The sequence below is a fragment of the Paenibacillus sp. JT22N1 genome, from assembly GCF_059692155.1.
This window is the reverse complement of sequence record NZ_JCAUAW010000001.1, coordinates 115,343-230,685: the sequence shown is the minus strand read 5'-3', so window position 1 is coordinate 230,685 and position 115,343 is coordinate 115,343. Positions and strand designations below refer to the sequence as shown.

Annotated in this window: 101 protein-coding genes and 1 other annotated feature (1 of these 102 cut by a window edge); of the genes, 34 read left to right on the top strand and 67 right to left on the bottom strand. The window is 44.9% G+C overall.

Going from position 1 to position 115,343, the window contains the following annotated elements; all coding sequences use genetic code 11:
• Nucleotides 1-132: 132 nt before the first annotated feature.
• Complete coding sequence (locus AC58UU_RS01005) at nucleotides 133-1,167, bottom strand: dienelactone hydrolase family protein (RefSeq protein WP_497312179.1); 1,035 nt, start codon at nucleotides 1,165-1,167, stop codon at nucleotides 133-135.
• 23 nt (nucleotides 1,168-1,190) lie between these two features.
• Nucleotides 1,191-2,477 carry a Gfo/Idh/MocA family protein gene (locus tag AC58UU_RS01000; protein WP_497312177.1) on the bottom strand — a complete coding sequence of 429 codons (1,287 nt, stop codon included), beginning with the start codon at nucleotides 2,475-2,477 and terminating at the stop codon, nucleotides 1,191-1,193.
• 169 nt (nucleotides 2,478-2,646) lie between these two features.
• Between AC58UU_RS01000 and AC58UU_RS00995 the strand changes: the two genes are divergently transcribed.
• Nucleotides 2,647-3,468 (top strand): helix-turn-helix transcriptional regulator, encoded by an 822-nt coding sequence (locus AC58UU_RS00995; RefSeq protein ID WP_497312175.1) that lies wholly within the window; start codon nucleotides 2,647-2,649, stop codon nucleotides 3,466-3,468.
• Between the two features lie 523 nt (nucleotides 3,469-3,991).
• On the opposite strand, the gene uxaC is transcribed toward AC58UU_RS00995, so the two are convergent.
• The 3 genes from uxaC to AC58UU_RS00980 all read right to left on the bottom strand — a co-directional run bounded on the left by uxaC (nucleotide 3,992) and on the right by AC58UU_RS00980 (nucleotide 7,536).
• Nucleotides 3,992-5,392 carry a glucuronate isomerase gene (gene uxaC, locus AC58UU_RS00990; protein WP_497312173.1) on the bottom strand — a complete coding sequence of 467 codons (1,401 nt, stop codon included), beginning with the start codon at nucleotides 5,390-5,392 and terminating at the stop codon, nucleotides 3,992-3,994.
• Between the two features lie 193 nt (nucleotides 5,393-5,585).
• Entirely contained in the window at nucleotides 5,586-6,518 is a 933-nt protein-coding gene (locus AC58UU_RS00985; protein WP_497312171.1) for a VanW family protein, read from the bottom strand.
• 208 nt (nucleotides 6,519-6,726) lie between these two features.
• Nucleotides 6,727-7,536: a phytanoyl-CoA dioxygenase family protein gene (locus AC58UU_RS00980; protein ID WP_497312169.1), complete on the bottom strand. Its 810-nt coding sequence runs from the start codon at nucleotides 7,534-7,536 to the stop codon at nucleotides 6,727-6,729.
• A gap of 168 nt (nucleotides 7,537-7,704) precedes the next feature.
• On the opposite strand from AC58UU_RS00980, the gene AC58UU_RS00975 reads away from it, so the two are divergent.
• Nucleotides 7,705-8,478 carry a helix-turn-helix domain-containing protein gene (locus AC58UU_RS00975; RefSeq protein ID WP_497312167.1) on the top strand — a complete coding sequence of 258 codons (774 nt, stop codon included), beginning with the start codon at nucleotides 7,705-7,707 and terminating at the stop codon, nucleotides 8,476-8,478.
• A gap of 70 nt (nucleotides 8,479-8,548) precedes the next feature.
• The gene (locus AC58UU_RS00970; protein WP_497312165.1) at nucleotides 8,549-9,781 is read left to right on the top strand and encodes an aminopeptidase; all 1,233 of its coding nucleotides are present in this window, start codon (nucleotides 8,549-8,551) and stop codon (nucleotides 9,779-9,781) included.
• Nucleotides 9,782-9,845: 64 nt separating this feature from the next.
• On the opposite strand, the gene ileS is transcribed toward AC58UU_RS00970, so the two are convergent.
• Complete coding sequence (gene ileS, locus AC58UU_RS00965; protein ID WP_497312163.1) at nucleotides 9,846-12,926, bottom strand: isoleucine--tRNA ligase; 3,081 nt, start codon at nucleotides 12,924-12,926, stop codon at nucleotides 9,846-9,848.
• An 80-nt stretch (nucleotides 12,927-13,006) separates the two neighbouring features.
• Nucleotides 13,007-13,265, bottom strand: a binding site (T-box leader).
• A gap of 347 nt (nucleotides 13,266-13,612) precedes the next feature.
• Between ileS and rocF the strand changes: the two genes are divergently transcribed.
• The 3 genes from rocF to AC58UU_RS00950 all read left to right on the top strand — a co-directional run bounded on the left by rocF (nucleotide 13,613) and on the right by AC58UU_RS00950 (nucleotide 15,839).
• On the top strand, nucleotides 13,613-14,530 hold the full coding sequence (rocF, locus tag AC58UU_RS00960) for an arginase (RefSeq protein ID WP_497312161.1): 918 nt from the start codon (nucleotides 13,613-13,615) through the stop codon (nucleotides 14,528-14,530).
• A gap of 185 nt (nucleotides 14,531-14,715) precedes the next feature.
• A complete protein-coding gene (locus AC58UU_RS00955) occupies nucleotides 14,716-15,423 on the top strand; it encodes a DUF1361 domain-containing protein (protein ID WP_497312159.1) in 708 nt (235 codons plus the stop codon).
• The gene (locus AC58UU_RS00950) at nucleotides 15,420-15,839 is read left to right on the top strand and encodes a glyoxalase superfamily protein (protein ID WP_497312157.1); all 420 of its coding nucleotides are present in this window, start codon (nucleotides 15,420-15,422) and stop codon (nucleotides 15,837-15,839) included. Before AC58UU_RS00955 ends, AC58UU_RS00950 begins: the two co-directional genes overlap by 4 nt.
• 105 nt (nucleotides 15,840-15,944) lie before the next feature.
• Here the strand turns inward: AC58UU_RS00950 and AC58UU_RS00945 are convergent, their stop codons facing one another.
• Nucleotides 15,945-17,363, bottom strand: coding sequence for an aspartate ammonia-lyase (locus AC58UU_RS00945; RefSeq protein WP_497312155.1), 1,419 nt, complete (start codon nucleotides 17,361-17,363; stop codon nucleotides 15,945-15,947).
• A gap of 521 nt (nucleotides 17,364-17,884) precedes the next feature.
• Between AC58UU_RS00945 and AC58UU_RS00940 the strand changes: the two genes are divergently transcribed.
• A complete protein-coding gene (locus AC58UU_RS00940; RefSeq protein WP_497312153.1) occupies nucleotides 17,885-19,084 on the top strand; it encodes an ornithine--oxo-acid transaminase in 1,200 nt (399 codons plus the stop codon).
• A 613-nt stretch (nucleotides 19,085-19,697) separates the two neighbouring features.
• Here the strand turns inward: AC58UU_RS00940 and AC58UU_RS00935 are convergent.
• The 3 genes from AC58UU_RS00935 to AC58UU_RS00925 all read right to left on the bottom strand — a co-directional run bounded on the left by AC58UU_RS00935 (nucleotide 19,698) and on the right by AC58UU_RS00925 (nucleotide 21,176).
• On the bottom strand, nucleotides 19,698-20,357 hold the full coding sequence (locus AC58UU_RS00935) for a carbohydrate-binding family 9-like protein (RefSeq protein ID WP_497312152.1): 660 nt from the start codon (nucleotides 20,355-20,357) through the stop codon (nucleotides 19,698-19,700).
• A 21-nt stretch (nucleotides 20,358-20,378) separates the two neighbouring features.
• Nucleotides 20,379-20,825, bottom strand: coding sequence for a DUF2663 family protein (locus tag AC58UU_RS00930; RefSeq protein WP_497312150.1), 447 nt, complete (start codon nucleotides 20,823-20,825; stop codon nucleotides 20,379-20,381).
• Nucleotides 20,826-20,942: 117 nt separating this feature from the next.
• Nucleotides 20,943-21,176 carry a cold-inducible protein YdjO-related protein gene (locus tag AC58UU_RS00925; RefSeq protein ID WP_052229221.1) on the bottom strand — a complete coding sequence of 78 codons (234 nt, stop codon included), beginning with the start codon at nucleotides 21,174-21,176 and terminating at the stop codon, nucleotides 20,943-20,945.
• Between the two features lie 155 nt (nucleotides 21,177-21,331).
• Between AC58UU_RS00925 and AC58UU_RS00920 the strand changes: the two genes are divergently transcribed.
• From AC58UU_RS00920 to AC58UU_RS00900, 5 genes are all read left to right on the top strand, one after another.
• Entirely contained in the window at nucleotides 21,332-22,597 is a 1,266-nt protein-coding gene (locus AC58UU_RS00920) for an MFS transporter (protein ID WP_497312147.1), read from the top strand.
• 237 nt (nucleotides 22,598-22,834) lie between these two features.
• Nucleotides 22,835-25,204, top strand: coding sequence for a helix-turn-helix domain-containing protein (locus AC58UU_RS00915; RefSeq protein ID WP_497312146.1), 2,370 nt, complete (start codon nucleotides 22,835-22,837; stop codon nucleotides 25,202-25,204).
• Between the two features lie 433 nt (nucleotides 25,205-25,637).
• Nucleotides 25,638-27,290, top strand: coding sequence for a type 2 periplasmic-binding domain-containing protein (locus AC58UU_RS00910; protein WP_497312144.1), 1,653 nt, complete (start codon nucleotides 25,638-25,640; stop codon nucleotides 27,288-27,290).
• 70 nt (nucleotides 27,291-27,360) lie between these two features.
• Nucleotides 27,361-28,290 carry an ABC transporter permease gene (locus AC58UU_RS00905; protein ID WP_497312142.1) on the top strand — a complete coding sequence of 310 codons (930 nt, stop codon included), beginning with the start codon at nucleotides 27,361-27,363 and terminating at the stop codon, nucleotides 28,288-28,290.
• Nucleotides 28,291-28,306: 16 nt separating this feature from the next.
• Nucleotides 28,307-29,182: a carbohydrate ABC transporter permease gene (locus tag AC58UU_RS00900; protein WP_497312140.1), complete on the top strand. Its 876-nt coding sequence runs from the start codon at nucleotides 28,307-28,309 to the stop codon at nucleotides 29,180-29,182.
• Nucleotides 29,183-29,231: 49 nt separating this feature from the next.
• On the opposite strand, the gene AC58UU_RS00895 is transcribed toward AC58UU_RS00900, so the two are convergent.
• The 4 genes from AC58UU_RS00895 to AC58UU_RS00880 form a co-directional block, all read right to left on the bottom strand.
• Nucleotides 29,232-30,083: a CPBP family glutamic-type intramembrane protease gene (locus AC58UU_RS00895; protein ID WP_497313116.1), complete on the bottom strand. Its 852-nt coding sequence runs from the start codon at nucleotides 30,081-30,083 to the stop codon at nucleotides 29,232-29,234.
• A gap of 2 nt (nucleotides 30,084-30,085) precedes the next feature.
• Nucleotides 30,086-30,640: a PadR family transcriptional regulator gene (locus AC58UU_RS00890; RefSeq protein WP_497312138.1), complete on the bottom strand. Its 555-nt coding sequence runs from the start codon at nucleotides 30,638-30,640 to the stop codon at nucleotides 30,086-30,088.
• Nucleotides 30,641-30,788: 148 nt separating this feature from the next.
• Nucleotides 30,789-32,546 (bottom strand): glycoside hydrolase family 2 protein, encoded by a 1,758-nt coding sequence (locus AC58UU_RS00885; protein WP_497312136.1) that lies wholly within the window; start codon nucleotides 32,544-32,546, stop codon nucleotides 30,789-30,791.
• A gap of 178 nt (nucleotides 32,547-32,724) precedes the next feature.
• A complete protein-coding gene (locus tag AC58UU_RS00880; protein ID WP_171641599.1) occupies nucleotides 32,725-33,003 on the bottom strand; it encodes a hypothetical protein in 279 nt (92 codons plus the stop codon).
• A 155-nt stretch (nucleotides 33,004-33,158) separates the two neighbouring features.
• Here AC58UU_RS00880 and AC58UU_RS00875 point away from each other — a divergent pair, with 155 nt between their 5' ends.
• A complete protein-coding gene (locus tag AC58UU_RS00875) occupies nucleotides 33,159-34,841 on the top strand; it encodes a DUF2339 domain-containing protein (RefSeq protein WP_497312134.1) in 1,683 nt (560 codons plus the stop codon).
• Nucleotides 34,842-35,411: 570 nt separating this feature from the next.
• Here the strand turns inward: AC58UU_RS00875 and AC58UU_RS00870 are convergent.
• The 14 genes from AC58UU_RS00870 to pbfA all read right to left on the bottom strand — a co-directional run bounded on the left by AC58UU_RS00870 (nucleotide 35,412) and on the right by pbfA (nucleotide 50,413).
• Nucleotides 35,412-36,332 carry an MBL fold metallo-hydrolase gene (locus tag AC58UU_RS00870; protein ID WP_497312132.1) on the bottom strand — a complete coding sequence of 307 codons (921 nt, stop codon included), beginning with the start codon at nucleotides 36,330-36,332 and terminating at the stop codon, nucleotides 35,412-35,414.
• A gap of 24 nt (nucleotides 36,333-36,356) precedes the next feature.
• Nucleotides 36,357-37,385, bottom strand: a complete 1,029-nt coding sequence (locus AC58UU_RS00865; RefSeq protein ID WP_497312130.1) for an ABC transporter substrate-binding protein — start codon at nucleotides 37,383-37,385, stop codon at nucleotides 36,357-36,359.
• Nucleotides 37,386-37,420: 35 nt separating this feature from the next.
• The gene (locus AC58UU_RS00860) at nucleotides 37,421-38,176 is read right to left on the bottom strand and encodes an ABC transporter permease (RefSeq protein WP_063870883.1); all 756 of its coding nucleotides are present in this window, start codon (nucleotides 38,174-38,176) and stop codon (nucleotides 37,421-37,423) included.
• Nucleotides 38,109-38,948, bottom strand: a complete 840-nt coding sequence (locus tag AC58UU_RS00855; protein WP_497312128.1) for an ABC transporter ATP-binding protein — start codon at nucleotides 38,946-38,948, stop codon at nucleotides 38,109-38,111. The genes AC58UU_RS00860 and AC58UU_RS00855 overlap by 68 nt, the downstream gene beginning before the upstream one ends.
• 26 nt (nucleotides 38,949-38,974) lie before the next feature.
• Entirely contained in the window at nucleotides 38,975-39,640 is a 666-nt protein-coding gene (locus AC58UU_RS00850) for a Crp/Fnr family transcriptional regulator (protein WP_497312126.1), read from the bottom strand.
• A 265-nt stretch (nucleotides 39,641-39,905) separates the two neighbouring features.
• Nucleotides 39,906-40,691 (bottom strand): DUF8832 domain-containing protein, encoded by a 786-nt coding sequence (locus tag AC58UU_RS00845; RefSeq protein ID WP_497312124.1) that lies wholly within the window; start codon nucleotides 40,689-40,691, stop codon nucleotides 39,906-39,908.
• Between the two features lie 29 nt (nucleotides 40,692-40,720).
• Nucleotides 40,721-41,737, bottom strand: coding sequence for a hypothetical protein (locus AC58UU_RS00840; protein WP_497312122.1), 1,017 nt, complete (start codon nucleotides 41,735-41,737; stop codon nucleotides 40,721-40,723).
• Between the two features lie 326 nt (nucleotides 41,738-42,063).
• Nucleotides 42,064-42,849 (bottom strand): DeoR/GlpR family DNA-binding transcription regulator, encoded by a 786-nt coding sequence (locus AC58UU_RS00835; RefSeq protein WP_497312120.1) that lies wholly within the window; start codon nucleotides 42,847-42,849, stop codon nucleotides 42,064-42,066.
• Nucleotides 42,850-42,900: 51 nt separating this feature from the next.
• Complete coding sequence (locus tag AC58UU_RS00830) at nucleotides 42,901-44,601, bottom strand: putative 2-aminoethylphosphonate ABC transporter permease subunit (RefSeq protein ID WP_497312119.1); 1,701 nt, start codon at nucleotides 44,599-44,601, stop codon at nucleotides 42,901-42,903.
• 20 nt (nucleotides 44,602-44,621) lie between these two features.
• Nucleotides 44,622-45,665 (bottom strand): putative 2-aminoethylphosphonate ABC transporter ATP-binding protein, encoded by a 1,044-nt coding sequence (locus AC58UU_RS00825; RefSeq protein WP_497312117.1) that lies wholly within the window; start codon nucleotides 45,663-45,665, stop codon nucleotides 44,622-44,624.
• A gap of 184 nt (nucleotides 45,666-45,849) precedes the next feature.
• Nucleotides 45,850-46,962, bottom strand: a complete 1,113-nt coding sequence (locus AC58UU_RS00820; protein ID WP_497312115.1) for a putative 2-aminoethylphosphonate ABC transporter substrate-binding protein — start codon at nucleotides 46,960-46,962, stop codon at nucleotides 45,850-45,852.
• Between the two features lie 133 nt (nucleotides 46,963-47,095).
• A complete protein-coding gene (gene phnW / locus AC58UU_RS00815; protein WP_497313114.1) occupies nucleotides 47,096-48,217 on the bottom strand; it encodes a 2-aminoethylphosphonate--pyruvate transaminase in 1,122 nt (373 codons plus the stop codon).
• A 2-nt stretch (nucleotides 48,218-48,219) separates the two neighbouring features.
• Nucleotides 48,220-49,017, bottom strand: a complete 798-nt coding sequence (gene phnX / locus AC58UU_RS00810) for a phosphonoacetaldehyde hydrolase (RefSeq protein WP_497312113.1) — start codon at nucleotides 49,015-49,017, stop codon at nucleotides 48,220-48,222.
• Nucleotides 49,018-49,042: 25 nt separating this feature from the next.
• A complete protein-coding gene (gene pbfA / locus AC58UU_RS00805) occupies nucleotides 49,043-50,413 on the bottom strand; it encodes a (R)-1-hydroxy-2-aminoethylphosphonate ammonia-lyase (protein ID WP_497312111.1) in 1,371 nt (456 codons plus the stop codon).
• Between the two features lie 221 nt (nucleotides 50,414-50,634).
• Between pbfA and AC58UU_RS00800 the strand changes: the two genes are divergently transcribed.
• Nucleotides 50,635-51,429 carry an HAD family hydrolase gene (locus AC58UU_RS00800; protein ID WP_497312109.1) on the top strand — a complete coding sequence of 265 codons (795 nt, stop codon included), beginning with the start codon at nucleotides 50,635-50,637 and terminating at the stop codon, nucleotides 51,427-51,429.
• Between the two features lie 291 nt (nucleotides 51,430-51,720).
• Here the strand turns inward: AC58UU_RS00800 and AC58UU_RS00795 are convergent, their stop codons facing one another.
• The 3 genes from AC58UU_RS00795 to AC58UU_RS00785 form a co-directional block, all read right to left on the bottom strand.
• A complete protein-coding gene (locus AC58UU_RS00795) occupies nucleotides 51,721-52,476 on the bottom strand; it encodes a DUF975 family protein (protein ID WP_497312107.1) in 756 nt (251 codons plus the stop codon).
• 92 nt (nucleotides 52,477-52,568) lie between these two features.
• On the bottom strand, nucleotides 52,569-54,143 hold the full coding sequence (locus tag AC58UU_RS00790; RefSeq protein WP_497312105.1) for a phytoene desaturase family protein: 1,575 nt from the start codon (nucleotides 54,141-54,143) through the stop codon (nucleotides 52,569-52,571).
• 385 nt (nucleotides 54,144-54,528) lie between these two features.
• Nucleotides 54,529-55,302, bottom strand: a complete 774-nt coding sequence (locus tag AC58UU_RS00785; protein ID WP_497312103.1) for a phytanoyl-CoA dioxygenase family protein — start codon at nucleotides 55,300-55,302, stop codon at nucleotides 54,529-54,531.
• A 167-nt stretch (nucleotides 55,303-55,469) separates the two neighbouring features.
• On the opposite strand from AC58UU_RS00785, the gene AC58UU_RS00780 reads away from it, so the two are divergent.
• Nucleotides 55,470-56,312, top strand: a complete 843-nt coding sequence (locus AC58UU_RS00780; protein WP_497312102.1) for a helix-turn-helix domain-containing protein — start codon at nucleotides 55,470-55,472, stop codon at nucleotides 56,310-56,312.
• 32 nt (nucleotides 56,313-56,344) lie between these two features.
• Entirely contained in the window at nucleotides 56,345-56,641 is a 297-nt protein-coding gene (locus AC58UU_RS00775; protein ID WP_497312100.1) for a YjcN family protein, read from the top strand.
• 440 nt (nucleotides 56,642-57,081) lie between these two features.
• Here AC58UU_RS00775 and AC58UU_RS00770 read toward each other — a convergent pair whose 3' ends face one another.
• Nucleotides 57,082-57,930 carry a phytanoyl-CoA dioxygenase family protein gene (locus AC58UU_RS00770; protein WP_497312098.1) on the bottom strand — a complete coding sequence of 283 codons (849 nt, stop codon included), beginning with the start codon at nucleotides 57,928-57,930 and terminating at the stop codon, nucleotides 57,082-57,084.
• Between the two features lie 167 nt (nucleotides 57,931-58,097).
• On the opposite strand from AC58UU_RS00770, the gene AC58UU_RS00765 reads away from it, so the two are divergent.
• Nucleotides 58,098-58,970, top strand: a complete 873-nt coding sequence (locus AC58UU_RS00765; RefSeq protein ID WP_497312096.1) for a helix-turn-helix domain-containing protein — start codon at nucleotides 58,098-58,100, stop codon at nucleotides 58,968-58,970.
• A gap of 185 nt (nucleotides 58,971-59,155) precedes the next feature.
• Here the strand turns inward: AC58UU_RS00765 and AC58UU_RS00760 are convergent, their stop codons facing one another.
• Nucleotides 59,156-60,238: a Gfo/Idh/MocA family protein gene (locus tag AC58UU_RS00760; RefSeq protein WP_171642895.1), complete on the bottom strand. Its 1,083-nt coding sequence runs from the start codon at nucleotides 60,236-60,238 to the stop codon at nucleotides 59,156-59,158.
• Nucleotides 60,239-60,428: 190 nt separating this feature from the next.
• Between AC58UU_RS00760 and AC58UU_RS00755 the strand changes: the two genes are divergently transcribed.
• Entirely contained in the window at nucleotides 60,429-61,529 is a 1,101-nt protein-coding gene (locus tag AC58UU_RS00755) for a MerR family transcriptional regulator (protein WP_497312094.1), read from the top strand.
• A gap of 34 nt (nucleotides 61,530-61,563) precedes the next feature.
• Here AC58UU_RS00755 and AC58UU_RS00750 read toward each other — a convergent pair whose 3' ends face one another.
• The 3 genes from AC58UU_RS00750 to AC58UU_RS00740 form a co-directional block, all read right to left on the bottom strand.
• Complete coding sequence (locus AC58UU_RS00750) at nucleotides 61,564-62,280, bottom strand: response regulator transcription factor (protein ID WP_497312092.1); 717 nt, start codon at nucleotides 62,278-62,280, stop codon at nucleotides 61,564-61,566.
• Between the two features lie 96 nt (nucleotides 62,281-62,376).
• On the bottom strand, nucleotides 62,377-64,173 hold the full coding sequence (gene pnpS / locus AC58UU_RS00745; protein ID WP_497312090.1) for a two-component system histidine kinase PnpS: 1,797 nt from the start codon (nucleotides 64,171-64,173) through the stop codon (nucleotides 62,377-62,379).
• A 146-nt stretch (nucleotides 64,174-64,319) separates the two neighbouring features.
• Nucleotides 64,320-65,870 carry a fumarate hydratase gene (locus AC58UU_RS00740; protein WP_497312088.1) on the bottom strand — a complete coding sequence of 517 codons (1,551 nt, stop codon included), beginning with the start codon at nucleotides 65,868-65,870 and terminating at the stop codon, nucleotides 64,320-64,322.
• Between the two features lie 116 nt (nucleotides 65,871-65,986).
• Here AC58UU_RS00740 and AC58UU_RS00735 point away from each other — a divergent pair, with 116 nt between their 5' ends.
• Nucleotides 65,987-67,123 carry a polysaccharide deacetylase family protein gene (locus AC58UU_RS00735; protein ID WP_497312086.1) on the top strand — a complete coding sequence of 379 codons (1,137 nt, stop codon included), beginning with the start codon at nucleotides 65,987-65,989 and terminating at the stop codon, nucleotides 67,121-67,123.
• Nucleotides 67,124-67,172: 49 nt separating this feature from the next.
• A complete protein-coding gene (yfbR, locus tag AC58UU_RS00730) occupies nucleotides 67,173-67,763 on the top strand; it encodes a 5'-deoxynucleotidase (protein WP_497312084.1) in 591 nt (196 codons plus the stop codon).
• Between the two features lie 52 nt (nucleotides 67,764-67,815).
• Here yfbR and AC58UU_RS00725 read toward each other — a convergent pair whose 3' ends face one another.
• The 5 genes from AC58UU_RS00725 to citZ form a co-directional block, all read right to left on the bottom strand.
• Nucleotides 67,816-68,250 carry a hypothetical protein gene (locus AC58UU_RS00725; protein WP_497312082.1) on the bottom strand — a complete coding sequence of 145 codons (435 nt, stop codon included), beginning with the start codon at nucleotides 68,248-68,250 and terminating at the stop codon, nucleotides 67,816-67,818.
• A gap of 241 nt (nucleotides 68,251-68,491) precedes the next feature.
• Nucleotides 68,492-70,084: a DNA-binding protein gene (locus AC58UU_RS00720; protein ID WP_497312080.1), complete on the bottom strand. Its 1,593-nt coding sequence runs from the start codon at nucleotides 70,082-70,084 to the stop codon at nucleotides 68,492-68,494.
• A 180-nt stretch (nucleotides 70,085-70,264) separates the two neighbouring features.
• On the bottom strand, nucleotides 70,265-71,206 hold the full coding sequence (gene mdh / locus AC58UU_RS00715; protein WP_171642903.1) for a malate dehydrogenase: 942 nt from the start codon (nucleotides 71,204-71,206) through the stop codon (nucleotides 70,265-70,267).
• Nucleotides 71,207-71,257: 51 nt separating this feature from the next.
• Nucleotides 71,258-72,556: an NADP-dependent isocitrate dehydrogenase gene (gene icd, locus AC58UU_RS00710; protein WP_171642904.1), complete on the bottom strand. Its 1,299-nt coding sequence runs from the start codon at nucleotides 72,554-72,556 to the stop codon at nucleotides 71,258-71,260.
• 344 nt (nucleotides 72,557-72,900) lie between these two features.
• Nucleotides 72,901-74,013 (bottom strand): citrate synthase, encoded by a 1,113-nt coding sequence (gene citZ, locus AC58UU_RS00705; protein WP_497312078.1) that lies wholly within the window; start codon nucleotides 74,011-74,013, stop codon nucleotides 72,901-72,903.
• A 302-nt stretch (nucleotides 74,014-74,315) separates the two neighbouring features.
• Here citZ and AC58UU_RS00700 point away from each other — a divergent pair, with 302 nt between their 5' ends.
• Nucleotides 74,316-75,851, top strand: a complete 1,536-nt coding sequence (locus tag AC58UU_RS00700; RefSeq protein WP_497312076.1) for a Ppx/GppA phosphatase family protein — start codon at nucleotides 74,316-74,318, stop codon at nucleotides 75,849-75,851.
• Here the strand turns inward: AC58UU_RS00700 and AC58UU_RS00695 are convergent.
• On the bottom strand, nucleotides 75,817-77,958 hold the full coding sequence (locus AC58UU_RS00695; RefSeq protein WP_497312074.1) for an RNA degradosome polyphosphate kinase: 2,142 nt from the start codon (nucleotides 77,956-77,958) through the stop codon (nucleotides 75,817-75,819). The genes AC58UU_RS00700 and AC58UU_RS00695 overlap by 35 nt on opposite strands.
• Nucleotides 77,959-78,150: 192 nt before the next feature.
• Between AC58UU_RS00695 and ytvI (AC58UU_RS00690) the strand changes: the two genes are divergently transcribed.
• Nucleotides 78,151-79,287, top strand: a complete 1,137-nt coding sequence (ytvI, locus tag AC58UU_RS00690) for a sporulation integral membrane protein YtvI (RefSeq protein ID WP_497312072.1) — start codon at nucleotides 78,151-78,153, stop codon at nucleotides 79,285-79,287.
• 24 nt (nucleotides 79,288-79,311) lie between these two features.
• Here the strand turns inward: ytvI (AC58UU_RS00690) and AC58UU_RS00685 are convergent, their stop codons facing one another.
• From AC58UU_RS00685 to AC58UU_RS00650, 8 genes are all read right to left on the bottom strand, one after another.
• On the bottom strand, nucleotides 79,312-79,707 hold the full coding sequence (locus AC58UU_RS00685) for an FxsA family protein (protein ID WP_497312070.1): 396 nt from the start codon (nucleotides 79,705-79,707) through the stop codon (nucleotides 79,312-79,314).
• Nucleotides 79,708-79,721: 14 nt separating this feature from the next.
• Complete coding sequence (locus AC58UU_RS00680) at nucleotides 79,722-80,186, bottom strand: acyl-CoA thioesterase (protein ID WP_497312068.1); 465 nt, start codon at nucleotides 80,184-80,186, stop codon at nucleotides 79,722-79,724.
• A gap of 560 nt (nucleotides 80,187-80,746) precedes the next feature.
• Nucleotides 80,747-82,501 carry a pyruvate kinase gene (gene pyk, locus AC58UU_RS00675; RefSeq protein WP_497312066.1) on the bottom strand — a complete coding sequence of 585 codons (1,755 nt, stop codon included), beginning with the start codon at nucleotides 82,499-82,501 and terminating at the stop codon, nucleotides 80,747-80,749.
• Complete coding sequence (locus tag AC58UU_RS00670; protein ID WP_497312064.1) at nucleotides 82,494-83,468, bottom strand: acetyl-CoA carboxylase carboxyltransferase subunit alpha; 975 nt, start codon at nucleotides 83,466-83,468, stop codon at nucleotides 82,494-82,496. Before AC58UU_RS00670 ends, pyk begins: the two co-directional genes overlap by 8 nt.
• On the bottom strand, nucleotides 83,458-84,324 hold the full coding sequence (accD, locus tag AC58UU_RS00665) for an acetyl-CoA carboxylase, carboxyltransferase subunit beta (protein ID WP_497312062.1): 867 nt from the start codon (nucleotides 84,322-84,324) through the stop codon (nucleotides 83,458-83,460). The genes AC58UU_RS00670 and accD overlap by 11 nt, the downstream gene beginning before the upstream one ends.
• Before the next feature lie 67 nt (nucleotides 84,325-84,391).
• Nucleotides 84,392-84,580: a hypothetical protein gene (locus AC58UU_RS00660; RefSeq protein ID WP_028554922.1), complete on the bottom strand. Its 189-nt coding sequence runs from the start codon at nucleotides 84,578-84,580 to the stop codon at nucleotides 84,392-84,394.
• A 174-nt stretch (nucleotides 84,581-84,754) separates the two neighbouring features.
• On the bottom strand, nucleotides 84,755-85,255 hold the full coding sequence (locus AC58UU_RS00655) for a phosphatidylglycerophosphatase A family protein (RefSeq protein ID WP_171642927.1): 501 nt from the start codon (nucleotides 85,253-85,255) through the stop codon (nucleotides 84,755-84,757).
• Nucleotides 85,256-85,326: 71 nt separating this feature from the next.
• Entirely contained in the window at nucleotides 85,327-88,956 is a 3,630-nt protein-coding gene (locus AC58UU_RS00650; RefSeq protein ID WP_497312060.1) for a DNA polymerase III subunit alpha, read from the bottom strand.
• A gap of 124 nt (nucleotides 88,957-89,080) precedes the next feature.
• Here AC58UU_RS00650 and AC58UU_RS00645 point away from each other — a divergent pair, with 124 nt between their 5' ends.
• From AC58UU_RS00645 to AC58UU_RS00635, 3 genes are all read left to right on the top strand, one after another.
• The gene (locus AC58UU_RS00645) at nucleotides 89,081-89,413 is read left to right on the top strand and encodes a YtrH family sporulation protein (RefSeq protein WP_307439973.1); all 333 of its coding nucleotides are present in this window, start codon (nucleotides 89,081-89,083) and stop codon (nucleotides 89,411-89,413) included.
• Entirely contained in the window at nucleotides 89,410-89,901 is a 492-nt protein-coding gene (locus AC58UU_RS00640) for a sporulation membrane protein YtrI (RefSeq protein ID WP_497312057.1), read from the top strand. The genes AC58UU_RS00645 and AC58UU_RS00640 overlap by 4 nt, the downstream gene beginning before the upstream one ends.
• A 93-nt stretch (nucleotides 89,902-89,994) precedes the next feature.
• Complete coding sequence (locus AC58UU_RS00635) at nucleotides 89,995-90,288, top strand: YtpI family protein (RefSeq protein WP_261302100.1); 294 nt, start codon at nucleotides 89,995-89,997, stop codon at nucleotides 90,286-90,288.
• Here the strand turns inward: AC58UU_RS00635 and AC58UU_RS00630 are convergent.
• The 5 genes from AC58UU_RS00630 to AC58UU_RS00610 all read right to left on the bottom strand — a co-directional run bounded on the left by AC58UU_RS00630 (nucleotide 90,285) and on the right by AC58UU_RS00610 (nucleotide 95,138).
• Nucleotides 90,285-91,613 carry a DRTGG domain-containing protein gene (locus AC58UU_RS00630; protein ID WP_056834429.1) on the bottom strand — a complete coding sequence of 443 codons (1,329 nt, stop codon included), beginning with the start codon at nucleotides 91,611-91,613 and terminating at the stop codon, nucleotides 90,285-90,287. The two genes, AC58UU_RS00635 and AC58UU_RS00630, sit on opposite strands and share 4 nt — an antisense overlap.
• A gap of 178 nt (nucleotides 91,614-91,791) precedes the next feature.
• Nucleotides 91,792-92,079 (bottom strand): hypothetical protein, encoded by a 288-nt coding sequence (locus AC58UU_RS00625; protein WP_497312055.1) that lies wholly within the window; start codon nucleotides 92,077-92,079, stop codon nucleotides 91,792-91,794.
• 495 nt (nucleotides 92,080-92,574) lie between these two features.
• Nucleotides 92,575-93,303: an oxygen-insensitive NADPH nitroreductase gene (gene nfsA / locus AC58UU_RS00620; protein ID WP_497312053.1), complete on the bottom strand. Its 729-nt coding sequence runs from the start codon at nucleotides 93,301-93,303 to the stop codon at nucleotides 92,575-92,577.
• Between the two features lie 248 nt (nucleotides 93,304-93,551).
• Entirely contained in the window at nucleotides 93,552-94,607 is a 1,056-nt protein-coding gene (locus tag AC58UU_RS00615; RefSeq protein ID WP_497312051.1) for an acyltransferase, read from the bottom strand.
• 198 nt (nucleotides 94,608-94,805) lie between these two features.
• Nucleotides 94,806-95,138: a YlbF family regulator gene (locus AC58UU_RS00610; protein WP_497312050.1), complete on the bottom strand. Its 333-nt coding sequence runs from the start codon at nucleotides 95,136-95,138 to the stop codon at nucleotides 94,806-94,808.
• A gap of 172 nt (nucleotides 95,139-95,310) precedes the next feature.
• Between AC58UU_RS00610 and AC58UU_RS00605 the strand changes: the two genes are divergently transcribed.
• The 5 genes from AC58UU_RS00605 (at nucleotide 95,311) to AC58UU_RS00585 (ending at nucleotide 101,571) form a co-directional block, all read left to right on the top strand.
• Nucleotides 95,311-96,687: a YheC/YheD family endospore coat-associated protein gene (locus AC58UU_RS00605; protein ID WP_497312048.1), complete on the top strand. Its 1,377-nt coding sequence runs from the start codon at nucleotides 95,311-95,313 to the stop codon at nucleotides 96,685-96,687.
• A 9-nt stretch (nucleotides 96,688-96,696) separates the two neighbouring features.
• A complete protein-coding gene (locus AC58UU_RS00600; RefSeq protein ID WP_497312046.1) occupies nucleotides 96,697-97,824 on the top strand; it encodes a YheC/YheD family endospore coat-associated protein in 1,128 nt (375 codons plus the stop codon).
• Between the two features lie 100 nt (nucleotides 97,825-97,924).
• A complete protein-coding gene (locus AC58UU_RS00595) occupies nucleotides 97,925-99,289 on the top strand; it encodes a YheC/YheD family endospore coat-associated protein (RefSeq protein ID WP_497312044.1) in 1,365 nt (454 codons plus the stop codon).
• Complete coding sequence (locus tag AC58UU_RS00590; protein ID WP_497312042.1) at nucleotides 99,289-100,416, top strand: YheC/YheD family endospore coat-associated protein; 1,128 nt, start codon at nucleotides 99,289-99,291, stop codon at nucleotides 100,414-100,416. The genes AC58UU_RS00595 and AC58UU_RS00590 overlap by 1 nt, the downstream gene beginning before the upstream one ends.
• 6 nt (nucleotides 100,417-100,422) lie before the next feature.
• Nucleotides 100,423-101,571, top strand: a complete 1,149-nt coding sequence (locus AC58UU_RS00585) for a YheC/YheD family endospore coat-associated protein (protein ID WP_497312040.1) — start codon at nucleotides 100,423-100,425, stop codon at nucleotides 101,569-101,571.
• Nucleotides 101,572-101,617: 46 nt separating this feature from the next.
• Here AC58UU_RS00585 and AC58UU_RS00580 read toward each other — a convergent pair whose 3' ends face one another.
• The 4 genes from AC58UU_RS00580 to AC58UU_RS00565 form a co-directional block, all read right to left on the bottom strand.
• A complete protein-coding gene (locus tag AC58UU_RS00580; RefSeq protein WP_497312038.1) occupies nucleotides 101,618-101,992 on the bottom strand; it encodes an ArsR/SmtB family transcription factor in 375 nt (124 codons plus the stop codon).
• A gap of 28 nt (nucleotides 101,993-102,020) precedes the next feature.
• Nucleotides 102,021-103,019 (bottom strand): cation diffusion facilitator family transporter, encoded by a 999-nt coding sequence (locus AC58UU_RS00575; RefSeq protein WP_497312036.1) that lies wholly within the window; start codon nucleotides 103,017-103,019, stop codon nucleotides 102,021-102,023.
• A gap of 207 nt (nucleotides 103,020-103,226) precedes the next feature.
• Nucleotides 103,227-103,451 carry a spore germination protein gene (locus AC58UU_RS00570; protein ID WP_497312034.1) on the bottom strand — a complete coding sequence of 75 codons (225 nt, stop codon included), beginning with the start codon at nucleotides 103,449-103,451 and terminating at the stop codon, nucleotides 103,227-103,229.
• A gap of 74 nt (nucleotides 103,452-103,525) precedes the next feature.
• On the bottom strand, nucleotides 103,526-104,194 hold the full coding sequence (locus AC58UU_RS00565; protein WP_497312032.1) for an HAD family hydrolase: 669 nt from the start codon (nucleotides 104,192-104,194) through the stop codon (nucleotides 103,526-103,528).
• A 258-nt stretch (nucleotides 104,195-104,452) separates the two neighbouring features.
• Between AC58UU_RS00565 and nagB the strand changes: the two genes are divergently transcribed.
• The 3 genes from nagB to AC58UU_RS00550 all read left to right on the top strand — a co-directional run bounded on the left by nagB (nucleotide 104,453) and on the right by AC58UU_RS00550 (nucleotide 107,283).
• On the top strand, nucleotides 104,453-105,181 hold the full coding sequence (gene nagB, locus AC58UU_RS00560) for a glucosamine-6-phosphate deaminase (protein ID WP_497312030.1): 729 nt from the start codon (nucleotides 104,453-104,455) through the stop codon (nucleotides 105,179-105,181).
• Nucleotides 105,178-106,350, top strand: coding sequence for an N-acetylglucosamine-6-phosphate deacetylase (gene nagA, locus AC58UU_RS00555; RefSeq protein WP_497312028.1), 1,173 nt, complete (start codon nucleotides 105,178-105,180; stop codon nucleotides 106,348-106,350). The genes nagB and nagA overlap by 4 nt, the downstream gene beginning before the upstream one ends.
• Nucleotides 106,351-106,524: 174 nt before the next feature.
• Nucleotides 106,525-107,283: a YdcF family protein gene (locus AC58UU_RS00550; RefSeq protein WP_497312026.1), complete on the top strand. Its 759-nt coding sequence runs from the start codon at nucleotides 106,525-106,527 to the stop codon at nucleotides 107,281-107,283.
• A gap of 196 nt (nucleotides 107,284-107,479) precedes the next feature.
• Here the strand turns inward: AC58UU_RS00550 and AC58UU_RS00545 are convergent, their stop codons facing one another.
• Genes AC58UU_RS00545 through AC58UU_RS00535 form a run of 3 tightly spaced genes read right to left on the bottom strand, consistent with a single transcriptional unit; the run spans nucleotide 107,480 to nucleotide 108,564 of the window.
• Nucleotides 107,480-108,049, bottom strand: a complete 570-nt coding sequence (locus tag AC58UU_RS00545) for a manganese catalase family protein (protein ID WP_497312024.1) — start codon at nucleotides 108,047-108,049, stop codon at nucleotides 107,480-107,482.
• 15 nt (nucleotides 108,050-108,064) lie between these two features.
• Complete coding sequence (locus tag AC58UU_RS00540) at nucleotides 108,065-108,331, bottom strand: spore coat protein CotJB (RefSeq protein WP_497312022.1); 267 nt, start codon at nucleotides 108,329-108,331, stop codon at nucleotides 108,065-108,067.
• A complete protein-coding gene (locus tag AC58UU_RS00535) occupies nucleotides 108,328-108,564 on the bottom strand; it encodes a spore coat associated protein CotJA (protein ID WP_376769392.1) in 237 nt (78 codons plus the stop codon). Before AC58UU_RS00535 ends, AC58UU_RS00540 begins: the two co-directional genes overlap by 4 nt.
• Nucleotides 108,565-108,584: 20 nt before the next feature.
• On the opposite strand from AC58UU_RS00535, the gene AC58UU_RS00530 reads away from it, so the two are divergent.
• On the top strand, nucleotides 108,585-108,929 hold the full coding sequence (locus tag AC58UU_RS00530) for a C40 family peptidase (RefSeq protein ID WP_497312020.1): 345 nt from the start codon (nucleotides 108,585-108,587) through the stop codon (nucleotides 108,927-108,929).
• A 75-nt stretch (nucleotides 108,930-109,004) separates the two neighbouring features.
• On the opposite strand, the gene AC58UU_RS00525 is transcribed toward AC58UU_RS00530, so the two are convergent.
• The 5 genes from AC58UU_RS00525 to AC58UU_RS00505 form a co-directional block, all read right to left on the bottom strand.
• The gene (locus AC58UU_RS00525; RefSeq protein WP_497312018.1) at nucleotides 109,005-109,706 is read right to left on the bottom strand and encodes an HAD family hydrolase; all 702 of its coding nucleotides are present in this window, start codon (nucleotides 109,704-109,706) and stop codon (nucleotides 109,005-109,007) included.
• Between the two features lie 28 nt (nucleotides 109,707-109,734).
• Nucleotides 109,735-110,781, bottom strand: a complete 1,047-nt coding sequence (ytvI, locus tag AC58UU_RS00520) for a sporulation integral membrane protein YtvI (protein WP_497312016.1) — start codon at nucleotides 110,779-110,781, stop codon at nucleotides 109,735-109,737.
• A 14-nt stretch (nucleotides 110,782-110,795) separates the two neighbouring features.
• A complete protein-coding gene (locus AC58UU_RS00515; protein ID WP_497312014.1) occupies nucleotides 110,796-112,133 on the bottom strand; it encodes a hemolysin family protein in 1,338 nt (445 codons plus the stop codon).
• Between the two features lie 25 nt (nucleotides 112,134-112,158).
• A complete protein-coding gene (gene yfkAB / locus AC58UU_RS00510; RefSeq protein ID WP_497313112.1) occupies nucleotides 112,159-113,280 on the bottom strand; it encodes a radical SAM/CxCxxxxC motif protein YfkAB in 1,122 nt (373 codons plus the stop codon).
• 135 nt (nucleotides 113,281-113,415) lie between these two features.
• Nucleotides 113,416-115,343: the 3' portion of an MMPL family transporter gene (locus AC58UU_RS00505; RefSeq protein WP_497312012.1), read on the bottom strand. It continues 301 nt past the right edge of the window; only the last 1,928 of its 2,229 coding nucleotides appear in the window; the start codon falls outside the window, past its right edge; the stop codon is at nucleotides 113,416-113,418.

The window sequence follows — 115,343 nt, the reverse complement described above, 5'->3', positions numbered from 1 at the left end:
ACCTTGTTAACTCTATCTATCAGGTTAGCACAGATATGCCTCGATATAAAGAAAGCGGAACGGAATAAATGATCGCGCATGTTAGACAAATACAGCAAAAAGAAGAGCCGCAGCTCTTCTTTTTCAATACTATTAAGATTCTAAAGCCTCAATCAGCCAAGGGTAGGCCTGACTCCCATTCACTTCATGAACACCTTCAAAGAGATGAACCCCCAACTTTTCAGCTGCACCCGCTTCAGCGTACACCTGCCGCAAATACTGAATCGCCACTTCCACTGTTTCTATCGGAAAAATAGGATCCTGCTGGCCAGATTCAATGAACAGCGGACGAGGAGCAAGTAACCCGAGTAATTCGGGGAGCTCCGAATATTCCAAAACACCTGGCAAGTAATTGTCGATGCAGTGGCGGATCTGCATAATGCTTCCTTTGAATGTATTCACAAAGGCGCAGAGTACAGTGGCTTTGATTCGTTCATCTATCGCTGCGGTATATGCGGCGATAAGCCCGCCACCGGAGAAACCGAAGCACCCCACTCTTGCTGGATCCACATCCTCGCGTGACAACACATAATCGAGCGCCCGCCGCGCTTCATGCACACGCAATCCTGCCAACGATATGCCATATAAAAGCAGATGTGAAGCAAGTGTTTGACAGGATGAATTTCCGACTTGCCCATCCTTCTGATCCGCAGCCAGTCTTCGATCTCCAAATCCGATGATCTCAGGTACGACCACTATGAAGCCGCGTCTCACTAATTCCAAAGCATAATTGCCGTGAAGATCCAGCTTTCCTGTGTTTTCAGTTCCGTTCGGATGGAGTCCAACAATCTGCCGACTACCGTAACCATGTCCGTGTAGAGCCAGCACTGATGCCGTCCGTTTGGTCACTCCTTTAGGCAAAAGCACAAAGGCCGGAACTCGAAATCCCCAAACCGTACCGAATTCAATACGCTCTCGAAAATGATCTTCGAGCTCAGTGCGCTCCAGTAGAACAGGACGAAGCTCATCTTGTTCTTCTTGTTCTTCCAAAGCTATCTCTAGAGACTTGACCAGGCGCCGCTTCAACCTAATCTTGGTCTGTTCGACGTTCTCGGCCCGTTTCTGCTGCAGACGTTTATTCTCGTAGGAGTGATAGAGATTTTCCATGATTGAATCTGGATTCCACAAGCAGCCCCACCTCCATCTATCTTTTAAAAAGTAACAAGCTTATCCACCGCAACCGGTTGCCCCGTACGCATGGAAATATTCCCGGCAATACCGGTCAAAATCGACATCGCCCCATCAACATGAGAAGCAGCTCGCTCAAAGCGATCATCGGATGGCTTATCAAAAATGTCTTTCAGGAGAACAGGATCGCCGCCGCCGTGACCACCAACACCTTCTTCAATTTCTACTTTATAAGGAGCCGCGAACATCGGAAATACCCTGATCGTCTTTTCCTTCAATGCACCTTCATCCTCTTTAAGACCGCCGGAATTTACGTATGATTTCTCAACAACTTTCATTTCAATACGACCCTTGCTGCCATTGATTTGTACACTAAAGCCTTCCCAAGGCATATAAGCATTAAGCGAGTAGGTGAGAATGGCTTTGTTCTTATAGCGGACCATAACTCCCATTGTATCTTCAATACTAATTCCATCGCCGAAAACGCTCTGATCTCGTTGGTAGCCATCTTCGTGTTCCGCATCTAAATATAGACCCTTGAGGTTTTTATTTTTATCTAAATGAAGTGCAAATGGATCATCCTTCGCGTTTTCATTCCCTGTCGCACGTTGATAAAAGTTGGTCACGCCGCGCTTCTCGGCATTTTCCCTGCCATAGAACATCAAGCCGCCCATCGCAAAAACCGTCTCAGGACGCGTCCCCAACCAGAAGTTCACTAGATCAAAATGATGCGTAGATTTGTGTACAAGTAGACCTCCGCCATTGCGCTTATCCCGGTGCCATCTACGGAAATAATCTGCACCATGCTCTGTATTCAGCAGCCACTCAAAATGCACGGAATGGACATCGCCAATCGTTCCATCCATAATTAACTCACGAATTTTCGTATTATGCGGAGCGTAACGGTAATTAAAGGTCACTCGAAGCTGACGCCCCGTGCGTTTAATGGCATCCAGAATCTCCTGACATTTCTCTTCATCCACAGTCATTGGCTTCTCCGAAATGACATCACAGCCAAGCTCCATCGCTTTAATGATATACGTATGGTGCGTGCGATCAACCGAAGTGACAATGACATAATCAGGATTTTCTCTACGAATCATTTCCTCGAACTGATCTGCTTTATACGTGGGAACAGTATGATATTCATATTTTTTGGCAAGTAAGCCATTCGTAAAATCCATTCTCGTTTGATTGATATCGCAAATCGCTACTAGTTCTGACGTTTCTTGAAAATCCTTCACTATAGCGCCATAGAAAAATTCAGCTCTTCCTCCGGTACCGACCAATGCATAACGTTTTTTTTTCATACAGATTGAGCCCCTCTCGAGTATGGATATTTCCTAATATTCTAATGTCTTATCTTAAGAATAATACAATATTTGTTGTGTTTCTAATCAAATCTTACTTAATGATTTTATTCCTTGCATATATTGCTATATAATTGAGCATAAAAGACCGAACGAAGAGGTGTCCACTTTGGTACTCTACGAAATTGAAAGACTGCGCAGAGAGCGCCCCTACTCGATGACGGTGAATCATTTCCATGATCACTATGAAATTTATTATTTACTCAGCGGGAAACGCTACTATTTTATACAGGACCGTTCCTATCTGATTCAAGAGGGCGACCTCGTCTTTATCGATAAAAACGAGCTTCATAAAACTCGAAATGCGGATGTCCAGCATCATGAGCGCATTCTACTTAGCTTTGATGATAGTTGGATACGCTCTATTGGTGAAGACGCCTCAACACATTTACTCGTTCCTTTCCAGCAAAAGCAGCATATCTTTTCCCTAACAGGTACGAATCGCACCCTTATTGAGAACCTTTTATTCAGCTTATTGCGCGAGCAGCAGCAAGCTCTTGGCGGCTGGCAGCTAAATAGCAGAGCCCTGCTCACGCAATTACTCATCTTCTGCTCGCGTCTCACAGATAAGATAAGCTCTGCTCAGGAACACCAGCAAGCACACAATCCCAAAATATTCGAAATCGTCGCTTATATCAACGAACAGTATAGAAACCGTTTGACGCTAGCTTCGATCTCCGAAAGCTTTTATATCAGTCCGAGCTACTTTTGCCGTTCTTTCAAAGAAACGACCGGCTTTTCGTTCATCGAATACTTGAACAATGTTCGAATCCGAGAGGCTCAGCGGCTGCTGCGTGAAACGAAGTTGAAAGTCATCCACATCGCTGAGCAATCCGGCTTCGATAGCGTGGCTCACTTCGGCCGCGTATTCAAACAAGTGACCTCACAAACGCCGCTGGAATGCCGCAAATTGATGCGCCATAGTCTGTAAAAGAGCTGAGGTACCTAAGCCCATTCTCACCGCTGCGGTAAGCTCGTTTTCCGAGCTTAAAAACCTACTCACCGGTTTCCGAGTCTCACGCCCAGCTATATACCTCTCTGCAGCCAACATGGTCTCCCCCACAACAAATAAGCGCGGAAAAAGCGCTTATTCAGGTGCGACCAAATTATTAAGCGCGTTTTTCGCGCTTTCAGTGAGAGCTCGCCGAGCTGACTGCGTCTGAGAAGCCGAAAATCGACTTCTCAGCTGACCATCCTCCGCGTCTACGCTGAATAAGCGCGGAAAATGCGCTTAATTGGTTGCGCCCGAACTATTAAGCGCGAAAAACGCGCTTTCAGTGAGAGCTCGCCGAGCCGACTGCGTCTGAGAAGCCGAAAATCGACTTCTCAGCTGACCATCCTGCGCGTCCGCGCTGAATAAGCGCGGAAAAAGCGCTTATTCGGGTGCGCCCAAACCCAAAACATGTCGAAAAAAACCTTCGAGCAGGTAACAACCCGCACGAAGGTTCTCTATTTTAAAAACCGAAATATTGCTTAGCATTATTATAGGAAATCCCTTGAACCAGCTGTTTCAGCAGCTGTTCGTCGTTCGGGAATTCTCCCGCTTCGACCCATTCGCCTAACATATTACAAAGAATTCTGCGGAAGTAGTCATGCCTTGTGTAGGACAAGAAGCTTCTGGAATCTGTCAACATCCCTACGAATCGGCCAAGCAGTCCAAAATTCGCTAGCGATTTCATCTGCGAAACCATACCATCTTTGGTATCATTGAACCACCAAGCGGATCCCAATTGAATTTTCCCAGGAATACCATCGCCTTGGAAGCTGCCCATGAGGGAAGCGAGAATTTCATTGTCACGTGCATTTAAGGAGTACAGAATCGTTCTAGGCAGTGAATCAGCAACAGCCAGAGAGGATAACAGACCTGTTAAGGCGCTAGCTACTGGGCTATCATTAACAGAGTCGAATCCGGTGTCCGGTCCAAGTTTCGCGAAAGCTCGTCCATTATTATTGCGGGAAGCATTAATATGGTACTGCATCGCCCAATCCAGCTTCTTGTACACGCCCCCTAAGAACAGCAAGGTGTACGCTTTATATTTCTTCTCGTCTTCCAAACTGACTGCATTACCAGCCAAAGCCGTTTTAAAAATCTGATCTACTTCTTCTTTGGTTGCTGCAGCGTAAGGGACATAATCCAAGGCATGGTCAGACACCTTACAACCAACTGAATCAAAAAACTGCGCTCTGCTCTCTAATCCTGCCAGCAGGTCATCGTAGGAGCTGATCGTGATGCCAGCGGATTGCTCCAATTGGCCGATCCATGGAAGGAATGTGGCGCGATTGATTTCAAGCGCTTTGTCAGGACGGTACGAAGGTAGGACTTGCGTATTAAAATCTTTGATCTCTTTAATTTTGATGTGATATTCTAGTGAATCCACTGGATCGTCCGTTGTGCAAATGACGGTTACTTTGGAATTCGTAATGAGATCTCTAGCGCGGGAACCGCCCTCTGCCAGCTTGGCGTTCACTTTTTCCCAGATGACAGGCGCGTTCTGCTCGTTAATAATCTCATGAACACCGAAATATGTTCGAAGCTCCATATGAGACCAATGGTACAACGGGTTGCCAATAGCCATAGGAACCGTTCCAGCCCATGCCAAGAAACGATCGTAATCGCTAGCTTCACCCGTAACTTTCGCTTCCTCCACACCGTTGGCACGCATCATTCTCCACTTATAATGGTCGCCGTACAACCAAGCTTCCGTTATGTTATTGAATTGTTTATTTTCATAAATTTCCTTAGGACTTAGATGGCAGTGATAATCAATAATCGGCAGATCTTTGGCAAATTCGTGGAATAGATGAACCGCGGTATCATTGGTAAGCATAAAATTCTCATCTAAAAATGTTTTCATAAAGCTAAATTCCACCCTTCTCAAGCTGAATGATCTGCCCTCTATTCTAGCGAAAGGTGACCTGAAAATCTTGTGATTTTTTGCTTTCATTTTGTAAAATATGCATATATTGACCTCAGCTCCGGCATAATTCAGCCTCCGACAAACAAAAAGCCCCATATACCAACAATTACGTTGGAACGGAGCTTACTATTTACGGAGCAGGCTGACCTACATTTGTTCCCTCTTGTATTTCCTCAGGCAGATCATCGGATGCACTCGGAACATGCCGCGGCTTATAGTTAATGACATCAGAGGAAGTAATACTAACGTAGACCCGGCCAGGTAAAGCCTGAGCCCTTATCAAGATAGGTTGATTGTAGTTGTTTTTAAAAGTGAAGTCAGGACCTCCCCAATTCACAGTAGCATCCCTACCTGGCGGAACATAGGGGACAGATCTGCTGTGCGAATATCTTTCAACGATTTTGAGACCAGCACGATCCACCGCGTTAAACAAAGTAGAAGAAATTTGGCAAATGCCTCCGCCGATCCCTTCAGAGAATTCTCCCCTTACAATGATCTTTGCCGGCATATACCCCTTTCCTCGCGTCCGAACGCCAACAACACGGTTGAAGGAGAACGTTTCATTGGGTTGAACGACATAATTATTAATCGCTTGGGCTGCAAGCTTGATGTTCGTATAACGATGTTTATTATTCGAATTAAAATAGGTCACGTAATAACCAATGGGATGCACACGAATACTCGCTAGCAGCTCACTGTCTACTTTGGGATAAACAGATATCTGAGGCACTTCAAATTTCATCGGACCCTCTTGATAGTAATGCTCATAAAATTGCTCAACAAAAGCTTGACGATTCAGCCTTACGCCTGCAATCTCCTTCACGATTCTTCCCTCATCATTAATGGTTGCATTAATCGGTTTGCGATACATATTCTTATCGATCATGTCCGTAAGCCGATCTAATCGTTCTTTATCAACGATCGGTATATCAAGAAGATTGACCGTGTACGATTCCCGCTGCACATTTGCTATGCTATGACCCATATTGTCATTCGTTATTCGAAATGGCACTTCACTTTGCTGCGCAAGAAGCAGCAAACCCAGTATCCAACTATAACTCATGAACGCCATCACCCCCTCCTCTAGTGTAAACAATTGAAATGATTCCATACTATGTAAGGATAAACGACTCCGTCGTCCTCCTGGGACGAGCGCGTTTGTCAAGGTAGATGCGAAGCAAAAGTATAAAACTTATACTTTCTTATCTACTAAAAAAGGACCAGCCAACATCCATGGATGTCAGACCGATCCCTTATGGCTAGATGAAAGATTAGTGAGGATAAACCGCTTGGAATTCTTCACCGCACGGTCCCCCATTAGGGTTGACCTCTAAATCAACGGTCGTTCCATTCTGCCGATGCAATGGTCGATAGTGATTGCTAATATGGGTTGCTGATTCGTTTACATAATGACAAATGAACGCTCGACGGAATCTGTCCTTTGTTTTATTTCGATAAGAGCCATGGATGAGATTCCCATTAAAAAAGAGAACGTCGCCTCGCTGCATGATGACAGGCATCGCTTTTTCATCTTTTGGCGGCTTCACGTAGTGAGTCGTAAATGATTCTTTGTCATCCGCGATATCCGGACATGCAATTTCGAATGTATTCGTTTTGGGCACAACGAGTAAGCCGCCATTCTCATCATCTGCTGCATCAATGGCCGTCCATGCCGCTATGCAATTACCAGGATCGACCTGCAAATAGAAATTATCCTGATGAAGTGCTTGGCCGCGTGAGCCCGGCGGCTTGTAATAAAACATACTTTGCGCGGCCAGCGCCTCTTCATCATACAAATCTGCTAATACATCCATAACTGGCTGGTGCAGCATATATTTCTTTGCCGTCTCATTAAAGCGGTGCGGATGCATGACTCGCGGATATCTTTTTAACGGATCAGATCCATCCGACTGTAAATCCGGTTCAAATAAGCCTGGTACTGTATGATGACTTATTTCCTCAAAAGTATCATCGATTTCGCTCAAATTTTGTTCAGAAAACAATCCTTTTACAATTAAATAACCTTCCGATTCGAATTGCAGTTTTTGTTCATTTGAAAGCTTAAGCATTGTCCGTGACATGTTAGTCCCCTCCATGAGTAAGTTAGGATTGTGTTCCCTTATGACATCATCATATCGAAAGCTCCACAAACATTGAAGTAAGGATGGTGCTAATTACTCATACAATCCTGCTATTTCCTGATATACTTGTAGTAAATTGCTGCAGATGACGAAAGGGGCCACAGGACCATGATATTCGATGACTTTACCTTTTTAGCCGGACATTTTATAGAGCAAGATACGTATGTAACCAAGCGGCCCCGAGGACGAAGCGATTGGCTTCTTACTTTCACGCTCGAAGGTGAAGGTTACTTTAACAATTCAGGGAATGAACGATTCTGCAGGCCGGGTGACCTCACCCTGCTGAAGCCAGGAACACCGCAGCACTACGGTACGAAAAAAGACCATACCTGGCAGTTTGTCTGGGTACATTTCCCTTCACTTTTCACAGAGACCAATTTACTGCCGGATGAAGAGCAGCTCATCCTTACCATCGAAAGTGAGTCGATACGCAAACGCATCTATCAAGCTTTCACTCGCATAATGGAGGATTCCAGAGAGCGCGGTGAATATTGGTTTGAACTGTGCAGCAGCTCTTTACGGGAAATCCTCCTTATCATGGCTCAGAAAACAAACACAAAAGTTGATGCACGAATCGAGGAGGTTCTCCACCTGTTGTCCCAACAGATGCGTCAACCTATTCGGATTGAGGATTTGGCTCAGACTGTCGGGCTCTCCCCTTCGAGACTGTCCCATCTTTTCAAAGCCAGCACAGGATATTCCATAATCGATATGCTTAATAGAATGCGCATACAACAAGCCGTGCTGATGCTAGAACATACCGGACGAAGCGCTTCGGAGGTTTGTTATGATGTGGGTTTTCAAAACTATAATCACTTCACCAATCAATTCCGCAAATGGTATGGCATGAACCCAAGTACATTCATGAAAGAACGACGGTAAAATTTATTTGACAGTTGACTCTTGGCAGGATAAACTGCTAGCAAGATTAAGAAAAAAGAGGAGGATTCCTATGTCTTTTGAAAGTAATCTTGATAAATATGCGGAGCTAACCGTCCGCGTCGCATTGAATATTCAATCCGGCCAAACGCTTTGGATTAACGCACCTATTCATCACCCCGAATTCGTTCGACTCATTGCTCGTAAAGCTTATCAAGCTGGAGCCAAACACGTACATATTGAATGGTCGGATGAAATCTGCACACAAATCAAATATACTTACGCGCCTGATGAAGCGTTTCATGAATATCCATCATGGAGAGCGCAAGCGCTAGATGAATTAGCCGATAATAACGGAGCCTATTTATGGATCGATGCCGATGATCCTGAATTGCTGAAGGATATCGACCCAGGTCGCATTTCTGCAAATTCCAAAGCCGCAGGCGCGAAATTAGTTAAATGGAGAGAAAGCATGTCCTCTTATCATATGACATGGTCGATCATCGCCGCGCCATCCACTGCTTGGGCGAAGAAAGTGTTTCCTGATTTGGAAGAGGAAGCCGCGATCAGCGCTCTATGGGATGCCATTTTCCAAGCAACACGCGTAGATCAAGAAAATCCAATCCAGACTTGGGTCGATCACAATGCGACGCTTCGGAGCAAAAGAGAACAGCTTAACGAGAAGCAATTTCGTAAGATATATTACCGCGCCCCAGGCACAGAACTAACGGTTGAGCTGCCCGCTAATCATATATGGCGAGGCGGTTCCGCCACCAACGGAACGGGAGGCTTCGATTTCAACCCGAATATCCCGACGGAAGAAGTCTTTATTTCTCCTCATCGAATGGGTACTCAGGGAACAGTGCGCAGCACGAAACCACTGCGCTATCAAGGTAACTTGATCAACAATTTCGCAATCACCTTCGATAACGGACGTGTTGTTGACTACACGGCTGAACAAGGCTTCGAGTCGCTTCAGGCGATGATCGAAATGGATGAAGGAGCACATTACCTTGGTGAAATCGCACTCGTGCCGCACATATCACCAATTTCGAACTCCAATTTGATCTTCTTTAATACTCTGTATGATGAGAATGCCTCTAATCACTTGGCCCTTGGCAGAGCCTTCCCTACATGCATCGAGGGCGGAACTTCGATGTCCAAGGAAGAGCAAGAGAAAGCTGGCCTTAACAACAGTCTGATTCACGTTGACTTTATGATCGGCTCTGCCGAAATGGATATTGACGGCGAACATGCAGACGGCACGATTGAACCCATTTTCCGCAAGGGGAATTGGGCATTCTAGGAATTAAAAAGGGTAGTACCGAGAGCCATGATAACCATGTCTCTAGGTGCTACCCTTTTATTAGTTATTCTATCAGCAGGCGAAGATTGTTGTCCCCTATCAAGATGGATTCCATTTTTTCTTCCTTAGCGAATCTTACACTGGAGAGCAGTACATTCTCTTGCAGAACATGATTAAAACGTTCCAACGCTTCTTTCAACGTCGAATTGACATCAAGAACAAGATCGACTCGTTTATCAATAGGCAACTCCAGCTTTTTACGATAATCCTGGATTGCACGTATGATTTCCCGTACAAGACCTTCCTGCTCCAGTTCTTCCGTTATTGATGTGTTTAAGGCTACCGTGATCTGGTTACTTGAAGCCGAAGCAAACCCTTCTTTGGCTTGTTTTTCCACAAGCATCTCATCAAGTGTGATATGGAGTTCCTCTCCGTCGATCGTTACTTCAAGAAAACCGTTATCGACCGCTTGCTTGGTTTCAGAAGTAGACAATTGCTTTAAGTGGTTTTGCAGGGGGCCAACGAATTTGCCATACTTTTTCCCAGCCACCTTAAGATTCAGCTTCATTTTGAAGTCAACAAAACCGCTATCACTTTGTTCTACGCGGATTTCTTTTATGTTTATTTCATCTTTAATGATTTCCTCAAAACGACTTAGGTCGAAATTGTTATCGAGCGAAACGATCAACTCAGAGAGAGGCTGGCGTGTCTTGATACCTGTATCATTCCGAATATTTCGAGCCAACTCAACGATCTGCCGTGCGGTTTCCATGTCATTCTCGAGCGTTATGTCGATGGCTGAGTGGATTACTCTTGGATAATCAGCCAGATGAACGCTGCCTTCTCCTCCGAGGTTACCGTAAATGTCCTCGGCAATGAGCGGCGCATATGGTGCTATCATCCGCGAGAGTGTCAGCAGCACTTCACGTAGTGTTTGATACGCTGACACTTTATCAACAGTCATTTCACTGCCCCAGAAACGGTCGCGAGAGCGGCGGATGTACCAGTTACTCAGCTCGTCGACAAACATTTCGATTTGCTTCGCCGGGTTTAGGAAGTCGTTAATTTCCAAGCCCTTACCTACATTTTGTAGTGTGCTGTTTAGTCGTGATAATATCCAGCGATCTAATTCGTTCACGTGCTTTTGAACTGGATGATCTTCGTGTTTATACTGGTCAATCGTTGCATATAACGCATAAAAAGCGTGTGTGTTATTGATCGTATCGACCACTTTGGATTTCGCTTCGGCAACAATTTGCTTAGAGAAACGTTTGCTGTTCCAAGGTGCGCTGTCTGACAGCAGGGCCCATCGAAACGCATCCGTACCAAATTCATCTATGATTTCCCATGGATCGATGCCGTTTCCTTTGCTTTTAGACATTTTTTGTCCGTTCTCATCCAATACATGTCCGGTAGAAAGAACGGCTTTGTAAGGCGATTTGCCGTTATACAACGTTGAAACAGCAAGTAGACTGAAGAACCAGCCCCTTGTTTGGTCAATCCCTTCGCAGATCATATCCGCGGGATACTGCTCACCAAACAACGTCTCATCCCCGAATGGATGATGATACTGCGCAAAAGGCATAGAACCGCTATCGAACCAGACGTCGATTACCTCAGGGGTTCTTTCCATGGTGCCTCCACAAGAGCAGCGTAGTTTCACTTCATCAATGTAGGGCTTATGCAACTCCAAGCTTTCGTTAATTGGCGTTACTGATTTTTCCCGCAAATCTTTGTGACTTCCCGGTGCATATTCCACTCCGCAATCCCCACATAACCAAACGTTAAGCGGGGTACCCCAATAACGATTACGGCTGATGTTCCAATCGACAAGCTCTTCAAGGAACTTGCCGAAGCGCCCTTCGCGGATGTGAGAAGGATACCAGTCAATTTTACTGTTGTTTTCGATCAATTGCTCTTTAATTGCGGTCGTTTTGATAAACCAGCTCTCCATCGCATAATAGAGCAGCGGGGATTTACAACGCCAGCAGAACGGGTAACTATGCTCATAGCGCTCTTTGGAAAATAGCAGGCTGCGTTCTGACAAGTGTTTCACGATATCGACGTCACAATCCTTGACGAAGCGTCCTGCGAAGTCAGTGATCTGATCATTGTAACGTCCAGCCAAGTTCACTACATTCACAAAATCTAGCTCGTGTCGGCGGGCTGTTCGGTAATCATCTTCACCATGCGCAGGAGCTATATGGACGATACCCGTACCACTCGTATCCATAACATAGTCAGCGTCTACGACGATATGTCCTTTGGTTGGGCTAATATAGCCGAAAGGAGGCTCGTAGGCGTTGCCGACGAATTCCAATCCTTTATGCACAGATAAAACTTCGTAGTCTTGTTTGAATACTTTTTCCGCGAGATTTTTCGCAACGATATAAACTTCGCCTTTTTGTTTCACTTTGACATAATCTATGTCTTTATTTACTGCCAATGCTACGTTTGCAGGCAGAGTCCATGGGGTCGTCGTCCAAGCCAGAAAGATTTCGCTCGCGTTTTTACTCTTGAATTTCACAGTGGCACTTAAATCTTTTACGTCTTCATAGCCTTGCGCCACTTCGTGAGAACTGAGCGTTGTTTGGCAATCAGGACAATAAGGGCTTACACGGTGCCCCTTGTATAAGAGTCCTTTGTTATGGATTTCGGATAAAATATGCCAAACGCTCTCGATATAGCCATTATCCAACGTAACATAGGGGTTATCCATATCCGTCCAGTAAGCGATTGCTTCAGTCAGTTCACGCCACTGCTTTTCATATTCAAATACACTGCTTTTGCATTTCTCAACAAATTCGGCTACACCGTATTTTTCAATCTCTTGTTTTCCCGAGATACCAAGCTGCTTCTGCACGCCAAGCTCGACGGGCAATCCATGCGTATCCCAACCAGCTTTGCGGATGACTTGGTACCCAGACATGGTTTTATAACGGCAGATGAAATCTTTCACAACACGACCAAGCACGTGTCCGATATGGGGTGATCCGTTTGCCGTCGGCGGTCCTTCGTAAAAGACGAAGTTCGCTTTGCCTTTGCGGTTTTCGATCGACTTGCGGAATGTATCATTCAATCTCCATTGCTCAAGAACACGCAGTTCGCGGATTCTCGCTTTTTCTTTCACATCAATTTTTCTCATGTGTAATTCACACTCCTCTAATAAAATGATTGGGGCTTATCGTGAAAAATTGTGGTAAAAAAACAAAAAAATCCCGTCCCGTAAGGGACGAGATTACATCTCGCGATACCACCCTAGTTCCATAACGATCATAAGGATATGATCATTATAGCTCTCGTTCTACGTACTATCATACGCGGCCCTTGTAACGGCGGGATCCCGGGTCAGCTTACTAAAATTCCTTCAGCTTTCCTTCTCAGAGGGGATTTTCGGCTAAGTCTTGAATGTTGGCTTTCAGCTCTAGGCCAACTCTCTGGAAATCAAGGGGATTAGCGTACTCGTTCTCGTCAATGAATTTACATTAATTAAAAACAATCAGTTAATTCATTTTTACATCAACTTCATTGAATGTCAAGTTCACTTTCATTTTGCAACATCCATTATAACCAGTTTCAGATCCTTCACCGAGCGTAGTACCATTGTCATATACTGGAGTATGATGATCACGAAATGATGCGTCCCAACAGGCGGCAGCAATTGCCACAAGAACCAAATTAAAATCTCCAATTATGAGCTAGGTTATGATAACCTAATTACAAACGAGCTTTATTCGAAGCGTTCACTCAAATGAAAGCGATTTAAGGATGCCTCTTAAAGATTAGCAACGAGTTTCTTGTAACAAAGTCCAGACCAGAGGAGCTGATCGTATGAGTACCAAACCGACTATTGCTGCGATTACCGTGCCATTTGATCTTGGAGCAGGTCGACGCGGAGCAAGTAAAGGACCTAAAGCCATTTTACAAGCAGGTTTAATTCGAGGTCTACAGCAAATGGATATCACAATCGATCATATTGCTGATATCCGTCTGCCGGACGATAAAGCGACTCCCTTGGCAGCTGAAGTTGATCAAACCAACCTCAAGTATTTGGCTGAGGTTACCCTAGTAAATACACTTCTGGCTAAGCAAGTCTCTCAGGTCGTGGAACAAGGACGCTTTCCTCTCGTCATTGGCGGCGATCATAGCATAGCTATCGGGACATTAGCTGGATTATCCGGCCATTATCAAAACTTGGGTGTCATTTGGATCGATGCTCATTCCGACCTAAATTCAGCCGATACAAGTCCATCCGGTAATATTCATGGGATGTCATTGGCCGTCAGTCTAGGGATGGGGCATCCCTTATTGACCAGCATTATGGGCAATCATGATAAAGTGAAAGCGGAGAATATCGTCCTGATTGCAGCAAGATCTCTCGACGAGGGCGAGAAGAAACTCATTCGCTCTTTGGGAATCAAATGCTATACCATGTATGATATAGATCGCAAAGGAATGGCTTACATTATGCAAGAAGCCATTGACTATATAAGCAGTAAAACAGACGGAGTGCATCTTAGTTTTGACGTCGATTCTCTGGATCCGATTGAAGCACCTGGAACAGGCACAATTGTAAAAGGTGGACTTCATTACCGCGAAGCTCATCTGGCCGTAGAAATGCTGCATGAAGCAGGCATTGTAACCTCAGCCGAATTCGTTGAGGTGAATCCTCTTCTCGACGACAATAACAAAACATCCCAATTAGCTGTTGGCTTAATTAGCTCCTTGTTGGGCAAGCAGATTCTGTAGATTGAAGCAATTTAGCTAGGTCACCACACGTCGAATGAACAACAAACCCGTTACTCTCCGCTAACTGCGAGGATAACGGGTTATTTGCTTGTTACAGCTAGTAAATAAATGTAAAATATAGACATAATCTTGGGTGGGGTGGCATCACTCACTGCCAAATACATAGACCAAGTGCGGAGCCTATAATGAAAACCTTAAATCACTGGTACCTCCATCTCTTTCTGATCTTGCTCTCGCTTTCCACAATTGGGGTCTACTTTTTGTTCAAAAACCAAACCTATTTTGAATTTCTACTTTGGAACTTATTCCTCGCTTGGATTCCGTACATACTTGCTGTGATAGCCCATTTTATACACACTCGTAAATCTATGATCTTGCAAAAGTTCATTTTAATCGTGATCGGATTAGCTTGGTTATTATTCCTGCCTAACTCTCCGTATGTCATTACGGATTTCATTCATTTAACGATTTTGAAAGACTCATATGTACAAAAAGGTGCGCTCTCCTTTACATATTGGTATGATTTTTTCATCATCTTCTTATTTGCATGGAACGGTCTTTTGCTAGGATGCAGCTCCATGTACATGATTCAAAAGATATGGAAAGAGCGTTTTAATCACTTTGTTTCATGGCTGATCATCGTATTGACCGCGTTACTAAGTGGGTACGGCATACTTTTGGGAAGAGAATATCGCTTGAACAGCTGGGACGCTTTACTCAATAACGGAATACTGGAAATCCTGCGAGAAACTCTGCATCATGAGGCCTTCGTTTTCTGCCTATTAGTCGGATTTGTTATTATGACGGTTTATATAACCTTTTATGTACTCGTAAATGGCATAGGCAGCTCAAGAAATTCAAGTGCATACACAAACGAAAAAACAAGGAGATGATTGTTATAACAACCATTAAAGGTGTCACGCCCATTTTTAGAATGTTCGACGAGAGGAAGGCAAAGGAATTCTACATCGATTACTTGGGTTTTTCGTTAGGGTGGGAGCATCGATTTGAGAGTGATATGCCGCTTTACATGGAGGTCAGTTTAGGCGAATGTAAATTGCACTTATCTGAGCATTATGGGGACTGCAGCCCGGGTGCAGCGGTTCGAATAGAAATCGTGGATATAGAAGCTTTTCATTCTAATTTGAAAAATAAAAAATATACCTATTCTCGCCCCGGCCTAGAAATGAGCCCATGGCATACCAGAGAAGTTTGCGTCACGGATCCGTTCGGGAATAAGCTTACCTTTTATGAATCGTTGAACGACCATGTGGATCAAAACGTCGCAGGCAGCAGTCCAGGAAGATGATGTAAAAAAACGCCCCCAACTCATCTACCGATGGGTCGGGGGCGTTCTTTTTATGAGCAGGCTTTAGCCGACTATCGTAGGCTGCAAAGCTTCCTTCGCCCAGCCCTAGTCAGCAGGCTGCAGCAATCTCTCACCAGCGATGCCCGGCGTGGTCATCTGAATCGGATTGAGGATTTCTTCAATCTCCTCAGGTGTAAGCAGCCCACGCTCTAGGATGAGCTCTTTGAGCGTCATACCAGTGCGCACAGCTTCCTTCACTAATTGCGCGGCGACTTCGTAGCCGAGATGCGGGTTCAAAGCTGTGACGATACCAAAGCTTTGCTCGACATAAGTAGCGCAGCGCTCGCGGTCAGCTTCCAAGCCCTCAATCGCAAAACGCTCGAACACGTCTGCCGCGTTCCTCAGTATTTTCAGCGATTGTAGAAGGTTGAACGCAAGTACAGGTCCCATTACGTTAAGTTCGAATTGACCGGCTTCGCAGGCCAAGCAGATGGTATGATCGTTGCCAATGACTTGGAACGCCACTTGATTCACAACCTCTGGCATAACAGGGTTGACTTTACCTGGCATAATGGAAGATCCCGGTTGTCTCGGCGGCAGTTTCAGCTCCCCTAAACCTACACGAGGACCTGAAGCCATTAATCGGATATCATTGCATATTTTCGAAAGGTTCACGGCACATACTTTCAAGGAAGCGGAAAGCTCTGTGTATGCATCCATGTTTTGGGTACCGTCGACCAAATGCTCGGCTAGTTCAATGGGGATTCCCACCTGCCCTTTTAGATGAAACATAACGCGTTCCACATACTCAGGCTTTGCATTAAGCCCTGTTCCTACAGCAGTAGCCCCCATATTAACGGTCAAGAGCCCCTTAGAAGCATGACGAATACGGTTGATGTCACGTTGGAGGACACGTGCATAAGCGCCGAATTCTTGGCCCATACGAATAGGAACTGCATCCTGGAGATGCGTTCGCCCCATTTTAATGACATCATCAAATTCCGTTTCCTTACGGGCAAAAGCACTCTGGAGTGAAATCATAGTCTCTATCAATTGCTCAGATAAACGGTATGCGGCAATTTTGATGGCGGTAGGGATAACGTCGTTTGTGGATTGCGACATGTTGACATGATTGTTCGGATTACAATGGAAATAATTGCCCTTTTCCTCACCAAGCAGCTCCAAAGTCCGGTTAGCAAGCACTTCGTTCATATTCATATTGATGGAGGTTCCCGCTCCGCCTTGAATAGAATCAACAATAAATTCCTCAAGTAACTGACCTTGTCTAACTTCTTCAGCTGCTTTAACTAATTGTTCACCGATTTTTTTAGGCAGCATATGTGTTTCCATATTCGCAATTGCAGCTGCCCTTTTTACTTCTGCCAAAGCTGTAATGAGCTCTGCATGAATTTTAACACCCGTAATTGGGAAATTCTCTAATGCACGCATCGTTTGAATGCCGTAATAAGCTTGGGCTGGAACTTGTTTTTCACCAATAAAGTCTTTTTCAATGCGATGAGTCATCGTAGACACCATTCCTTTTTTCTACAAAGTATATTGCTCGACGTTGCGAAGTAGGTGTTCCGAAAATCCTTCAAACTCTCTGCCGCTAGACCAATTGAACGCAAAGCATGTCATTCATAAGCGCTCATCTGAAGAATTCGCGACCGCTTTCAAGAATCCTGCAATATCTGACACGTTCTGTAATAAATTTTTGACCACTGATCAATTAACCCACTTCTAATAATATTTCCTATTTTGACAATTCAAGTCTTCTCATAATTGCAACATTACATAAGGATTTGCACATAATGATTGAACTTGGCCAATTTCGTGAAGACTTGTATCACTTTCTAAAGCAATGTATTAATATATGCTACGAGAAGCACAAACGCATAGGGGATTTACCTCATAGGATTTATATTGCCACTTTCATGGGTAGACGAATACAATGGATTAAACAAGCTCGCTATGTGAGAAATTAGAAAGATACAGTGAATACCGGCGAGTTTGGCTTACAGGCTGCACGTCAGGGAGGAATTGTTATGGATACGACAAGTTCGATGATTATTAAAAAAACGGAAAAATACGGGGCACGCAATTACCATCCGCTGCCTATCGTGATATCGAAAGCAGAAGGCGTATGGGTCGAGGATCCGGAAGGCAACCGCTACATGGATATGCTTAGCGCTTACTCCGCCTTAAATCAAGGACATCGTCATCCTCACATTCTGAGAGCGCTTCATGAGCAAGCCGAGAAGGTTACACTGACATCTAGAGCTTTCCATAGCGAAACGTTAGGTTCGTTTTATGAAAAATTAGCGAATTACACTGGTAAGCCGATGATTTTACCGATGAATACCGGTGCCGAAGCGGTCGAAACCGCAGTAAAGGCTGTTCGTCGTTGGGGCTACGAAGTGAAAGGAATCCCCGCCGATCAAGCTGAAATCATTGTCTGTGAAGGGAATTTCCACGGACGAACAGTGACGATCACTTCCTTCTCCTCGTCGCCAGAATATCAACGCGGCTTTGGGCCTTTTACGCCGGGGTTCCGCATTATTCCCTACGGAGATGCGGTGGCGCTGCGTGAGGCCATCGGCCCGAACACGGCGGGTTTTCTGTTCGAGCCGATTCAAGGCGAGGCTGGTATTGTGATTCCGCAGGCCGGTTACCTGCGAGAATGTTATGAGCTGTGTCAGGCGAATAAGGTGTTGTTCGTCGCGGACGAAATCCAGACGGGATTCGGCCGCACGGGTCGCCGCTTTGCCTGCGACTGGGAAGGCGTAACGCCGAACCTGTACATCATGGGCAAAGCCCTCGGCGGCGGCGTGTTCCCGATCTCGGCGGTTGCCGGTGATCGAGAGGTTCTGGATGTTTTCGAGCCGGGCTCCCACGGCTCGACGTTCGGGGGTAATCCGCTCGGCTGCGCCGTCGCAATCGCGGCGCTGGAGGTCACCCTGAACGAGCGGCTCGCAGAGCGCTCGGATGAGCTTGGCGCTTATTTCCTGAAACGCCTTCAGGAAATTCAATCTCCGCAGATTACGGAGATTCGCGGCCGTGGGCTGTTCATCGGCATTGACCTTAAGGTTTCAGCGCGTCCGTTCTGTGAAGAGCTGAAAGCCAAGGGTCTACTGTGCAAGGAGACACACGAGCATATTATCCGCTTGGCTCCGCCTCTTACGATTACGAAGGAAGAGCTCGATTGGGCTTGGCAGCAAGTAAATGACGTGCTGAATGAAGCCTAATTCATCAAGCATAATAAGCCCTCTAGCTTTTGTTGAAGCTAGAGGGCTTTGCTTTAATTTGCTTTAAGAATGTTTTTCATCGTTAACGAGCCACATTCGCACGCCTCTGCCACTTTAACGATGAAAAACATCGTTAAAGCTCACATTTCTTGGTGCCTCGGACTATACCATCTACTTTAAGAATGTTTTTCATCGTTAACGAGTCAACTTTGCATTCCTCTGCCACTTTAGCGATGAAAAACATCGTTACAGCTCACATTTCTTGGTGCCTCGGACTATTCCATCTACTTTAAGAATGTTTTTCATCGTTATGGAGCCACTTTTGCACGCCTCTGCCACTTTAGCGATGATAAACATCGTTACAGCTCACATTTCTTGGTGCTTCGGACTATTGCATCTACTTTAAGAAAGTTTTTCATCACTATAGAGCTACATTCGCACGCCTCTGCCACTTTAACGATGAAAAACATCGTTACAGCTCACATTTCTTGGTGCCTCGGACTATTCCATCTACTTTAAGAATGTTTTTCATCACTATAGAGCCACATTCGCACGCCTCTGCCACTTTAACGATGAAAAACATCCTTACAAAACTCCGACTATTCTAATTTATCTATTCTTTCACAAAAACAAGTGTCCCAAATCGATCCGGCATATGGAAATCGACTTTACCTGTTGGTGACCAAGCCCAATAATGCCGATTACCTTCTAGGTCATCATCAATTCTATATAAATTCCAACGCCACTCAGCACCATGCTGAGGTATCCCGTTTTCCCCACGCTCCTGAAGATGCTCCTGCTCCTGCTCCTGCCCCAATTCCCAATCCAAATCTGCAAAAGGGATCCGCAGATCGTAAGTCCTCCACCCATCGGCCCCATCCAAAACTTGCGTATGCATTCCCTTCGCATCCCATGAAACATCTATCTCTTTATCCCCACCGTTAAAATGGATCAATGCATCGAATACGACGTTGCGCGGACTCACTTCGAACTCGTAATACACCACTCCGGTACCGCTTTTATCAATAAACACCTCAACCACATCTTCCAAATAAATAGGATCATCTCGCCGCTCCATCGTTGCCACGACGTGATCATCCTCACATTCGAATCGTATGTGCAGAGCATCAGCTGTCCAACACGCTCGAAAACGAGTCTTGAGCCGCGGCTTCTCTCCCGTTACAACTTCCCTTAAATAAGGGGCCTCAACCTCAATATCTGCCCACTTCCATATTCCATTCTCTGCTTCTACATAGCGACATTCATATCTCATCCGTTCTGTCATCCTCGCTCCCTACTTACTCTTGTACACAATATTAATATCATATTCGTTATCTAGAAAGCTAGAAATTTGATCCCTAGCTTCCGACTTCACGTCCTTTAACCAGGAAGCGTCAAACTTCTCGATGACTTCCATTCTTAAATTCTCGTATTTCGTCTTTGCTTTTTCAATCCTTGTCACACGATTTTGTGTAAATAGGAACAATGAGATACAAGCCAGAAGCGAACCCGATAGTAGCTTGTTTGAAATAAGCAAATCGAGGATGGCTAATGCATTGCCGCCTGAAACTACTATTACCTTTCGATAGAAAGAGATAATGAAATAGAGAATCAAACCACCTGTGAGAATGGCGAATAAAGGTTGCGTATCTTTGAGCTTGTCCCATTCCTGTTTCCTATCCCGAAGTTTGTAAAGTATCTTGATCGCATCGTCACTTAGATTAAGTTCAGGCCATTGCATTACGCACTCCCCCTCTCTACCATCTTATGCTTGGACACTGCTATTCTTTCCAAAAAAAAAGACCAAGAGCATCTCTCTTCACGCTAGGCGAAGATGCTATTGGACTTTTGAATTTTACTAGAATCGTTTTTTCCCAACTAAAAACTTTTTATTTCCTTTTTTAGCTGTTACAGGCACATGCTTATAGCTGCGCACCATTGGATTTTTGCATAATGGACAAGTCGGTAAAGCTTCCGTAACGAATTCTTTGCGAACCCATGCTTTACAATCTGTCTCTTTACATTTCCAAATTTCAATCTGTTCGACTTCTGGCTTTTGATCTTCGGTCACGGTACTCGTTGGTGTAGACATTCAGTTATGTGCTCCCTGCTTCGTAGATTAGACTACTTATTATTATACAGATCAGATCGAATATCAAGTCTTTCCCGTGTTCAAAATTATTTACCAGTGGTAGAATGGATAAGGCGGTTGCAATTTAGACACAGATTACAAAGGCAGGAATATAAATGACAAACTTACTACGTGAATGGAAGTCACAATTTCATGGCTACAGCCGAAATATTATGCTCTTCTTTTGGTTTAATTTTGTATGGAACTTAGGTTTAGGTATGTTTGGTCTCGTCTATAACCTTTATGTCAGAAGTCTCGGCTATGACCAAACGACTGTTGGCAGCATGGTTGGTATGGCTTCACTGGCAGCGGCCATTATTCTCATTCCCGCGGGCCTAATGAATGATCGTTTCGGACCTAAGCGAGTCATTACTTTTGGTCTCATTTTTACCATCGTAACTTTGACTGCTCGCTCCTTAATTGAAGCCAACGAGGGTATGCTGATCTCGTCATTCTTCGGTGGTATGGCCCTTGCTGTTGTTTCCGCAACCATTCTACCGTTTATGGCCAACAACTCTACTCCAAAGCAGCGCGTCCACCTATTCAGCTTTAACATGGCTCTTGTTATGCTAGCGAATGTAGTTGGTATTGCACTGGGGGGCGTTCTTTGTGACCTTTTTCAATTCATTATAGGTTTAGACGAAATTCGAAGCTTAAGATTTACATTATTAATTGGAGTCGGTATCGCAGCACTTGGTTTTATACCTATGGCTTTTTTTGAGAAAAGTGAGCAAGAAATACAGCCGCGCAGCGAATCACTAAAGTGGAAACAAGTGTGGAGCGTACATAAACCATCCATACAGGTTATTGGTATTTTTTGTTTATTAGGCTTGTTGTCGTCCATGGGTGGGGGCATGATTGTCCCCTATTTAAATGTGTATTTTGAGGATCGCTTTGACGCTTCCAAATCCGCAATTGGCATCGTAGTAGCTTTAGGTCAAGCCGCAACGGCGATTGCTTTTCTCATTGGACCCATGATTGTAAAGAGATTCGGAGAAGTTAAATCTGTCGTATACCTGCAGTTATGTTCAATTCCATTTCTCCTCCTAACCGCTTTTTCTGCTAACTTTTACTTATCTTCGGGTGGATACTTGTTCCGACAAGCCTTAATGAACGCCGCTAATCCTTTTTATAATTCGATCAAAATGAGTTACGTCAACCGATCACTCCGGGGATTAGCATCCAGCTCAGGGGAAGCCGTTTTTCATTTAGGTTGGTTCCTTGCTTCTCCAGTAAGTACAGGCCTTGTTTTCCGCTATGGCTCTTACTACGGCTACGCGTATGCTTTCTGCATCACAGCTGTAGTCTATACAGTAATCTCCTATTTATTCTACTTCTTTTTCGGGAAAAATCGGTTTAAACCCGTTGATGAATCTGCATGAGATAAACCTCTATCGAGGTCTTTCGAAGATGAGCGACCGCGCTTAGAGGAAGGTTTATTCGCCAATAAGAATTTCGTTCTCCGATTAAAATCGGAAACTTATAAATTCTTATGTGGAAAAAATCGGTTCTTTCTATCGTTGACTTGGACGATGGAAAGGAAATACAATACATGAGAGCGCATTCATTTCAAGATCCTAGTGCTCCTTATCGATGATCGATTGTGAGGGGATTTGCTTATGCGGAATAAAATCTTCTTTAATGGACAAAGTATCGTCTTAACGTGGATGATCTCCTATATCGTCATTCTGCTTTTACCCGTATCAATCGGCTTATTATTGTATGTGGAATCTAGTAAAACACTGAAGGAAGAAATTCAGCAAGCCAATGATTCGCTTTTAAAACAAGTTCGGGAAATTATGGACAATCAGTTTAAAACCATGGAACAGCTGAACTTCGAGATTACGTGGAATGTAAGCGTCCAAGAGCTGCTCTATTCGAATAAGTATGAAGCATTTCCCAAAGAATATAGATATGATGCTTATCAAATCGCACGTATTCTATCCATGTACAAAACCTCCTACCCGCTGATCGATTCTTTCTATATTTATTTGAATAAAGATCAATCTGCTATTCTTCCTACCACTGTTAGAACAAATAGCTTTGCCTATGAAACTTTACATATGAGCGATGCTTTCCCGTTCTCTTCTTGGCAAGCTATCATGACCCGAAGCGATTTCAAAGGCTTTATTCCCATGTACCGGATTGGCGACGATAACAAACTGCGAAAAACGGTAGCTTACATCAGCACATACCCCGAAGAACATAATAAACCACTAGCTACCAATGTCATTATGGTCGATCAATCTCGTATTATTGGCGCCATTCAAAATATGGAAATTTTCAACAAAGGTCACGTACTCATCCTAAATAATGAAAATCAAATTCTAGCTTCCAACTCAACAGATTCGCTTCCTGTCGATTTTCCTTTTGGTCAATTAGAAAGCTCGTCAAACTTCTATTACACTGACTCTAGTGGCGAGAAATATGAAGTTTTCAACATTCAGTCACCACGTTCCAAACTAAAATATGTGTCTATGATGCCCAGCACCATATATTGGAAAAAAGCCGCTCACATCCGTAACCTGACTTATACGAGCATGGCGATCAGTTTGCTTGGTGGGGGTATTCTAACCTACGTATTTCTTAGAAGAAATTACAACCCAGTACGTCGCTTGGTTCATGCATTTTCCAAAAAACAATCCTTACAATCTCATAAACGATACAATGAATTTCATTTCATACAAGAAGCCGTGGACAGTACGTTGATCGAAATTGCCAATTTCAAGAGTAAAATGGAGCAGCAGCGGCACATTGTCCGCTCCCACTTTATCGAAAAGCTGCTGAAAGGAAAACTGGACAGCCAGCTTCCTATCGATGAGGCCTTAACGACTTTTGAAATGAAGCTAGACCGGCAGGATTTTGCCGTCATGCTATTTGTTGTCGATAAGAGCGAACCCTTCCTTGAACGAATTAACCATACGCCTGAAGGGGATAAATGGAAGCTTCTTCAATTTATTATTATGAATGTCGTGGAGGAGCTGATATCGGAGAGGCACCGCGGTTATGCAGCCGAGATTGATGATACCCTCGCCTGTTTAGTCAATTTAACTATGGAAGATGGAAATAGCTCCAAGCTGGAGTTACTTAGAATCGCAGAAAAAGCGCAAACTTTCCTTTCTTCCACCTACGACATTAACTTAACAATTTCAATAAGCAGTATCCATGAACGCATCGCTAATGTACCTCAAGCTTTCTTAGAAGCTCTAGATTCCATGGCCTTTAAGCTTGTTATGGGTGGGCCAGAGATTCTATCGTATGACGATTTACAAACAAGTACCACTTGCGAGTCTAATACCGGCTATTATTATCCGGCGCACATTGAGCAGCAATTCATGTATGCCGTGAAGCTGGGGGAGCTTGAAGAAGCGCAGATGATTCTTAATGAGATTATGAATAAAAACTTTGATCATCCTGGGATTTCGGTCTCCTTAACGAAGTGCCTCATGCTCAATCTGGTAACCACCATGATGAAAAGCATTAGCGAAACCGGAGATATCCAGGAAAGCTTCTTTATACGCAACCCAAAGCTTCTCGACCGCCTTCTATGCAGTAAAACCGTTCATGACATGCAGCTCCAGCTCAGTGATATGCTCGAGCAAGTGTGTGCCTACACATCCGCCAAACGGCAGCATACGATTTCACTTACACGACAGAAAGCGCTGGAGCAATTGGTAAATGAGGTGACGGACTACATCGAACATAACTACACAGATGCTAATCTGAATGTCACGATGATTGGCAGCCACTTTAACCGCAAAGCCACCTACCTCTCGAAGCTATTCAAGGATTATGTGGGAGAGGGGCTTCTCGATCGTATTAATAAGGTCAGAATCGAGAAATCCAAGCAGCTGCTGGGACGGCAAGAACAGTCGGTCGGCGATGCGGCTTACGGGGTGGGCTTCAACGATATTAATGCTTTTATTCGGGTTTTCAAAAAAGTGGAGGGTATCACACCGGGGAAATACAAAGAGCTGATTGAAAAATAAATGTGGTATGCAATAACGCATCACTTTTAATTGGGGTAGCCGCGGGGCTGCCCCATTTAGCGTAATAGGTAAGTGAAAATAGGGTTACTTCGAGAGGAGTATGTTGTATTTTTGCAGCATTCTGCCGTGCAACAAGCGAATATTGGCTAAATTGATGAAGCGATTGGATATTTTGTAGAGTCTAGGCACAGATTTCGAGAACCAATTGGATATTTTGCAGATAGTTTTAATGAAAGCGCTATCATATAGTTAGATTAGACATACGGCTCCTCAGCTCATACAAGCTTAAACAGTTCTTCTGAGAAACTCCGTATCGCTTCGATAGCAGTTTTCTAAACTCGGCAATGCATACACTGCCAGATTTTTTGGCGAAAAACACAGTAGCGCTTACGATGCCAGTTTTTCTGGCGAAAAACTCTTAGGAGGTCAACCTATGAAAAAGAACAGTAAAAAAATGTTCACCATGCTGGTTGCAACATCATTGATGGGGACCTTAGTCGTTGCATGCTCATCCAACACCCCGACTACTGTCAACAGCGCTAGTCCCAAAGCAACTACCGGTGGAACGACCGCTCCTAGTACCGCTGCTGTCACCTATCCGCTAAAAGTGGACAAAACACTAACCTACTGGGGCGAGCTTACAGGTAACCTTACGGGAGTAAAAGCAGCCCACGCAGATGTACCTTTTTTCCAAGATTGGCAGAAGAAAACGGGCGTACCATTGAAATTCTCAGCTCCGCCTACGAACCAAGCCGCTCAAGCTCTGAACGTTATGTTAGCATCAGGTGATCTACCCGATATGATTGAGTTTGATTGGCAAGGAGCATTCCCCGGCGGACCTGAAAAAGCGATCAAAGATGGGTACATCCTTAAACTTAATGATACGATCGATAAATTTGCACCAAATTTGAAGAAGTTCCTCAAAGAGCATCCGGAAGTTGATAAACAAGTAAAAACCGATAATGGCAGCTATTATGTCTTCCCTTTCATCCGCGGCGATGATTACCTGCGTGTATTCCAGGGTCCCATCGTACGGAAGGATTGGCTGGATGATCTGGGTCTACCTGTTCCTCAAACCATCGATGAGTGGTACACAACACTCAAAGCCTTTAAGGAGAAAAAAGGCGCAACGGCGGCCTTCTCCGTCGTAAGTGTTCCCAGACCTTTCAACGAATTAGCAAACGGCGCTTTTGCCGGTGCCTTCGGTGTGACGCGTGATTTCTTCATCGACAATGGCACAATTAAGTTTGGCCCAGCTGAAAAAGGCTACAAAGATTTCCTGGCTACCTTCCACAAATGGTACGAAGAAGGTCTGATTGATAAAAACTTCGCAACAGCGGATGGCAAATCCTTAGATGCCAACATGGCCTCCGGTGCGACAGGTGTGACCGTACAGAATGCCGGTGGAGGCATCGGGAAGTGGCAGCCGCTAGTTACAGCTAAAGATCCTAAAGGCATTCTCATCGGGGCTCCATACCCTGTTCTCAAAAAAGGCGACATCGCGATGTATGGCCAGAAGGATCCGGCGAATGCGCCCGGAGGTATGGTTGCCATCACTGCGTCTTCCAAAAATATTGAAACCGCAGCGAAGCTTCTTGACTATGGCTACTCCGAAGCAGGTCATACGTTCTTCAATTTCGGAACGGAAGGCGTTGCTCATAAATTAGAGAACGGCTACCCGAAATATACGGACCTTCTCATGAAAAATCCGGATAAATTAGCTCCGGCTCAAGCCCTTTCACTGTACATCCGCGGTAACTATAATGGTCCTTTCGTTCAGGATAAACGCTATATCGAGCAATATCTGGCTTTGCAAACACAACGTGATGCCGTTTCTACTTGGCAAAAAACAGATGTTGATAAACACAAATTGCCCCCTATTACAGCTACACCGGAAGAAAGCACAGAGCTTGCCAAAATCATGACTGACCTCAATACACTAGTCGATGAAATGACGCTCAAAATTATTTTAGGAACAGAGCCAGTTGATAGCTTTGATAAATACATGGAAAAATTCAAATCCGTTAAGCTAAGCCGTGCTCTCGAAATTAAAAAGGCATCCTTAGATCGTTATAACAAAAGGTAGATAACAAGCCAGGGGGAGGGCAGCAGCTCTCCCCACTTTACTAGAATCCCGCGGTGAAAGGAGAGATATCATGCGTAAAGCAGGGGAAGCAACCTTCCAAATACGCTTCAAGCGCGATTTTCTGCTGAATAAATATTTATACCTGATGATGGTTCCCGTTCTGGCTTACTACTTTATCTTCCATTATGCGCCGATGTATGGAGCCTTAATAGCGTTTAAAGAGTATACCCCTAATAGAGGAATTCTGGGCAGTGAGTGGGTTGGATTCCAACACTTTAATGATTTCTTCAGCAGCTATTATTTCTGGCGAATTCTCAAAAATACCGTCATTATTTCCCTCTACTCACTATGTTTTGAATTTCCAGCTCCGATTATTTTGGCGATTCTGATTAATGAGCTTACGAATAAAAAGTTTCAACGCTTCGTTCAGACGGTCACCTACATGCCGTATTTTATTTCGCTGATCGTTATTGTCGGGATGATCAAAGACTTTACGAATAACGGCGGTTTAATTAATAACTTTCTGACTAATTTTGGCTTCAATGATACGGCAATGCTGCAGAAACCGGAATTGTTCCGAACGATCTATATTTTATCAGAAATATGGCAAAAAATTGGATGGGAATCCATTATTTATCTAGCCGCACTCATGGGCATTGACCAGGAGCAGTACGAAGCGGCGAAAATGGACGGGGCCAACAGAATCAAGCAAATTTGGCATATTACCTTACCGGGTATTCTACCAACTATTGCGATCATGTTCATTTTACGCATGGGGAATTTGTTGAACGTAGGCTTCGAGAAAATTATTTTGCTCTATAACCCCAGCACCTACGATACGGCGGACGTCATCTCTTCTTTCGTTTATCGTAAAGGGCTTATCGAATTTGGTTGGAGTTATAGCTCAGCGGTCGGTTTGTTCAATTCTGTGATTAATCTAGCCTTACTCATTGCAGCAAACAAAATAAGTAAAAAGATAAGTGAAAACAGCTTATGGTGATGGAGGTGATGTTGAAATGAAAACGAGCCATTCGGACAGAGTATTCGTCACTTTAATCCACGTCTTGTTGCTTATGCTTGTGGTTGTTACCCTGTATCCTCTTCTTTATGTCACCTTTGCTTCGTTTAGCGATGCCGGCCAATTGATCACGCATAAAGGGTTCCTGATTAAGCCTCTGGGCTTCAGTTTAGAAGCTTATAAAAGTGTTTTTCATAACCCTGCTATTCTAAAAGGCTACCAAAATACGTTGTTTATCCTTTTCTTCGGCGTCATTACAAATCTTATTGTTACTGCTTTAGGTGCTTATGTGCTCTCCCGTAAAAATGTGATGTGGAATCGTGTCTTCATCTTCGTTGTCGTATTAACGATGTTTTTCAGCGGTGGACTTATTCCGCTCTATCTGGTTGTAAAAGGCGTCGGTTTAATCGACTCTCTATGGGCGACCATTTTGCCCTTTGCCGTTAACACATTTAATCTGATCATCATGCGTACAGCCTTCATGGCTGTTCCTGAAAGCTTAGAAGAATCAGCGAAAATGGACGGCGCCAATCATTTCGTAATTCTTTTTCGCATCATCATTCCACTCTCTATGCCTGTCATTGCCGTAATGATCTTGTACTATGCTGTTGAGAAATGGAACGGGTGGTTCTATGCCTCTATCTTCTTGAAGGATCGTGACCTCTACCCGCTCCAGCTCACTTTGCGAGAAATACTAATAGCGAATAATACCGATTCCATGTCATCAGGGGCTAATGCGGCCGAACAATTTCAAATAGGGGAAACGATCAAATATGCAACTATCATGATAGCCTCTGTGCCTATTTTGATCTTGTATCCCTTCGTGCAAAAGTATTTCGTCAAAGGCGTCATGATTGGCGCTGTCAAAGGGTAAAACAAATCGCCGTACACCTCTTTAACGAGGTAACGGCGATTGCTTTATACTAAACCGGGTACTGCGGTTGTGTTGGGAAGCCAGGAGGACTTTGCCGCAACGATGCTCTTTTTCTTCTTTTATACATCCATAGACCGACAAGTGCTGTTAAGACAATGGCGAGGATTCCTTCCGGACTGGGCATAGCCAAATAACTAAATTCCGCTTTCACGAAAACGAACTTTTTCAGAATCAATGTATCAATGAAGGCATTTCCGGCCATGTGCATGAAGACGGCTGGCCAAACGCTTCGAGTCATCAGCAGAATTTCACCATACAGAACCGCCATAACAATCACACCTACCATCATGCGAGGGATATAGGTGATCATACTTTCCGTGGTATCCACGAAAAGAAATAAATAAGGGAAATGCCACACGCCCCAAATTAACCCCACGGCAATATGAACGATAAAACGATTGTAACCAAGCGTATAAATCTTTGGAGCCAAATAGCCCCTCCATGCAAATTCCTCAAAAATATTTTTGATGAGGCTTGGCACAAGAGCTAAACCGACTGCCGTCAAATAGTGAGAAGACATTGGGGACATATCCGTCCACCCCAAGCTTGAACTGATTCCGACAATCACCATGGTCATGAAGGGAAAGAATAACAGGCTGAATATATAGAGAAACACGTTTCCTTTGACTCGAGGTTTGATGCCGAAATCTTTCCACCCATCTCCCATCCAACTGCGCAAAATGACCATCATCAGGAGGGGGGACACAATCCAAATCAATTGTCCCAGACTGCCATTTTTATCCGTTCCGGCCTGCAAATCAACCAGTCGTCCGATCCAGCCGCAGCTTAACGCAACAAGCGAAAAAATGATCACGTTCCGCAGTGTTTTGTTAGTCTTCATTTTCAAGGTCCCAGCTCCTCTTTTATTTTCTGTGCATACTTCCCATACCACGCCTTCAAGAAATCATAATAATCACTTCCGAAATCCAGCGTATCCATCCTACTTCTCACCTTCGGGTTGTTGAGAAGCTCTTGGTTTTTCCCGAGCTGTTCTCTATTCATTTGCTGAAACATCTTCAAAGTGGACCGGACCGTTTCGATCTCATTCAAGTACGTTTCAATGAGTGCGAGTTTTCTGGAATCTTCAACGTAGTTGAAGAAGAACATTTTGACGAGTCCCGGATCCCTTGGTTTGTCTAATGCGATCGGCTCACCGGCCCAACTCAAGAACTCCTTTTCTCCTTCTTCGGTGATCGAGTAAACCTTCTTGTTTCTCCCCCCCTGACGCACCTCCGTTAAATGAACATGCCCATTCTGAACGAGTTTCTTTAAGGCTGGCTGTATGCTCCCTTGACTGGAATTATAGAAAAATCCGGTGCTTGCCTCCATGCTTTTCTTAAGATCATAGGACGACTTATCCCCGTCCAGCAGCAAACCCAGAATGATTTTGTCCTGCATGATGGACCTCCTTTTGATTCTTGTAGACATGTCTATTAGACATATATAACATGAATATTATTCCCATTATTTGCTTTTGTCAACAAGGTTAAAAACAAATAAGGAAACCCCGGAGGATTCCCTTGTTTCTTAATCCATATAAGCCAGACTACTTACGATCATTAATAGCTTTAATGATTTCGACTGGAATTTTCGGCTTTCTATCATAGGTTAAAAGTCCGTTAATTTCTTGCTCAACGTCGGTTAACTGCGTGTAACAGTATCCCTGTACAACGCCTGAGTTTAGTAGAGGACGTATGACGGCGCGAAGCTTTTTCTCAAAATCCTCGTCATTATCCGCCCCTGAATATCCCCAACCTTCCCATTCGCTTTTTTTGTAAGCAATACCGCCAAATTCGGTTACAAGAATCGGCTGATTTTCATAAGGGAAGCCTTCAACAAATAAGCGGCGATTCGCTGGCATCGCATGCACAGCTTTATCGCTAGAACTGTAGCGCTCTTCCAGCACATTTTCACGCCACTCATAGTCATGAATGGTGAACAGATCTGTTTTCACTAGCTCCCACCCATCGTTAGAAACAACCGGACGCATCGGATCAAGCGATTTAGTTAAATGATACATGGTCAGGGCATGCTGCTGCTGCAATTTATCGATTTGAATATTAGGAACACCCCAGCTCTCATTCAGAGGAACCCAAGCAATAATGGAAGGATGGTTGTAATCGCGATCGATAGAAGCTATCCATTCATTCGAAAATCGACTAACATACTTCTCCGTATATTCGTATGCATTAGCCGCCTCACTCCAAACGACTAATCCGAGCTTATCGCACCAGTATAGAAATCTTGGATCCTCCAGCTTTTGATGTTTCCGTGCGCCGTTAAAGCCCATTGCCTTCGTTAACTCGACATCTTGCTTGATCGCTTCATCACTAGGCGGCGTCAAATTGCCATCTGGGAAATAACCCTGATCCAGAACCATTTTCAAAAAATAAGGGCGGTTGTTCAAGCATAATTTACCGTCTTCGATGGATACCTTACGCATGCCGAAATAACTCGTTACCACGTCTACAGCTTTATTATCAACCAGCAGCGTGAACGTGACATCATATAAATTCGGATGCTCCGGTGTCCACCAAGCTCCGAGCCCATGATCGTTGAAATCATTCAGTCGAATTTTTCTCGCGCCGGAGCTGCTTCTCATCCCATACGTATCTTCCGAAACGAGTTCTCCATTAAATGAAATCTCAACTTTCAGCTGCTGCTTGGCATTTGAGTCAGAACCTTGGATAAAGAATTGGAACTCCACTTGTTTCTCATCGATATCCGGGGTAATTTTCACTTTGTCCAAATAGCCGTCGGCAGCTACCGCTTCCATCCATACGGTTTGCCAGATGCCTGTCGTTCTTGTATAGAAAATACTTGCGGAATCCGTATGCCAATATTGTTTTCCTCTTGGTAGCGTAACATCTTTGCTATAATCAACCGCTTTGACAACCAGCATGTTCGTCCCAGCTTGAAGCGCATCCGTGATGTCTGCATGGAAAGGGGTATGCCCACCTTCGTGCTTAGCAACCAGCACCCCATTCACCCAAACCGAAGCTTCGTAATCCACCGCTCCAAAGTGAAGCAGAATCCGCTTATTCTGGAAAGCCTCGGGTAAAGTTAGATCTCGGCGGTACCATACAACATCGTGAAACTCATTGCTCCCAATGCCGCTCAATTTACTTTGAAAAGCAAATGGCACTTGAATGGTCTTGGATAACTTTCTATTCCCTAAATGCCACTTCTCTTTACTGCCCACACGCTCATCATCAAATTCAAATTCCCATTCTCCATTCAGGTTGATCCAGCTATCTCTTACAAATTGAGGTCTAGGGTACTCAGCTCGTGGTTGGTTGGTCATCGATCATCACTGCCTCCATATAATTAATTTAAAAGTTAACTAAATAACATGAACAACTCTTAGATTATTATCATATCAAGCTCATCTAATGTCAATATGCGTTATTTAATTAACTTATAAGTTACGTTAAAAAAAGAACACCTCATCTCAGAGGTGTCCCGTTCCTTTTATCACATATTTAATCGATGTATCCGGCAAATCCCTTTTTCATTAAATAATCCATCTCAGCTTCCAAAATGGTATCTACCGCTAGCTCTGTCAATTTCACATCGGGTCTGCCCAGAATATGATCGATCAGTTCATCGCTATCAATATCAACTTCCCCTTTGGCATTTTCTTCTGCTTTGATAATAAAATCCTTCTCATACTTCAATACCAGCTGAATTTGCTTAGGATCAGCCTTCGATTTGTCTACGATGAATTGTATTAGCTCTTGTTCGTTTAATTGCTCAGTCATGTGATGTCATCTCCTAATGGTTGTTTATGACTATTGTAGCATAGTTGATCCTATTTTATATTTCCCTCATCTATCGCGCGACTTACCGAGGGCATGTTAACATATAATTGATGGAAAAACTTACCTAACGTTGTTAATAAAAAGGGGGTGCTTGTATGAATTTGGAATTACGTGTTGAGGCACTGGAAATAAAGGTCAAAGAACTCGAAGAACAACTGAGCATCCTGCTTGAGAAAACCACCAAATCACAAGTTCTGCAAGTAAATACGACGCAACCAACATTTGATCAAAAGTCGCAATCCACGCAGCAGCACCATCAGCATGAAGTGATAATACCCATCAAGCAACCAGCGGCACCAAGAGATTGGGAGCATTTGATCGCTCGCGTCTGGCTGCCGCGGATTTTCATTGTCGTATTTCTATTAGGTGTCCTATGGGGATTTTCAGCAGCCGTTAATGCCGGGATTATCACCCAACCTGTTCGCTGCATACTGGGCGTCATTGTCGCCGGCTTCATGTATTGGCAAGGAGAAGTCCAAATTCGCCGCAAACGTATGGCTTTGGGGCAAGTGCTGCTCGGCGGATCCAGCGGGGTACTTATTCTATCTCTTTTCGCAGCACATATGCTATTCGCATTGATTCCGTCCACACTTGCGTTCGTTCTATACGTCGTTTCTATTGCTGCTAGTGCAATTACAGCGGTCCGTCACCGCTCACAGACACTCATGATCATTACCCTGCTCGCCGGTTATCTAGTGCCTTTCCTAGTCGACTCAGCCAAACCAAATATTTGGGTATTTGCAGGCTATGAGGGGTTATTTTCAATGGTCATGATGCTGTTATCGTTACGTTATTCCTTTCGCGGCGCTTATTTTACTGCGTTTGGAGTTCTACATCTTCCATTACTCTTTTCAACTCTGTTCGCAGATGACATCGGCAGCCGCCCCGCGATCCTTACCGTCGTTATTTTGCAGCATTTGCTCCTCTTTGCGATATCCGTTCTCCGTTCCAAAGACAGCCTGATTGGGCAGCGAGTCACTTTATTCCTAAGTTTCGGCCTGCTCGCGGCGTGGACGTATGGCCTATATGGCGGCTCCAAAGATCGTGTCTTCTATGAATGGATGCTAGCGATATGGTCGCTTCTCTATAGCGGTACTTCTTTCTGGCTGTATCGTCAAAAGAGAGCTTTTTCCGTTCAGCTATCCATTGCAACGTTCAGCGTTTTCCTTTGGCTCATCTATGTGCTGCACGCGGATCAAGCCGGCTCAGCCATTCTTGTAGAGGGTGCAATTGCGCTATGTTTAGGGGCTAAATTCAAAAGCAAACTGCAGCAAATCAGCGGGGCAATCACTTATTTCATTGGGATGTTGTTCGTCCTCTTTCATCCGATACGTGATCTAGTATCAGACGAATCCTTTGCGTGGCTTGTACTCGTGGCAACAATTGGCGGTCTGTATGCTTTCTACCGTGCTACACTAGAAGAAGGCCGCGCTCGAACTGAAATTAGTCTCATCCTGTTATGGATGGAGTTAATTCTCTTACTCATCTATCTCACACAGCTGACCAATTCACTGACACGAACGCTCACTTACGATTACCAGCATTTGATACTTTCAGCAGTGTGGGTTGTTTACGCCATTTTGCTCATTATCTTTGGACTCATTGTCCAAAAGCCTAAGGCAAGGCTAGTAGGTATCATCTTCTTATTCGTTACCTTACTCAAAATTATTTTCATCGATTTACCTGATGTATCAACGGCCGTTCGCGCTATCCTGTTCATCGGACTTGGAGCCATTGGTGTAGGTATTTCTAGATTGTTTTATAAGCGGAAGGACTAATGGGCTAAAATGGTTACCAGGTGGGAACATTCATTGTTTGATAGGTGGGAAACCATGTGACGTGCTCCTTTATTGGAGGGTAGTGTAAAGTTTGGTGCGAGGGCAGGTAATAGAACAAATTTGTTCAAATACATATCAAAAGGTGGGCAAATCCACTGGATTATAGGTCGGCTTGAAAGCGAAACTCTGTGGAGTGATTTCGAACATTTAGACTGCAAATCTGAGGATCGAGGGGAACGAGGAGACGTTATTTCGGTGATTAAGTCGATGCGGGACCCGCACGCGGAACGTAGGAGCCTTATTTTGCCGTTTTACCGGTTTTTCCACCTCGAAAGCGGGAAATAGAGGCTCCTCGTTCCGCGAAAACGTGAATTACGCGGTTTTGAGAAAAATAAATCTTCTACGTTCCGCTAAAATCTGGTGATGCCGGGTGCGTGTTGAGTTTGGGATACCCTTCCATTTCCGTTTTCATTTTACAACACTTATCCAAAGATCGGCATCTATCATAATTTCCTATACAACAAAAAAAAGCCGCCTCGAGCCAATACTCGAGGCGGCTTTTCAACGAACCTATGAAAGATCAAATGCCATTAAATCTCTAGCCATCGTGATTTGACCCGAGTAGATATCTCGCATGCCTTCTGTGTAATCCGCCTCGGCTTCATCATTAGCCGCAGGCGCAGGTATATGGTGGGTGAGTACCAAATGGGCAACCCCTGCAGCTCGGGCAATTTCAGCTACTTCCAGTGTAGTTGAATGATACTTTGCAGGATTGGACAAGCCAATCGTCTGCTCCGGGAATTTGGCAATAAGCGCGTCCAGCCACGTTTTATTGTAAGATTCATGCACAAGTAAATCGACCCCTTGACTATGTTTGACCATATTTTCAACAGGGATCGTATCCCCCGAAATGACAACCGATTTGCCGTTGTATTCGAATTTATAAGCAATAGCTGGATAAACAGGCTTATGATCCACTTCGAAAGCGGTAATTTTAACACCACCCTGGTCGTAAACAATACCTTCGTTGCTTTCGAAGTATTGAATGTCCGCCCCTGCCCCGGCTGAGAAATTATAATTTACCCGAAGATTCACATCGAAATCGAAAGATTCTCTCATTTTACTTATGATCGCTTTCGTCGTCGTTGGCCCGTACACATTCATTGGACCTTTCCGCCCCTCAAATACCCGATCCGCGATCACATGTGTACGCCAGCTCGTAATGAATACATCGAAAAATCCGGAATTATGATCGCTATGATGATGGGTGAAAAAGACATCCGAAATCCGCTGCGGCATGATCCCCGCCTTAATCAATTGATCAACGGTCGCGCCACCGCAATCGAACAGAAAGGTTTTATCCCCTGCGAGAATGGCGACACCTGCTTTGGCTCTGCCATAAAAAGCTCTCGGTGTACCTGTGCCTAGTATCACTACTTTGATATGCTCATGAAAATCCGGCAATAGGTTTTCCTGCGGTTGTATGTGCAATTGAATGACCTCCTAAGTAAACTACTATTTTTCTTTTTTCACTTCATTCAAAAGCGTTAAATCCATGAATTTGCTAAAGTCCAATTCTTCCGCTTTCACTTTTAAATATCCAGCATCAAATGAAGCTTTGGCTTGCTCATTAATATCATCTAAGGTGATATCTTCGGTTAGCTTCAAATGATCGATGGCCGCTTTAATGAGCGCAGGATCCATCCCTTTACCGGTTAACTGCTTCAATTCATCGCTAATCAGACCATAGGCTTTGCTCGGGTTTTGCTGAATGAATTCGATACCTTGTTTGTTGGCTTTCACGGCTTTTTTGGCCAAATCACGGTGCTCTTTGAGAAATTTATCACTCGCTACGAGAATCGTTAATGGATAATTCCCGTCTTTTGGCGGAATTTTATTCCAATCCACTAGAATCGTTCCAGAACCTTCTTGAATGATTTGTGTCCCCCAAGGTTCTGCAATTAAGGTGGCGTCCACTTCTTTCTGCCGTATCGCAACCAAGGTATCCGCTGGAGCCCGCGTAACGATTTGTACACCGGAAGTATCTGTGGATACTTTTAATCCTTCCTGTTTGAGCAGCAGGCGAAGAGACAGATCCGGCGTGCCTCCTTTGGCCGCAACAGCCACGGTTTTACCTACGAGATCCTTGACCGATTGGATGCCAGCGTCCTTACGAGCCACCAATACCGCTCCACCGTTATTCGCTCCAGAGATCACCTTGATATTTTTACTTTTTAAATATTGATTGATGACCGGTCCCGGACCTACATAACCAAGATCAATCTGATCGGTCGCAATCGCCGTTGCGAAGTCCGCTCCGTTGTCAAAAGCCGTGACTTCAATCTTGGCATTTTGGCCAAAGCCTTGCTGAAAGTAGTTATTTTGCAGTGCTACAAATCCCGGAGCATGTGTAACATTTTTCAAAATACCAATTTTCACAGTCGTGCTGGCAGCACTTGAAGCTGTTTCTTTACTTTGTCCGCAAGCTGACAATAGCAGTGATCCCGTTAGTACCAAGCTCATGACCCAACCTAATTTTTTCAAAATAATTCCCCCTTATTTGTTCTATGAAACGCCAATTATTTCTTAAGCTGAAAGCGAAGCACGATCTTATCCTCAAGCTGTTTGAAACAAAAATGATCCGAAATTGTGCCTATAACGGCGATAATAATGACCACGCACAGAATGGATGCCGTATCCCCAAGACCGCGTCCATCCTGCAGCATTTGCCCGAGACCCACTCCCTTAGCAATAAGCTCCCCAGCTACAAGTGCCCGCCAAGCAAAGGCCCAAGCCACTCGGATTCCTGTTATCCAATGGGGAAATGCCGCCGGCAGCTGTACTTGAAAGAACAATCGGTAACCGCTGCCTGTTCCAAGCATTTGCGCAGCTCTTAGATGAATCGGTGAAATGTTCAAAATCCCCGTCCTGCTCGCCATGGACATCGTCCAAGTCGCACCAATCGTTGTAATGAAAATGACGGAAGTATCATTAAGTCCAAACCAAATAATCGCGAAAGGAAGCCACGCTATACTCGGAACCGTCTGAAGGGCAACAACCACAAAGCCAAAGGTTTCATCAAAATACCGATAACGTGCAAATAAATAGCCCAATATCGTCCCAAGCCCAATTGAAATAGCGAATGAAATGAGTAAGCGACGTAGACTAGCTGCAATCGCGTTAAGGAGATGCCCCTGCGTAAAGCCATCATAGAAGGCTTGAAAGGTTTGCAGAGGCGAAGGAAACTTCCAACCCCACTGAAAAACCCTAAATCCCAACTCCCATATGATCAGCAGAAGAATTAGAAATAGGGTTCTTCTTAAGGCTGTATTCATGACCAAGCTCCTCTCTGACTACCTTCTCGAGCTCATCCGTCAGAGCTTCCATAATTTTATTTTCCAAGGCATGAATGAGCGGATCGCCACTTTGATGAGGCCTTGCTGCTTGTACGGTGAATTCCTTCTTGACCCTGCCTGGCTGCGTTGCCATAACGATAACCCGATCTGACAAAATAACAGCTTCGCGAATGTTGTGTGTAATAAACAAAATCGTTTTACCTGTTTTAAGCCAAATCTCTTCTAAATCCTTTAGTAAAATAAATCGTGTTTGCTCATCCAAGGCCGCAAAAGGTTCATCCATCAACAGGATGTCGGGATCCATAACGAGCGCCCTGGCAATGGCTACTCTTTGTTTCATTCCCCCAGATAGCTCGTGTGGATAACGATCGACAAACTTGCTCAAGTGAACGGCTTTAATCTGCTCAAAAGCGAGTGCATAGCGTTCTTTCTTCGATAACCCCTTTTGCTTCAAGCCAAAAGCGACATTATCGAGAACCGTAAGCCACGGAAACAGGCCGTGCTCTTGGAAAACAACGATCCGATCAGCCCCGGGTGCCGTAACCTTTTGCCCACCCACAGTAATGGTTCCGCTGCTCACTTTTTCAAACCCTGCTATCAGGTTCAAAAGCGTAGACTTCCCGCAGCCTGAAGGGCCTACCACGGAGACGAATTCCCCTTTCTTAATCGAGAGAGAAACTTGATCTAATGCCGTGTAGGAATTGCCTTTCCGCTGCGAAAAGGATTTATTCACATTGTTTATCGTAATCATTTGAATACCCTCCAGGCCAATCTCCGTCATATGTCTGTGAAAAAACGGTTCGGATTAAAAATAACGATCTTCTTTTTCGCGTAGTCGATGAGCCCTTTATCGCGCCATTTATTGAGTGTTTCTGTGACGGTTTGTCTGCTGCAGCCAATGACATAAGAGATTTCTTCATGACTGAGCGGCACCTGAACCTCAAGCTTTACATCCGTCGGTTTGCCCAGCTGCATGAGGAACCAAGCTAGCCTCCAAGCTACGGGGCGGGAAATGAGCGTTTCAACCATCTTCTGTGTTTGCAAAAGTCTGCGAGCTCCTAGAACGGCAATTGAATAAGAAAACTCGGCATTCTCTTTGGCCAATTCGAGAAATTTTCGCCCGTCTAGCGTAATGATTTGGCTGTCTACCAAACACTTCGCGTAACGTTTCCGGGGAATGTTCGTCAAAATTTCCGCATTACCAAATATTTCGCCCTCATAGCGTAGAAATAAGGTAATCCCTTGCCCCTCTTCAGAGGATTGGGAAATCTTAATTAATCCTGAATCAACATAATAAGCACCGCTGGGTTGATCATTCTCCTGAAAAACAAACTCATTTTTCCTGTAGGTTTGGATAGCACCATGTTTACGAAATGCCTCAATCATGACTTCCTTGGTTGGATCCTTCTCCTGAAGATCGGCAAGTTCATTCAATTGGTCCATATGTGAAAACCCCTTTGCCAAGTTCCTATGACGCTATATTTTAATGTCGAGTATTCCGATGTGTTATATTTATATTACCACATGACAACGTGTTAGAATGTCGGATTCCCGACAAATATAAAAATAATAGTTCAGGACAAAAAAAAGAGACCCACAGCAACGGGCCGTGGGTCTTAAGGTATATATATTTTAAAGGGGGTCGAGTTTTATTATAAGCTTGTTTCATTAAGCCCAGATGAATAACACATTTCTTTTTGATTACAAATTATACTTTTATGATAAAAGGGACAATGAACACTTCATTATGATGCTGAAATTGACCCCATATTTTGTAGATACCACTTTTGGGGAAGTGGATGGTGAAAGCTGCATCGGGTCCGGAAGTTTTCGAATCATTCGGATGTACATGGACGAACTCCTTGGCATCTGAACTTAACGCCACCACATGACCTAGACTGCCTAGATAAGGTTGCAAATCAGCTATAGGCTTTTTCGTTTCAGCACTTCTAATAGCAAAGTTCATTTTTAAATCCATACCTGCCATCAAATGGTCGAAGGAAAGCGTTACTTCTTTGTCGCCGACTCTTTTCGTAAGATTCGTATCAGGTAGAAGCTTTTCTTCTTTTTTTTGCTGCCCATTAATCGTTACCCAGTGAGTTTGAATCGTCTCCCCCATGCCTTGCGGAGTAAAATCGGCGATCAGCTGATAATGGCCACCTGCCGGGAACTTTGTCTTGATTTCAAATCGACCTCCACCGACATATTCAGGATGAAGATGTTCAAAATAGGTAAGATCCTTACTGACAACGATCAAGTGCAGCAGCTTTTCATGCATGATGTCGAATTTATCAATCGGTTTGTTCCATTTATTTTGGATGAGAATCGTCACAGATGCATCCTCATTAGGCAAATATTGCTTCGACGCGACTGAAAAATGAGCAATCGCGTCATTTTGGTGGACATGTGTTGAAGGAGATGTAGTCGTAATCGGCATCCCCATCATGTCATGTTTTGTGGGCTGCGTACCGCAAGCGGTTAAAAGGATTGTCATACTTATAAGGCCAATTACCGTTGTTTTCATCAGCTTTTTCTATGCACAATTGGAGCCGCGAGAATGCTTAACCCCAGTGAACAGAGCCCGCAGATGAACATCGTTCCTCCCCAAAGCTCTGGCGCCCAGTCCAATGTATGAAAAATGCTCAACTCTGCAAAATATAAGCCCCAGATTAAAACAGGAATAAGAAAGAAAACAATCTTATATCGCCAATCGCTCGCTTCCAACTGTTTAATGGACCTAAACATCAAATCAGCAGCAATCCCGCTAATCAATAGAATCACAATAGATCCGTATTGAGAAAAGCCATCCAGTATCGCCATTAGCACCGCTTGGAAAACAAAGAAATAAGTGACGGTACCGAATGGGAGTTTCCATCTCCTCAGAACCAGCATGACAGGTAAGACTAACAGCATCGTTGTAATCAGGAAATCCACGATAGCTCTTGCGATCGCATCTTCTTCCCTTGCCATCCATAGATTTTGACGGAATGACCAAGCATACATGAGAAAGAAGGCCATGACAGCAAATGTTAATGCAACCGAGGTCAAAGCAGGTAGCAATTGGCGAAAGGTAGGTGAAACCTCATCTTCAGCGTGACTAATCGCACGGTATGGACTGGTCAGGATCATAAGTGCACCCGTCAATAAGATCAAATGGGTTGGGCTCAGCAGAGCATCGATATTTTTCTCAATTCCAAACACCGTATGCCAGTACATATCACCAAGACCTCCTAAGAAAAAGATGATCACCCCTGCCAAACCAAGTTTGTAACCTGTCGGGATCGCCTGCACCCAAGTTGCATGATTGGACCTAGATTTGTTCTGATAAGTCAGATAGAAAATCCACACAGCACAAGCCAGATACCCCGAATACAAAATGGCATGCCAAGGCGTAAAAAAGGTTTCAACCGCACCGTGGTTATGAGCAAAGCCGTCAATAAACAAACCAATAATAAGCCACATCCCCATCAACATCGTGATCGAATGCTTGAAATTACCGATATTCATTTTCGATTGCGGCATTGGTACCAGGACTGACAAACCCATCATCTCCTCAAATTTTTCTTCATACCCATATTATATGTCATAGCCAATGACATAGACAGGATGATATGAGATCATGCAAGGCAGGATCTCCAACACTTGAAAGCGATTCGCACACTTTTGCGCTGAATTCCAGCGTCTCAGGAACCATATTTGGTACAAAAAAAGAGGACTGAGAAGGCCTTTTCTGACTTCTCAGCTGGTTTTCGCTGGCGCGTGCTTCGCCAGAGCGCCAAATAAGGGGGAAGCTTCGCTCACCCCAATAGCAATTCTGGCGTGTTAAAAAAAGAACCTGGCAAACTGCCAGATTCTTTTTTTCAACATTATTGCGCTGCGATCCAAGTCACATCTTTTTTGACCAAATACTCTTCCCATTCTTGAGGCGCAGGGACATCACTCACAATAATGTCAATCTCTTTCAAGTCAGCAATTTTGTAAAATTGCACGAGGCCAAACTTCGATTGATCGGTTAGAACAATACTTTGCTTGGCATGTTTGAGGAATTGCCCAGTCAATTGACCTTTCTCTTCATCGAAGCCCGTTATCCCTTTGTCTATCATCATGCCGTCTACAGAAAGGAAGGCTTTATCTGCATAAAAGTTCTCCACCATCTTCTCAGCCAGTGAACCGGTAACACGAGAATGCAAGGCATTCACCTTGCCACCTAGGAAATAAATGTCCCCAGAATAAAGTTCCTTGTTCTTATAATCAATCAGCAAGTACAAAGCTGGAATCGAAGTGGTCAACACCGTTAGGTTCTTTTTGTTAAGTAAATAATCAATCACATGTAGGGTCGTTGTTCCGTCATCAATGAAGATGACATCATTATCCTCAACAAATGTAGCAGCAGCTCTTCCGATCTTACGCTTCTCATCCGCATGAAGGACTTCCCTTTTCAGATGGGATGGCTCTTCCCGAGATAAATTAATCTTGACCGCACCGCCATACACCCGCTTTAACTTGTTCTCCTCTTCCAGCTCCTCCAAATAACGACGAATCGTCTCCGAAGAAACATTCAGATTATCTACTAAATCATTCGTTTTTACTTTGCCTTCCAGGTTCAACTGGTTAAGAATGTAATCCTTCCGCTCTTCACCGATTAACGACATGTCGTGTAAGCCCCCAGTTTATGTGCAGCATTTTAATGTAATTATATGGTCTTACTTAGGCATTTGCCAAGCAGCTGTTCTCTTTTTCACCTTATTCAAAATGAGCTCGTACACGATACGAACGATAATATTCGTCGCTACAATAAGTGTAGACATCGCGGCAGCAGCAGCAACATCCCCTGCATCTTCCATATTCACCAAGGCGACAGCAGCCAAGTTCATGTCCGCAGACCGGAGGAATACAACCGCAGAAACAGTAACCATCGAGTTGACGAAAAAGTACATGGCAATCTCTACGATTGCCGGCAATGACATTGGAACCGTAACTTTCAGAAATGTTTTGTAAAAAGGAACGCGCATGGACTCCGAGACGAGCTCGAATTCTTTGTCTAGCTTTTTCAACGCCGTCGTAGCCGTTATGAATGGAACCGCATAGAAATGTGTGATATTCGCAAGCACAATGATCGCCATCGTCCCATATATCCAGTTCAATGGATTGCTCGGATCATTAAAGAAAAAAATGTAAGCCAAGCCAATAACCATCCCCGGGAGCGCTAGCGGAATAATCGAAAGAAAATATCCGACCTGCCGAAGTCCCTTCATCGTTCTCGACTTTTCAATCAAATAAGCGAAAACAAAGGTCATTATGGTCCCAATTATTGCTGTTATGAATGATACTTTAAGCGAATTCCAAAATGGTTCCAAACCCGACCCCGCTACACTCGAGAAATCGAAATGTTTCAAGCTAAAGCTCAAATTGTAAGGCCACACCTTGATCAGTGAAGCAAACAAAATCGTCAATAATGGGATCAAGATCGCGATGGAAATAACCCAACACAGCACTTGATAAAACCTATCCCTTGTACGCCCATCCGGGACCCGATACGGTGTCGATTTGGAAGAAAGCATCGAACGCTGCTTCCTGTCGACGAATCGGTCTACAGCGAAAGCAATGACAGCAGGAATCGTCAGTAAGATCCCTACCGTTGCACCCATGGATAAGTTTTGCTGGCCAATTACCTGTTTGTAAATATCCGTTGCAAGTACATTAAACTTTCCTCCGATAGCTTGAGGTGCCCCGAAATCCGTAAAGCTAGCCGTAAAACAAACGAAAATAGCACTAATTAAGCCATATTTGACTGACGGTAACGTAACCGTAAAAAAGGTTTTCACTTTATTAGCGCCAAGCGATTCCGCTGCTTCATAGAGCCGCTGGTCGGTAATCGACAATGCAGTGATAAAGATAAGAAATGCTTGGGGAAATAAATAAATGACCTCAGATATGACGATACCGACCGGTCCATAAATAGGAATCCGCAGCCCTGGCAAGAGACCGAAGAATCCGTTCGTGATGATACCTTGATTCCCAAACAAATACGTTAGCGCAATCCCATGCATCATCGTAGGTTCAAAGAGCGGCAGCAGCGCAACGTAATGAAAATAACTTTTGCCACGAACGGCCGTCCGGCTTATTCCATAAGCATAGGCGAAAGCGAGAGTGACCGCGACAGCCGTGGAAAGTACTGAAATCCAAATCGTATTCGTTAACGATTGTATTAAGGATGGTGTTGAGAAATATTGAATAAAGTTGAAAAATCCGATGAATTCCTCATTTTTACTCAGGAAAGCCTTGCTAAATAATAGGATTAACGGGATTAGTGTACTCGTCGTTAAGGTAAGAACAAGCACAACGATCAACACATTTTGCAAAGAAAAGAAGTCTCCCCAGTTGCGGCGATTTGGTAGATTCATGATGACTGTTCCCTTGTTCATTAGGCACCTACCATAGCTTCAGTTGAGAAGGTAATCATTTTCTCCTGCGGAAATTGAACCGTAACCTCAGCATGTTTCGTCAGCCCAAGTTGATGCGAGATATGAGCAGAGACATCGACGGTTAGAAGCTCATCTCCATGTTCACTTCCGAAACCATCAGTTGGTTGAAGCAGCAGTCTGTAGAAAGCGCCTCTAAACTCGACATGCTTGACAATTGCCTGAATTCCGCTGCTCGAGCCTGGAGCAGATAGTCGAATATGTTCGGGCCGAACTGCCAAATTCCTTTGCGATGAGTGCCCTCCTTGCAGATCACCCTTCAAGAAATTAATCGATCCTATAAAATCGGCGACAAAGGGTGAATTCGGTTCATCATACACTTGCTCTGGAGAACCAATTTGCACGACCTCCGCGTTCTTCATCACCACAATACGATCAGCCATCGTGAGCGCTTCTTCTTGATCATGCGTGACCATGACGGTCGTGATGCCGAGCTTTTCTTGCAAATCACAGATTTGCTCCCGAAGCTTAACCCGAACCTTGGCATCCAAAGCGGAAAGCGGCTCATCCAGAAGTAGAAAATCTGGCGAAAGCACAATGGCGCGTGCAAGCGCAATACGCTGCTGCTGTCCACCGGAGAGCTGCGCCGGATAACGATCATGAAGATGCATCAGATCAACTAATGAGAGGACCTCCCGAACTTTCTCGTCGATTTCTTTCTTCGAGAACTTCTTGCCTTGCAGGCCATAAGCCACATTCTGATAGGCCGTTAGATTTGGAAATAGCGCGTACGATTGGAACACCATACCGAAGTTTCTTTGGGCAGGAGGCAGTGAAGTAATGTCTTTGCCACCAACGGTAATACGGCCATGCGACGGCTTCTCTAGGCCAGCAATAATACGAAGTAATGTTGTTTTCCCGCAGCCGCTTGGACCGAGCAGACAAATGAATTCGTTCTTCTGAATATCAATATTAATCTCTTTCAAAGCGCTGAAAGAGCCGAATGATTTATCTACACCTTGAATGGACAGGTAAGCTTGTGTCATGGCAAGCAGCCTCCTTAGTCTTGATAGTTTAAGTATAAGCTTGGATTGTTATCGTTTTATTAACCCATTGTCTTTTCTGTGTAATTTGTTTGTTTTGGTTGTGTTTCATTACTATTCTCCTTTTGATGCAAAAACGACTGGCTGCAAGGCTTAGTTCGCAGTCAGCCGTTTTATGGTTTTCCCTTTATTTTTTCGGTTCACTTTTCACGTTAAAACGCTTGTCCCACTCTGCCAGAACCGTATCGCGGTTTTTCGCAGCATCATTCAAATCATTCTTAATCAGTTGTTTCACGGGATCTACAGAGTAACCATCAGGTACTTTAACTGAATCTGTTTTAATGGCTAAAATCGCATAGTTTTTGTTGTACTCTTTCATAACCTCGTCGGTAATTGCCCAATCAAGGAAGTCTTTTGCGACTTGCTTAACCACTTTCTTTTTCATAAGTGCATTCGCTTCTACATCCCAGCCGGAACCTTCCTTAGGGAATACCACTTCAACTGGCGATCCACCTTTTTTCTCTTGAATCCCACGGTAACCGAAGGAAATGCCGATTGGATATTCGCCTGTACCTGCTAATTTAGCTGGTTTGGAACCGGAGTGAACATACATCGCAATGTTGTCATGCAATTTGTTCATATAGTCCCAAGCTGCATCTTTCCCTTTCAATTGAACGAGACCGGATACAGTCAAGAAGCCAGTTCCTGAAGAAGATGGGTTTGGCATGGTGATAAGCCCTTTGTATTCCGGTTTAACCAAATCCTCATAGGATTGAGGAATCGCCAGCTTGCGTTTCTCCATCTCCACTTTGTTGACAATGAAAGCCGTTTCCCATGCATCAATACCTACCCAGTGGGTTACTGTATTTTTATCTTTAAACTCCGGAAGAATACGCTCTACTCCTTTAGGTGCGTAGGGCTCCAACATGCTATTTTGATCAAGCACCAACAAGCTTGTTGCTGCTAATCCCCATACTACGTCTGCATTAGCGTTATCCTTTTCAGCAAGCAATTTTGCCGTAACAATCCCTGTGGAATCACGAACAATGTTTACTTTCACATCGGGATATTTCGTTTTAAAAGTCGTCAGGTACGTTTTGATTTGATCATCTTCCAAAGCCGTATACACCGTTAAATCCTTACTTTTGGTATCCACGGTTGATTCTGCGCTTGAACTTGCTGCCGGAGTTGCTGCTGGGTTTGTTTTAGCTCCGTCCGTATTTACTACTTTACCACCACAAGCTGCTAGCATACATACAACCGTCAACATAGCTGCTGCACTACCAATAGATCTTTTCATCTTTTCTTATCCCACTCCCTTGTATTGGCACCAGTTGGTTTATTTCTTCCTGATATATTCATTATAAAATAGTTTTGTAAAATCAGTATTAAATACAAGTTAAAATATTGTTTTTATATTTATTTAGTTGTTTTTAAGTTGTTTTCCAAAATAACTGTTTTTCCATACCTACCAGCAATCGTTCAATGTCAGGGAGATGAACATCACCAATATTGCCAATTCGAAACGTAGCGGCAGTTGTTATTTTGCCCGGATAGATGACGAAGCCTTCTTGTTTAATACGTGTGTAGAACTCATCAAAGGAAAACACAGGTGAATCCGGATATAAGAAAGACGTAATGATTGGTGATTGGAGCTCAACCGGCAATAAAGTTTGCAATCCCATGCGCTGCATTCCTGCAACTAATGTCTGTTGATTACTCGTGAACCTTGCAAATCTACGTGCAACGCCTCCCTCTTCCTCTAATTCCTGAAGCGCTTGATCAAAGGCACGAACAGTATGTGTAGGCGAAGTATATCGCCACTTGCCATTACCTTGTTCCATTGTCTCCCATTGATCATAGAGATCTAAGGACAAGGAGCGACCTAATCCTTTACATGTGTACAAGGGTTCTTTACGAGCAATGATGAAACCAAAGCCAGGTACACCTTGAATGCATTTATTGGCGCTGCTGATTAAATAATCAATGCCAAGTTCTGCAACATCTATGGGAATGCCGCCGAAGGAGCTCATCGCATCTACAATGACTGTTTTACCGTACTGCTTAGCCACGCGAGCCACATCGGCAATGGGATTCATCATCCCCGTGGTCGTTTCAACGTGAACAACAGCCACATGAGTGATGGACGCATCCACCTTCAGTACTTCCTCCATCTGTTTCACATTCACAGGCTTCGTTTCACCTGAATCCAATACGATCGAGTAAATACCGAGGACTTCCGCCATCTGAGCCATTCTTTTACCATAAGCACCGTTGGTTAAAATGAGCAGCTTACCGTCTCTAGGAATAACCGAGCCAATAACGGATTCTACACAAAAAGTACCGCTCCCTTGCATAAGCACAGTCGTATAATCATCCGGCTTACTTGATGCCATTGTTACAAGGCGGCCGCGTATCGACTGAACCAGTTGATTATAATCCTGATCCCAAGTACACCAATCGCGAAGCATGGCTGCCTTTACTTTTTTACTTGTCGACAAAGGTCCTGGGGTTAACAAAAGGTATGGGTTATCTGGCAATTGATTGATGTTTATCGTCATGGTCGTTCTCCTCTTTGAAGTCGTTGATTGATAACTGGGATTAACATATCCAACTCACCGATTGAATCTATGACATAGTGGGCGCCTTCTTGGCGAAATTTAGCTGCCACTACATCCATGCGCTCCTGCAGCATATCAGGAGGACAAGTCGCTACTTCATCTTCGCTCATGCCCAGCTCGCTGCTGCCCTTTACTACGCCAATTGTCCAAGCACCGGCATTAACGCCTTCTTGAACATCACTCACCGTATCTCCTACCTTGATTACGTTATACATAGGGAAGACGTTCAGAGCGGCAGCGTTCTCGTACATCATCCAAGGAAAAGGACGTCCCGCTGGCACATCATTTGGCGTGACCAAGTGGTCAGGAGCATAGCCTCGCTTCTTCGCCTCGACGGTTACAATTGCCATCATCTCAGCTGTATAGCCTGTTGTTGAACCTATGCGGATGCCCTTTTGACGCAAGCGATCTACAAGAGCTAGAGCTCCGGGGATCGGCTCTGCATATTGATGGACGGCGGCCAGCATCATGGGCTCGAAATCAGCATAAAGAGCATCAATGTCGGATTCTTGTGGAAGCTGGCCGTAACGCTCACGCCACAAGCTGGCTACCCGCTCCATCCGTAAAATTTCACGAATATGATCTCGCTTGAGCAGCCCCATCGGTGCTCTTGCTTCTTCAATCGTGATCGCAATCTCTCGTTTGCGGAAAACTTCCATAAATACATTTAACGGAGCAAAACAACCGTAATCCACCATCGTCCCTGCCCAATCAAAAACAACTGCTTGTATCATTGAAATACCTCCTGTTTGACTGATGTCATTGTTGGTAAATCTCGGAAATACTCTCTTCTAAAATATCCAATGCCCTACATAGCTCATCTTCTGTAATGATCAAAGGTGGCGATAGGGTAAGAACATTTCCCTTGGATACTTTAAAATTAAGCCCTCTTGCTAAACAGCTGTACATCACACGTTCTGCCTCTGTGACGGCAGGTTCCTTCGTCTTACGATCTATTACTAGTTCAACAGCAACGAGCAAACCGATTTGACGAATATCTCCAATGATTGGATACTTCTCCATCATGTTTTGCAGCCGCTGCTTCATGAAAGCTGCTAAGCGATTTGTATGATCCAGCAAGTTCTCTTCCTCTATGACACGTATAGTCGCAAGCCCTGCGGCAGCTCCAACAGGAGACTTCTCATGCGTGTAGTGTCCGATGGACATCTCCTGCGCCTTGTTCAGCTCTTCCTTTACGAGCAAAGCAGCCATAGGGAAAACCCCGCCGCCTAATCCCTTTCCAAGAACCATCATGTCCGGTTCAATCCCATAATGCTGGTAGGCAAACATCTTACCGGTTCGACCGAACGCTGTCGCCGTCTCGTCCACAATCAACAAAGCGCCATACTGATCACAGAGCTCTCGCAGCTTTTGATAATAAGCAATAGGTGGAATCTGTACATCGGTATTGCGAATCGTCTCGATAACGACTGCGCCGATTTCTCCATCCTGCTCAAGGACATACTCGATTGGCTTCAAGCAAAGGGTGTGAGCCTCATCTTGACAGCCAAACACACAGCGATAAGAGTTAAACGGAATGACATGCTCCGCTCCTGGCAGCAAAGGCCCTAAGCCCCTGCGAAATGCTCCCTCTCCGCCAACGGAAATGGCATCAAGTGATGCACCGTGGAAGGCTCCCCACATTGATAAGGTCTTGTATTTCCCTGTTACTGCGCGTGCCAGCTTCAAAGCCATGCCGATGGCAGATGTTGCTCCAGGCGCGAATAGCACCCTATTCAGAGCCCCATCTGTTAACGCGACTAATTTGTTGGCAAACTCAATAGCAGGCAAATTCGTATATCTTCTTGTGCAGAAGGAAAGCTGGTCAAGCTGCTGTTTGACTGCTTCAATCACAGCGGGATGGCCAAAGCCAAGCTGATGCACGTTATTGCCATGGAAATCCATGATTCTCTTGCCTTGCATATCTTCTACATAAATACCCTCGCAGGATGTGAGCACATTCAGACACGGTGTTGATAAAGTTTGGTGTAAGAAGACATCCTCATCCTCTTGCAGATACGCTCGTGCAGAATTATCAACATGCTCGGTCCACCATGCTGACCGTGCTTCGGTCAAATTAATATCGCCTTCCGTCTTCATGTAGGTCTTATGTTCATGGTTGGTTGGCATTTGGTATCACCTCATGTGGATTTGGTTGCGTCTTATTTATATCTTACACAGCATTTGTAATCGCAAGGTTAAATCCATGTAAATTTTGTGTTTTTTATTTGTTTTATTTTGTTTTAGTTGTTTGTTTGCTGTTTTTTTAATTATTTTCTCTTAAATTACGGTTGACTTCCTTTTATTTATGGAGCAAATTATGTATAGGACATAGGGGAGGATTGTGGACAATGAAACCTATCAAAGCGATTATTTTTGATTTAGACAATACGTTACTGTGGGATGAAAAAAGTATAAATGAAGCCTTTCAAGAAACATGCCGCATGGCTTCCGAGTCCGTCAACGTGAACGCTGAAGCACTTGAAAGTGCGGTACGCGAGTCATCTGAGCACCTATTTCGTACAATGGCTTGTTATGAATTTGCCAAAATGATTGAGGTTACTCACTTGGAAGCACTCTGGGGACGCTTCGAGTCGAAAGAGCACCCAACCTTTCTAGAGCTGGAGCAGTTCGCCCCAATCTATCAGAAGGAATCGTGGACACAAGGCTTACTCAAACTAGGCATCGATGATCCCTTATTAGGTGAGAAGCTTGCTGAACGATTTGCTCGCGAGCGAAGAGAGCGTCCCTTGGTTTATGAGACAACTTTCGAGGTCTTGAATGCTTTGCATCACAATTATCAACTACTGCTAATGACGAACGGCGCTCCAGACTTGCAGCAGGAAAAAGTAGACAGCATTCCTGGTTTAGCAGCTTACTTTGATCATATTCTAATATCCGGCTCCTTCGGCAAAGGGAAACCTGATCCGACGATATTTGAGCATGCTCTGAATCTGCTTGGTACCACTGTGGAAGAAACGATAATGGTTGGCGATAATTTAGATACGGATATTAGAGGGGCGATAGGGGTTGGCATGCGGAACGTTTGGATCAATCATCATAACCGTACGGCGCCGATTCACAATCGCCCAAGTTATGAAATCGCTACATTGCCTGAATTGCTGGGTATTTTGAAACCGGAGTAGTGTTATTAGATTCTGTTGCACAAAATCCAATGGAATCTCATAAAGGAAGTGTTCATAAGCAATCCCATTGGATAAAATGCAATGTTTTTTCCAAAAATGGCTCATGAGAAGGCTTAGGAGAAAATTCCATTGTATATTGTCCAATGGGACGATGCATTTATGAGTAACATGTTGATTTTCATTGTATTTGCTCCAATGGATTTAATCGTATTAGCTTCTTAAGTATAAAAAAAGAGCCTATCGATACATCGACAGGCTCCATTTTGCTATTCCCTCACTAGCACTTATTGTTTAAACATAAGGCAAATTCAACTCCGCGCTGCTGCTTAACCCGTCATGTAACGCCTGCCTACGAAGGACCAAGTAAAGCTCCGCTTTGGTTGAGTTATAGTAAGGCAGTACGAATAAAACGCCTATTCCCAGTGCCAACGTTCCTAGAATAAACCAACCAATAAAGGAAAGATCCAACACAAACATTTTCCACTTCTGCCCGCGTGTCATTTGATTACTGAGATCAACAGCTCTCTTCATCCCAATCCCAGGATTGTCCGCCAAAATATAAGGCGTCATGCTGTATGCATACGACTTCACGATACCTGGAATAATGAGCAGCAAAAACCATAAAAAATTAAGCAGGCCGCTCCAAAACATACCTTTAACAATTGCTAAGTAATTGCCTTTCGTAAACGAATAAACGAGATAGTTCATGTTTACATCATCTTGTGCAGCTTGTTTAAAATATTGCTGTTCGCTAACTTTTAGCGGAGCCACAACGAAGATATTAAAAGCTAACGCCACTAGTCCAATCACGGCTGCCAAGAAGGCAAAGATAAGGATAATAGCGAGACCAGCTCCGTCGGAGACATCGCCCATTCCGCCGCTAAACCCCGGAAGACTCATCGATGTACTTCCACCCGAATTATATGAGCAGCTTGATACCCCGCCACTAACCACGGCCAATACCAAACTAACCAGAAAAGCTTTCCAATACGATGTCCGCAGAACATTTTTGGCTCTAATCTTTAAATCCCTACGCGTCCAATACAAATTAACTCCCCCTATACTTGATATATTTATCACCTATCGTTCCGCAGAAATCAGAAGAGCGGAATACCCACAGGAGACTCCGCCATTTATCTTTATTTCAACAGCTTTTTGGCGACTATATAACCCGATCCTCCATTGATCCCGTGCCCTGGCCAGGTTGCCGCACCGAGCATATACAAGTTTGGAATTTCTGTTTGATGGCTTGGCTGCCCCGGTAGTGGCCGAAACAGATAGCTTTGCGCCAAATCATGTGCCCCGCCATATGGATCACCTGGACCGGAATTAGGATTGAATCTGGCAATTGTGTCTGGCGTGACAACGGCATGGCCAATAATGGCACTCGGGATATTAGGGATATGCTTGCCTACAATTGTAAGTATTCGCTCAGTGAAACGCTCTGTAAGCTCCGGTGTCCATCTGCCATCACCGACATCGATAAGACCAGCGGCATCGCCGCGAGGACGACAAGGTACCTCGAGCACCTGAATACGCATGATAGCCTTACCTTCAGGCGCACGAGACGGATCCAGATTCGTGGAACAATCCACAGTGAAAGTTGGCTTGGCTGGAAGCAAATCCGCCATTCCTTGTGCAATGGCCTGTGTGAATCCATCGAGTCCATCCGTTAAATGCGGCTGACCGACCTTGGCAAAGCGAGCATCTGGCCATTGCGGCGGTTCACTCAGAGCGAGATGGATCTGTACACAGCCCCTACCATAGCGGAACCGCTTCGCTTGCTCGATCAGCGGGGGACTAATTTCAGCATCAGCCAAAAGTGAGAGATAGAGCCGATCTGGACTTGTTGACGCAACGACTGCTTGCTTCGCCCGATACTCCTCCCCCTTCGAAGTCCGCACACCAATTGCACGTCCGTTTTTCACTACAATTCGCTCCGCTTCCTGTTCCGTGAGGATGACACCGCCTTGGTCCTGAATAAGCTGGGCAAGTGCTTGGGCAAGCTTTTCGCTTCCACCTTCGGGAATTGGCATTCCCCCTCCCATTAATGCCATTGCTGTGAGAGGCACCCAAATCCCGCTGCCAACTTCATCAGGCGTACGCCCAAGATGAGATAGCCATGGCGCCAACATAGCTCGGAGTACAGGAGATTGAAAGGAACTTACGGTATTACGTGCGGTTGAGAAGATCGATGCCGCAAATTCGGAGTATCCTTTACTTCCCTTATTATGTAAAAGCTTCTCGATGATAGCTGAGGCTTTGGAGCGTGATAGATCCAAATTAAATAAAGCAAAAACATCCGCTGCATAAGGATTGAATGCCTCGAACATGGCCGCTAAAGCAGCTCCATCGCCAGGAGCAAGTCGTTCGGCCTCTGCAATTAACGCCTCGAACGATCGTGAGAATACAGCCGTTTGGCCGTCCTCCATGGAGACTCCCGTTGGCAGGTCCGTGTTTAAGTAGCGCAATCCGCGAGCTTCAAGAGCTTCCCCAAGATCGGCATAAGCCGGGCCAGTCAATAGAAGAGGATGTGCGGCTGCATAGACATCATGCTTGAACCCCGGTAAAGTAAGTTCCTCCGTACGCAGGAAACCGCCTGGACGATCATTTTTCTCCAGAACGAGTACGCTCCTCCCAGCGCGTGTTAAATAGGCAGCCGTAATCAAAGCATTGTGGCCACTCCCAATTAAGATGACATCAAACGTTTTCAACTCCCATTCCCTCCTCACAGTGACTTCCATCATGGATTAATACTAACCTAATGGCTGTGAAAGGTTTGCCTCTTCTTGTCGACAGTTCCAATCCTATTTAAATTCGTCATTTTAATAGGTTATAATAGATTTATCTTAAATTAAGAGGGACAGATATGACGGAATCACAACGTATCAACTGCATGAAATGCCAACATTTCTACATTACGTGGGATGCCAATTTCCCTAGAGGCTGCAAAGCATACGGCTTCAAAACACAGACAATGCCCAGTCTTAGTGTACTTTCATCTTCTGGAAGGCCCTGTATGAACTTTGAACCGAAAGCAGATTCCAAACAGAAGTAATAAAAAAGAGGCCACCCTAGGGCGCCTCCTGCTTCCTTCTATTAGATGATTTTATAATCCGGTTTCACCTTCGTGAAATTCGGATTCTTCCCGCTAACCATCAGACCCATGCCCCAGTCAAAATGCGTATTTTCGGTCGGAAAATCACTGGCTTCGCGGTATTGGAACAATACATTCCTTCTTGTTCTAGAGCTCTTATTCGACTCTGAACCGTGAATCGTCAAGTAATTGAAGAACAGAACATCACCCGCTTCAGCCACGCAAGGCGTCCCCTCTTTAATCGGATATTCCTTATGATTCAAATAATAAGAGCCAACATGTGGCAAGGAGCCGGTGCGATGTGAACCTGGAATGACACGCAGGCAGCCGTTCTCCTCATCTGCATGATCCAGATGCACACTTGCAGCTAACATGGTGTGCTTTTCGTGCGGAAAATAAGGGTAATCTTGGTGCATCGGGAAAGCTGCGCCATTCTCTGGCGGTTTAACAAGCATTTTGGAATGATGCAGTTGCACGTTAGGACCAATAATCTGCGTAAGTACAGCAGCCATATTCGGATGAATCACCGCTCGCATAAACGCGGCATCGTGATAATGCACATCATGAAAACCTTTTAAGACAAGCTTTTTCAGCTCCTCTGCTGGAAGAAAATCGCCTTGCCATGCTGAATTATGATCATTCTTTGATTGTGCAGCACGGCTAATGATCCCCTCTACGCCTTGTCTCATTTCTTCAACTTCCTGTTGATTGAAAACTCCCTTAACGAGTAAATACCCATTTTCTTTATAAAAATCTACATCTTTTTGTTCGATCACAGGCCATTCCTCCATTTATCCGGTTGATATTTATTCGCTTTCTTATTTATAATTATAGGAAAACGAATGGATTCTGTCTTTTTCTCCAAAGGACACCTTTTTGCAGAATAAGGACATTTTATAAGTAAGGGATGAAACCAATGTATCTATGTAAAGAAACCGATTCTATGCTTAATGAAGTCCTGAACGTCATTCATGGACCCGCCGCTTGCTTCAAAATTCAATATTGGGGAGTTAACCCTTGCCTCTTTGACAATCAGCCCCATAAGCATTCTTTCTTTGAGGTTTGCTATATCATGGATGGTGAGGGTGAGTATACGGAAAAAGGTGTTGTCTATCCACTTAGAGCAGGTACACACTTCTGTTCGAGACCGGGAATTAATCATCAAATCCAAACGAAAGAAGGCTTATTTATTGCTTATGTCGCATTCGAATTAGATGAAACACAAAGCGATGCTGCTATGCGTGAAGCCTTCAACGATCTAGCTGAGCATGCCGAGGCTTGCATTCAGGAAGCAGATCATCACCCAACTGCCCACTTGTGGAAGTCACTCTTGATTCGAGAAGGAAAGGGGAGCTTACCGCCTGCTGCGATTCCCTCGCTTGCCTACGCACTTCTAGTATCCTTTCTTTCATTATTCGGAAAAGATAGAACTAAACCTTACTTTCACCGCAAAAATACACATATTCTGCTGCAGCGCGCCAAGCTTTATATCCGTGATAACTTATCCCAGCCGCTTCAACTTGGGCATGTCGCTGGTTATCTCAACGTCTCAGAACGTCATCTATCACGCTTGTTCTCTGAGGGCATACACGAGACTTTCACCGACTTCATTCGAAGTGAACGCATACGTCAAGCGGCCCACTTGCTTCTGACAAGCGAGCTTTCAATTAAAGAAATTGCAGAAGTCACAGGCTTTTCTTCTGTCCATTATTTTTCTCGAACATTTATGGAAGAGAAGAAGCTGCCACCAGGTAAATTCCGACAGCAGGAAAAGAATCGTTTGTAAGCATTTAATCACGTTTGGGGGGTATAACATAAATGACGTTTATGAGGGCTAAAATTACTCTTACTTCCGCATTTGTATTACTTGCTGCCATTGTAATTTTTGTGACATATTTAAATCATTCTTCTCCAGAAAAAGTCATTGATCATAAACTAAAAAATGCTACTTTTGAATATGAAATTGTTAAGGATGATTTTATCGATCAAGTATATGGTCAAAGATATTACATTAAGGAAACTGAGGGTAACTTTAATAACAAATTTCCACATATATTTTATCTGTACTCTAATTGGTTCGGTTGGTTTATTAAATCAACAGGAAATGCACCATAAATACTTTAGGAATTTGAAGGGGCTGTCCCATAAGGCGTTCATCTTTAGGTTACCTCTTGTTGTCACTGTTGCACTTCATGGAAAACCTACCGTTAATTTGGGTATTTTTTTAAAAAAAGTTAGTTTACATGGAAAATCTCCCGTTATTTCTGATGTTTTCTCGCTGAATAGCGATTCCCCCAAAAATTAGAGGGAGGTTTTCCAGTTAGATGATCGTTTAGAGCAATTAACGCCAAATGAACTGGAGGAAATCCTGTTAGATTTCGCCCCGTATCGAAAAAAAAGAGGCTGCTCACTAGGTTTTTAACCTTTTGAGTCAGCCTCTTTTTATTTCGCTTTGCCAGTACCCATAACGAAAAATCCAAATCCATTTTAATGTAAATATTATTCGCTCCCTCATTTTCAACAGCAGGCCAAAATATGAGAGAAGCGAGCTTTGTTTAATTTGCTTCACGGCTGTAAACCAATGGATTTAACGCAGTCGCCGCCAAATCACCTGGTTGAAGACCAGGAAACCACGATTTCAAATCACTCTCACGCGCTTTACTATCCGGCTCGGCCACTCTTATTCCGTCTGCATAATAAATCACCGTCATCACCTTACGCATAGTGTCCGTAGGGTTTCCAGGCGCGCTGTGCAGTGTCCACCCGGAGTGGAACGTTGCATCGCCTGCCTCCATAGCGCCGTGAGACATCGTTTCGAACCCTTTGCCTTCAATGTAACCAGCAAGCGTTCGGTGGGATTCATCGGAAATGACCATTTTATTAATGTAGCCAATAAGATGAGACTCCGATGCAAAGGTCATAGATCCCACCTCTTGGGAAATGGGAACTAACGGCATCCACATGGTGATCGTCTTATCTGTATCGAGCGGCCAATAGATTTGATCTTGATGCCACGGTGTATGACCTCCGTGAGGTTCTTTAAACAGGGCTTGATCATGATAAATTCGCACCCCATCCACCCCCATTAAATCAGCCGCGATTTTGGCAAACCGCTTAGCTAGTACGAATCGCCGGATCGCTTCACTTTTCTCCCACAGATTTGAGATCTGAATAAAAGCCTTCCCATACGTATCTCGCTGCTCGAGCGGCTTGTCATGATTATTCAACTCTTTCACCAAGTGACTAATAATAGGCTCATAGGAAGCAATTTCTGACTTGCTTGCCACCTGTCTAAGAGCAATATGTCCTTTTTTCTGATAGCTTTCTTTCTGCTGCGCAGACAATTCATAGTTGTCTTCCATAGAGGGTAAATCATTGCTATGACTTGTTTCCGAAATGCTCATCCACTGCTCACCTCTTTGGTATAATTATAGCTTTATTATAGGAGGCAAATGGTGCAAAATCTTTGTCAAACAAGGTTTTATTATTGTCAAAAACAACTGGATTATATGTACAATGAAGTACTACAATAAGACATAAGAAAGAATTTTTTAAGAGAAAGGGTTCAAGCATGAGCACCGAATTATTGAAACAACATTCAATTGTTCCGTTTGTTAGGCAAAGTGAGTTTGCTGTTCGTAAGCCGTGGTCATATCCGGAGCGTAGGTTGCTTGATTATCTACTCGTTTATATTCAAGAGGGCACTTGCTGTTTTTGGGTAGATCATAAGAAATATATGTTTCAAGCGGGTCAATTCTGTCTCGTACAACCGGGAAGCTTACTAACACTCGAAGGGCTGACTAACACAGTTACGCCCTATATTCATTTTGATTTATGTTATAATTCCGAACGTGAACACAGCTTCCCCACCCGACCAGGGCAGATTGATTTATCGGCTTATATGAACCTGATGCAGCCAACAATCAATGATCTATACGGGATTCAAATGCCGGTGCATGTTCATCCTTCCAACCCATCTAAATTGAAAGAAACGCTATTTCAAGTTATTGAGTATGCCCAGCAACAGGACCCGCTCATACAGCTAAAAACCCAACATCTCGTTACGGAAATTATCATTTCTCTACTAGAGACTTACTATCAGGCTACACAAACACCTGTACATTCGTTCAACTGGATTACTTCATACTTTTCCAATCATCTAAGCGAACCTATTTCATTAGAGGACATGGCGAATCGAGCCAGCCTATCCGTTTCCAGATTCAGTTTCATGTTCAAGCAGCGATACGGTATCTCGCCTCACCAGTATTTAATCAACATGCGGGTTAATCACGCCAAGGAACTTCTAACAAACACAGATCTTAGTCTCGAATCTATAGCGCTCTACTGCGGTTTTGCTGATTTACACCATTTCTCCAAAATGTTCAAGAAAAGAACGGGCTCTACACCTGGTGAATATCGTAAAACTAGTAAGAGCATTATATGAGAAAACCTCTATCAAAGCCATTCAAAGATGAGTGACCGCATTTAGATGTAGTTTTTATCGCCAATAGGAAAGCCGTTTTCTGGAACAGAAAACTTAAACTTTCCTATGTGGAAGCACAAAAAAACCCTTCCTCCGATATCCATATCGAAGAAGGGGTTCCTTCATTTCCCAGGAAATAGTCGAAACTAGTCGAAATAAACAGCTTTCCCTGTTTTTGCTGATTCATAAATAGCTTCTAAGATTTCGGATACGACACATGCTTGCTCAGGGGTTACAACCGGATCTGTATCATTCTCGATAGCTTGAATCCATAGGCGCATTTCTAAATCCGGTGCACTTTCTGTTTCACCATCGTAGAAGGCTACGCCGCCAGCATTCAATTCAACTTCGGTCGTGTATAAACGGCTGTGCTTCTCACCATTAATGCGAAGACCGCCTTTCATATCAGCGCCGCCCTCTGTTCCGCTAAGTGTACATTTCGCTTCATCCACTTCAAGTGTATTCAGCGCCCAGCTCGATTCAAGAATAATCGTAGCACCATTTTTCATTGTAATCATACCAAATGCGGAATCCTCAACGGTGAACTTGGAAGGATCCCAAGGTCCCCAAGCATTAGCTGCATTTTCTCGTTGGGATAATTTATGATAAGAAGTACCCAGAACGACCTTCGGCTCATAGTTGTTCATCATCCACATCGTTAAATCCAGTGCATGCGTACCGATATCGATCAGCGGGCCTCCACCTTGCTTCTCCTCATCAAGGAAAACACCCCAAGTAGGTACCGCGCGGCGACGAATCGCATGAGCCTTAGCGAAATAAATCTCACCTAGCTCGCCTTCCGAGCACAACTGGTGCAAATGTTGGCTATCGCCACGGAAGCGATTGTTGTAACCAACTGTCAGCTTCTTACCTGTACGCTTAGCTGCTTCTACCATACGGCGTGCATCTGCAGCTGTTTTGGCCATCGGCTTCTCTGACATGACATGCTTGCCTGCTTCTAATGCAGCAATCGTGATTTCTGCATGTGAATCATTTGGCGTACAGACATGAACGATGTCAATGGAACTGTCTTTCAGGACCTCGCGGTAATCTTCATATACACGAGCGTCTTCTTTGCCATACTTAGCAGCAGCTTCCTGCGCTTTTTCAGAAATGATGTCACAGAATGCAACCATTTCTACATTCTTTAATTTGTTCAAACTTGGCATGTGCTTGCCATTGGCAATACCTCCACAACCAATAATTGCTATACGATACGTTTTTGACATGATGATCCTCCTTAGTGTTTTACTTTAGTAAAACTTCTTTCGTCATATAAGCCTTAGATATGTATAACCGTTAGGCTTCTCACAATTGCTCATAGCTAGTACTATATAAGAGTATAACAAAAACCTACAAAAATAAAATTTCTGATCTGGCGAAAATTGTATGCAATTGTGCCATGATGGAGGATCATACATGCTTATTAACGAAATTTCCCGCAAACTTGGCATTACGGCCAGAGCTATTCGCTTCTATGAGCAGAAAGGACTGTTAAAGCCTGCGAAGCAGAAAGAGAATGGCTATCGAACCTATACGGAACAAGATGCGTGGAGACTACAAACCATTATCTCTTTACGGGAAGTCGGAATGACACTTGAAGATATTCGTCAAACCTTAGCCCAAACCGATTTAAATCAACAAGAGGAAGTGCTAAGCGCCCTGCAGATGCAGCGTTCAATGCTGTTTGAACAGTGGACAGAAATGAAACAAATCATCGGAACAATGGATCAGATGATCCAAGCTGCTCAAGGTAGCAGTATACTGCCGACCGAACTTCTTTACGAGCTAGCCCAGCAAAGCAAGGAGCTGCGTGATCTAAGGGGAAGCTGGCGCGACCATTGGGATTTCGATCGAAAGGCCCAACAGTTTGATGAGCTGCTGCAGCCTGCTTCTTCATTTGTAGATATCACAGAAGAGGGCCCGCTGAATGACATCGATATGAGCAGCCCTCCCGTATATACAAGCTACGAAGCAGCTTTAGACAAAATCGCCCAGCTTATCTCCCCTGCTCATGGCCTTAAGGGGCTTGATGTAGGAACAGGCACCGGCAATTTAGCCGACAAGCTGCAGCAAATCGGCCTAACCATGTCCGCCATCGACCAATCCAAGCAAATGCTCAAGCTTTGCGCAGCCAAATATGCTGACATCGAACTCAAGCTCGGCAATGTACTGGCCATTCCGTTCATGGATGGAACGTTTGATTATGTTGTCAGTTCGTTTGCCCTTCATCATCTAACAGAAGCGCAAAGGGAGCTCGCCTGGGGTGAAATGCTGCGGGTATTGAAGCCGGGCGGAATCGTATGTTTAGCCGATTATATGATGCAAGACCGAAATGAGGCAGATGTATTTCTAGCCAACCTCATCTCGTCTAAGGCAACCAAGCTGCCTATGATGCATGAGCAGGTAGATCTCTACATGACGCATACCCATATAACTGAGTGGTTACTTTCTCATACAAACCAAGTTAAATCGGAGCCATTAGGGAACAGCATTTACGTTATTTACGCACAAAAATGAGCCTGGGCCGCTGTTAACCAGCACCCAAGGCTCATTATTTTTTGACTATACTTGCTACCAGCTTGTAGCCAACGCCACGGATGGAATCGATTTGAACAGACTGTTGATTCATTTCCAGCTTCTTACGAAGCGAGCTCACATGAACATCTACGGTTCTCTGACCACCAATATAGTCGAATCCCCAAACGATATTCATAAGATCATCTCTTGTTACGACGACGCCCGGGCGCTGCACGAGATAAAGCAGGACCTCAAACTCCTTCGGTCTTAAAGGAATGGAATCCCCGTTCAGAACGACTTCATATTTCTCCGGATAAATGAACAATTCACCCGCCTGAATCACTTTCTCATTGCTCTTAAGTTTGTCCGCTGCCACGTCCTCCGATTGTGTTCTTCGCAGAACGGCAGAGACACGGGCAAGCAATTCCGCCACCCCAAAGGGTTTCGTTATATAATCATCAGCACCGTGCTTAAGACCTTGCACCACTTCATCCTCGGCATTACGTGCCGTTAAAATAATAACAGGTGTGCTGTTTCCTTTCTGCCTTAGCTTCGCCAATACCTCGAATCCATTCAGTCCAGGCAGCATAATATCCAGAATAATTAAGTCGTAAGTCTGCTGCAACGCCTCTTGAAGCCCATCACCACCATGATCGACAACCTTCGTATCATACCCGTCCTGAGATAAGTTGTACGATAGCAATCGAGCTAGAGTTGGCTCGTCTTCAATAACTAGTATTTTTTGTGCCATGGGATCCCCCGCGTTTACAGTATATTTACATTGCACAACCTCATTTTACCACATGATTGTAAAAACAATGTAAATGTTTCATCATCACTGTGTAAATTAGTGTATGACAGGCAATTCAATCGTGAACCTCGTACCGACCCCTACCTCACTATCGACCCGAATCGTTCCTTTATGCAGCTCAACTAAATGCTTCACAATCGATAATCCTAATCCCGTTCCGCCTGAGCTTCTGGAGCGCGCTTTGTCTACACGATAGAATCTCTCGAAAATTCGAGGTAAATCCTTCTTAGGTATGCCCATACCCGTATCCGAAACAATTAACCGCAGCCGTTCATAATCCCCATCAGCATTCTTATCTAGTGGTTCTACGCGCACTTTTACCTTACCGCCATCATGCGTGTAAGCAATACCATTGGAAAGCAGATTGATGATAATTTGCCGTAACCGATCTTCATCCGCCTCGATATAAATATCGTCATCGACCAGCATACTTAGTTCAATGTGCTTCTTCTCCGCTTCTTTTCGTAACACACTTAACGATCTCTCAAGAAATTCAGGCAAGTAGATCGGCGAAAAATTCATCGGAATCCGCTTCGATTCAATTTTGGATAACTCCAGTATATCCCCAATCAATCGATTCAACCGCTCACTCTCATCAAAAATGATTTGTAAGAACGATACTGCCGTTTCCTTATCATTAAGCGCACCAGCCAGCAGTGTTTCGGCGAAGCCTTTAACAGCGGCAATTGGTGTCTTTAATTCATGCGATACATTCGCGACGAATTCACTGCGCATCCGCTCAAGTCTGCGAACAGCTGTAATATCGTGAATAACGATAAGAACACCCGACCATTCCTCATCTTCATGGGCAATTGGACTCAAATGAATATCGAGAATTCGCTCTGCCGGATAATAGAAAACCATCTCATCGCGAATTGAATCTTGTGTCTCAATACATTCTTGAATCAACTTTGTAAACTCATATTGCTGCTTGGCTTCATTATATTTCTTCCCCAGAAGCTCCTGTGAGGAGAAACCTAAAATGTATTCCGCAGCAGGATTTAAAAGCATAATCCGCTCTTCACGGTCAATCATCATGATTCCGCTCATCATATTTTCCATAACGCCTTGAAGCCTGCGTTCATTTTCCTGAATCCGTGCCATTTGCTGCTGCAAACTTTCGGACATGCGATTAATCGCCTGACCCAGTTGTCCAACCTCATCATTACTGTAAGCCGGAACGCGTGATTGGTAGTTCATATTCGTAATTTGCTGGGCTACTTTCGTCATCTTCTCAATCGGGTGAGTAATCCCTTTCGCAATCCGATAACTAACGATTCCTGCGATCAGGAACAAAATGATCAACCCAGAAATCAGGAAATACCATAAGCTGCGGATCGAATTCCCTACCTGTTCCAAGCTCATAGACATACGTAAAAACCCTGTTGTCTCCCTCGCCTCATTCTTCACTGGAATAGCAGCATACAGCATATTTTCCTTCAATGTATCGCTGTAACGCGTAACGTAGCCGACTCCATTCGCTGCTGCCGAAGCAATCTCCGGTCGATTCAAGTGATTGTCCATTTGTTCGGGTCTTTGATCAGAGTCACCTAATACTTTGCCATCCGCTCGAACATACGTCACTCTCTCATTCGTTGCTTCTTTAAGGTGTTTGGCTTGTTCCGTATAGTAAGAAATCAACTCCGCATCGGTACCTTTTCTGTTCCAATCAACAGTTGCCGTAATGAGTTGCAGCTCGCGTTCCATATTATCTTGCAAAGACTTTATGTGAGAATTTTCAAGTACCTTTGCCATGAAAATGCCCGCAATCAACATCGAACAACCAATCAATAAAATCAAAATAAAAGTTAGTTTGGCACGGAATTTGGTCATCTGATACTAGCCTCCGATGGTTCAGTCTGTCCATTTCATGTGTAAAAACAAAAAGAAAAGGGCTACTCTACATAGTAACCCTTTCTTCCGTGCCTAATCCAGTATTTTTTTTGTAAAGATGAAGGATAAGTTCAATGCTTAGAAAATTATTTGAAAACAGGCTCTTTCAGTGCTGCCAGCTTCTCAAGTGAATTCTTCTCTACGTCAGCATGCAGGCTGTTACCGTGTGAATCCATCGTTACGATAGCAGCAAATCCTTCTGTTTCTAAATGCCACATCGCTTCTGGAATTCCGAATTCCATGTAGTCAACGCCTTCAACCTTCTTAAAGCACTGTGCGTAGTATTGCGCAGCACCACCGATAGCGTTCAAATAGACGCCGCCGTGTTCTTTCAAAGCTGCTAACGTTTTCGGTCCCATTCCGCCTTTACCGATGACGGCGCGAATACCGAATTTCTTGATAATATCACCTTGGTAAGGCTCCTCGCGAATGCTTGTCGTCGGTCCAGCCGCTTTAACGTGCCATTCGCCAGCTTCATCCTTACTCATTACAGGTCCGCAATGATAAATCGCAGCCCCATTCAGATCTACCGGAGCATCATGATCCATCAAATATTTATGCAGCGCATCGCGTCCTGTGTGCATCGTACCATTGATGACTACGACATCACCGACTTTGAGGCTGCGGATTTGCTCTTCCGATATTGGCGTTGTCAATACAACCTCACGGCGCTCTTCTTTTGGCGTATTCTTAGCTTCTTCTGCACTCGCTTCGAAAGCCTCTTGGAAAGAAACCTCTGTCCCTCTTGGATAGGACCATCCATTGATTTCGCCAGTTTCCGCATTCAAGACGACGCCTTGACGGCGGAACGCCCAACAGTTGTAAGCAACGGAAACGAAGAAGCTTGCTGGCAATCGGTTCATTACGCCAACTTTACAGCCAAGTAATGTTACTTGACCGCCGAAGCCCATTGTTCCAATACCAAGCGTATTGGCATGCTCCATGACGTACTCCTCAACCTTACGCAGCTCCGGATGTGGATTCACATCGTCAACATGACGGAATAATTGGTGCTTCGCCAGCTCGTACCCGCTTGTACGGTCGCCTCCAATACCTACGCCGATGAAACCCGCGCTGCATCCTTGACCTTGCGCTTGGTAAACCGCATGCATCACACATTTGCGAATGCCGTCAAGATCACGTCCTGCTTTACCTACACCTTCAAGATCAGCAGGCAAACTGTATTGAATATTTTTGTTCTCACAGCCGCCGCCTTTTAGAATCAACTTCACTTCGATATCGTCACGTTCCCATTGCTCGAAATGAACAACCGGCGTACCAGGCCCAAGATTATCTCCGCTGTTTGCACCTGTAAGGGAGTCTACGGAGTTCGTGCGCAGCTTACTAGCTTTGGTTGCATTAGCAACCGCTTCTAAGATTTGCTTCTTCATGATAATTTGGTTTGCCCCAACTGGACAGTGTATAATAAACGTTGGCATACCCGTATCCTGACAAATTGGGGATACATTGCATTCCGCCATATGGATGTTATCCGCAATGCGAGATAGAGATAACGCAGAACGCGTGCCTTTGTCCTCATTTTCCTGAGCGGCTTGTACCGCACGGCGTACATCACCGGGAAGGTTTGTGGAAGTTTCGACAATCAAATCGTAGACGCTTTGATAAAAATGCTGCATGACTAGGTCTGGCTCCTCTCTCAAATACACACATAATAATAATTACAAACTATTATAACATACCTCACATGAAGAGTTCGACGGTTCTTGTGAGGAAAACAAGGAGATTCACTGACATGTACAAAAGAATCGCAATTTCGATTCTAGTTAGCCTGATTGGGCTCACCCTTTTGCTTACGCCGCTGCAAGCTAAGCGCTCCGGGGATATTTACTACCAGGACCAAGTGGCCGTCCTTATGTATCATCATGTGCATGAAAAGGACACCAGCTCTAGCACAATTACAAGCTCGCTTTTTCAAAATCAGCTTCAATCGCTACTTAGCAAAGGCTATCATTTTATTTCCTTAGAAGAGTTCAAACAGTACATGGAGGGCGCTACCGTTCCATCCAATGCTGTTCTGGTAACGTTCGATGATGGCTATCAAAGCTTTTACACAGCAGCCTATCCGATTTTGAAAAGCTTGCGAATTCCCGCTGTAAACTTCGTTATTACGAATGACTTAACAAATCCGCTGGGGTCCTACATCCCTTCCATGTCGAAGGAACAAATCAGTGAGATGACGCATGCCACGAACTTCATCGATATTGGCTGCCATACCAACAATCTTCATCACAAGCTTCCAAATGGTGAAGCAGCGCTGGTAGGAAGATTGGATGCAGAGAACGATGATGTTTATAAGCAGCGTGTTTACAAAGATACGCAAGCTTGCATCGGCAAGCTCGCAGGCTTAACGGATAAGCCGCTTGACACGTTGGCGTACCCATTCGGCATCACGTCCCCGGCGGCGACAGAGCAAGTTGCGAAGGCGGGCATCCGCTACGCCTTCACGATTTCGCCGGAGATGGCGACGCGAAGCGCCGATCACCTGTTGATCCCGCGGATCAACGCGGGCAGCCCCGGCATCACGCCGGAGCTGCTGCACCGCTCGATCCAGCGCCGGGTCTTGGCGCAGCCGGGCAGCGCCCCGCTGCGCGTGGATGCGGCCGCTGCCGCAGCACAGCTCGGCGGCAGCGCTGATGTGGAAGGCGGAGAGCTTCGCCTCCGCCTCGGGCAAGAGGCATTCACCCTGCAGGTGAATGCGAAGGCAGCGACGCGCGGGAACGCGCGCGTCACGCTGCGGCAGCCCGTGCTGCGCGAGCACGGGCTGATCACGATCGCGCTTGATGATCTTAGCGCGCTGATCGGGCAGCCGCTCGTCTACACCCCGGCCACCGGGAAGGTGGCAGTGAGGGTGCCACCGAGCGTCAAATAAGCCGTTTTATTTTACTTTAGAAAGATTAGAACAATGAGGAGTTAACTCGATGAATCATCACTTTTTCGCTTACTTATATCGACTTAAATATATTGATCGCTGGAGTCTCATGTGGAACATGCGCAGAGAAAACGTAGCTGAGCACTCTTTCTATGTCTCAACAATTGCGCATATGTTATGCACCATTGCCAATGAAGTATATGGACGTAACGTGCCAACTGATCGCGTGGTATCCATCGCATTGTTCCACGACTCATCCGAAGTACTTACGGGGGATATCCCCCAGCCTGTGAAGCATAACAATGAGCAAATACTGCGGAACTTCCGAGAGATCGAAGATGTCGCTGTCGAACGGCTTATTCAAACTATTCCACCAGAAATCAGCGGCATCTACCGCAATTTAATTCAAGATCCTGACCCTGAGCTCTACCGCTGGGTGAAAGCCGCCGACTTGCTCGAAGCGTATATCAAATGCTTAACCGAGCTCTCCACTGGTAACCGTGAATTCGTTGTCGCGAAGCAGCAAATTCTGGAAAGCTTACAGAAAATGAACATACCTGAAGTCGATTATTTCCTCGAGCATATGAGTGCATCATTTGAGAAAACATTAGATGAAATTACATTGGATGAATCGACGTAAAAAAAGAGCATGCCATCATCAATGATGAGCATGCTCTTTTAATTTCCAAAACTTACGAAAGCAGCTGCGGATTCGTCATAATCAGTACAGCCACGATAACAGCGATGGCTGCGATCCAGCTGAATGTTTTAATTTTGGCAGCATCAGAAGCTGTGCTTTTACCTGCTTTGCTATTCGCAATCAGCTTTTTGATTCTACCACCGATCATACCGGTGATTGCTCCTACAATCAGAAGAAGAACTACGGATGAGATCATCCATAGGACGGACGGCATCGGATCTACTTGACTAACCATTGCGCCACCTGTAAGGAAGGTTACAATCAATGAGAATTGACCGATGCGATTGATCTTAGCTATCACACCGACAAAGCTTTCTTGGGCAGCTCCAGACAAAGTTGCAGCTTGTCCCACTAAGAATGGGAACATGACGTACGCACCAAGCAATAAAGCACTAACGACATGTAAAAAAATCATAACTGGATACATTTGGACAACCTCCGCAATTTTATGTAATGGTTTTCCTAATTATAACCGAACTGGAACAGTCTCGACAAGAAAGCGATCCCATGAATACAGCTATTTCACTATATCTACACATAACTGTGACTAATTCTATGTAATCGACGACATGTAAGAAAAATAACCCAACGAACTCATCTTGATTATGAGTCCGCAGGGTTATTTCACTTCCTATTGAATCAAGCAGATTGCCTGTCAACTTAACGTTTTAAGGCAGTGGCTCAGCTGGAACGTTAGCGATCGTAACAGCCTCTGTAAATTTGTTTGTCGTGTTCTGTCTCAATCGCATATTAGCAGAGCCGGAGATGCTAGGATTAATTTGAATACTCACAATCTTCTCCGCATGCCCGCTTGCATCAGCTGTTAATGAGAAGCTCGTGCTGTAACCATAGCTGGTAGGCCATGTGCCATTACTATTTTGAACCTTAGCGACCTGGGTACCTGAACCATTATAAATGCCAATATTATAGCCGGTTGTTGTTGAATTTGCAGCTAGGCCATTTAGAATAACCTTCACTTGAAAAACGGCCTGATTAGGCAATTGCGCTTGATGGACAAAAGCAAACGGATCTGTTGTATTCGTAGCGGTACTATATCCGTAAGATCCTGCTTTAAATGTTGAAGGATCCCACCACTTATAACCAGCTGCAGGTGCTGCCCAAGGCTCGGCCTGCGGCTCTGTTGTATTAGCCGGCTCCTCCCATGAGTAGAGTGTAGTTGCTGAATCCAATGTAAGGCCTGGCACTTGCGTTAAACTTGTATAACTTTCTTTGGTTGCCAACCAGTTCACCATATTTACTAAAAGAGAAGCGTCATTCTGCTCTTGGAATCCCGCATACGTAGTTTTCGTACCGCCTGTCTCTTCCCTCTTGTATTTTGGCGTCGCATCTTCAACTGGTGAGGAATCGCCAATGAATCCGGCTTTGCCTGCACTCACTTTGGAAACAGCAACATAAGGACCTTCTGCTACACCTCCGCCGTTGTATACCCCTTGATCAACAGCACTAGCCCATTTGGTCGTCGTCGCTGGCAGGTAAACAATACCTTTGGCTTTGTTCGGGTCTGTAACCGCTAAAGTCGAGCCTGCATGCATAGCGACCGTGGAGACACCACTCGTAATGTTAAAAGCCTGAGATGGGCTCACGATATTATTCGCTGTAATATCACCTAATGCGTTATAACGGAACTTCACTCCGAAATTGGCCGCCAACCAATCAGAGCTTGCAACACCCTGCATCGCTGCCGAAGCTGCCTCTGCTGTACTCATACCAGCAGCTGGATTGGTCCACGCGCCGCGGCGAAAGCCATTGAACACTTCCGAAGCGTCCCAGCGATTTTTGTTACGATCTGCATTGTAATGATCGCCAATGAAGAAGATGCTGCCGCCGCCTTGCACATACTGCAGCATGGCGCTTTGCTCAGATGTCTTGTATGGAATGTTAGCCTCGCCAATCACGAACACATCGTACGCTGATAAATCAGAGAGCGTGATCGCCGTACTTTTACGCAGTTCTTTTACATAATAACCAGCATTGCCTAAAGCGTTAGCGAAGTCAGAAAAACCACCGTCAATAACCCAGTCCGCTGCGCCAGCTGTTTGACCATGTGTGTTATCGAACAGCACCTTTTTGCCATTCGCCGTTGTCGGCGTTATGGAAGGCGCAGGGTCATTCGGACCTTCTGCAAAAGCTTGTGGAACAATGCCTAACAATGATACGGATAATGCTGCGGTTAAACAGAGTCTTCTCCAGTTTCTTGTTCCTAGCAAGCTTTTCTTCAACATCAAATCCCACCATCCCATGGATTTTTTAGCCAATTATGCTGGCCTAAGCCTATCGTAGCATAGACCATTAACTGGGAATAGTAGTTGGAAATCAATTTACAAAATTAACAAAAGATTGTGCATCGCCACAATAAAATGAACAAAAAAAGAACCAACCACCTATTCGCATAAGTAGTTGATCCTTCATCTAAGAGTGTATTAACCTGTTACAACTTTGATTACGTTGCGCACAGAGTTTGCTGTTTTGTCCAAAGCTGTTTTCTCTTCGTCAGTAAGCTCGATGTCAAGAATTTTCTCGATACCGTTAGCACCAAGTACAGTTAGAACGCCCATGAACAGGTTGTCGTAGCCATATTCGCCTTCAAGAAGAGCGATAGTTGGGATGATACGTTTTTTATCTTTAAGGATTGCTTCTGTCATTTGCACAAGGGAAGCCGCTGGTGCGTAGTATGCACTACCGTTACCAAGTAGGTTAACGATTTCGCCGCCGCCAGTACGTGTACGTTGAACGATCGCTTCAATACGGTCAGCTGGGATCAGCTTCTCGATTGGCACGCCGCCAGCGTATGTGTAACGAACGAGTGGAACCATGTCATCGCCGTGTCCACCGATAACAACACCTTTAACATCCTCAACGGATACATTCAACTCTTGGGAGATGAAAGTCAGGTAACGAGCTGTATCGAGTACGCCGGATTGACCTATTACGCGGTTTTTCGGGAAGCCAAGTGCTTGGAATGCTACGTATGTCATCGCGTCAACAGGGTTACTCAAGATGATAACGATGGAATCAGGAGCTACTTCTCTCACGTTCTCACAAACGGATTTCACGATTCCTGCATTCGTGTTTACCAAATCGTCGCGGCTCATACCCGGTTTACGAGCGATCCCGGCTGTGATGATGACGATATCGGAACCAGCAGCATCCGCATAGTTGGAAGTACCTGTAATCTGGCTATCGTATCCTTGAACCGGACCTGCTTCGAGCATGTCGAGCGCTTTCCCTTTTGTAGGGTTTTCCAGTTGTGGGATGTCGAGCAGAACAACGTCACCAAGTTCTTTTTGAGCTAACATAAGAGCAGTTGTTGCTCCCGTGAAACCTGCGCCGACAACAGTAATTTTATTACGACGAATTGCCATTTGAGATGTACCTCCTAATAGTTTTTAGTAGATCAACTTTTCTCAAAAGAATTAAGCCATGTTTTTGATGATTTCGTTCGCGAACTCGGAACATTTGATTTCTTTCGCGCCTTCCATCAAACGAGCAAAGTCATAAGTTACGGTTTTGTTATTGATGGATGTTTCCAAACCTTTGTAGATCAAGTCAGCCGCTTCCAACCAACCAAGGTGCTCAAGCAGCATAACGCCAGATAGGATTACGGAACCTGGGTTAACTACGTCAAGACCAGCGTATTTAGGAGCTGTACCATGCGTAGCTTCGAAGATTGCGTGACCAGTCAAGTAGTTGATGTTTGCTCCTGGAGCGATACCGATACCGCCAACTTGTGCAGCAAGTGCATCAGACAGGTAGTCACCGTTCAAGTTCAATGTTGCGATAACGTCGAAGTCAGTCGGACGAGTCAATACTTGTTGCAAAGCGATGTCAGCGATAGCATCTTTTACGATGATTTTGCCAGCTGCTTCAGCGTCTTTTTGAGCTTTGTTAGCTGCCTCAGCGCCTTCTGCTTCTTTAATGCGATCGTATTGTGCCCATGTAAATGTTTTGTCCGCATATTCACGTTCAGCAAGCTCATAACCCCAGTTTTTGAACGCGCCTTCTGTGAACTTCATGATGTTACCTTTGTGTACCAAAGTTAGCGTTTTACGGCCGTGTTTGATCGCATACTCAATTGCAGCGCGGACCAAACGCTCTGTACCTTCGGAGGATACTGGCTTAACGCCGATTCCTGAAGTTTCTGGGAAGCGAATTTTGTTAACGCCCATTTCGTCTTGAAGGAATTTAATAACTTTCTTAACTGCGTCGGAACCAGCTTCCCACTCAATACCAGCGTAGATATCTTCTGTATTTTCACGGAAAATAACCATGTCAACCAGCTCAGGACGTTTAACCGGTGAAGGAACACCATTGAAGTAACGAACTGGACGGGAACATACGTAAAGATCTAATTCTTGACGAAGTGCAACGTTCAGGGAACGAATACCGCCGCCGATTGGCGTTGTCAAAGGTCCTTTGATGGACACGATGTATTCGCGCATAGCTGTTAATGTATCGTTAGGCAACCAGTTGTTGTATTTGTTAAATGCTTTCTCGCCGGCAAAAACTTCGTACCAAGCGATTTTTTTCTCGCCTTTGTATGCTTTCTCAACTGCAGCATCCAGAACGCGTACGGAAGCAGCCCAGATATCAGGACCTGTACCGTCACCTTCGATGTAAGGGATGATTGGGTTGTTAGGTACTTGCAGAACACCATTCTCGATGGTGATTTTTTGACCTTCTTTTGGTAGTTCGTAGGATTCGAATTGTGGCATGATTAGTTCCTCCTTAGATTTGTTTAAAATGATTCGTGAGAACATGTGGCGCATTACGTTGCGTGCTTTTGGCAATGCTTTCCGACCGCTGTTATCATCCTGTCCAAATGAATTTATTATATGGTATGGAACAGGATTCTAAAGGCGGCCACTACGTTTCTCCAGGCACTGCCAAGCACTCTACTTAGCTACTTAGGTGTAACGAGGCACATTTTAAAGCAAGTTTAACTCGTCACCGTAGAAGTAAGTAGGTAAACACACAAAAAGTGACGGGAGTTGCGGTACTCCCCCGGATGAACCGAGGACGGGTACCGAACTTCCCGCACATGGAGTTAAAATGACAATTAGCGAGAGCTAATTGGAATGTATTTTTGGTTAACCGGGCCCGTGTACTCAGCGCGAGGACGGATCAAACGGTTGTTTTCGTACTGCTCCAAGATGTGGGCAGCCCAACCGGATGTACGGCTGATCGCGAAGATCGGCGTGAACAGGTCACGTGGGATTTCCAACGTTGTGTAAACGGATGCTGAGTAGAAATCAACGTTTGGTTTCAAGCCTTTGAGGCTGGTGACCAATTCGTCTGCTTTAATGGACATTTCGTACCATTTAAGGTTGCCAGTTAGTTTACCAAGCTCATAGGACATTTTTTGCAAGTGCTTTGCACGCGGATCTCCGTTTTTGTAAACACGGTGTCCAAAGCCCATGATTTTGTCTTTACGCTCTAGTTTATCGTTGATGTAAGGAACAACGTTCTCTACAGTACCGATTTCTTCCAGCATCGCCATAACAGCTTCGTTCGCACCGCCGTGAAGAGGTCCTTTGAGCGTGCCGATCGCTGAAGTAATACCGGAGTAGATGTCTGTTAATGTTGCAACAGTAACGCGTGCAGCGAATGTGGAAGCATTCAGCTCATGGTCAGCGTGTAAAACTAATGCTTTGTCCAAAGCTTCGATAGCGATTTTATCTGGCTCGTTACCGGTTAGTTGGTACAAGAAGTTAGCAGCAACAGAAGCATATCCTGGTGAAGCTAAAGGTTCTTTACCTTCACGGATACGAGCGAAAGCTGCGATAATGCCAGGAATTTGTGCTTGTAGCTTGATCGCTTTACGCACATTGGATTCAGGGCTCAAATCGTTCGCTTCTTCATCATAAAGTGCAAGAGCCGATACTGCTGTACGAAGAGCAGCCATGGAATTAACATCTTTAGGGAATGCTTTGATCTGGTTGATAACCGCATCAGGCACCTTGCTGTAAGCGTTCAGGTCGCTTTGCAGTTTCTCAAGCTCAGTTTGGTTAGGCAATTTGCCGAACCAAAGCAAATAAATAACTTCTTCAAATGTCGCATTTTCTGCGAGGTCATCAATATCAATCCCGCGATACGTTAGCACACCATCTACAATGGAGCTGATCGACGAGGTCGTGGCTACAATTCCTTCTAAACCTTTGGTTGCAGACATGGGAATCTCTCCTTAGCTACTCTATTAGCAAAAAATTGCTTTTTTCCTAACTTAATAATAAAGTATTTTGTTTAATAAGTGAACAAAAGCAGACATAAAACTTCATTATCACTATCATAAAGAATCTTTTTGGCGGAAATCGTCACTGTTTTTTTGAGCCATTTCTTCAAAACACACGATACAAGTTTTTGTTAATTCCTCCGAATTATGCACCCTAGGAGGAAAAGTTTGTCGAGTCGTGTTGAGATTGATACAATGTAGGCAAAGTAAAAGTGATTTTTCTCTGAAAAAGGAGCAAATACATGAGCAGCAGATCAAGTATCGGCATCATTGATATCGGATCCAACTCGATTCGACTTGTTATCTACGAAATTAATGCCCATGGGGCATACCGTGTAGTCAGTGAGCATAAGGATTCCGCTAGACTTAGTGAACGCATCGGTTCCGATGGCATTTTACATAGCAAAGACATTATTTCTATAGTCCCAATTCTATCTCACTACGCTCTGCTATGCAAAGTTCATGAGGTTCAGACAATAAGGGCCGTAGCAACGGCAGCCATACGTAACGCAGCCAATTCAGCTGAAATTGTGCGAATTCTCCAGGAACAGACCGGACTTCATATTGAAGTACTGAGCGGGACAGAGGAAGCTCGATATGGCTATTTAGGCGTAATCAATACTATCGATATTCGTGACGGCTTGATCATTGATATTGGCGGAGGGAGCACGGAAGTCACATTGCTTCGTAACCGGAAATTACTGCAAAGCGTTTCCTTTCCATTCGGTGCGGTGAACACCACACGCCAATTTATGAAAAATGCGAATCTAACCGAGCAGGAAATGGGTGATATACGTCGGATGGTTGAAGATGCGATTTTGGCTCATCCTTGGATTGCCAGTTCTCCCAATTTACCTATGATTGGTCTAGGCGGAACGATTCGAACCCTTGGGAAAATAAGCCAAAAGCGCAGCAAATACACGCTTCAGCTTGCCCACAATTACACGTTGAAGCCTGGAGAGCTTCGTGATTTCCTCCTATTGTTATCCTCCATGCCATTGGAAAAACGAAAAAAAGTAGATGGTCTCTCCAAAGAGCGCGCAGATATTATGGTTCCAGGACTGATCATTATGGACACCATATTCGAAGCAGCAGGTTCGTCAGCATGCATTATCAGCGGATCAGGACTTCGTGATGGCCTCTTCTACGAAACATTCGATCCTAAGCACCCAATCAAAGAGGATGTTCTTGAAGCAAGTATCCATAATTTGCTTTTGCTCCATCCGAACGCTGCTGTGAAACATGTCTCTCATGTAGATAATTTCGCCATGCAGCTTTATCATACGCTCACTGTTCCGCCCGAATCAGAAGATCGAAGCCAAAAATACTTGCATACCGCTGCCCTCTTACATCGAATTGGAGCCAGCGTCCATTATTACCATTACCTCAAACATACACAATACATGATGACTGGGGCACATATCGACGGTCTCAGCCATCGAGAAATTGTTATTTGCTCTTTCATTGCTACTTACAAAACAAAAAGCCGGACCCACCAACAAGTCCTTACTTACAAGGACCTATTGATGGAATCCGACGCGGCATTAATTGTAAAGTTAGGTACGCTGCTTAAATTAGCAATGGCTTTGGATCACAGTGAGACGCAGCCTGTTCAAGAGCTGCAAATAACGCAAACCGAATCGACCTTAACTCTCAAGCTGTTATGTATCCACAACCCAATTATGGAGCTTAAGGAACTCGCGGCTATCAGCAAAGAATTCGAAAAAATATGGGGGCTGAAGCTTAAGACCCAAGCCGGAGTTTTTTCCAAGAAGTAATTTTCATCGCCTCGAACTGGCTCCGATAAGGGGTCAGTTCATTTTTTATGCGACTGTACATCCCGTTGGGCATCAGTTCTCTTGCTTTGACGTTATCATGCAGGGTGACATTCAGAATTTGAATCATCACTTTCTTCATTTCAGGGTCAAGAACCGGACACATCAGCTCAATACGACGTGTCAAATTACGTGTCATCCAGTCAGCCGAAGATAAATATACATCAACTAGTCCGCCATTTTCGAAATAATAAATGCGGGAATGCTCTAAGAAACGATCTACAATACTCCGAACCGTAATATTCTCGCTAATCCCAGGCACCCCTGGACGCAAGCAGCATACGCCGCGAATAATTAATTCGATCTTCACACCTGCTTGCGACGCTGCATACAAGGCATCTACCATCTCTTGATTGGATAATGAGTTCATTTTTGCAATAATTCGGGCTGGTCTGCCTGCTCTAGCGTGCTCAGCTTCACGTTCGATAAGCTCGAATAGCTTATCCTTCAAATCCGTAGGAGCCACAGCGAACGACTGCCAATCATGAGGCGCGGAGTAGCCAGTAATTTCATTGAAAAGTGCGGAAGCATCCTCTCCAATCACACTGTTTGCAGTGAATAGCCCTACATCTGTGTAAAGACGGGCTGTGCTGTCGTTATAATTACCTGTTCCAACATGAACATATCTGCGGAGAGTCTGCTCTTCTTGTCTCACGACGAGTGTGATCTTGGCATGTGTTTTGAGCCCAACAAGTCCATAAACCACATGACAGCCTGACTTTTCAAGCATTCTTGCCCATGCAATATTTCGCTCTTCGTCGAATCTGGCTTTCAGCTCAACAACTACCGTGACCTGCTTCCCGGACTCCGCGGCTCTGGCTAACGCTTGAATAATCGGCGAGTTTCCACTCGCTCTATACAGTGTCATTTTGATCGCGAGCACTTTCGGATCGTAGGCTGCATGGATGATGAAGTCTGTTACTGCGTCGAACGTTTCATAGGGATGATGTACCAATACATCCTTTTGCTTTAGAACCTCGAAGAAGTCGGTCGTATCCTCAAATTCTATGGGATATTTGGCAGCAATACGCGGATAGCGAAGATTTTCAAAGCCATTCAACGTACCGGCCAGCTTCATGAAATACGTGATGTCCAGCGGACCGTCAATTTCAAAAATTTGTTCTTCAATCTCGAACTCTTCCTGAAGCTGTGCAAGCGCATAAGGATGAATGCCTTCTTGTACTTCAAGTCGAACAGGAGAGCCCCAGCGCCTGCGTCTAAGCTCCTTCTCGATCTCCTCAAGCAGATCTTCCGCCCCTTCTTCATTGAGCGTTAAATCAGCGTTTCGAGTCACCCTGAACCCGTGAACGGAAATCGGAATGTATCCACTAAAAAGCGATTCTATATGATGCTCGATCAATTCTTCTATAAGAATAAATTCTGTTTTTTTACTATTTGGCCGTGTTGGCACAGGAATATAACGGGATAAATTGCTCGGTACTTGAACGATGGCAAAATAAGGCTCATCATCCGGATCATCCCCTTCTCGCACAAGTAAGACGGCTAAATAGACGGATTGATTATGTACAAGTGGAAATGGACGACTTTGATCCACGGCCATCGGCGTTAATACGGGAAAAATAATATCATGATAATAAGCATCCATGGCTTTTTTCTGTGTCGTATTCAAATCTTCAAATTCCGTAAACACAATGCCTTCTTTGGTTAGCAGTCTCGTTACTTCACGATACGTTTTGTACTGCTCTGTTACCATTTTGGCAGTGCGCTTCATAATTCGTTTAATAAGGCCGGCAGGGGTGTAGCCAGTGAAGTCTTTCTTGGTATACCCAGCCTTGATTTGATCCTTCAGTCCTGCGACACGAACACTCATGAACTCATCAAGATTGCTGGATACGATGGACAGAAATTTCACACGCTCAAGCAGCGGTGTGCTCGCATCTTGAGCTTCCTCCAGTACACGCCAATTGAACTCGATCCAGCTTAAATCCCGGTTTAAGTACTTGGTCGAAATCTCTTTGACTTCCTTGACTTCTTTGACTTCTTTGAGCTCTTTAACTTCTTTCAAATCAGGTTCGCGCGCAATACTCATAAAGCCTCCACTTATATTTTCTTATGTTTTCTATCTGTGCCATTTATCTTCATTGTACTATGCGTGCTCTACACCGACAATGCAGAATCCCCTTTTTTAATATATGAAGATTTTGTAAAGGTGATGTTATTTCCGTATTTATCCAAGATCATGTTACAATGAAAAGACTTGAAACAAGGAGAGAAAAAGACCATGGGTATCCTGAATCCACGTTTAGTTCACCAGATTTTCAGGGGCATTTGGGTGGCACTAATTATTGTTCTAATCGGACTCGCTTTCTACTATGTTATCCCACTGATTTACCCATTTATTTTCGGCTGGATTCTAGCTCTTATGCTTAATCCCCTTGTGAACTTCTTTCAATTCAAGGTGAAATTGCCCCGCTGGCTTGCTGTGACCTTATCCATGTTGTTATTTATAGGTGCCATGGTTACGGCCATAACCTTACTAGTTGCCAATATAGTGGTAGAATTAGGTTCACTTGCGGATACCTTGCAGATTCAGATCAACCTATGGGTGGAGCAATTCAATGTTTTCATTAATTCAACTTCTTTCCAGAATTGGATTGAACGTATTAATCAGTTTTTTGAAAATAACCCAAAATATCAAGAAACTGTCAACAACAATTTATCTTCGACAGCAGGCTCCATTGCAGACGTGAGTAAGTTCATTATTGGCTATGTTTTTGACACGCTGAAAAGATTTCTAACTTCTTTGCCAAATATCGCAACCATAACCATTATTGTTATGTTGGCCACCTTTTTCATTAGTAAAGATTGGTATCAGCTTATCAAACGGTATAAAGGGATCTTCTCCGACATGATTGTGAAGACCACCCAATTGATTCGGACCGATTTGCAAAAAGCACTGTTCGGCTACATGCGCGCCCAACTGATTCTTGTTTCGCTAACCGCTCTTGTGGTCATCATTGGCTTGCTGGTCTTGCGCGTTGACTATGCCATAACCATCGGTTTACTAACAGGCTTAGCAGACCTGATGCCTTATTTGGGGACAGGTGCGGTCATGGTTCCTTGGATTTTGTATGTTTTCTTTGCGCAAGGAGATTTTTTTCTCGGAATCGGCCTCAGTGTGCTTTATGGCGTCATAGTGATTGCCAGACAGATCATGGAACCAAAGGTGCTCGCCTCCTCAGTCGGATTAGACCCTCTGGCTACGTTAATCGCCATGTTCGTTGGATTGAAACTATTCGGACTCCTCGGGCTTATTGTGGGTCCTGTGACTCTCATTCTGGTCGCTGCGTTCTATCGCGCAAGAATCTTTCATGATATGGCAGCTTACATACAAAAAGGCTCGGTTCCTCCCAAATAGACGGGGTGACCGAGCCTTTGTTCTTTATCTACGCTTTATGATATTGATTCGGCCTCTGCCGATTTGCTTTTGAATCAATGCAAGCAGCATGACCTTGAAGATCGGTCTCGTGTAAGGAAAAACAAGTAGAAATCCAAAAATATCCGTAATGAATCCCGGTGTAATTAGTAAAATGCCTCCGATGAAAATACAGATTCCATCTAATAAATGCTGTGCAGGCAGTTGGCCTTGAGACCACTCAAACTTGGCATACTCCAACACTTTGCGTCCTTCCCGCTTGGCGAAATAAGCACCTAAGAAGCCGCTTATAAGAATAAGCGCGAATGTCGTCCAGCCGCCTATATAATGCCCCAGTGTGATCAGAAGCGTAATTTCTATGGCAGGTACTAGAATAAGAATAGCAAGAATGATACGAAACATAAGCTCAGCCCCTTTTATGAATACTTAGCTAACAACTGCCATAATTCTGGCGCTTCCTTTTCTATGCGTATTGGCTTCCAAGAAGGATTCACCCAAACGTGATGAGTTGCTCCCGTTACAAGTAGTTCCCCGGTAGGTTGTGCAGCAGAATCTGCGGTTAGAGCCATCATTTCTTCCGAAACTTTACGGATTTCATAGGCAAAATGGAGCCGAACACTGCTCATCTCAATCACTCGCGTGTTCACGCATACCAAGTCATCATAACGAGCAGGCTTCTTGAACTTAATCTCGGCTTCAACAAGCGGCAGCAATAGCCCCTTCTCCTCAATACGCCGGTATGGGTATCCAAGCTCCCTGATAAGTTCGGTCCGCCCAATCTCGAACCACGTCAAATAGTTGGCATGGTACACAACCCCCATTTGATCTGTTTCTTCATATCTCACACGAAACTGATGCTGATGCCAGCGCTCCTGAGTCATGATGATGTACGCCTCCAGTAACAAGTCTTAGAACAATTATAGCACAGCTAGGGCTAGGGATGGGTAGTGCTGAGGAGTAATGCATAGTGATGCGTAGTGATACATAGCGATGCGTGTATACACAGATTGGAAGGAATACCTAAGTCCTACTAGATGGGGTCTATGCACTTGGTTAGAGCGGATGCTAGGTCCTGCATTCTCTCTTTATGATCTCTTAGCTATGATTTGTTAAGTACATTGACGACATTTTTGTCGCTTAGGGGAACCCAGAAACCTTATTTCACTAAATTCAGTCTTTTGGAGGGATGAAGCGGAACTACGTGACGCTATTTCAGTAAAATCGAGTCTTTTCCCCTGCATTTTGATGAAATAGCGCCCTCTCGTTCCGTTAAACATCTGAAAACGTGATTTTACATTAAATAAGGTACTCTCGTTCCGTTTGCTTTGGGGAATGAGTTCGTATGCTACCTTCGGGGCGGGTATGAATGCGTAAACAACCGTAGTTAATAAAATAAAAAAGAGTGAAGCCGAGACAAATCTCGCTTCACTCTTTGCTAAACTTACAGAACGCTCGCTTGACCAGAGTAGATAACGCCAACTTCTGGATAGATCGAAACTTCTGTGCCGTCTTTGATTAATTCCACTGCGTTCTCAACGCCTACAATTACTGGAATCCCAAGGCTTAAAGCGACTACTGCCGCATGGGAAGTGATTCCGCCAACTTCTGTAATCAACGCTGATGCTCTTTGTACAGCTGGCATATATTCTTTGTCCGTCGATACCGTTACAAGTACAGCACCGTCTACCATTTTCGCATTCGCTTCTTCTGGTGTACGAGCCGTTACAACGATACCCGTTGCTGTTTGCATGCCGATACCCGTTCCTTTGGCAATCATCTCACCTACGTGATGAACCTTGATCAAGTTCGTTGTTCCGGAGCGTCCAACAGGTACACCTGCGGTAATGACAACGATATCGCCTAGAGACACGATACCTGTTTTGATGCTGCTTTCTACCGCAAGGTTAAACAGCTCGTCCGTCGTTTTCGCTTGCACGCCCATCACCGGAATAACACCCCATACAAGGGATAAACGGCGAATGACATGCTCGCTAGGCGTAACGGCAATGATTGGTGATTTCGGACGGTATTTGGATACCATTCTAGCTGTATATCCACTTTCCGTAGCCGTTAAAATCGCTTTCGCACCCAGCTCCAAAGCTGAGTTAGCTACCGCTTGAGAAATCGCTTCTGTTACAGTAACTTGTTGCGCTTGCGCTTGACGAAGGAAAATTTCTTTATATTCCAATGCTGCTTCCGCACGCTCAGCGATACGAGCCATCGTTTGCACGGACTCAACTGGATATTTACCAGCAGCTGTTTCACCGGACAACATCACAGCATCCGTTCCGTCGAACACCGCATTGGCTACGTCACTTGCTTCTGCACGCGTTGGACGCGGGTTACGCTGCATGGAGTCTAGCATCATCGTTGCTGTAATAACTGGCTTACCTACGATGTTACATTTTTTGATCATTTGTTTTTGAACAACCGGAACATCTTCAGCTGGAATTTCAACCCCAAGATCCCCACGAGCAACCATCAGACCATCGGATACTTCAAGGATTTCGTCTAAGTTGTCAACGCCCTCTTGGTTTTCGATTTTACTAATGATTTGGATGTGTGAAGCATTGTGTCTTTCCAACAATTCACGAATTTCCATAACGTCACTTGCTTTACGAACGAAAGAAGCCGCGATGAAATCTACGCCTTGCTCGATACCGAAGACGATATCGTTGGCATCCTTTTCCGTGATACCTGGAAGACTGATTTTCACACCTGGCACGTTAACGCCTTTTTTGCTTTTAATCGTTCCGCCATTGACAATGCGGCACTCGATTTCGGTTCCACGAATATCAACAACCGAAAGGCCAATTAGACCATCATCGATTAGAATAGTAGATCCAACAGCAACGTCACGCGGCAGATTCGCATAGGTAACTGAGATACGATCTGCATCGCCCAAGATTTCTTCTGTTGTTAAAATGATGTGCTTGTCCTGAACAAGCTCAATCGGCTCTTCTTTCAATTTTCCCGTACGAATTTCCGGTCCTTTGGTATCAAGCAAAATAGCTGCTACTTTGCCTGTCTCAGCGGATGCAGCGCGAAGGTTGCGGATACGTGCGCCGTGCTCCTCAAAATCTCCGTGGGAGAAGTTAAGACGGGCAACATTCATTCCCGCTTCTAGAAGTTTTTTCAAATTCTCTTGTGATTCGCTTGCAGGTCCAATGGTACAGACAATTTTCGTTTTACGCATGGTTTCCCTCCTGAGTGAATGTGAACCGGCCGATCTCTCTAAATTTGCGGTAACGGTCCTCGAGCAGCTCCTGTTCGTTCATACTTAGCAAATGCTGAAGCTGTTCCCAGATAGCTGTTTTGATCAATTCTGCTTGTGCTGCTAAATCTCGGTGTGCGCCACCTTTAGGCTCTGGAATAATACCGTCGATCACCTTAAGCTCCAAGATATGATCCGCAGTAATTTTCATTGCTTCTGCTGCGTGTAAAGCTTTGGAAGCATCTTTATATAAGATGGAAGCCGCGCCTTCGGGACTAATAACCGAATAGATAGCATTCTCCAACATTAAGACCTTATTACCTACACCTAAGCCGAGTGCGCCACCACTGCCGCCTTCCCCAATAACAATACAGATGATCGGCACACGAAAAGAGGCCATTTCCAGTAAATTTCTGGCAATCGCTTCTCCTTGGCCGCGCTCTTCTGCAGCATTCCCAGGGAATGCCCCCTTGGTATCAATAAACGTTACAATAGGTCGTCTAAACTTGTCCGCTTGACGCATCAAACGCAGCGCTTTACGGAATCCTTCCGGATGTGGACAACCGAAGTTCCGAGCAATATTGTCCTTCGTATCTTTCCCTTTTTGATGACCGACAACCGTGACCGGAATGCCGTTCAACTTGGCTAGTCCACCTACAATCGCAAGGTCATCCCCATAAAGGCGATCGCCATGAAACTCTATGAAATCCGTGAAAATGGTTCCAATATAATCAATCGTTGTCGGCCTTTGCGGATGGCGAGCCAACTGCATTTTCTCCGCAGAAGACATATTCGCATAAAGCTCATCTTCGAGTTCAACATATCTTTCTTCCAAACGACGGATTTCCTCTGAAAAATCAATTTGCTTCTCAGCGCCAAAAGTACGCAGTTCCGCAATCTTCTTCTTTAGTTCCGCCAGCGGCTGTTCAAACGGCATTTCACCCGCCATAAGTCGCCTCCCCCTTCACTCCGTGCATGTCTAACAGCTTGATTAACGTAGGACGCATATCCTTACGGCTTACGACCTTGTCGAGCTGACCATGCTCGAGATTGAACTCAGATGTCTGGAAATTGTCGGGCAGCTTCTGTTTAATTGTTTGTTCAATAACACGACGCCCCGTAAATCCAAATGGCGCAGCCGGTTCAGCAATAATAATATCGCCTAACATAGCAAAACTCGCAGATACACCGCCGAAAGTCGGATCTGTAATAATAGAAATAAACAATCCGCCTTCCGCGCCGAGCTTGGACAAAGCAGCGCTTGTCTTCGCCATTTGCATCAAGCTTAGAATGCTTTCTTGCATACGAGCTCCACCTGATGTGGAGTAAATGATAATTGGAACTTTCTTTTGAATGGCAGCTTCGATCGCTCTGGTTATTTTCTCCCCAACAACGGAGCCTAGTGATCCACCCATGAAGTCAAAACTCATAGCCGCAACAATAACCGGATAGCCACCAATCGTACCTTCCCCGGTCATAATTGCATCTTGTAATTTCGTTGTGCTCTTCGCTTTATCCAATTTCTCTACGTAATCAGGGAACTCCAGAGGATCCTCGGAGATCATATCTGCGTCGTATTCCAAAAACTCACCTTCATCGAGCGTTAATTGGATACGTTCCAATGCGCTTAATCGATAATGATAGCCACAAGCTGTACAGACTTTTAGATTTTTCTCAAGCTCTTTGCTCGTTTGGATCGTACCGCATTTCGGGCATTTATTCATTAAACCTTCGGGAATTTCCCGTTTTGTTTTCTCGGAAGGAATCGTTGCATATTTACGCTTTTGAAATAAATCCTTTAGCACATTTCCACCTCTACTTGGCTATTATCTTGAACTTCTGACAAGCCACGTTACTTACTTCTACTTTTCATTATCTATGTAAAATAGAATTGAGCACTTCCTGTACTTCCTCTAATTCGCCTTCTGGTACGACGATTTCGAACTGATTTTTGGATAAGGAGATACCCCGAACTTGTACGAGAAATCCTTCTTCCGTCAGCCTCTGTTTAATCCGCTCTGCAATCTTCGCGGTAGGAGCTATGTATATCACCGTCCACATGAAAAAAAAACCTCCTATGACGTGCAACTACATGGATTAGGGCAAGTTAGCAACGATGATAATTAACATCCTACATAAGCATAGGCGCACACAATGGAATAATGATATCATAATTTCTCTTTTTCCCGCAACAGAGCACGTTCATGAAAAAAAGTGAAGTCTGAACTATTTGAGCTAGTCCAGACGTAATTTACTGCTATAATCAGGCGCATGCTCATTCTGATGAGCGATTCTGGCAGAAGCGGCAGCCGCTAAACCACAGATCAAATCATCCAGAAAAACATGCACAGAACTTTTATCATCATTCAATGTTCGGATAATACCCATCTTTTCTTTATCTAAATAGCCAAAGCTAGTTAAGCCAATCATACCATATACATGAACAATGCCTAGGGCCAGAGTTTCATCGACGCCGAACAGAGGTTCATCCGCTTCAAGAATCGATTGCAAAGGCTCGGGCAACAGCTTTTTCTCTGCCAATTCATCAAGAGCAATGCCCGTATAAAGTGTATACTGCACTTCCCGCTTGGCGAGAACAGCCAGCACGCTCTCGATACACACTTCTTGCGAAAGTTGATCATTATAGGGCTTTTGCAGTTTGAACACAATTTCAGAGATTTGCTCTACCGTTACACCACGCCTTTGCAGCAACTGGATCATATGTTGTTCGGTCATAAGTCTCCTCCTACGCATGTATTAAGCCCCTGAAATGCCGGGTTCCTATTCATATGCTGAGGATGCTATCTTTATTTCACTCTGACCGAATCTTTACCCATGATGGTCTCAATCATACGGAACAAATCCTTCGAAGGATCGACCAAATATTGGTCGCTCAGGGCCAAGAGCTTGTTGCTGCTTTCGTAGAAAAGCGCAACCGCGAGCCCACCCTTATGCAGCTTGAGCAGCGCCTTCAGCTGCAGCAGCTTATCCGGCTGCTCACAGTCAGCCGAGATCTTGACGAACACCCGCTGCGCCTTCGGCTCCGCAGCGTGAGTGCGCGCAGGCTGCGCCGTAGCGCGAGACTCCAGGCGGCCCGCCGCAGGGGCCGCCTGTGTGACAGCGGCGGCGCTGCGTGCGCCGCCTGAGATGGCAGCCGCGCGCGCAGGCCGATCGCTGACTGCGTCAGCTGATCGCCTATGCGCCCCTGGCTGCCGGCGAAGCCGCTGGACGCCCGCAGGGTCGTCCAGCGCGACAAGCTGCTCCGCGAGCAGCTTGGGCGGGTCCTCGTCCTGAAGCTGCAGCTTCGCCCGGACGAGGACGAGTCTGCCCTTCTGCACGAGCGGAGCCGCATTCTTCCAGGTCTCGGGGAATAACACCACCTCGACTTTATCGATGCGATCCTCCAGCTCCATGAACGCCATGGGCTGCCCTTTCTTCGTGACGATCGTCTTATTCGAGAGGATCATCCCCGCTACAAGAACCTCGCTGTTATCTGGCAGCTCGGCTAGCTGATGAAGCATAACCGCCTCCATCTCACCCAACTGCTCCGCATAGGCATCAAGCGGATGTCCCGATATATACATGCCGAGAAGTTCCTTCTCGAGCTCCAATTGTTTGCTCTGCGGCATCGGAGGTATGTTCGGAACTTCCACCTCCCAGTTCGGTTCTTCAACGAAGCCGAAGAGGTGAAGCTGCAGATCATCCCGTTCCTTGCGCCATTTGGTTGCGGAGGCGATGGTTTCATCGAGAATAGCCATTAGCTGAGCGCGATGCCCGCCTAGAGTGTCAAAGGCTCCACCTTGAATGAGCGATTCAATTACTCGCTTATTACATACACGTAAATCAACACGTCTGCAGAAATCAAGCAAGCTCTCGAACTGTGACTTTTTCCGTTCATTAAGAATAGCATCGATTGCTTGAGTGCCTACATTTTTGATCGCAGCAAGTCCGAAGCGGATCGCCCCGGCCACTGGATCCGGTGTAAATACCGTTCCACTTCCATTGACATCAGGCGGCAGCACAGCCAATTTCACCCGCCGGCATTCATCCACATATTCGGCTACCTTCCGATGATTCCCCATAACCGCCGTTAACATAGAGGCCATAAAATAAATCGGATAGTGCGCTTTTAAATAAGCCGTTTGGAAGGCCAGCACCCCATAAGCTGTTGCATGCGCCCGCGGGAAACCATAATCAGCAAAACGCACGATCATATCATACACATGATTAGCCTCATCGGCGTTAAAACCTTGACGCAAGCTGCCCGAAACGAAATGTGCCCGTTCTTCATCCAGCACTTCCCGCTTCTTCTTGGATACCGCTCGTCTTAACAAATCTGCTTCGCCTAAGCTGAAACCTGCCATTGAAGAGGCAATTTGCATAATTTGCTCTTGGTAGACGATAATGCCGTACGTATCCCGAAGGATAGGTTCTAACGTGGGGTGCGGATAAACGACCTCCACCTGTCCGTGCTTCCCATAAATGTACTTCGGTATAAACTCCATCGGACCTGGACGGTACAAGGCCACAACGGAAATAATATCTTCAAACACAGAGGGCTTCAAATCCTTCAACACCTTGCGCACACCAGAAGACTCCAGTTGGAAGACACCCGTCGTTTCTCCCTTGCTAAGCATACCGTAGGTCACGGCATCCTCATCCATGTCCAGCATATCAAAGTTGAGTCGCACATTTTCCATCTGTGCAATCCAATCAACCGTTCGTTCTATAATAGACAGCGTCCGCAAGCCGAGAAAATCCATTTTCAACAGTCCGATGGCCTCCAAATGCTCCATCGTATACTGAGTAAGAGCTGTCTGAGCCGTGCCTTCCTGGAGAGGGACATACTGTGTCAGCGGCTCTCTGGAAATGACAACCCCTGCAGCATGCGTTGAGGCATGGCGCGGCATTCCTTCAACACGCATCGCCATTTCAAGCAATTCTGCCGTCTTCGGCTGTCTTGCAACCAGCCCTTTTAAATCTGAGCTAACCTGCAGTGCTTCCGATAAGGTCATGCCTAATTGATTCGGAATCGCCTTGGCCGCACGGTCAACATCCCCATAGGGCACATTTAATACGCGTCCAACGTCCCTAACCGCGGCTTTGGCAGCCATCGTTCCGAAGGTAATAATTTGCGCGACATGCTCGTGCCCATATTTGGTAACCACGTAGTCAATCACTTCATCCCGGCGTTCATCGCTAAAATCGATATCAATATCCGGCATCGTAATCCGCTCTGGGTTAAGAAAACGTTCAAACAGCAGCTTATATTTAAGTGGATCCACATTCGTAATGCGCAGTACATACGCAACTAGACTTCCGGCAGAAGATCCCCTACCCGGCCCGGTCATGATACTCTTTTCGTGCGCAAAGCGAATAAAATCCCATACGATCAAGAAGTAATCGGAAAAACCCATTTTCTCAATGACGCTGAGCTCATACGCTAGACGTTCTTCTGCTTGTTTCCGCAGCGGTGAATCCGCGATATGCCACTCAGCTTTAGCAGAATAACGCTGCTCCAGCCCCTGCACACAGAGCTCTCGCAAATATTCACCAGCTGTGAGGTGCTCTGGAATCGGACGAAAGCTAGGCAAAATAGATTTACCGAACTCCAGTTCGAGTTCACAGCGTAAAGCTACAACGCTCGTATTCGTAAGCGCTTCGGGTACATGGACGAATAAACGTCTCATCTCCTCCTCGCTTTTCAAATACATCTGACTCGTCCCCATCTTAAGCCGATCTGTATCCTCCACCGTTTTGCCAGTTCCAATACAAATGAGAATGTCCTGCATCACGTGATCTGGTTCAGTCACATAGTGCACATCATTCGTGGCAATAAGCGGTATTCCGGTTTCTTTGCTCAACTCGATCATCGAGATCATCACTTTTTTCTGCTCAATCATCCCATGATCTTGAATTTCCAGAAAGAAGTCGTCGCCGAAAATATCACGATAGCGCTCCGCCGCTTTTTTGGCTTCATCATGACGATTATGAAGCAAATGCTGAGAAACCTCGCTGCCTAAACAGGAGCTCAGACAAATAAGTCCCTCTGAATGCTTGGCTAAATGTTCCAAATCGATACGCGGTTTATAGTGAAAGCCCTGTAAATGTCCGATTGAACAGAGCTTCATTAAATTTTGATAGCCTTGAAAATTTTTGGCAAGCAGGATGAGGTGATAGATCGGCTGTTCCTGTCTAGTCCCTTTATCACGAATAGATCCCGCTGTGAAATAGACTTCACAACCAATAATTGGTTTAATGCCTCGCTGTTTGCAGGCTTTGTAGAAGGCAATGGCCCCGTACATGACACCGTGATCTGTCAATGCCAGAGAGGTCATGCCAAGATTAGCTGCTTGTGAAACAAGCTCCTCCATACGTGCCGCACCGTCTAATAAACTGTATTCACTATGAACATGCAAGTGTACAAACGAACTCATCAGCATGTCCTCCCTTCTTTCATTTTATTCCTTATATTTTATCATATTGGTGCTAGGCATTCCCATACATTAAGTATAGAGAGTTTGTCCTCTTTAACTTAGCTGGAAAGGAAGCGATAAGGACATGTATGTCTTTTGGGCAAATATTATCGTGTATTTCTGTATTGCATTCGGGGTCGTATTTGGAGGCAGCATGTTAAGTGGAATAGCAGCCGTGCTCACGCTTCAATCACCGACGGAAAAAATGCTGACCATTTCAGAAAACATTAAAATCTGGGCCATGGTAGCTGCTGTTGGCGGCACGATTGATCCGATACGCTATATTGAAAGCCATGTAGCTATAGGGCATTTGAATCCCGCTATTAAGCAAATCGTTCTGATTATTGTTGCTTTTATAGGAGCGCAGATGGGCACTTCACTTATTCAAATGATCTGCAAAGGGGGCAATCAGCCTTGAGGATCCCTCCTTTTGCCCGATATCAACGTCTGCTTTCGAGCTTAGGACTGATGCTTTCGGGAGCGATCATTGGGAGCGCGGTCTATATGAGCATTCATCAGTATAACTACACACAGCTATATGTAGAGATGCATAAATATTTGCAAGAAAATCGTGATTTGCGTGCCGATATTGAAAACTTAAATAAGACAAAAAATAAGCAATCCTTAATTAATGTCGTCAACGTACATTTAGTTCCGAAAAATCAGGAAGAACTCATTAGTGAAGATATTCAGAAAGAAATTGAGAGCGATATTAAAAGCGAGCTCAAGCTCGTGATCGGTCAAAAAGCTACTTACGTAAAAGATGCTCAGCCTCTCTATGAGAAATTGATCACCCAAAAGACTTACATTCTGCATGATAAAAAATATATCGTTGAAGTGAAATCGATCGTGTTAATTCAGACTGAATTGACTGTATGGATTACAGCTCAGGAAAAACGAACATGAGGACTTGGCAAGATTTAAGCGAGATGTGATTGCAATCTTCTCCTAAAATCGCTAAAGTTAACAGTAAACTTGCTTAAAGGACGGATTAACCACATGTTCGCGATTCAAATCACTTTATTCTCTCTTATTTGCCTGTTGCTTGCCTTATCCGTGTATTTCAGCTTTCGGGCGCGCCGTGAAAAGGAACCCGCCAAACGGGGTCTCTACTCGGCCCGTATGAATATTTGCATGGGTTTGATGCTCGTTCTGATTGCCATCACCCAAATCTTCTTTTTTAGTGAATCTAGCTTTCGCCGTATCTTCGGCACCGTGCTAGTCTTGCTAGGTCTGTTCAACTTATTCGCCGGCATTCGCAATCACGGGCACTTCGATCGCATGCTGCGTTAAATGACTTGAGCGGTTAGCATTGCTTTGGAAACCAAAGTCCCAGCATGATAAATTTCTACATCAATTTTGCCAAACTTACGACTCACCTCAATGATGGTGGGTCGTATTTCTATTTTGGAGTCAATTTGCAGCGGTTTTAAGAAATAGGTCGACATATTGTCCATGACGAGATCCCCCTTCTTATGTTCCTGCACGATGCGATAGGCTGCTTGGGTCATCAGTGTTGTAAGAACACCTTCCGATACCGTCCCCAAATGATTCGTCATCTGTGGGGTGATAACGCCATGAAACTGCAGTGTCCCCTTCTCATCCCTGACTTCTTCCAGCCCAGACCAGATTAAATCCTCGAACGTTTCACCATTCTGCGGCTGCTTCTGAATATACTGCATGGCTTTCAGCACATCGCTGCGATTAAGCACGCCAAGTATTTTGCGGTTTGTATCCACGACTGGCAGCAGTTCAATGCCTTCCCACACCATCATGTGGGCCGCTGATGCTACCGAAGTTTGAGGCGTTACAGTAAGCGGACTGCGCGTCATCAGTTTATCTACCGTTTGTAAAGAATTAGCCCCCACCATATCCTTCGAGGTCACAACACCGATAATTCGGTTCCACTCGTCAACGACAGGAAAACGGCTGTACCCTGTATCCTCCGACATTCGCTGCCAGTCCTTCAGTGTACTATTAGCCTTAAGGGCATATAGGGAAGCACCTGATGCCAGGATGTCCTCGACAAGCATAATCTTCTTCTTGATCAATCGATCGTATATGGCTCTATTAATCATTGAAGCAACTGTAAATGTATCGTAGCTGCTCGAAATAATGGGTAGCTCCAGTTCATCTGCAAGGACTTTCACCTCTGTACTGGTGTTAAATCCCCCCGTAATGAGCACACCTGCGCCTTGTTCCAAAGCACAGATATGGGCACGGTTGCGGTTACCAACGATAAGAAGGCTGCCTGCCTCAATGTAGCGCATCATGGCATCTTGTTCCATCGCGCCGATAACAAACTTGTGCAGCGTCTTGTGGAGTCCCCGTGAGCCGCCGAGCACTTGCCCATCGACCATGTTCACGACTTCAGCAAATGTGAGCTTATCAATGTTCTGCCGCAGTTTTTTCTCGACTCTTACGGTTCCGATTCGCTCTTTGGTCGAGACGAGACCCTGATTCTCGGCCTCTTTAATAGCTCGGTAAGCCGTTCCTTCACTGACTTCCATGTTCTTGGCAATTTTGCGAACGGAGATCCGGCTACCCAGCTTCAAACTTTCAATGTAGCGCAAAATTTGTTCATGTTTCGTTAACGTATCCACGGATTGTGTATCCAACTGTTACACCTCATTCGCTTGTTCCTGTATTACTCTGTACTACTAGTATAATCGTTCCAAAGCGCAAGAACAATGAAATCAGCTTTTTCTAAATAAAAAATCCAACCCTATTGGATTGGATACTTTATTTGTATTATAACAAACATACGTTCGTTGTCAAAATGGAAATCTTTCTTCGTTACTTGCGAAACTGCAGAAGTTTCCGGCGACCTTGAACAAGCTGCTCCAACTGCCATTTCTTCATCCGATTGATGCGGCTCAGCTCTTTGCGTTTCTCTTCATCCACACCAAGTATTTGATGCAAATGAGAGGCTGTCACAAGTAGGGCCATCACGACCCAGATGACGCTGAACACCATAGGCAGCGACCCTACTTCTCGAAACTCCAGTTGGGGAATGGAGTAAAATAGCATGCCTAACGTTAAGCTCATGTAGACAACATTTTTAAAACCTTTCAAAATGATCACTCCTTTCGCTTTAGATAAAAAAGAACCTGTCTCATCCTATTTTCATTGTATGAGACAAGTTCTTTTTATATGTTCAAAGCGAAAGATAAAGGCTTAGAGACTGTCGATTGATTCACAACTGGTATTCATAACTCCATACGATTTTAGCGTCATTCAGCTTTCGTGAGGGCAGATGGGCTATCGTTGTTACCAATGTTGTATTTTTTACAACAATTCACACGCCAATAGGCTATTTTGCAACTTGAAGTTGCATTTCGTACAACATTTTGAGCACTTTTGTTGCGAAATGGTCTATATTGGGCCAAATTGTTGTACATTATGCAACAATGAAGGGAGCAAGGCGAGATTTAGGCATAAATTGTTGCACTTACTACAACATCATTCAACAGCGAATATGAATTCATTCATCCAGCAACCTAAATTCTGCCTATAAGACGTTTGATCTCGATTTAAGACAAATCAATGTAGAGCAAGCGAATGAATCGATGGTCTCGCTTACTCAACCTCGAAACCCTGTGAGCTTAGGAAGGGTTTCATGTGCTCTCGCGGCCGCTGCGCTTTGGCGGCCATATCCTTGGACCAGGTCGTATCGACTTTGCCGCCCGATCGAACCTTCATATAGTCGCGGATGCTCTCGTCGTACACGTCGACCGCTCCTTCGTTATCCGTATACCGATTCTCATGGTATACGGCTTCTCGCGGGAGCCGCGGCCGCTGCAGCGGCTCTTGATCCGGCATGCCGATGCACATGCCGAAGACCGGGTACACCAGCTGCGGCAAGCCCAGCAGCTGAGACACCTCAGCGGGCTTATTGCGCAGCCCGCCAATATACACCACGCCGAGTCCGAGAGATTCGGCGGCAATCGCTGCATTTTGCGCAGCTAATGCAGCATCTACCGTGGCAACGATGAAATTCTCAGCGTTGCCAGTAACCGGGGTGTCCCCGTGACGGTGGACAGCCTGTGCGTAGCGGTGCAAATCCGCGCACCACACAAGGAACAGCGGACACTCGCTGACATACGCTTGATTGCCGGCTAGCGCAGCAAGCTGGTTCTTCAGCCCTTCATCCGTAACGCGGATAACACTATACGCTTGCATATTACTGGATGTAGAAGCCGCTTGAGCGGCTGTCAGAATAGCATCCAGTTGTTCCGAGCTTACTTGCTCATTCGTAAACTTACGAATTGAGCGATGATTTTGCAATAAAGAAATGATTTCGTTCATCCTTCAACAACCTTTCTTCTATATGTAGAATTTATTTAGAAAGTCTCCACCGATATGGTCGACAAACTGTCATGATCTAAGCAACCTCGACATCACTGTACCAGACTGTCATACAATCCGTCTCTGTAATTATCCGATACCCGATTGGAGTTTTCAAACACTCTGAAAGTTATCAGGAATATTTCGTAGCAATCGGGCAACTGTGAAGTTAATAAAAAAAGACCCAACCAACTGGGTCTTTTTTACCTTTATATCGACAAGACTTTTCTCACTTTTCTATATAACAGCGTAAGTACCCACGGTATCGCAACAATCAGCACAAAAACGATCCCATTATACACGTTAAAAAGCAAAATCGAGCCAGGCATATTTACTTTATATTTCCATAGTGATAACAACGCTGGATGCATCAAGTAGACACCAAATGACATCGAGCCTAGCGAGACGAAGAAGCGTGCCACTCTCGTTGATTTTTGGAGAAGCCATTTCGCGATCCAGATAAAGCTTACACCAATGCCAATACTATAGAGCAGCCATAAGATTTCGTACCACGTATTTTCAAACTTATATCCTTTTAGTCCCAATAGGTAAAGCATCACATAGGCCAAACCACTGAGGAATGCAGTTGGCAGCACCCAAACCTTGTTCCGATCCATCCAAGAGCGAAAGGCACCGTAGTTCATGCCAATTGCACCGCCCACAAGGAAATACCCGAAGTACGTTATGCAAAGCTCTGGTTTATGACTAATCGTACCGAACCAGTGGCTGTAAATGTAAACGCCCGCTTGAATGGCTAGTCCCCAAAGTGCCAGCGTACGGCGAAACCATGGCGCATTTCTAACAGCCCACACTAGCAGCGGAAACAGTAGGTAGAACTGTACGATAATTATCATGAAATACAAGTGATAACCGGAATCTGCCCATTTTAACTGTTCCAGAAAAACACCCAGATCCAATTTAATGGGGTGCCCCGGCGTCCAAAGCCAAGGATTATATATATAGTAGAAGAAGGACCAAACGATATAAGGAACTAACACTTGCCGGACACGTTTCCAGTAGAAAACACCAGCCTGTTTCGCGCTCCAATTATCCGTATATATGTAGAATAATACAATGCCACTCAGAAAAATAAACAGCGGAACAGCGAAATAGCTTATTTTGTTCAAAAATAAAATGATTAGCTCTGTGCTGCTCCCCTTCAAAGCCGGATCCACTGTCCAGTCCGCGGTAACATGAATCAGAACGACTGCAAGGATGGAGAAGGCTCTAACGATATCAAGCTCCGTGATTTTTGCTTTTGCCATACGGTTTCAAGTCCTCTTTTCCTAATAAATACCCTTTTACTATAGACAGTTTCGAGATATTTCGCAACAACGAGCCTTGCAAAAAGGTATCCCTACCTTAGTTTGTCTACACAAAAAAGAGTGTAGCCCAGGAGTAGACTTCTAGACTTCTAGACGACTAGATGACTAGACTTCTCTACGAGCATACACTCTTTTTTATTACAACATTGCTTTTAACGGCTCAGCAATTATCCGCTGCACATCTTCCAGCACGATCGACAATCGACGCTCCGCGTCGAATAATTGGTTAATACGTGGATTGAGAGCGAGCTCCTCATATAGTTTCTGCAATTGTTCCATATCCTCTTGCGGCGGCATGTCGCCCCCTGCCATTTTCTGCTGCAGCTCATTTTGACGATTGCGGAAATCTTCCAACATGCTCTTACTGGATGCATCGCCGTTAATGATGGAGCGGAACTCCTTCATATCCTTGTATTCGCTGCTTTCCTTAATTGCTTTTGCCAATTCGTAAGCCTTATCATGTACATTCATTTTATTGCCTCCTCATTTTTCATTTGTTACGGCCTAAGTACTTTCTCAACGAATAAAAGGGCACTTTCGGACAGATGCCTAGGCACCAAGGGAAATATGTCCTCATATGATGGAGTAGTTTACTTTGCTTAAGCAGCAATGCCATTTTTGATGCTGGAAGGAGTGTTCGCTATTGACCCGGACGAAAGTTGGAATATCCATTCAAGGCACCAGCATCTATTTGGATGATCGGACCATTGTTCTAAGTGAAGCCATTGCAAAAAAATGGAAAGTTCCGTCCAATCAAACGATTACTATGCGATTTGGCTCTGCTAAGCAGGATGTCAAAATTGTCACCGCCTCAACGTCGAAAAGTTTACGTGTAAACCCTGCTCTCGCTTCCAAAATCGGTCTTCATCATGGAGCTCAACTCAATCTCCATTATAGGCAAAACGCAAGCACCTTGTCGATCGGACCCTTAATTGGCGTAATGATTAGCAGGGTTTATGATAGCTCAGATGATCGTCCATTCGGTGCTATCACCGCTTTTTGTAAAGAAATGACGGACGCGTGTGATCTTTTTGGGGCTATTGTTTGCTTTTTTCCGCCTGATGAAATGCGTGCCAATGCCCAAACTCTATCCGCGTATTCGTATTCCAATGGTTCCTGGAGCAAAAAAACGTTTCCGATTCCCAATGTCATCTATAATCGTCTTACTTCGCGCAAATACGAAAACATGACCAATGTTCAACAATTCATGAAAGACGTCAAAGCTCGCCATGCCACTGACATCTTTAATGAGAAATATTTGAACAAAACGGAAGTATTTGAGGCCTTGCGCAAAGATATCACCCTCCATGGATATTTACCCGAATCCTATCTCTTTAAAAACTATCAGATGTTGAAATCCATGGCCGCACGTCATCCGGTCTTATTCCTTAAACCGATTACCGGAAGTTTAGGTAAAGGGATCATTCGCATTCGCAAAGAAGCAGGAGATGGCTTTACCTGTCATTTTACGAACCTCGCTGGGGCTCGCAAACAATCTTTCTCCTCGCTAACCGCTGTGTTCCAGGCCTTATCCGGCAAGCTCAAGACACAACGTTATCAATTACAACAAGGACTCGATCTCATTACTTCCGACGGTAACCCTGTTGATTTCCGAGCGCTTGTACAGCGGGGAGCCCAAGGGCAATGGGCAATAACGTCGATTGTTGGCCGAATTGCAGGAACGCAGCATTTTGTCTCTAACCTGGCTCGTGGCGGCAGCCTTACAACCGTGCCTGGAGCACTTGCTAAGTCTTCGTTCTCGTCAGCTACACGTGTCTCAGTCTTGGGACGTTTGCGCAAGGCTTCTCTAGACATCGCCAAAGGGATCGAAACACAAATCCCCAATCATTTTGGAGAGCTAGGAATCGACCTTGCTGTAGATAAAATGGGGAAAGTTTGGTTGCTCGAAGTGAACTCCAAACCGTCCAAGGATGATAATACTCCTCTTAACAATGAACGGAAAATTAGACCGTCTGTGAAACAAATCGTGCAGTATGCGCGTTTTTTAGCGAAGTTCTGAGGTGAAAACATGCGGTTAAGCGCAACTCGTCCCTTGCTAGGGATAATGGTGACGGAACAGAATCGAAAGCTGCCTTTTGCAAGTTCAGATTTTTATGAGCATCTCACTTCTTATGGAGATAACGAGGGTCTCGACGTGTTCGTGTTCTCACCGAATCGTATCGATTGGAAGCAAGAAATGGTGAGAGGTTATACCTATCTGAGTGAAACTCAAGAGTGGGTCATGAAACTTTTCCCTCTGCCTTCACTTATCTATGATCGATGCTTCTTTAGCAGTAAACACAGCTATAGGCAGTACCGTTACCATGTTGGCAAGCTGCGTGCGAAACCCCATATTCGTTTTCTCGGTTATGGTTTAAGCGGAAAGTGGGAAGTGGGTCAGATCCTACAGAAAGACAGCGCTTTGCACCTCTACTTACCTCAAACGAGCATGCTGACAAGTGGCGCCGCGCTGAGAAAATGGCTTCGTACAAGAAGCGACGTTTTCCTCAAACCACAGGGTGGTAGCCAAGGCAGAGGTGCATTGCACATTCACAAAATAAGCACATTGGACGATAACAACTCTTTTCATATAAAAGGGCGCGACGCCCATAATCACCCCATAGAGCGTGATTTTAAAGACTTTGATTCGTGCTGGTTTTGGCTTCGCAACCTGATTGGTATGCGACCCTATCTGATACAAGAATACCTAACTCTCCATTCAACTGAGGGTATGGCATACGATGTGCGCTCCCTCGTGCAAAAAAACGGCCGTGGGTTATGGGAAAGTACTGGTATGGCGGTACGTATTGGCAAACCTGGAAGCATCACCTCCAATCTACATGGCGGAGGAACTGCTGAAGATGTGACCTCGTTCCTTACCAAGGAGTTTGGTAACTCGAAGGCAAATGAGCTTATAGCCACACTCGCCATGCTTTCAAGCCGAATTCCCCCTTTTCTGGAAGCTCATCACGGGCGACTGGCTGAGCTTGGTATTGATCTAGGGATTGATACCTGTGGCCACGTGTGGATTCTTGAAGTGAACTCGAAGCCGGGCAGGACGATATTCGCACGAATGCGTAACGAGAAAGCACGCACGAAATCCATTGCAAACCCTATACATTATGCTGGATTCTTACTCCACAAAAAGCTGAGTTAAGCTTGGCTTTGCTGGTATGTGCCCAAGTAGGCAGATTGTCATATCTGCCTGTTTTGACACGGAAAGCCCCGTAGGGCAACAAGTTTAGGAGGGTAACCTAATGAGTTTGACAACGTGTATGCTCCACGCCGTACAACGAACAGATAGATCGGTCTACTTAACAAGTGAACTCGTCAAAGCTTTACGGTTAACCAGCAATAAATCGATAACTGTAAATGTTGGCAGTAAAAAAGCGACCCTACCGATCCGTCTGATCAAAAAAAGTGGTCAGCATATGTACATTCCGCTTTCCCTGATGGCCTCCTTGCGCATTCCTCGAACAGGGAGTGTGTTCGTAGCCAATAACAATAATAAAGAACTTCGCATCGGCCCAGTCATTGGTATCTTAACCAACGTAGTGAACGGTACATCTCCATTCGGTACAAAAACTGGATTCATTCGCCAAATAATGAGTACAGCCTCAACGAAGTCCTTCGCTTTCGCTTTCAGCCCCAGCAGCGTAAATTGGATTCAAGAAACGGTTACAGGCATTATTCCGAAAGAAGGCGGGGGTTGGATACGCAAAACATTCCCATTGCCTGATGTTGTCTATAATCGGCTGTCCAGCCGTAAAGCGGAGAAATCAGCAGGTATGGAAGGCTTTAAGGACCGTTTTGTTCGAAGGGGGATTCCCCTCTTTAACTGGAGCTTCTTTGATAAATGGGAAGTTTACAAGATGTTAGATGGTGATGATGCTTTCCGCTTCGTCCCAGAATCCCGGATCAATCCTTCTGCGGATCAAATTAAGGAAATGCTTGATAAACACAAATTCATTTACTTGAAACCAACGGCAGGCTCCCTAGGCATCGGTATTTACCGTGTGACTTATAACCCTAAGCGAGGTTACTTCGTTCGCTATCGAAAGGGCGGTAAAAATGTCCTCATCCGTTATGGGAAATTCGACGGTTTGATGCAAATGCTTGGAACTGGGCGTGGTCGCCTAACGAACTACGTGGCACAGCAAGGGATCCGTCTCATTGAAATCGATAGCTGTCCGATAGATTTTCGCTTCCATTTGACGAAAAACGGCAATAACAATTGGGTTGTAGCTGCGATCGGTGCGAAGAAATCTGGTAAGGGCAGCGTTACCACCCATATCCGCAATGGCGGTCAATTGATGACGCCAGAACAGGTACTGCGTCAAATCTACGGCAGTCGTGCGGAGCAAGTGCTTACCAACGCCAAAGAAGCGGCTATTAAGCTCGCTGAGGGCATTGAGAATAACTATGACCATTTACTTGGAGAGCTCGGATTCGATATCGGTATTGATCAAAGCGAGAAAATTTGGATGTTCGAAGCAAATGCCAAACCAGGGAGATCCATTTTCAAGCATCCCTCTTTGAAAGACGGGGACGTTGCTACCTTACAAAATATTTACGAGCACTGCCTCTTTTTGAGTCGCTTCCGCTCTAGGAGGGAAAACTAATGGGCTTCTTCCTTCATGAGATAGGACAAAAGCCTACTCTTGCCATTCTCACCGTTAAAGATAGTAAGCGTGTATTTCGCGGCAATCTGGACAATTTCCGGGATTTAATTCAAACTGGCGAACGACTTGGTGTGGATGTATACATCGTGACTACGAAGGACTTCATCTTATCCAGCCCCGAAATATATGGCTATCGCTTTAATGCCGAAACCAAAAAATGGAGCAGGGAACTCGTTCCCGCTCCACAAGTCGTATACAATCGTATTCCCTATCGCAAGATGGAAATGAAGCCTGAGGTCCAGCAAACCATTCAAGCATGTAATCGCAGCTCCAGCATTCAGTTATTCAATCCTTCCTTCTTCAACAAATGGACCTTGTTCGGATGGTTAAATAGTGCCAAAGAAAGCAAACCCTATATGCCCGATACGCAGCAATTGAACTCGGCAAATGATCTGACTCAGCTATTGCGTAAACATGCCGTGCTCTACTTAAAACCAGTAAAAGGTAAAGCCGGGAAAGGTATTATGCGCATTGATCGATTAACTACTGCAAATGACCGCCTTAATTATCGGCTGAGCCGCCAAGAAAATAAGAAGATGGCTTATAGTTACCACAATTCCACTGATGAACTGTGGAATGAATGGAATAAACACCGTGGTACCCATGACTACATCGTGCAGCAAGGTATCGCTTTAACGAGATACAAAGAGCGTGCTTACGATTTACGCGCTTTGGTCCAGAAGACGTCCAATGGTGTCTGGAGTGTGTCCGGTATTGGAGCTCGTGTAGCGGGTAGAGCTAGCATCACGACACATGTTCCTCGCGGTGGATCAATTGAAGAGCCACGTAAACTACTTACGAATGCGTTTGGTGCCACGAAGGCCAAAAGTATTTTGACGCGAGTTCGCAAAGCCGCTGTTACAATCGCTGCGCAAATTGAGAAGTCATCCGGCAATCAACTTGGTGAAATGTCTATGGATATTGGTGTTGATAACGTAGGACACATCTGGTTCTTCGAAGCTAATTCTAAACCAATGAAATTCGATGAACCCAAAATTCGTCAAAAATCACTTGAACGCATTATCCGTTACAGTCTTTACTTGATTAATCATGGGAGAAGAAGGTGATTATGCTTGTCTTCGAAACGACTGGGCGTACTCGCTATCTATTTAAGTAAATCTCGGCTCGAAGAGCTATCTTACTTTCAGCGGCTAAGTAGGGAGGGCCAGAAACTTGGTGTGCAAGTTGAGGTATTTACCCCGGATGACGTCGAAGGTGACAACGCCGTTCGTACACTAACGTATGATTTCGGTCTGGGTAAATGGATTCGCAATCGGACTTCTTTTCCCCCTATTATTTATGATCGCTGCCGGTATAAAGCGGCGGCAAATTATCAGATGCTCAAAGCATTTCGTAATCGACATGCCCAGCTTACCTATTTAAGTAAACCTTTAGCTAACAAATGGTCGATGCATCAAACCCTTTCAGAGAATGAGAGCATTCGCCCCTATCTACCTGCTACTGTACGATATAGCTCCGTGCAGGAGCTGTTGAAAGTTCTAAAGAAACATAAGCTAATCTATATAAAACCGAAGAATGGCACAGGTGGAAGAGGAATATTACGAATTGAACAGCTCGGTTCTGATCTTTATTTATTACAAGGAAGGAATCAGCAGCGAACCATCATCGCTCCATTCCGCGCGACGGAAAAACAGCTTGCGATCAAACTGCATACCCTGAAATTGAACCCCGATTATGTGGTTCAGCAAGGAATCCAGCTAACATTGAGGGATGGCCGTGTGCATGATTATCGTTTGCTAATTCAGAAAAATGGCCATGGCCAGTGGGAAGTGACCGGTTGTGCGGGCCGTATTGGTCCTCATCGCAGCATCACTTCGAATCTTCACGGCGGTGGGAGTGCAGTAACCCAGGATAAATTGTTAGCCTACCGGTTTTCTTCTGAAGAAAAAATGGATGCAATTAAGAAAGAAATGAACAGCTTCGCGTATAAGCTCGCTGACTATTTGGAAAGTAAATTCGGTAAGTTGTGCGAGTTAGGCATGGATATTGCCGTAGATCCCAAAGGAAATGTTTGGTTGCTTGAAGTCAATCCTAAGCCATCACGAGAAGTATTTCGCAAAATTGGTCAACATTCGATCTATCAGAAGGCGGTTACAAGGCCACTGGAATATGCTGTCTGGATGATGAAACAAAAGAAAATAAAAATTGAAGAACAAAAAACGGACGAAAAAACAACGGAAGAAAAAAAAGCCGAATCATAACGCAATCAATCGGAAGCGTCAGCTATAAGACTAGCCAGCTTCCGGCCTACATATGCTGAAGATGTCCCAAAGTTTGAACAAAAATTTGCTCAATATGGTCATCGTCTAACGAATAAAAGACCGTTTTTCCCACTTTACGTCTTTTGACAATGTGCAAATCCCGCAAGTAGCGAAGCTGATGCGAGACAGCCGACTGTCCCATCACAAGAAGCGTTGCAAGATCATGCACGCATAACTCCCTTTGCTGCAGGTAATAGATCATTTTAACCCTTGTCGGGTCGCCTAAGGCTTTGAATACCTCCGCAATCCCTACCGCTTGCTCCTCCGTTATGTGAGGTTCCTGCATTAGTTCTACCGAACCACCACCTGTACAAGTACATGTGTCCTCACTTTCACTTGCATCTATCCCTATTTTTGCCATGAATATCCCTCCTTCATGCTTGTTTTAGCTATACTTTTAGTTCCGGATGGGCGTTAGTCGAGTTTTCAATTTGAATAGTAGCATGCGTGATTTGAAATCGTTCCTCGATTTGATGAATGGCTTGTTGGAGAACTACCTGACTATCACGATCATCCGCAATGAGCAAATGGCAGCTCAGAGAATCAAGGCCTGAAGTAATCGTCCAAATATGTAAATCGTGAACATTGATAACACCATCAATGCTCTCCAGTACGTGTTTGACATCCCCATAAGAAACAGCGGCGGGAGTTCCCTCCATCAATATATGAATCGTCGATTTCAAAACGGTCCAAGCTCCCTTAAGAATAAGTAGAGACACAATGATACTAATGATTGGATCAGCCACATACCACCCGAAGATCAGCATAGCCCCACCAGCTAAGATAGCTCCCACAGAGCCCAAAGCATCACCTAGAATATGCAGATAAGCGCTGCGCAGGTTGAGATTGCCATGCACATCCCCTTTGCGCATAAGTGCCCAAGCACTAAGTAAATTAGCTATTAAACCGACGCATGCAATGAGCATCATTGAACCACTGGCAACAGTAGGAGGATCCATAAATCGCCCAACGGCTTCCCAGATAATGAGCCCTGCTATCACAAATAGTGTGACTGCGTTGAATAGAGCCGCTAAGATTTCAATTCTATGAAAACCATAAGATTTATGAGCTGAGGATGGCTTCGCCGCGAACCAAAGGGCGGTGAGACTTAATACAAGAGAGCCTGCATCACTTAACATATGACCTGAATCTGAGAGCAGCGCCAAACTATTGGTCCATAAACCACCTACAAACTCTAAAATCATGATGCTCGCTGTTATACATAGCGCAATAAGGAGTCCCTGTTTATTTCCGCTGTGGCCATGGTGGTGATGACCATGATGATGTCCATGGTGAGTGTGATCGTGTCCTTGGTGACCCTCATGACCGCTGCAATTAGAGTGATCTTTGTGTTGATGTGATTGTACTTCAGATTCATGATGCTGCATAGAATTCCCTCCCTGTCTCTCAATCCTTTAGAATGCAATGCTGCCATTTGCTTTATACATGGCATCACTTTATATGAGCATCTGCTCATATATACATAATAGTAAGTTAAACAGGCTGATGTCAATATCGTTTCTTCAAAAAAAAGATCGATTCATTGCTCAATTTCACATGAGCCTGAATCGATCTAACAAATGATAGTCTAATTGCTATGTCCCTGTTGCGACTTTGTTCGCGCCTGCATCTACTACATCCGGGTCAAACGTGATCGTTGCACTAACTAGCGTATTGGTTACCCCGAAATCTCCCGTTATGCCGCCGCCGCCGCCGGCATAGGATTTGGATGCACTTGTAGGAGCAAGTATGCCAGTATCGCCATTCACCAGATTTCCTTCATTCCTAATAACGTTGAGTATTCCTATAAAAGAAGGCATTCTGATCACCCTTTTTCTATCAAAGTTCTACAGTGTATGCCCATCTAGCCATGTTTGCGACAGCCTACCCTAAATTACAAATATTCAAGCAGTTCGGCGAAGCTGCGGATTCGAATATGCGCACCCTCTAGCTCTCCCGACTCACGAAAGCCTGCATAATCGCAAGCGGCTACGGTTAGGTTATTCTGGAGTCCTGCCTCTACGTCGGATGAGCGATCGCCAACCATCCAGGCTGATTGGATATGATGTGTTTCCAGCAATATTTTTACTAAATCTACCTTGGATCTCGTTCGATATTGCCCTGCACTGTACAATCCTTCAAATAAATGCGCCACACCTTTGGCTTCAATCACATGCCGCACATAATCTTCGAGTCCATTGCTTGCGACAAATAAACGAATTCCTTTATTATGTAAAGCTTGTAAGGTTTCAGCCACTCCTGTATAAAGATCGCCGTGCCCCTGCTGCAGTCCCTCCACTTGATACTTGATCAGCAGTTTATCTGCTTCCTGACGAGTTGCAATCTGCTCATTCGGCATTACCCGCTCCCAGATATGCTCAAGAAGCATACCTAGCGCTCCTAAGATTCGTTCTTCCGGTGGAGTCTCACCTACAAATAGACCTTTAGCTCTAAGCTCATCAAACGTCTTATGGTAAGCAGGCAGAAGTAAGGTCTCCGTCTGAAATAATGTTCCGTCCAAGTCAAAAAGCATCGCTTCGGGTAGATTTCTCTGATTACTCATAATCAAGCTCCTTCTATGCTCAAAATAATTGTTATGATCTTAGATAAGAATGGCAAACATACCCATGTAAGTCAATATTCATATTTAGGAAAAAGCCTGTTGCCGATAAGAAAAAATTCAGTTATGATTGAAATGAGAGTAATTCGTTTTGAAAATGATATTTTTATGCAAAATCCTATCATAATTAATCAAAATAGGTACCACATCTTGCAAAAATCCCAATTCGATAACTTATCTATGAAAGTGAGGAAGACGATTATGAATCTTCATATTTTTCAAAATCAACAAGAGCTGAATGAAGCAGGAGCTGGCATTATTACCTCACTTGTCCAAATGCAGCCTAAAGCGGTATTGGGTCTAGCCACTGGTGGAACACCTGTAGGCATTTATGAGGAGCTTGTTAAGGCTTATGATAAAGGACGTGTTAGCTTTAAATCTGTCACTACCTTTAACCTAGATGAATATGTCGGCTTACCGGTAGATCACCCAGAGAGCTATCACGCTTATATGCAGCAGCATTTGTTTGCATATATTGACTTACCTGCTGCTGGGGCCCATATCCCCAACGGAAATTCAGCAGATCTAGATGCGGAATGCGAGCGTTACAACCAACTTTTGGAAGAAGCGAAACAGATCGATTTGCAAATTCTCGGCCTAGGCCATAACGGGCATATTGGTTTTAATGAACCCGACCATTCCTTGATTAGCGGTACACACCGCGTAGAATTAAAAGCGGAGACTCGCGAAGCGAATGCACGTTACTTTAACTCCATCGATGAAGTTCCGACGCATGCCTTAACCATGGGTGTAGGCACCATTTTGAAAGCCAAAACGATCCTGCTGATCGTTCGCGGAGCCGATAAAGCCGAGATCGTACATCGCGCACTTACAGGTCCGATTACAACGGAAATTCCGGCAACCCTTTTGCAAACTCACCCACACCTTGTCGTTCTTCTTGATGCTGAGGCGGGGAGGCTTTTTGAATGAGTGAACTTGTGATTTCGGGGGCTAAGATCGTTACTGAGCAGGGAATCATCGAGCATGGCATCCTTCATGTGAAGGATGGCTTTATTGCTTTTGTTGGCGATATGTCCCAGTGGGACCCTTCAGCTGCAGGCTCTGCCGCTAGATCAGTCGATGCCCATGGAAGCTGGTTGTTACCAGGATTCATCGATGTTCACGTTCATGGTGGTTACGGCGCCGATTTCATGGACGCGAATCCAGAGACACTTGACATTATTACTCGGTTTCATGCCTTGCACGGCACAACCTCTATGCTAGCTACGACGATGACAGCGACTAGAGATGCTATTGATCGGGTACTTGGTGAAGTAGACCGCTATAAGAGCCAAGAGATGCCATACGCTCAGCTGCTTGGCGTACATCTAGAAGGTCCTTTCATCTCACCCAAATGGGCAGGTGCGCAGGATCCGAACCTCATGGTACCGCCTCAGCTCTCATGGATCGAAGACTGGCATGAGCGCTATCCGCAGCTCATGAAGCAGTTAACCCTGGCCCCCGAACGCGAGGGGGGCCTTGAGATGATCGCATGGCTGCGCGATCATGGCATCGTTGCCGCCTGCGGCCACACCGACGCGACCTATGCCGACATCCAGTCGGCGGTTCGCGAAGGGCTTTCGCATGCGGTGCACACCTACAACGCGATGAAGCCGCTGCATCATCGCGAACCCGGAACCGTCGGTGCGATACTCACCGACGAACGCATCAGCGGCGAAGTGATCGCTGATGGGCACCACGTGCACCCAGCAGCGATTCGCCTGCTGGCCATGGTCAAGCAGCCGCATGGCTTGCTGCTGATCACGGACGCCATGTCAGCCGCGGGACTCGGCGACGGGCAGTACGAGCTGGGCGGGCAAGCCGTGACCGTACAGTCGGGCGTAGCCCGGCTGACGGAAGGCGGCGCGCTCGCCGGCAGTACGCTGACGATGATCGAGGCGCTCCGGTTTATGGTGCGCGAGGTCGGTGTCAGCGTCGAAGACGCGAGCCGCTTCGCAAGCGGCAACCCTGCGAGGCTGCTGCGCCTCGAGGTGTCGCACGGCTCGATTGCGCAGGGCAAGCAGGCTGACTTGCTGCTCGTCAGCCCTGAATTAGAGGTCGAACATGTATGGGTTCGCGGCAAAGAAATTACTGCATAAGTTGGCTTGACGCACATATTCGTTGATACTAGCCCCGACTTCGTTTTAATCGCGAAGTCGGGGCTTTTTGCATCTCGCTTGAATCTCTTGTAAATTTGCAGGAAAGTACCAACTTTTGTCGAAAACCCCTAACACCATACTTGAGCTAACACAAGAAAGGGTTTGACGTCTGTTATGATTTATTTGATAAAAATCGCTTACACCATACTATTCCCGCCTGGAATTATCATACTTCTACTCTTGGCTATAGCTTTATGGCTGAAGCAAAAAAAGGAGTACCTCGGTACACTTCTTGTGGGTCTAGCCGCACTTCTACTAGGCGTACTCTCCATGCCTTATTTCGGCAATACATTACTGAATTCCATTGAAAGAAGGTACACACCACCTGTTCAAGTGTCCGGCGACGTGCTAGTTCTACTAACTGGAGGCGCAACCTTGGATACTCCAGACCCTCTTACCCAAGGGGAAGGATATCTGACAGGGAACACGGCCGCGCGAGTATTAACGGTTGCTGAACTTTACCGAAGCACAAAGCTACCCATCCTCTTGTCTGGTGGTCAAGTGTTTCGGGACTCGGGCAATGAATCTCAGATTGCCAAACGGCACCTTCTCGCGCTAGGTGTTCCCGAATCGTCCATTACCATGGACGATAAGAGTCGCAATACCGAAGAAAATGCCTTGAATACACAAACTATTCTCACAGAAAAAGGCTGGAAAGCGCCAATTCTCATCACATCTGCCTTCCACATGGCCCGATCCATTAAGCAATTCCAAAAACTCAAAATAGACATAGTCCCATACCCTACGGATTATATTTCCCAGCAGAAGCAGGACCTCAGTATCAGCAAATTCATCCCATCCTCCAGCGGTTTATCCACCACAACGATTGCGCTGAAGGAATTCTTGGGATTGTTTGCAGCCAGGAACAATTAGACGGGTAGCCGCTTATTGGCAAATAGCCTCGGATACCGCGCTTTCAATTAGTGGTGCTTGAAATAAGCTCAGAATCCGAGCTTACGTCTTACAATTTCATCCGTTAGCTATGAAAAACAAAGCTCTACTAAAAACAAAAGCAGGCCTCCCGGCCCGCTTTTTGTTCCTAATCCTAGCTACCCAGCCCTCCCCCTGCTTAAAAAACCTTCTGCGCCTCCCGATCATCCTTCAAAATTTCAACAGCTTCTCTAAATCGCAGGGAATGCACAATCTCCCGCTCACGGAGAAACTTTAGACTGTCCTGCAGGTCAACGTCATCGGTTACATCAATCAACCATTGATAGGTTGCTCTTGCTTTCTCCTCTGCGGCAATATCCTCATAGAGGTCCGCGATGGGGTCTCCTTTGGCTTGTATGTAGGCAGCCGTCCAGGGTACACCGGACGCATTCTGATAGAAGAGCGCTCTGTCGTGGCTCACATAGTGATCGTCCAGACCAGCGGCCTTCAGTTGATCTATGGTTGCGTCTTTTGTAAGCTTATACACCATCGTTGCAATCATTTCTAAATGGGCAAACTCCTCAGTCCCAATGTCCGTTAGCAGACCCACCACCTTATCTGGGATCGAATAGCGTTGATTCAAGTATCGTAGTGCCGCAGCAAGCTCCCCATCAGCGCCACCATATTGCTCGAGCAGAAGTTTAGCCATCCGAGGGTCGCATTTACTGACTCTGACCGGATACTGCAGCTTTTTTTCATAAATCCACATGCGCTCTCCTCCTTCTCAGACTTGCCAAGGCCATGGAGGTTCACACCACTGCCAAGGTTGTTTTGTGTAACTTTGACCGTACGACATCAAAGGGCCAAATTCCATCTCAAATTGCCCGGCGATTTGTTTTCTTTTCTGCGCGAATTGATTGTATTGTTGAATGGCGCCCAGATCATCAGGATGAGTGTCCAAATATAGCGTTAGCTCAATTAAGACGAAATCTACAGCTTGCAGATCATGAAGCTGTCTGTAATACGACTCAGGTAACATGGGTTCACTCATGTCAATGGGCCCCCTTCTACCGCTTTGGACTCATAAGGCCCGTAAAGCGCCGGCCAGAGCGTTCCTTTTCTCAGTGCTTCATAGGGACTAAACTGTGGCAAGCCAGGCGGTTGAAAGTGGATATATAAATGTGGCGGTGTGTTATATAATTTCACTCGAATGGGTGGACATGGATCAAATGGACCGATGAATGGGTAATATTTTTTAAATTGCGAATGCGAATGCATATGCATATTTCTCCTCCTCTTCTGTCTTGGGAGTAAATGAAATCAGGCGAAGCAACAAAGGCCTATATGCTCGTTATATGCGGCATGACTTGGCCAAAATCACATGTTTTCCAATATTTCCCCTATCTCCTGTTTCTGCCGCTACTGCCAATGCTCTTTTTGATTCAGGAATCTCCGTAAACCAACCAAATTTGCAGCCAGGCGACTTGCTTTTCTTTGCAATTGCGACTCCGGGAGTGGTAGACCATGTAGGTTTCTACTTAGGGAACGGTCAGTTCTTATCGGCTACTAGGTCGGCTGGCATTTATCCTCAGAGTATGATGAATTCGTACTGGGGACCTAAATATTTAGGAGCCAAGCGCGTGTATTGAAAAAAAGTCCCTGCTGCGTTACCATATGGCAACTAAGCAGGGACTTCTGTTTATGAAGCAGCTTTCGAAGGCGTACTAATATAAATAAGGAATAAGTTCATGCAGCTGACGAACGATCGCGAGCGGCTTCTTATCGGAGGCAGGAGGCGTTTTACCATATTTATTGAGCCAAACTGCCTTCATGCCAATTTGCAGCGGACCAGCTACATCCGCTTCCCAAGAGTCACCCACGAATAAGGTGTCCTCTGGCAGCACATTGAAATAATCAAGCGCCAGTTGGTAAATACGTGGATCAGGCTTGGCCATTCCAACGACATTAGAGATCCACACCTGCTCGGGAGGAAACAATTCCTTCAAACCTAGACGCACTATTTTACCTTCTTGCATATCGTGAGGTCCATTCGTAATGATTCCTAGCTGATAACGCTCCTTAAGCTTCAGTAGCAGCTCCAACACGTGAGGATCAGGCTCTAAGCTTTTTTCATATTGTTGGACGTATTGGAGGTTGAAAGCTTCTGCCTCATCTTCCGACATCGTATACTGGTGGTCAGCTAATGTTTCGATCAGCCTTCGGTTACGATAAGCTTCCACTGAACAAATGCGCTGCTCATATAGGTAGTATAGCTCGTCGCTTTTCTTTTGAAATGCAGAGAAGAACGCCTCGTTGTCATACTCTTTTGTCACCCTATGTTCCGCGAACATCTTTTTCATCACGACATTCCACGTACTTGAGAAGTCAAACAGTGTATCATCCAAATCAAATAAAATTAACTTCATACCAACCACCCTGTTCATGTACTGTGGCTCAATCCAGCTTAATATTTAAGTTCAACAGGCCAGCTTTACGCATAGCTTGATAAATAATAACAACCAACGGCCCTAGAAAGAGACCTGTTATTCCTAATAACTCGAAACCAACGTACAAACTGATCAAAGCAGCAAGCGCATTAATTCCAACAGCATCACTGAGCACTTTAGGCTCTACTATGCGGCGGAATATCGTTAAAACAAGGAATAGGATTAACAATCCTACACCCATTCCCGTGTGTCCAATCAGCAGTTGATAGACGAGCCAAGGAATAAACACAAGCCCGGTACCAATTACAGGAACGAACTCCATAACCATCACTAATAAGGAAATGGCTAACGGATATTCAGCGCTTAAGACCAATAAACCTATAAACGTGACTAAATAGGTTAACACAGCCATGATGAGCTGAGCTCGAATGAAGCCAAAGATAGCTTCACGCAGGTAAGTCAGTACGTTTTCCATCTTTCCTTTGGAACGCTCTTCAAACATGGACAGAAAAGACATCCTAAGCTTTGGCAAACTAAACATAAACAAATATAAAGCAATGACGTACATAAGCATTAAGATAAATAAATTCGGAATTTTTCCAGCCATATTTAAAAAGAAGCCAGAAATGCCGCTTAATACATTGGTTAAAGCCCCTGTTAAGGTTTCTGTACTGCTTTCCAGCCAAGTTTGCACTTGTGCCGCCATGTCTGGTGACAAGGAATCATAGAACAACTGTGTACGGTTGACAGCTTGATCCATATACTTATTCACTTCATCCATATAATTTGGTGCTTTGCGGCCAAGGTCAATGAGCTCTGTGACGACATTTAACCCAATGAAATAAAATAAGGTCAACGTCAGCAGCGTAAATAAGGTACAAATGATCGTAGCTGCAATCAATCGGTTTACCCTTGCAGCTCGCATGAGAAGCACAGTTAAAGGGTCCAAGAAAATAGCTGTTACAAGCGCGAGTAAGAATGGCAATCCTATGGTGAATAATCCGTACAATAGCAGCAATCCAAGCACCATGATTAAGATCGTCTTAGGCGACATCAGAACTCCTCCGCTTACTCATCTGCAGGTCTGACAGCGTTGATTTTCGTTATGTGAATGCGCACGATACGCAGTCGATCTACTTCGGATACTTCAAACACGTGGTTACCGAAAGCCACTCTTTTGCCTTTTACAGGTGCACCTTCAACCTTCTTAAACAACCAACCACCAATAGAGTCTACATCATCGTCCTCGATGTCCAGATCCAGCATATCGTTCAAGTCTTCAATCAGGACACGGCCGTCTACGGACGTATATTTATCTTTGACCTCAACTCCTGGCCGCTCATCGATATCGAACTCATCGTGCATCTCGCCAACAATCTCCTCCAGAATGTCCCCTAGTGCTAGAAGTCCTGCAGTACCACCGTATTCATCAATTACGATAGCAAGTTGAGAATGTTTTTTCTGCATTAATTTCAATACACGACTGACTTCCATCGACTCAGGAACATTGAGAATTGGACGTATAAAGTTTTTAATTTCCTGCTCTTCATCCGGATCTGCTGTTAGTAAATCAGCAATATGAACGAAACCGACTATGTTATCCTTATCTTGATCAGCCACAGGGTAACGTGTATGCTTCGTCTCATGAACCATACGCAAATTATCAATGAAGCTTAGCTCAAGGTATAGACAATCCATATCTGTCCGCGGCAGCATCACCTCACGGGCAATGCGTTCTGAGAATTCAAAAATATTATCGAAAAGCACCATTTCATCTTGATCGATATGGCCGCTTTTGACACTCTCATCCATTAAGATACGAATCTCTTCCTCTGTATGTGCCGCCTCATGCTCGCTTGCCGGATCTACACCAATCCATGAAAGAAATTTATTTGCTGTACCATTCAGCACCCAGATAATCGGGCGAAACACCCTGTAGAAGAAGAGCAGCGGCGCTGAAAGCCATAACGAGGTTAATTCCGCTTTTTGAATCGCGAATGATTTCGGAGCCAGCTCGCCAAGAACAATATGGAGGAACGTAATAAAACCAAAAGAAACAATGAAAGACAAGGTCGTTGTATAAACCGAAGTCTCTACTTGAAGCTTATGTAAGAGGGGCTCCATAATCAACTCCGCGATGGCAGGTTCACCAACCCAGCCTAGTCCCAAAGAGGCAAGAGTAATCCCCAATTGTGTTGCTGATAAATAAGTATCTAACTGTGATGTTACCTTTATGGCATACTTTGCTTTGCCGCTGCCTTCATTGACTAACTGTTGAATACGAGATTGTCGAACCTTCACAAGCGCAAATTCAGCAGCAACGAAGAAACCATTGAGCAGGACTAATATAATGACTACTATCAGGTTAAGAACAATGGAACCGAAATCAAACGAAGTATGTGGCAAGCGTATATCTCCTTCAGTAATATGATTAGATGATAGCTTTGCGGCTTTTAAAATCAACAGAACGGTAATACGAGTCGGCTACCAGCAGGTTAGGCCCACAACAAGAGGCGCTGCTGCAGAAGCAGTTTACACGCTGATTCAGCGGATTATTTTCCCAACGGGCGAAAATGGTATCTAACTGGTCATCATGGATATTACCCAGAGGTGGTTCATTGGCAAAATCCGTGACGAACACCTCTCCTGTAAAAGTGCTCACATTCAAGCGATTGCGTCCATCCGGATCATTACGTACGGTTACATTTGGCTCCTCGCGAAGCCTTTTAACCAATATTCTGTCCTCTTCGAGATCGTTGCAAGCAAAGAATGGCAGTGTGCCAAACAGCATCCACATGTCACGATTCCGGCTGTCTAACAACCGATGAATGCTCGTTCGTAACTCGTCCAGAGATACCATAGGAAGATGAGAAGCAAAGGAACTGGCATACATCGGGTGAACCTCATGGCGCTTGCAGCCCATTTCCTCAATCAGCTTATGAATCTGCGGTAATTTCTCATGTGTGCGTGTATTAATCATCGATTCCGCTGAGACATAAAGTCCACCCTTGCTAAGCGCAATCGTGTTATCAACCATGCGCTCATACATACGTGCCGCGGTATCATGACCAACAGGATGCCCGCTATTCACAAAGCCGACTTGATGGAAATCGTCAGCATTCAAGTAGTTGAAAGAAATATGCATGACATCCAGATAAGGAGCGAGAAGTTCATACCTGGCTAAATCAAGCGTTAAGTTGGAATTGATTTGTGTACGAATACCGCGCTCTCGTGCATATTTAAGGATTGGCAGCATATAGTCTTTGACGATTTTGATGTGATACGAAGGCTCTCCACCAGTTAAGCTGATCGTTTCTAAATGCTCAACCTGGTCCAGCTGCTTCAAAATGACCGGCATGGGAATACGCGGACCTTCCGACATAGTTAACGAATCCCCAACTGCGCAATGCTCACATCGCATATTGCACAAATTCGTTATTGTAAGCTCTATACTTGTTAGTACGTGTTTCCCGTATTTGCGATAGGACCGAATAGGGTCCCATGGATCGTAATCGGGGGTTAGCTCCTGTAGGATGGAGCTTGTTCCATTCATATTCATGCTGTTTACACCTGACCTATCATTTCCTATTCACAAACTAATTGTTCCTATCATGCCTATACCTATGCCCTTTATTGTAACTTATGATTCGCAAAAAAGGAAACGGCGGCAAGTATTTGTGAAGCTCCGCTACTGCTTCTCTGCTTTCGATTGCGAACGCATTCGCAGCCACTTAGGTGCCCACCAGTTCGCATCCCCAAGCAGTTTCATGAGCGCAGGAACGAGCATCACTCGAACGATGGTCGCATCAATCAGAACAGCGAGACCTAGACCGAGCCCCAACGCCTTCATGATTTCGATATCTGTAAAAATAAATGATCCTACAACTACAACTAATATGAAAGCAGCGCTTGTTATTAAGCTTCCCGTTTTCTTAAGCCCTTCAGCCGTACTCTTATCATTGTCACCGCTTGCTTCATACTCCTCCATAATGCGAGAAATCAGGAATACTTCATAATCCATGGATATGCCAAACACTACACAAAAAATGATAACTGGCAGCGTTGCACTGACATAACCAATGGACGTTATGTGGAGTAAATCAGCCATGTAGCCATGCTGGAATACTAACACAACAACACCGAGACTCGCGCCAAGACTGAGCATGTTCATTAATACAGCCTTGAGCGGAAGCAAAACAGACCTAAAGGCAAGCAATAGTACGATGTAGGTAATCCCCATAACAAAAGTTAATACTTCAGGAATTTCATTCTGAATGCGATCAATAATATCCAGCCTATAGGCCGGTCCGCCTGTGACTGCAATATCAAGTCCGTCCTTACTTAAGCTGCGAAGTTCTCGGACAAGGCCATCCGTCGCAGGATCATCGGTATCTTTCTCTGGCACTACAACCATCAGAGCAGTGCGATCTTTTGCAAATTTATTGCCTTCTATTTGTGCTTTGACACTTGAATCCCTTAGCATGGCTGCTAATTCGGCATCCGAATGTTGACCTAGTGAACTGATAAAACTCTGTACTTCTTTTATACCGGATACCCCTTTAACCTGTTCACTATAAGCCCGAATTTGACGAATCGAAGCCTCTTCCCACACTTCTCCTTGCGTATGAATAACAATTTGGATAGGCCCCATCATACGAGGATCATAGGCCGCCTTCAATAATTCCGAGCCATATCGGGATTCGTAGCTGGGAGGCAGCACCTCAGCATTTGGTACATTTAACTTTATATGACCCATCGGGGTCATGGTGTAGATTAGGGCACCACCGACGATGACAACCAATAGAACGGGCCGTTTCATTACAGCATAAGCGATCCATTCCCAAAAGCGGGACGTTTCTTGTTTGCGAAAGCGTTTAGGAACGACCTGCAAGGAGTTAATCCGTTCGCCAAGTATACCGAGAAGTGACAGCAGCATCGTATTCGCGACTATTACGGATATCGACACGACAATTACGCCGCCTAAACACAAGGAGCGGAAGAAGGTGAGGTCTACGAACAGCATGCCAAGCAGCCCAATCAGCACCGCTATACCGGAAAAAAAGATCGATTTCCCTGCCGTCTGACAAGTCATGGCCACAGCTTCAGCCACATTCTTTTGTACCTTGAGTTCCTCCCGAAAGCGACTGACGAGAAACAAAGCGTAATCAATTCCTACGGCAAGACCGAGCATCGTTACCATATTCGGAAGGAAGTTCGATAAGGATTGGTGCTGGGCGATAAAATAGGTAATCCCTAATGTAAGGGTAACGCTCATAAGCCCAACGATCATAGGTAATAGCGCCGCGACTAGGGTGCCAAACACGATTAATAATACAATCAGCGCAATCGGTAAACCAATGGCTTCTGATTTGGCAATATCATGTTTACTCGCTTCCTGCATATCATGCAAAATAGCAGGTCCACCAGTCACATATACATTCATGCCATTTGGCGGATGCACGCGTTCCTTAAGCTCCGGATATTTCTCCAAAGCAGGGTCGGTATCTAGATTTAGTGATACGGTTACTGCCGTCACGTCAAGATGACCTTCGTTTCGAGGTGTCGCGACGAATTTCACACTTTCTACATACGGCAGCTTCGTAAGTTCGTTAAGCG

Bases quoted from the DNA above. Each gene is read 5' to 3' on its own strand.
- AC58UU_RS00895 (WP_497313116.1), bottom strand. From the start codon at position 30,083: ATGAAGACTAACAAAACACTGCGGAACGTGATCATTTTTTCGCTTGTT.
- AC58UU_RS00650 (WP_497312060.1), bottom strand. From the start codon at position 88,956: ATGAGTTCGTTTGTACACTTGCATGTTCATAGTGAATACAGTTTATTA.
- AC58UU_RS00970 (WP_497312165.1), top strand. From the start codon at position 8,549: ATGTCTTTTGAAAGTAATCTTGATAAATATGCGGAGCTAACCGTCCGC.
- AC58UU_RS00845 (WP_497312124.1), bottom strand. From the start codon at position 40,691: ATGACAATCCTTTTAACCGCTTGCGGTACGCAGCCCACAAAACATGAC.
- AC58UU_RS00655 (WP_171642927.1), bottom strand. From the start codon at position 85,255: ATGACCGAACAACATATGATCCAGTTGCTGCAAAGGCGTGGTGTAACG.
- AC58UU_RS00835 (WP_497312120.1), bottom strand. From the start codon at position 42,849: ATGTCGTTAATCGGTGAAGAGCGGAAGGATTACATTCTTAACCAGTTG.
- AC58UU_RS00935 (WP_497312152.1), bottom strand. From the start codon at position 20,357: ATGAGATATGAATGTCGCTATGTAGAAGCAGAGAATGGAATATGGAAG.
- AC58UU_RS00755 (WP_497312094.1), top strand. From the start codon at position 60,429: ATGCTTATTAACGAAATTTCCCGCAAACTTGGCATTACGGCCAGAGCT.
- AC58UU_RS00885 (WP_497312136.1), bottom strand. From the start codon at position 32,546: ATGACCAACCAACCACGAGCTGAGTACCCTAGACCTCAATTTGTAAGA.
- mdh (WP_171642903.1), bottom strand. From the start codon at position 71,206: ATGGCAATTCGTCGTAATAAAATTACTGTTGTCGGCGCAGGTTTCACG.
- rocF (WP_497312161.1), top strand. From the start codon at position 13,613: ATGAGTACCAAACCGACTATTGCTGCGATTACCGTGCCATTTGATCTT.
- AC58UU_RS00685 (WP_497312070.1), bottom strand. From the start codon at position 79,707: ATGTTTCGTATCATTCTTGCTATTCTTATTCTAGTACCTGCCATAGAA.
- AC58UU_RS00920 (WP_497312147.1), top strand. From the start codon at position 21,332: ATGACAAACTTACTACGTGAATGGAAGTCACAATTTCATGGCTACAGC.
- AC58UU_RS00950 (WP_497312157.1), top strand. From the start codon at position 15,420: ATGATTGTTATAACAACCATTAAAGGTGTCACGCCCATTTTTAGAATG.
- AC58UU_RS00615 (WP_497312051.1), bottom strand. From the start codon at position 94,607: ATGGCAAAAGCAAAAATCACGGAGCTTGATATCGTTAGAGCCTTCTCC.
- AC58UU_RS00880 (WP_171641599.1), bottom strand. From the start codon at position 33,003: ATGACTGAGCAATTAAACGAACAAGAGCTAATACAATTCATCGTAGAC.
- AC58UU_RS00765 (WP_497312096.1), top strand. From the start codon at position 58,098: ATGAGCACCGAATTATTGAAACAACATTCAATTGTTCCGTTTGTTAGG.
- ileS (WP_497312163.1), bottom strand. From the start codon at position 12,926: ATGAGAAAAATTGATGTGAAAGAAAAAGCGAGAATCCGCGAACTGCGT.
- pyk (WP_497312066.1), bottom strand. From the start codon at position 82,501: ATGCGTAAAACGAAAATTGTCTGTACCATTGGACCTGCAAGCGAATCA.
- nagB (WP_497312030.1), top strand. From the start codon at position 104,453: ATGAATCTTCATATTTTTCAAAATCAACAAGAGCTGAATGAAGCAGGA.
- nagA (WP_497312028.1), top strand. From the start codon at position 105,178: ATGAGTGAACTTGTGATTTCGGGGGCTAAGATCGTTACTGAGCAGGGA.
- AC58UU_RS00545 (WP_497312024.1), bottom strand. From the start codon at position 108,049: ATGTGGATTTATGAAAAAAAGCTGCAGTATCCGGTCAGAGTCAGTAAA.
- AC58UU_RS00525 (WP_497312018.1), bottom strand. From the start codon at position 109,706: ATGAAGTTAATTTTATTTGATTTGGATGATACACTGTTTGACTTCTCA.
- AC58UU_RS00860 (WP_063870883.1), bottom strand. From the start codon at position 38,176: ATGAATACAGCCTTAAGAAGAACCCTATTTCTAATTCTTCTGCTGATC.
- ytvI (WP_497312072.1), top strand. From the start codon at position 78,151: ATGGGTATCCTGAATCCACGTTTAGTTCACCAGATTTTCAGGGGCATT.
- AC58UU_RS00875 (WP_497312134.1), top strand. From the start codon at position 33,159: ATGAATTTGGAATTACGTGTTGAGGCACTGGAAATAAAGGTCAAAGAA.
- AC58UU_RS00900 (WP_497312140.1), top strand. From the start codon at position 28,307: ATGAAAACGAGCCATTCGGACAGAGTATTCGTCACTTTAATCCACGTC.
- AC58UU_RS00910 (WP_497312144.1), top strand. From the start codon at position 25,638: ATGAAAAAGAACAGTAAAAAAATGTTCACCATGCTGGTTGCAACATCA.
- AC58UU_RS01000 (WP_497312177.1), bottom strand. From the start codon at position 2,477: ATGAAAAAAAAACGTTATGCATTGGTCGGTACCGGAGGAAGAGCTGAA.
- AC58UU_RS00830 (WP_497312119.1), bottom strand. From the start codon at position 44,601: ATGAATCTACCAAATCGCCGCAACTGGGGAGACTTCTTTTCTTTGCAA.
- AC58UU_RS00980 (WP_497312169.1), bottom strand. From the start codon at position 7,536: ATGTCACGGACAATGCTTAAGCTTTCAAATGAACAAAAACTGCAATTC.
- AC58UU_RS00595 (WP_497312044.1), top strand. From the start codon at position 97,925: ATGAGTTTGACAACGTGTATGCTCCACGCCGTACAACGAACAGATAGA.
- AC58UU_RS00820 (WP_497312115.1), bottom strand. From the start codon at position 46,962: ATGAAAAGATCTATTGGTAGTGCAGCAGCTATGTTGACGGTTGTATGT.
- AC58UU_RS00930 (WP_497312150.1), bottom strand. From the start codon at position 20,825: ATGCAATGGCCTGAACTTAATCTAAGTGACGATGCGATCAAGATACTT.
- AC58UU_RS00575 (WP_497312036.1), bottom strand. From the start codon at position 103,019: ATGCAGCATCATGAATCTGAAGTACAATCACATCAACACAAAGATCAC.
- AC58UU_RS00580 (WP_497312038.1), bottom strand. From the start codon at position 101,992: ATGGCAAAAATAGGGATAGATGCAAGTGAAAGTGAGGACACATGTACT.
- yfkAB (WP_497313112.1), bottom strand. From the start codon at position 113,280: ATGAATGGAACAAGCTCCATCCTACAGGAGCTAACCCCCGATTACGAT.
- AC58UU_RS00570 (WP_497312034.1), bottom strand. From the start codon at position 103,451: ATGCCTTCTTTTATAGGAATACTCAACGTTATTAGGAATGAAGGAAAT.
- AC58UU_RS00540 (WP_497312022.1), bottom strand. From the start codon at position 108,331: ATGAGTGAACCCATGTTACCTGAGTCGTATTACAGACAGCTTCATGAT.
- AC58UU_RS00775 (WP_497312100.1), top strand. From the start codon at position 56,345: ATGACGTTTATGAGGGCTAAAATTACTCTTACTTCCGCATTTGTATTA.
- AC58UU_RS00975 (WP_497312167.1), top strand. From the start codon at position 7,705: ATGATATTCGATGACTTTACCTTTTTAGCCGGACATTTTATAGAGCAA.
- nfsA (WP_497312053.1), bottom strand. From the start codon at position 93,303: ATGAACGAAATCATTTCTTTATTGCAAAATCATCGCTCAATTCGTAAG.
- AC58UU_RS00695 (WP_497312074.1), bottom strand. From the start codon at position 77,958: ATGAGTATTGCGCGCGAACCTGATTTGAAAGAAGTTAAAGAGCTCAAA.
- AC58UU_RS00940 (WP_497312153.1), top strand. From the start codon at position 17,885: ATGGATACGACAAGTTCGATGATTATTAAAAAAACGGAAAAATACGGG.
- AC58UU_RS00915 (WP_497312146.1), top strand. From the start codon at position 22,835: ATGCGGAATAAAATCTTCTTTAATGGACAAAGTATCGTCTTAACGTGG.
- icd (WP_171642904.1), bottom strand. From the start codon at position 72,556: ATGCCACAATTCGAATCCTACGAACTACCAAAAGAAGGTCAAAAAATC.
- pnpS (WP_497312090.1), bottom strand. From the start codon at position 64,173: ATGACCAAATTCCGTGCCAAACTAACTTTTATTTTGATTTTATTGATT.
- AC58UU_RS00670 (WP_497312064.1), bottom strand. From the start codon at position 83,468: ATGGCGGGTGAAATGCCGTTTGAACAGCCGCTGGCGGAACTAAAGAAG.
- AC58UU_RS00725 (WP_497312082.1), bottom strand. From the start codon at position 68,250: ATGTATCCAGTTATGATTTTTTTACATGTCGTTAGTGCTTTATTGCTT.
- AC58UU_RS00800 (WP_497312109.1), top strand. From the start codon at position 50,635: ATGAAACCTATCAAAGCGATTATTTTTGATTTAGACAATACGTTACTG.
- AC58UU_RS00955 (WP_497312159.1), top strand. From the start codon at position 14,716: ATGAAAACCTTAAATCACTGGTACCTCCATCTCTTTCTGATCTTGCTC.
- phnX (WP_497312113.1), bottom strand. From the start codon at position 49,017: ATGATACAAGCAGTTGTTTTTGATTGGGCAGGGACGATGGTGGATTAC.
- AC58UU_RS00740 (WP_497312088.1), bottom strand. From the start codon at position 65,870: ATGCAGCATTTTTATCAAAGCGTCTACGATTTGATTGTCGAAACTTCC.
- AC58UU_RS00535 (WP_376769392.1), bottom strand. From the start codon at position 108,564: ATGCATATGCATTCGCATTCGCAATTTAAAAAATATTACCCATTCATC.
- AC58UU_RS00925 (WP_052229221.1), bottom strand. From the start codon at position 21,176: ATGTCTACACCAACGAGTACCGTGACCGAAGATCAAAAGCCAGAAGTC.
- AC58UU_RS00590 (WP_497312042.1), top strand. From the start codon at position 99,289: ATGGGCTTCTTCCTTCATGAGATAGGACAAAAGCCTACTCTTGCCATT.
- AC58UU_RS00735 (WP_497312086.1), top strand. From the start codon at position 65,987: ATGTACAAAAGAATCGCAATTTCGATTCTAGTTAGCCTGATTGGGCTC.
- AC58UU_RS00750 (WP_497312092.1), bottom strand. From the start codon at position 62,280: ATGGCACAAAAAATACTAGTTATTGAAGACGAGCCAACTCTAGCTCGA.
- AC58UU_RS00645 (WP_307439973.1), top strand. From the start codon at position 89,081: ATGTATGTCTTTTGGGCAAATATTATCGTGTATTTCTGTATTGCATTC.
- AC58UU_RS00890 (WP_497312138.1), bottom strand. From the start codon at position 30,640: ATGCAGGACAAAATCATTCTGGGTTTGCTGCTGGACGGGGATAAGTCG.
- AC58UU_RS00905 (WP_497312142.1), top strand. From the start codon at position 27,361: ATGCGTAAAGCAGGGGAAGCAACCTTCCAAATACGCTTCAAGCGCGAT.
- AC58UU_RS00850 (WP_497312126.1), bottom strand. From the start codon at position 39,640: ATGGACCAATTGAATGAACTTGCCGATCTTCAGGAGAAGGATCCAACC.
- uxaC (WP_497312173.1), bottom strand. From the start codon at position 5,392: ATGAAAACATTTTTAGATGAGAATTTTATGCTTACCAATGATACCGCG.
- AC58UU_RS00700 (WP_497312076.1), top strand. From the start codon at position 74,316: ATGAGCAGCAGATCAAGTATCGGCATCATTGATATCGGATCCAACTCG.
- AC58UU_RS00985 (WP_497312171.1), bottom strand. From the start codon at position 6,518: ATGAGTTATAGTTGGATACTGGGTTTGCTGCTTCTTGCGCAGCAAAGT.
- citZ (WP_497312078.1), bottom strand. From the start codon at position 74,013: ATGTCTGCAACCAAAGGTTTAGAAGGAATTGTAGCCACGACCTCGTCG.
- AC58UU_RS00760 (WP_171642895.1), bottom strand. From the start codon at position 60,238: ATGTCAAAAACGTATCGTATAGCAATTATTGGTTGTGGAGGTATTGCC.
- AC58UU_RS00780 (WP_497312102.1), top strand. From the start codon at position 55,470: ATGCTTAATGAAGTCCTGAACGTCATTCATGGACCCGCCGCTTGCTTC.
- AC58UU_RS00770 (WP_497312098.1), bottom strand. From the start codon at position 57,930: ATGAGCATTTCGGAAACAAGTCATAGCAATGATTTACCCTCTATGGAA.
- ytvI (WP_497312016.1), bottom strand. From the start codon at position 110,781: ATGTCGCCTAAGACGATCTTAATCATGGTGCTTGGATTGCTGCTATTG.
- yfbR (WP_497312084.1), top strand. From the start codon at position 67,173: ATGAATCATCACTTTTTCGCTTACTTATATCGACTTAAATATATTGAT.
- AC58UU_RS00610 (WP_497312050.1), bottom strand. From the start codon at position 95,138: ATGAATGTACATGATAAGGCTTACGAATTGGCAAAAGCAATTAAGGAA.
- AC58UU_RS00550 (WP_497312026.1), top strand. From the start codon at position 106,525: ATGATTTATTTGATAAAAATCGCTTACACCATACTATTCCCGCCTGGA.
- AC58UU_RS00825 (WP_497312117.1), bottom strand. From the start codon at position 45,665: ATGACACAAGCTTACCTGTCCATTCAAGGTGTAGATAAATCATTCGGC.
- AC58UU_RS00945 (WP_497312155.1), bottom strand. From the start codon at position 17,363: ATGACTCATCGCATTGAAAAAGACTTTATTGGTGAAAAACAAGTTCCA.
- AC58UU_RS00660 (WP_028554922.1), bottom strand. From the start codon at position 84,580: ATGTGGACGGTGATATACATAGCTCCTACCGCGAAGATTGCAGAGCGG.
- AC58UU_RS00600 (WP_497312046.1), top strand. From the start codon at position 96,697: ATGCGGTTAAGCGCAACTCGTCCCTTGCTAGGGATAATGGTGACGGAA.
- AC58UU_RS00635 (WP_261302100.1), top strand. From the start codon at position 89,995: ATGTTCGCGATTCAAATCACTTTATTCTCTCTTATTTGCCTGTTGCTT.
- pbfA (WP_497312111.1), bottom strand. From the start codon at position 50,413: ATGCCAACCAACCATGAACATAAGACCTACATGAAGACGGAAGGCGAT.
- AC58UU_RS00720 (WP_497312080.1), bottom strand. From the start codon at position 70,084: ATGGGATGGTGGGATTTGATGTTGAAGAAAAGCTTGCTAGGAACAAGA.
- AC58UU_RS00565 (WP_497312032.1), bottom strand. From the start codon at position 104,194: ATGAGTAATCAGAGAAATCTACCCGAAGCGATGCTTTTTGACTTGGAC.
- AC58UU_RS00680 (WP_497312068.1), bottom strand. From the start codon at position 80,186: ATGACTCAGGAGCGCTGGCATCAGCATCAGTTTCGTGTGAGATATGAA.
- AC58UU_RS00855 (WP_497312128.1), bottom strand. From the start codon at position 38,948: ATGATTACGATAAACAATGTGAATAAATCCTTTTCGCAGCGGAAAGGC.